The organism is Streptomyces himalayensis subsp. himalayensis, assembly GCF_013778455.1.
GTDB classification, from domain to species: Bacteria; Actinomycetota; Actinomycetes; order Streptomycetales; family Streptomycetaceae; genus Streptomyces; species Streptomyces himalayensis.
The window spans coordinates 340,441-453,930 of the sequence record NZ_JACEHE010000002.1; the positions used below are offsets into that span (position 1 = coordinate 340,441).

The 113,490-nt window shown below is 70.0% G+C and carries 101 protein-coding genes, 1 tRNA gene and 5 pseudogenes (1 of these 107 only partly in view); 50 read left to right on the forward strand and 57 right to left on the reverse strand.

The genetic code is table 11. The features are described from left to right. Positions 1-296: the 3' portion of a helix-turn-helix domain-containing protein gene (locus H1D24_RS05310; protein WP_181656184.1), read on the forward strand. It extends 52 nt beyond the left edge of the window; 296 of the gene's 348 nt are visible here — the last part of the coding sequence; its start codon lies off the left edge, out of view; the stop codon is at positions 294-296. A 120-nt stretch (positions 297-416) separates the two neighbouring features. On the opposite strand, the gene H1D24_RS05315 is transcribed toward H1D24_RS05310, so the two are convergent. Next, positions 417-899 carry a DUF5994 family protein gene (locus H1D24_RS05315; protein ID WP_181656185.1) on the reverse strand — a complete coding sequence of 161 codons (483 nt, stop codon included), beginning with the start codon at positions 897-899 and terminating at the stop codon, positions 417-419. A 267-nt stretch (positions 900-1,166) separates the two neighbouring features. Between H1D24_RS05315 and H1D24_RS05320 the strand changes: the two genes are divergently transcribed. Then, positions 1,167-1,427, forward strand: a complete 261-nt coding sequence (locus tag H1D24_RS05320; protein WP_181656186.1) for a hypothetical protein — start codon at positions 1,167-1,169, stop codon at positions 1,425-1,427. 74 nt (positions 1,428-1,501) lie between these two features. After that, positions 1,502-1,768, forward strand: coding sequence for a hypothetical protein (locus H1D24_RS05325; protein WP_181656187.1), 267 nt, complete (start codon positions 1,502-1,504; stop codon positions 1,766-1,768). A gap of 219 nt (positions 1,769-1,987) precedes the next feature. Here H1D24_RS05325 and H1D24_RS05330 read toward each other — a convergent pair whose 3' ends face one another. Both H1D24_RS05330 and H1D24_RS05335 read right to left on the reverse strand, forming a co-directional pair. After that, on the reverse strand, positions 1,988-3,670 hold the full coding sequence (locus H1D24_RS05330) for a glycoside hydrolase family 13 protein (protein ID WP_181656188.1): 1,683 nt from the start codon (positions 3,668-3,670) through the stop codon (positions 1,988-1,990). A gap of 90 nt (positions 3,671-3,760) precedes the next feature. Continuing rightward, positions 3,761-4,240, reverse strand: a complete 480-nt coding sequence (locus H1D24_RS05335) for a MarR family winged helix-turn-helix transcriptional regulator (protein WP_181656189.1) — start codon at positions 4,238-4,240, stop codon at positions 3,761-3,763. Positions 4,241-4,732: 492 nt separating this feature from the next. Between H1D24_RS05335 and urtA the strand changes: the two genes are divergently transcribed. The 10 genes and pseudogenes from urtA (at position 4,733) to H1D24_RS05385 (ending at position 12,696) form a co-directional block, all read left to right on the forward strand. Then, positions 4,733-5,989, forward strand: coding sequence for an urea ABC transporter substrate-binding protein (urtA, locus tag H1D24_RS05340; protein WP_181656190.1), 1,257 nt, complete (start codon positions 4,733-4,735; stop codon positions 5,987-5,989). A 96-nt stretch (positions 5,990-6,085) separates the two neighbouring features. Continuing rightward, positions 6,086-6,973: an urea ABC transporter permease subunit UrtB gene (gene urtB / locus H1D24_RS05345; protein ID WP_181656191.1), complete on the forward strand. Its 888-nt coding sequence runs from the start codon at positions 6,086-6,088 to the stop codon at positions 6,971-6,973. Next, positions 6,970-8,094, forward strand: coding sequence for an urea ABC transporter permease subunit UrtC (urtC, locus tag H1D24_RS05350; RefSeq protein ID WP_181656192.1), 1,125 nt, complete (start codon positions 6,970-6,972; stop codon positions 8,092-8,094). The genes urtB and urtC overlap by 4 nt, the downstream gene beginning before the upstream one ends. Beyond that, positions 8,091-8,933 (forward strand): urea ABC transporter ATP-binding protein UrtD, encoded by an 843-nt coding sequence (urtD, locus tag H1D24_RS05355; RefSeq protein WP_181656193.1) that lies wholly within the window; start codon positions 8,091-8,093, stop codon positions 8,931-8,933. The genes urtC and urtD overlap by 4 nt, the downstream gene beginning before the upstream one ends. Continuing rightward, positions 8,933-9,625 (forward strand): urea ABC transporter ATP-binding subunit UrtE, encoded by a 693-nt coding sequence (urtE, locus tag H1D24_RS05360; RefSeq protein WP_181656194.1) that lies wholly within the window; start codon positions 8,933-8,935, stop codon positions 9,623-9,625. The genes urtD and urtE overlap by 1 nt, the downstream gene beginning before the upstream one ends. A gap of 66 nt (positions 9,626-9,691) precedes the next feature. Beyond that, positions 9,692-9,835: a hypothetical protein gene (locus H1D24_RS05365; protein ID WP_181656195.1), complete on the forward strand. Its 144-nt coding sequence runs from the start codon at positions 9,692-9,694 to the stop codon at positions 9,833-9,835. Between the two features lie 310 nt (positions 9,836-10,145). Beyond that, positions 10,146-10,577 (forward strand): SRPBCC family protein, encoded by a 432-nt coding sequence (locus H1D24_RS05370; protein ID WP_181656196.1) that lies wholly within the window; start codon positions 10,146-10,148, stop codon positions 10,575-10,577. Positions 10,578-11,149: 572 nt separating this feature from the next. Then, positions 11,150-11,338 (forward strand): annotated as a pseudogene (locus tag H1D24_RS42115) (chaplin); the annotation flags it as partial. A 166-nt stretch (positions 11,339-11,504) separates the two neighbouring features. Further along, positions 11,505-12,113 carry a chaplin gene (locus H1D24_RS43490; protein WP_181656197.1) on the forward strand — a complete coding sequence of 203 codons (609 nt, stop codon included), beginning with the start codon at positions 11,505-11,507 and terminating at the stop codon, positions 12,111-12,113. A gap of 343 nt (positions 12,114-12,456) precedes the next feature. Beyond that, positions 12,457-12,696, forward strand: coding sequence for a chaplin (locus H1D24_RS05385; protein WP_181656198.1), 240 nt, complete (start codon positions 12,457-12,459; stop codon positions 12,694-12,696). Positions 12,697-12,898: 202 nt separating this feature from the next. Here H1D24_RS05385 and H1D24_RS05390 read toward each other — a convergent pair whose 3' ends face one another. The 5 genes from H1D24_RS05390 to crcB (H1D24_RS05410) all read right to left on the reverse strand — a co-directional run bounded on the left by H1D24_RS05390 (position 12,899) and on the right by crcB (H1D24_RS05410) (position 16,309). Then, positions 12,899-14,296: a PP2C family protein-serine/threonine phosphatase gene (locus H1D24_RS05390; RefSeq protein WP_181656406.1), complete on the reverse strand. Its 1,398-nt coding sequence runs from the start codon at positions 14,294-14,296 to the stop codon at positions 12,899-12,901. A gap of 16 nt (positions 14,297-14,312) precedes the next feature. Beyond that, a complete protein-coding gene (locus tag H1D24_RS05395; protein WP_181656199.1) occupies positions 14,313-14,948 on the reverse strand; it encodes an NAD(P)-dependent oxidoreductase in 636 nt (211 codons plus the stop codon). A 118-nt stretch (positions 14,949-15,066) separates the two neighbouring features. Continuing rightward, positions 15,067-15,441, reverse strand: a complete 375-nt coding sequence (gene crcB / locus H1D24_RS05400; protein ID WP_181656200.1) for a fluoride efflux transporter CrcB — start codon at positions 15,439-15,441, stop codon at positions 15,067-15,069. Continuing rightward, the gene (locus H1D24_RS05405; protein ID WP_181656201.1) at positions 15,438-15,797 is read right to left on the reverse strand and encodes a DUF190 domain-containing protein; all 360 of its coding nucleotides are present in this window, start codon (positions 15,795-15,797) and stop codon (positions 15,438-15,440) included. The genes crcB (H1D24_RS05400) and H1D24_RS05405 overlap by 4 nt, the downstream gene beginning before the upstream one ends. Beyond that, positions 15,794-16,309 carry a fluoride efflux transporter CrcB gene (gene crcB / locus H1D24_RS05410; protein ID WP_181656202.1) on the reverse strand — a complete coding sequence of 172 codons (516 nt, stop codon included), beginning with the start codon at positions 16,307-16,309 and terminating at the stop codon, positions 15,794-15,796. The genes H1D24_RS05405 and crcB (H1D24_RS05410) overlap by 4 nt, the downstream gene beginning before the upstream one ends. Positions 16,310-16,441: 132 nt before the next feature. Here crcB (H1D24_RS05410) and H1D24_RS05415 point away from each other — a divergent pair, with 132 nt between their 5' ends. Next, a complete protein-coding gene (locus H1D24_RS05415; RefSeq protein ID WP_181656203.1) occupies positions 16,442-16,912 on the forward strand; it encodes a hypothetical protein in 471 nt (156 codons plus the stop codon). A gap of 119 nt (positions 16,913-17,031) precedes the next feature. Here H1D24_RS05415 and H1D24_RS05420 read toward each other — a convergent pair whose 3' ends face one another. Next, complete coding sequence (locus tag H1D24_RS05420; RefSeq protein WP_181656204.1) at positions 17,032-17,499, reverse strand: SH3 domain-containing protein; 468 nt, start codon at positions 17,497-17,499, stop codon at positions 17,032-17,034. Positions 17,500-17,754: 255 nt separating this feature from the next. On the opposite strand from H1D24_RS05420, the gene H1D24_RS05425 reads away from it, so the two are divergent. Then, the gene (locus H1D24_RS05425; RefSeq protein ID WP_309484209.1) at positions 17,755-18,798 is read left to right on the forward strand and encodes a hypothetical protein; all 1,044 of its coding nucleotides are present in this window, start codon (positions 17,755-17,757) and stop codon (positions 18,796-18,798) included. Here the strand turns inward: H1D24_RS05425 and H1D24_RS05430 are convergent. After that, positions 18,716-20,167, reverse strand: a complete 1,452-nt coding sequence (locus H1D24_RS05430; RefSeq protein ID WP_181656407.1) for an aminotransferase-like domain-containing protein — start codon at positions 20,165-20,167, stop codon at positions 18,716-18,718. The genes H1D24_RS05425 and H1D24_RS05430 overlap by 83 nt on opposite strands. Positions 20,168-20,274: 107 nt before the next feature. Here H1D24_RS05430 and H1D24_RS05435 point away from each other — a divergent pair, with 107 nt between their 5' ends. Continuing rightward, complete coding sequence (locus tag H1D24_RS05435) at positions 20,275-21,045, forward strand: alpha/beta fold hydrolase (protein WP_181656206.1); 771 nt, start codon at positions 20,275-20,277, stop codon at positions 21,043-21,045. Between the two features lie 229 nt (positions 21,046-21,274). Then, positions 21,275-22,291 carry an endonuclease/exonuclease/phosphatase family protein gene (locus H1D24_RS05440; protein ID WP_309484219.1) on the forward strand — a complete coding sequence of 339 codons (1,017 nt, stop codon included), beginning with the start codon at positions 21,275-21,277 and terminating at the stop codon, positions 22,289-22,291. 86 nt (positions 22,292-22,377) lie between these two features. Here the strand turns inward: H1D24_RS05440 and H1D24_RS05445 are convergent, their stop codons facing one another. Continuing rightward, complete coding sequence (locus H1D24_RS05445; protein ID WP_181656208.1) at positions 22,378-24,459, reverse strand: PhoX family protein; 2,082 nt, start codon at positions 24,457-24,459, stop codon at positions 22,378-22,380. Positions 24,460-24,842: 383 nt separating this feature from the next. Between H1D24_RS05445 and H1D24_RS05450 the strand changes: the two genes are divergently transcribed. Further along, a complete protein-coding gene (locus tag H1D24_RS05450; RefSeq protein ID WP_181656209.1) occupies positions 24,843-26,708 on the forward strand; it encodes a VWA domain-containing protein in 1,866 nt (621 codons plus the stop codon). A gap of 139 nt (positions 26,709-26,847) precedes the next feature. Beyond that, positions 26,848-28,464: a methionine--tRNA ligase gene (gene metG / locus H1D24_RS05455; protein WP_181656210.1), complete on the forward strand. Its 1,617-nt coding sequence runs from the start codon at positions 26,848-26,850 to the stop codon at positions 28,462-28,464. A 129-nt stretch (positions 28,465-28,593) separates the two neighbouring features. Here metG and H1D24_RS05460 read toward each other — a convergent pair whose 3' ends face one another. The 4 genes from H1D24_RS05460 to H1D24_RS05475 all read right to left on the reverse strand — a co-directional run bounded on the left by H1D24_RS05460 (position 28,594) and on the right by H1D24_RS05475 (position 30,674). Continuing rightward, positions 28,594-29,103 (reverse strand): HAD domain-containing protein, encoded by a 510-nt coding sequence (locus H1D24_RS05460; protein WP_181656211.1) that lies wholly within the window; start codon positions 29,101-29,103, stop codon positions 28,594-28,596. A 38-nt stretch (positions 29,104-29,141) separates the two neighbouring features. Next, positions 29,142-29,537, reverse strand: coding sequence for a nitroreductase/quinone reductase family protein (locus H1D24_RS05465; RefSeq protein ID WP_181656212.1), 396 nt, complete (start codon positions 29,535-29,537; stop codon positions 29,142-29,144). Positions 29,538-29,633: 96 nt separating this feature from the next. Continuing rightward, complete coding sequence (locus tag H1D24_RS05470; protein WP_181656213.1) at positions 29,634-29,822, reverse strand: DUF397 domain-containing protein; 189 nt, start codon at positions 29,820-29,822, stop codon at positions 29,634-29,636. A gap of 3 nt (positions 29,823-29,825) precedes the next feature. Further along, positions 29,826-30,674, reverse strand: a complete 849-nt coding sequence (locus H1D24_RS05475; protein WP_181656214.1) for a helix-turn-helix domain-containing protein — start codon at positions 30,672-30,674, stop codon at positions 29,826-29,828. A gap of 250 nt (positions 30,675-30,924) precedes the next feature. Between H1D24_RS05475 and H1D24_RS05480 the strand changes: the two genes are divergently transcribed. The 4 genes from H1D24_RS05480 to H1D24_RS05495 all read left to right on the forward strand — a co-directional run bounded on the left by H1D24_RS05480 (position 30,925) and on the right by H1D24_RS05495 (position 34,444). After that, on the forward strand, positions 30,925-31,341 hold the full coding sequence (locus tag H1D24_RS05480; protein ID WP_181656215.1) for an ATP-binding protein: 417 nt from the start codon (positions 30,925-30,927) through the stop codon (positions 31,339-31,341). 114 nt (positions 31,342-31,455) lie between these two features. Further along, positions 31,456-31,695, forward strand: a complete 240-nt coding sequence (locus H1D24_RS05485; RefSeq protein WP_181656216.1) for a ferredoxin — start codon at positions 31,456-31,458, stop codon at positions 31,693-31,695. Next, the gene (locus tag H1D24_RS05490) at positions 31,685-33,079 is read left to right on the forward strand and encodes an NAD(P)/FAD-dependent oxidoreductase (RefSeq protein WP_181656217.1); all 1,395 of its coding nucleotides are present in this window, start codon (positions 31,685-31,687) and stop codon (positions 33,077-33,079) included. Before H1D24_RS05485 ends, H1D24_RS05490 begins: the two co-directional genes overlap by 11 nt. A 126-nt stretch (positions 33,080-33,205) precedes the next feature. Next, a complete protein-coding gene (locus H1D24_RS05495) occupies positions 33,206-34,444 on the forward strand; it encodes a cytochrome P450 (protein WP_181656218.1) in 1,239 nt (412 codons plus the stop codon). 35 nt (positions 34,445-34,479) lie between these two features. On the opposite strand, the gene H1D24_RS05500 is transcribed toward H1D24_RS05495, so the two are convergent. Beyond that, positions 34,480-35,160: a hypothetical protein gene (locus H1D24_RS05500; RefSeq protein WP_181656219.1), complete on the reverse strand. Its 681-nt coding sequence runs from the start codon at positions 35,158-35,160 to the stop codon at positions 34,480-34,482. 234 nt (positions 35,161-35,394) lie between these two features. Continuing rightward, positions 35,395-36,282, reverse strand: a complete 888-nt coding sequence (locus H1D24_RS05505) for a hypothetical protein (RefSeq protein WP_181656220.1) — start codon at positions 36,280-36,282, stop codon at positions 35,395-35,397. 759 nt (positions 36,283-37,041) lie between these two features. On the opposite strand from H1D24_RS05505, the gene H1D24_RS05510 reads away from it, so the two are divergent. Then, the gene (locus H1D24_RS05510) at positions 37,042-37,941 is read left to right on the forward strand and encodes an RpnC/YadD family protein (protein ID WP_181656221.1); all 900 of its coding nucleotides are present in this window, start codon (positions 37,042-37,044) and stop codon (positions 37,939-37,941) included. Positions 37,942-38,096: 155 nt separating this feature from the next. Here H1D24_RS05510 and H1D24_RS05515 read toward each other — a convergent pair whose 3' ends face one another. Together H1D24_RS05515 and aspS are read right to left on the reverse strand one after the other, a co-directional pair. After that, positions 38,097-39,074, reverse strand: a complete 978-nt coding sequence (locus H1D24_RS05515) for an intradiol ring-cleavage dioxygenase (protein ID WP_181656222.1) — start codon at positions 39,072-39,074, stop codon at positions 38,097-38,099. A 172-nt stretch (positions 39,075-39,246) separates the two neighbouring features. After that, complete coding sequence (gene aspS / locus H1D24_RS05520; protein ID WP_181656223.1) at positions 39,247-41,013, reverse strand: aspartate--tRNA ligase; 1,767 nt, start codon at positions 41,011-41,013, stop codon at positions 39,247-39,249. A gap of 284 nt (positions 41,014-41,297) precedes the next feature. Between aspS and H1D24_RS05525 the strand changes: the two genes are divergently transcribed. Next, positions 41,298-43,559, forward strand: coding sequence for a SpoIIE family protein phosphatase (locus tag H1D24_RS05525; protein ID WP_181656224.1), 2,262 nt, complete (start codon positions 41,298-41,300; stop codon positions 43,557-43,559). Here the strand turns inward: H1D24_RS05525 and H1D24_RS05530 are convergent. The 3 genes and pseudogenes from H1D24_RS05530 to H1D24_RS05540 form a co-directional block, all read right to left on the reverse strand. Then, positions 43,484-44,512, reverse strand: a pseudogene (locus tag H1D24_RS05530) (AI-2E family transporter); the annotation flags it as partial. The gene H1D24_RS05525 and the pseudogene H1D24_RS05530 overlap by 76 nt on opposite strands. A gap of 223 nt (positions 44,513-44,735) precedes the next feature. Further along, complete coding sequence (locus H1D24_RS05535; protein ID WP_181656225.1) at positions 44,736-45,692, reverse strand: pirin family protein; 957 nt, start codon at positions 45,690-45,692, stop codon at positions 44,736-44,738. Between the two features lie 142 nt (positions 45,693-45,834). After that, the gene (locus H1D24_RS05540; RefSeq protein ID WP_067274313.1) at positions 45,835-46,290 is read right to left on the reverse strand and encodes an SseB family protein; all 456 of its coding nucleotides are present in this window, start codon (positions 46,288-46,290) and stop codon (positions 45,835-45,837) included. A gap of 216 nt (positions 46,291-46,506) precedes the next feature. Between H1D24_RS05540 and H1D24_RS05545 the strand changes: the two genes are divergently transcribed. From H1D24_RS05545 to H1D24_RS05560, 4 genes are all read left to right on the forward strand, one after another. After that, positions 46,507-47,343, forward strand: a complete 837-nt coding sequence (locus tag H1D24_RS05545; protein WP_181656226.1) for an intradiol ring-cleavage dioxygenase — start codon at positions 46,507-46,509, stop codon at positions 47,341-47,343. A 198-nt stretch (positions 47,344-47,541) separates the two neighbouring features. Then, positions 47,542-49,368 carry an acyl-CoA dehydrogenase gene (locus H1D24_RS05550; protein ID WP_181656227.1) on the forward strand — a complete coding sequence of 609 codons (1,827 nt, stop codon included), beginning with the start codon at positions 47,542-47,544 and terminating at the stop codon, positions 49,366-49,368. An 85-nt stretch (positions 49,369-49,453) separates the two neighbouring features. Beyond that, positions 49,454-50,782, forward strand: a complete 1,329-nt coding sequence (locus H1D24_RS05555; RefSeq protein WP_181656228.1) for a M18 family aminopeptidase — start codon at positions 49,454-49,456, stop codon at positions 50,780-50,782. Positions 50,783-50,896: 114 nt separating this feature from the next. Further along, on the forward strand, positions 50,897-51,142 hold the full coding sequence (locus H1D24_RS05560) for a DUF6458 family protein (RefSeq protein WP_181656229.1): 246 nt from the start codon (positions 50,897-50,899) through the stop codon (positions 51,140-51,142). A 135-nt stretch (positions 51,143-51,277) separates the two neighbouring features. Here the strand turns inward: H1D24_RS05560 and H1D24_RS05565 are convergent, their stop codons facing one another. Together H1D24_RS05565 and H1D24_RS05570 are read right to left on the reverse strand one after the other, a co-directional pair. Next, entirely contained in the window at positions 51,278-53,122 is a 1,845-nt protein-coding gene (locus tag H1D24_RS05565; RefSeq protein ID WP_181656230.1) for a thioredoxin-like domain-containing protein, read from the reverse strand. A gap of 86 nt (positions 53,123-53,208) precedes the next feature. After that, positions 53,209-53,622, reverse strand: coding sequence for a cupin domain-containing protein (locus H1D24_RS05570; protein ID WP_181656231.1), 414 nt, complete (start codon positions 53,620-53,622; stop codon positions 53,209-53,211). 52 nt (positions 53,623-53,674) lie between these two features. Here H1D24_RS05570 and H1D24_RS05575 point away from each other — a divergent pair, with 52 nt between their 5' ends. Both H1D24_RS05575 and H1D24_RS05580 read left to right on the forward strand, forming a co-directional pair. Further along, entirely contained in the window at positions 53,675-54,679 is a 1,005-nt protein-coding gene (locus H1D24_RS05575; RefSeq protein WP_181656232.1) for a helix-turn-helix domain-containing protein, read from the forward strand. Further along, a complete protein-coding gene (locus H1D24_RS05580) occupies positions 54,676-55,164 on the forward strand; it encodes an LURP-one-related/scramblase family protein (RefSeq protein WP_181656233.1) in 489 nt (162 codons plus the stop codon). Before H1D24_RS05575 ends, H1D24_RS05580 begins: the two co-directional genes overlap by 4 nt. Positions 55,165-55,171: 7 nt before the next feature. Here the strand turns inward: H1D24_RS05580 and H1D24_RS05585 are convergent, their stop codons facing one another. Continuing rightward, positions 55,172-55,990 carry a carbon-nitrogen family hydrolase gene (locus H1D24_RS05585; protein WP_181656234.1) on the reverse strand — a complete coding sequence of 273 codons (819 nt, stop codon included), beginning with the start codon at positions 55,988-55,990 and terminating at the stop codon, positions 55,172-55,174. A 150-nt stretch (positions 55,991-56,140) separates the two neighbouring features. On the opposite strand from H1D24_RS05585, the gene H1D24_RS05590 reads away from it, so the two are divergent. Then, positions 56,141-56,965: a maleylpyruvate isomerase family mycothiol-dependent enzyme gene (locus tag H1D24_RS05590; RefSeq protein WP_181656235.1), complete on the forward strand. Its 825-nt coding sequence runs from the start codon at positions 56,141-56,143 to the stop codon at positions 56,963-56,965. A 117-nt stretch (positions 56,966-57,082) separates the two neighbouring features. On the opposite strand, the gene H1D24_RS05595 is transcribed toward H1D24_RS05590, so the two are convergent. Beyond that, the gene (locus tag H1D24_RS05595; RefSeq protein WP_181656236.1) at positions 57,083-58,402 is read right to left on the reverse strand and encodes an MFS transporter; all 1,320 of its coding nucleotides are present in this window, start codon (positions 58,400-58,402) and stop codon (positions 57,083-57,085) included. After that, entirely contained in the window at positions 58,399-59,082 is a 684-nt protein-coding gene (locus H1D24_RS05600) for a GntR family transcriptional regulator (RefSeq protein WP_181656237.1), read from the reverse strand. Before H1D24_RS05600 ends, H1D24_RS05595 begins: the two co-directional genes overlap by 4 nt. Positions 59,083-59,367: 285 nt before the next feature. Between H1D24_RS05600 and H1D24_RS05605 the strand changes: the two genes are divergently transcribed. Beyond that, a complete protein-coding gene (locus H1D24_RS05605) occupies positions 59,368-60,285 on the forward strand; it encodes a D-alanyl-D-alanine carboxypeptidase family protein (protein WP_181656238.1) in 918 nt (305 codons plus the stop codon). Positions 60,286-60,358: 73 nt separating this feature from the next. On the opposite strand, the pseudogene H1D24_RS05610 reads toward H1D24_RS05605, so the two are convergent. Then, positions 60,359-60,484, reverse strand: a pseudogene (locus tag H1D24_RS05610) (2-oxo acid dehydrogenase subunit E2); the annotation flags it as partial. A gap of 26 nt (positions 60,485-60,510) precedes the next feature. Between H1D24_RS05610 and H1D24_RS44370 the strand changes: the two are divergent. Beyond that, positions 60,511-60,674 (forward strand): annotated as a pseudogene (locus tag H1D24_RS44370) (D-alanyl-D-alanine carboxypeptidase); the annotation flags it as partial. Between the two features lie 428 nt (positions 60,675-61,102). After that, a complete protein-coding gene (locus H1D24_RS05615; protein WP_181656239.1) occupies positions 61,103-64,345 on the forward strand; it encodes a tetratricopeptide repeat protein in 3,243 nt (1,080 codons plus the stop codon). Here the strand turns inward: H1D24_RS05615 and H1D24_RS05620 are convergent. Both H1D24_RS05620 and H1D24_RS05625 read right to left on the reverse strand, forming a co-directional pair. Then, entirely contained in the window at positions 64,323-64,514 is a 192-nt protein-coding gene (locus H1D24_RS05620) for a DUF397 domain-containing protein (RefSeq protein WP_181656240.1), read from the reverse strand. The genes H1D24_RS05615 and H1D24_RS05620 overlap by 23 nt on opposite strands. Before the next feature lie 3 nt (positions 64,515-64,517). Beyond that, positions 64,518-65,399 carry a DUF5753 domain-containing protein gene (locus H1D24_RS05625; protein ID WP_181656241.1) on the reverse strand — a complete coding sequence of 294 codons (882 nt, stop codon included), beginning with the start codon at positions 65,397-65,399 and terminating at the stop codon, positions 64,518-64,520. Positions 65,400-65,640: 241 nt separating this feature from the next. Here H1D24_RS05625 and H1D24_RS05630 point away from each other — a divergent pair, with 241 nt between their 5' ends. From H1D24_RS05630 to H1D24_RS05640, 3 genes are all read left to right on the forward strand, one after another. Continuing rightward, positions 65,641-66,078, forward strand: coding sequence for an ATP-binding protein (locus H1D24_RS05630; RefSeq protein ID WP_181656242.1), 438 nt, complete (start codon positions 65,641-65,643; stop codon positions 66,076-66,078). Between the two features lie 64 nt (positions 66,079-66,142). Beyond that, a complete protein-coding gene (locus tag H1D24_RS05635; protein WP_181656243.1) occupies positions 66,143-66,490 on the forward strand; it encodes a hypothetical protein in 348 nt (115 codons plus the stop codon). Beyond that, positions 66,487-66,741 carry a type II toxin-antitoxin system RelE family toxin gene (locus tag H1D24_RS05640; RefSeq protein ID WP_181656244.1) on the forward strand — a complete coding sequence of 85 codons (255 nt, stop codon included), beginning with the start codon at positions 66,487-66,489 and terminating at the stop codon, positions 66,739-66,741. Before H1D24_RS05635 ends, H1D24_RS05640 begins: the two co-directional genes overlap by 4 nt. Before the next feature lie 48 nt (positions 66,742-66,789). Here H1D24_RS05640 and H1D24_RS05645 read toward each other — a convergent pair whose 3' ends face one another. Genes H1D24_RS05645 through pdhA (H1D24_RS05655) form a run of 3 tightly spaced genes read right to left on the reverse strand, consistent with a single transcriptional unit; the run spans position 66,790 to position 70,476 of the window. Further along, positions 66,790-68,295 carry a dihydrolipoamide acetyltransferase family protein gene (locus H1D24_RS05645; protein ID WP_181656245.1) on the reverse strand — a complete coding sequence of 502 codons (1,506 nt, stop codon included), beginning with the start codon at positions 68,293-68,295 and terminating at the stop codon, positions 66,790-66,792. Between the two features lie 10 nt (positions 68,296-68,305). After that, entirely contained in the window at positions 68,306-69,271 is a 966-nt protein-coding gene (locus H1D24_RS05650; RefSeq protein WP_220136441.1) for an alpha-ketoacid dehydrogenase subunit beta, read from the reverse strand. Between the two features lie 32 nt (positions 69,272-69,303). After that, on the reverse strand, positions 69,304-70,476 hold the full coding sequence (pdhA, locus tag H1D24_RS05655) for a pyruvate dehydrogenase (acetyl-transferring) E1 component subunit alpha (protein WP_181656246.1): 1,173 nt from the start codon (positions 70,474-70,476) through the stop codon (positions 69,304-69,306). A gap of 333 nt (positions 70,477-70,809) precedes the next feature. Here pdhA (H1D24_RS05655) and H1D24_RS05660 point away from each other — a divergent pair, with 333 nt between their 5' ends. Further along, on the forward strand, positions 70,810-71,496 hold the full coding sequence (locus H1D24_RS05660) for a response regulator (protein WP_181656247.1): 687 nt from the start codon (positions 70,810-70,812) through the stop codon (positions 71,494-71,496). 83 nt (positions 71,497-71,579) lie between these two features. Here the strand turns inward: H1D24_RS05660 and H1D24_RS05665 are convergent, their stop codons facing one another. From H1D24_RS05665 to pdhA (H1D24_RS05705), 9 genes and pseudogenes are all read right to left on the reverse strand, one after another. Beyond that, positions 71,580-73,136: a protein kinase domain-containing protein gene (locus H1D24_RS05665; RefSeq protein ID WP_181656248.1), complete on the reverse strand. Its 1,557-nt coding sequence runs from the start codon at positions 73,134-73,136 to the stop codon at positions 71,580-71,582. Between the two features lie 622 nt (positions 73,137-73,758). Further along, entirely contained in the window at positions 73,759-74,301 is a 543-nt protein-coding gene (locus H1D24_RS05670) for a bacterial proteasome activator family protein (protein WP_181656249.1), read from the reverse strand. A 1,151-nt stretch (positions 74,302-75,452) separates the two neighbouring features. Continuing rightward, on the reverse strand, positions 75,453-76,430 hold the full coding sequence (locus tag H1D24_RS05675) for an NAD(P)H-quinone oxidoreductase (RefSeq protein WP_181656250.1): 978 nt from the start codon (positions 76,428-76,430) through the stop codon (positions 75,453-75,455). Between the two features lie 44 nt (positions 76,431-76,474). After that, positions 76,475-77,572: a potassium channel family protein gene (locus H1D24_RS05680; RefSeq protein WP_181656251.1), complete on the reverse strand. Its 1,098-nt coding sequence runs from the start codon at positions 77,570-77,572 to the stop codon at positions 76,475-76,477. Beyond that, positions 77,569-78,774: pseudogene (locus H1D24_RS43495) on the reverse strand (molybdopterin molybdotransferase MoeA); the annotation flags it as partial. The pseudogene H1D24_RS43495 and the gene H1D24_RS05680, both read right to left, overlap by 4 nt. Positions 78,775-79,478: 704 nt before the next feature. Then, on the reverse strand, positions 79,479-80,381 hold the full coding sequence (locus H1D24_RS05690; protein WP_181656252.1) for an NTP transferase domain-containing protein: 903 nt from the start codon (positions 80,379-80,381) through the stop codon (positions 79,479-79,481). Positions 80,382-80,555: 174 nt separating this feature from the next. Further along, on the reverse strand, positions 80,556-82,283 hold the full coding sequence (locus tag H1D24_RS05695) for a dihydrolipoamide acetyltransferase family protein (protein WP_181656253.1): 1,728 nt from the start codon (positions 82,281-82,283) through the stop codon (positions 80,556-80,558). Beyond that, on the reverse strand, positions 82,283-83,308 hold the full coding sequence (locus tag H1D24_RS05700; protein ID WP_181656254.1) for an alpha-ketoacid dehydrogenase subunit beta: 1,026 nt from the start codon (positions 83,306-83,308) through the stop codon (positions 82,283-82,285). The genes H1D24_RS05695 and H1D24_RS05700 overlap by 1 nt, the downstream gene beginning before the upstream one ends. Then, positions 83,305-84,462, reverse strand: coding sequence for a pyruvate dehydrogenase (acetyl-transferring) E1 component subunit alpha (gene pdhA / locus H1D24_RS05705; RefSeq protein ID WP_181656410.1), 1,158 nt, complete (start codon positions 84,460-84,462; stop codon positions 83,305-83,307). Before pdhA (H1D24_RS05705) ends, H1D24_RS05700 begins: the two co-directional genes overlap by 4 nt. 228 nt (positions 84,463-84,690) lie before the next feature. Between pdhA (H1D24_RS05705) and H1D24_RS05710 the strand changes: the two genes are divergently transcribed. Next, positions 84,691-85,257 carry an Lrp/AsnC family transcriptional regulator gene (locus tag H1D24_RS05710; RefSeq protein ID WP_246458707.1) on the forward strand — a complete coding sequence of 189 codons (567 nt, stop codon included), beginning with the start codon at positions 84,691-84,693 and terminating at the stop codon, positions 85,255-85,257. Positions 85,258-85,287: 30 nt separating this feature from the next. Here the strand turns inward: H1D24_RS05710 and H1D24_RS05715 are convergent, their stop codons facing one another. Together H1D24_RS05715 and H1D24_RS42130 are read right to left on the reverse strand one after the other, a co-directional pair. Continuing rightward, positions 85,288-85,878 carry a TetR/AcrR family transcriptional regulator gene (locus H1D24_RS05715; protein ID WP_181656256.1) on the reverse strand — a complete coding sequence of 197 codons (591 nt, stop codon included), beginning with the start codon at positions 85,876-85,878 and terminating at the stop codon, positions 85,288-85,290. Beyond that, on the reverse strand, positions 85,875-86,006 hold the full coding sequence (locus H1D24_RS42130; protein WP_258563840.1) for a hypothetical protein: 132 nt from the start codon (positions 86,004-86,006) through the stop codon (positions 85,875-85,877). Before H1D24_RS42130 ends, H1D24_RS05715 begins: the two co-directional genes overlap by 4 nt. Positions 86,007-86,153: 147 nt before the next feature. Here H1D24_RS42130 and paaN point away from each other — a divergent pair, with 147 nt between their 5' ends. Then, positions 86,154-87,845: a phenylacetic acid degradation protein PaaN gene (paaN, locus tag H1D24_RS05720; RefSeq protein ID WP_181656257.1), complete on the forward strand. Its 1,692-nt coding sequence runs from the start codon at positions 86,154-86,156 to the stop codon at positions 87,843-87,845. 1 nt (position 87,846) lies between these two features. Here the strand turns inward: paaN and H1D24_RS05725 are convergent, their stop codons facing one another. Genes H1D24_RS05725 through H1D24_RS05740 form a run of 3 tightly spaced genes read right to left on the reverse strand, consistent with a single transcriptional unit; the run spans position 87,847 to position 90,844 of the window. After that, complete coding sequence (locus tag H1D24_RS05725; RefSeq protein ID WP_181656258.1) at positions 87,847-88,626, reverse strand: TrmH family RNA methyltransferase; 780 nt, start codon at positions 88,624-88,626, stop codon at positions 87,847-87,849. Beyond that, positions 88,623-90,116, reverse strand: a complete 1,494-nt coding sequence (locus H1D24_RS42135; RefSeq protein ID WP_309484210.1) for an HTTM domain-containing protein — start codon at positions 90,114-90,116, stop codon at positions 88,623-88,625. Before H1D24_RS42135 ends, H1D24_RS05725 begins: the two co-directional genes overlap by 4 nt. Beyond that, positions 90,113-90,844, reverse strand: coding sequence for a DUF5819 family protein (locus tag H1D24_RS05740; protein ID WP_181656259.1), 732 nt, complete (start codon positions 90,842-90,844; stop codon positions 90,113-90,115). The genes H1D24_RS42135 and H1D24_RS05740 overlap by 4 nt, the downstream gene beginning before the upstream one ends. A gap of 539 nt (positions 90,845-91,383) precedes the next feature. Here H1D24_RS05740 and H1D24_RS05745 point away from each other — a divergent pair. Beyond that, positions 91,384-92,517, forward strand: a complete 1,134-nt coding sequence (locus H1D24_RS05745) for an acyl-CoA dehydrogenase family protein (protein WP_181656260.1) — start codon at positions 91,384-91,386, stop codon at positions 92,515-92,517. A gap of 156 nt (positions 92,518-92,673) precedes the next feature. On the opposite strand, the gene H1D24_RS05750 is transcribed toward H1D24_RS05745, so the two are convergent. The 4 genes from H1D24_RS05750 to H1D24_RS05765 all read right to left on the reverse strand — a co-directional run bounded on the left by H1D24_RS05750 (position 92,674) and on the right by H1D24_RS05765 (position 96,727). Next, complete coding sequence (locus tag H1D24_RS05750; protein ID WP_181656261.1) at positions 92,674-93,021, reverse strand: rhodanese-like domain-containing protein; 348 nt, start codon at positions 93,019-93,021, stop codon at positions 92,674-92,676. Positions 93,022-93,269: 248 nt separating this feature from the next. Next, positions 93,270-94,277 (reverse strand): hypothetical protein, encoded by a 1,008-nt coding sequence (locus H1D24_RS05755; RefSeq protein ID WP_309484211.1) that lies wholly within the window; start codon positions 94,275-94,277, stop codon positions 93,270-93,272. A 157-nt stretch (positions 94,278-94,434) separates the two neighbouring features. Then, the gene (locus H1D24_RS05760; protein ID WP_374064167.1) at positions 94,435-95,850 is read right to left on the reverse strand and encodes a DUF2252 domain-containing protein; all 1,416 of its coding nucleotides are present in this window, start codon (positions 95,848-95,850) and stop codon (positions 94,435-94,437) included. A gap of 505 nt (positions 95,851-96,355) precedes the next feature. After that, a complete protein-coding gene (locus tag H1D24_RS05765; protein WP_181656263.1) occupies positions 96,356-96,727 on the reverse strand; it encodes a winged helix-turn-helix transcriptional regulator in 372 nt (123 codons plus the stop codon). Between the two features lie 206 nt (positions 96,728-96,933). Here H1D24_RS05765 and H1D24_RS05770 point away from each other — a divergent pair, with 206 nt between their 5' ends. Continuing rightward, positions 96,934-97,587, forward strand: coding sequence for an FMN-dependent NADH-azoreductase (locus H1D24_RS05770; protein ID WP_181656264.1), 654 nt, complete (start codon positions 96,934-96,936; stop codon positions 97,585-97,587). Between the two features lie 449 nt (positions 97,588-98,036). On the opposite strand, the gene H1D24_RS05775 is transcribed toward H1D24_RS05770, so the two are convergent. After that, positions 98,037-98,120 (reverse strand) — tRNA-Leu (locus H1D24_RS05775). A gap of 1,003 nt (positions 98,121-99,123) precedes the next feature. Between H1D24_RS05775 and H1D24_RS05780 the strand changes: the two genes are divergently transcribed. From H1D24_RS05780 to H1D24_RS05810, 7 genes are all read left to right on the forward strand, one after another. Beyond that, positions 99,124-100,026, forward strand: a complete 903-nt coding sequence (locus tag H1D24_RS05780; protein WP_181656265.1) for an FHA domain-containing protein — start codon at positions 99,124-99,126, stop codon at positions 100,024-100,026. Positions 100,027-100,036: 10 nt separating this feature from the next. Next, the gene (locus H1D24_RS05785; protein WP_181656266.1) at positions 100,037-100,549 is read left to right on the forward strand and encodes an FHA domain-containing protein FhaB/FipA; all 513 of its coding nucleotides are present in this window, start codon (positions 100,037-100,039) and stop codon (positions 100,547-100,549) included. A 120-nt stretch (positions 100,550-100,669) separates the two neighbouring features. Continuing rightward, complete coding sequence (locus H1D24_RS05790) at positions 100,670-102,205, forward strand: Stp1/IreP family PP2C-type Ser/Thr phosphatase (protein WP_258563841.1); 1,536 nt, start codon at positions 100,670-100,672, stop codon at positions 102,203-102,205. A gap of 26 nt (positions 102,206-102,231) precedes the next feature. Then, a complete protein-coding gene (locus H1D24_RS05795; RefSeq protein ID WP_181656267.1) occupies positions 102,232-103,662 on the forward strand; it encodes an FtsW/RodA/SpoVE family cell cycle protein in 1,431 nt (476 codons plus the stop codon). Next, positions 103,659-105,107 (forward strand): peptidoglycan D,D-transpeptidase FtsI family protein, encoded by a 1,449-nt coding sequence (locus tag H1D24_RS05800; protein ID WP_181656268.1) that lies wholly within the window; start codon positions 103,659-103,661, stop codon positions 105,105-105,107. The genes H1D24_RS05795 and H1D24_RS05800 overlap by 4 nt, the downstream gene beginning before the upstream one ends. 170 nt (positions 105,108-105,277) lie before the next feature. Continuing rightward, the gene (pknB, locus tag H1D24_RS05805; RefSeq protein ID WP_181656269.1) at positions 105,278-107,272 is read left to right on the forward strand and encodes a Stk1 family PASTA domain-containing Ser/Thr kinase; all 1,995 of its coding nucleotides are present in this window, start codon (positions 105,278-105,280) and stop codon (positions 107,270-107,272) included. 219 nt (positions 107,273-107,491) lie between these two features. After that, on the forward strand, positions 107,492-108,568 hold the full coding sequence (locus H1D24_RS05810) for a restriction endonuclease (RefSeq protein WP_309484212.1): 1,077 nt from the start codon (positions 107,492-107,494) through the stop codon (positions 108,566-108,568). 98 nt (positions 108,569-108,666) lie between these two features. On the opposite strand, the gene H1D24_RS05815 is transcribed toward H1D24_RS05810, so the two are convergent. The 5 genes from H1D24_RS05815 to H1D24_RS05835 form a co-directional block, all read right to left on the reverse strand. Then, positions 108,667-109,401, reverse strand: coding sequence for a class E sortase (locus H1D24_RS05815; protein ID WP_181656271.1), 735 nt, complete (start codon positions 109,399-109,401; stop codon positions 108,667-108,669). Positions 109,402-109,528: 127 nt separating this feature from the next. Further along, positions 109,529-111,028, reverse strand: coding sequence for a class E sortase (locus tag H1D24_RS05820; protein ID WP_181656272.1), 1,500 nt, complete (start codon positions 111,026-111,028; stop codon positions 109,529-109,531). Further along, positions 111,025-111,663: an aminodeoxychorismate/anthranilate synthase component II gene (locus tag H1D24_RS05825; protein WP_181656273.1), complete on the reverse strand. Its 639-nt coding sequence runs from the start codon at positions 111,661-111,663 to the stop codon at positions 111,025-111,027. The genes H1D24_RS05820 and H1D24_RS05825 overlap by 4 nt, the downstream gene beginning before the upstream one ends. Before the next feature lie 211 nt (positions 111,664-111,874). Beyond that, a complete protein-coding gene (locus tag H1D24_RS05830; protein WP_181656413.1) occupies positions 111,875-112,615 on the reverse strand; it encodes a class E sortase in 741 nt (246 codons plus the stop codon). A gap of 22 nt (positions 112,616-112,637) precedes the next feature. Further along, positions 112,638-113,417 carry a DUF881 domain-containing protein gene (locus H1D24_RS05835; protein WP_181656274.1) on the reverse strand — a complete coding sequence of 260 codons (780 nt, stop codon included), beginning with the start codon at positions 113,415-113,417 and terminating at the stop codon, positions 112,638-112,640. Positions 113,418-113,490: the final 73 nt, after the last annotated feature.

The window sequence follows — 113,490 nt, forward strand, 5'->3', positions numbered from 1 at the left end:
CGTACACGATGGGCCGAGCCGCGGAGATGCTCGGCACCACCCCGGGCTTCCTCCGAGCCATCGGTGAGGCCCGACTGATCACTCCCCTCCGCTCGGAGGGCGGGCACCGCCGGTACTCCCGCTACCAACTGCGGATCGCCGCTCGCGCCCGCGAGCTCGTCGACAAGGGCACTCCCATCGAGGCTGCTTGCCGCATCATCATCCTTGAGGACCAGCTCGAGGAAGCTCAGCGCATCAACGCCGAGTACCGCCGTGCCGCGAACGAAGCGGCCGACAGCGCGCCCGGTTCCAGCTGATCACGTGGGCGCCGGGCCGGTCGGCTCGAACAGCGTCCCGCGAGAGCCTGGCGGCACCTGTGCCGTCCACCCGAACACCGTGCGCCGCGCCCACACGGGGCGGTCGATGACACGGCCAGGTCAGGTCGAGGTTTCCAGCCCGGTTGCCGTGTCGATCAGGATCTGTTCCGCCTGGGTGACATTGTCGGCCCGGACAGCCTGGGCCATCGCGGCGTGCGCCGCATCCGGTGTCGCGTGCGGGGGGACCACCAGCAGCGAGAAGTGGTCCTGGTCGCCTCTGGTGATCAAAACGGTGTCGTCACCGATCGGGGAGGAGTCGATGTGCACCACGCGGTCATCGACGACCAGACGTGTCGGAAGCGCTTCCCAGGCCGCAGCGTCGAGGCCCACGCGGGTGACCGGGCCCAGGTGCTCGGTGAGGGCTCGCACCAGAGCGGGCAGCTCGCCCACGATGTCGCGTGACCGCGGCCACCACGCTCCGTCGAGGATGCCCTCGCGTGACGGCGTCGTCTCCAGGCGGAGGAGCGCGCTCCCCGGCTTCAGGGCCTCTCGGACGCTGCTCGGCAGATGCCCGAGGGCGGAGGGTGTGTCGGAGCCGGCCATGAGGAGGACCGCCCGTCTTCGAGATCGGTGCGTCTGCGAACAGGGATTCGCCGCTACCACGCTACTCCGCGTGCCGACGAGCGTCGGCCCTCCGGGAACCTCCGTGACCGTGACCGCCGGTGCCCGTTCGGCGGGCAGGCACCACGGGACCGGGCATACGCTGCAGAAGGGGCCTACGTGGGAGTGCGGCGCTTTGTGCCCCGACCCGGACATGTGCAGCGGCGACCTCATCCACCCTCAGCGCCGCCGCCCTGCAGGAGGTAGGCCATGGATCACGAACCACTGCCTTCCGCGGGCCACGCCGAGGTCCGTATCGTCGCGGCGACGCCCGAGGTCGCTCGTCGCGTCGCCGAAGTGCTCCGCCGCTGCTTCTCCTCGACCGAACAGCGCAGCTACCCCGCCGGCGACGAAGGGGCGACCCGCCTTCATCTCACCATCGACACCACGAACGCCGCGGAGCCCGCACGGACCTGGCTGGCCACGAGCCAGTCGTCCTTCGAGGATCACCAACAGGCGGACGAAGTGTGACCGGAGGGCCGCAAAAAGCCCGGCCTCACACCCGCGCGCCCGCACCGCCGGCCACGATCGGGAGAGCGACAGCCATGGCGACACTGCGTGAACGCAAGAACTACCGGCAGGCGGTCATGAATTCTCTGTACGCGGCCGTCGCAGCCAACCGTCCCGAGGTCAGCGGATCCGCACTCCGCGACGAGCTCGGTATGCCCGACGAGGACCTGTTCGCAGCCTGCGCCTACCTGGTCGGCGAAGGCCTGATCACCGTCGACTGGACATCGCACAAGACACCCGCAACCGTCTCGCTGACCCACGAGGGCATCCGGTTCATGGAGGCGGAGGAAGAACGCGGCTGAAGCACCGGGCAGCATCCCGCCGTCACGGCCGCCCGGCGCAATGCCGCGGCGGCTGGGCGGGCGTCGTGCGTCAGGGGCCGGGGCATCGATCCCCCGGCCCGTGACCGGCAGGGCCCTGGCCGGCGCGGGCCGACGCGGGCCGGCGCGCGAGAAGACGGGAACGGCAAGAAGGACGGGAAGGACGGGAACGGCGAGAAGGACGGGAAGGGCGCTGAACCGTCAGGTGCCGGGTCGCTGTGGCGTCGTGCCGAGCCAGGCCGTGGTGTCCGGGCCGAGGTGGCCGTTCTCGAGTGGTGTGCTGGTCAGGAGGAGTTCGCCCGGGGGCAGGGGGACCGGTTCGCGGGACAGGTTCGTGATGCAGCTCCAGCCGCCGGAGCGGACGAACTGCAGTACGCCCGGGGCGCTGTCCGCCCAGGTCAGCGACTCGTCGCCGAGCAGTTTGCGGCGTAGGCGCAGGGCCGTGCGGTAGAGCTCCAGTGTGGAGCCCTCGGCCTCTTCCTGGGCCTCGACGGAGTAGGAGGCGAAGCTCTCCGGCTGCGGCAGCCAGGCGGCGCCCGGGCCGAAGCCGTACGACGGGCCGGTGCGGGTCCACGGGAGCGGGACGCGGCAGCCGTCGCGGCCCTTGCGGACATGGCCGGTCTGCTCCCAGATGGGGTCCTGGAGGACCTCTGGGGGCAGGTCCGCGACCTCCGGCAGGCCCAGTTCCTCGCCCTGGTAGACGTACGAGGAACCTGGCAGCGCCAGCATGAGCAGGGTCGCCGCGCGGGCCCGGCGCAGTCCGCGTGCCGCGTCGATCGCGGGGGCACGGCCGCCGGACAGCAGCCATGCGTCCGGGTCGGTGCCCTCGGGGAGGACGAGCCGTGAGGCGTGCCGCACCACGTCGTGGTTGGACAGCACCCAGGTGGCGGAGGCACCGGCGGCGCGTGCCGTGTCCAGCGAGACGGTGATGACCTCGCGCAGTTCGCGGGCCGACCAACCGGTCTTCAGGTACTCGAAGTTGAACGCCTGCCCGAGCTCGTCCGCGCGGGCGTACAGCACGCGCCGGTGGTTGGGCACCCACGCCTCGGCCACCGCCATCCGCGGCGGCGTGTAGGCGTCCAGGACCTTGCGCCAGTCGCGGTAGATCTCGTGGACCTCGTCCCGGTCGTAGAACGGATGGCTGCCGTCCGCCATGGTGACCAGTGCTTCCTCGCCCTGCAGGTCGTCGCCGAGGTCCCGCAGCGGTTCCGTGAGGTCCTTGGCCAGACCGTGCGCGACATCGATACGGAAGCCGTCGACGCCGCGGTCGGACCAGAAGCGGAGTGTGGTGCGGAAGTCGGCGCGAACCTCCTCGTTGTCCCAGTCGAGGTCGGGCTGCTCGGGGGCGAACAGATGCAGGTACCACTGCCCGTCCGGCACCTGCCGCCACGCGCTGCCGCCGAAGACGGACTGCCAGTCGGAGGGCGGGAGTTCGCCGTGGGCGCCTCGGCCGTCCCGGAAGACGTACCGGTCGCGTGCGGCCGAACCCGGCCCGGAGCGCAGGGCCTCCTGGAACCAGACGTGCTGGTCGGAGGTGTGGTTCGGGACGATGTCGACCAGCACCTTCAGGCCCAGGCGGTGGGCCTCGGCGACCATCGCGTCGAAGTCGTCGAGCGTGCCGAGGCGCGGGTCGACGTCGCGGGGGTCGGCGACGTCGTAGCCGCCGTCGGCGAGTTCGGACGGGTAGAAAGGGCTGAGCCACAGGGCGTCGACGCCGAGGGTGCTCAGATGTGTCAGACGGTGGGTGATGCCCCGGATGTCACCGAGGCCGTCACCGTCGGCGTCGGCGAAGCTGCGCGGATAGATCTGGTAGATGACGGCCTGGCGCCACCAGTTGGGGTCCTTGGGTGAGATGTCGGGCGCGGACGCGGAGCGTTCGGTCACGCGGTCTCCCTTGCGAGTGCTTCGGTGCGGCGGGATCGGGTTCGTCGGCGGTTCAAGTGATCTACCTGGCGGAGGCGGACAGCCTCGACTTCAACGTTCTTGCCCAACTGTCAGCTCCGTACGACCTGTTGTGAGCGCGGCGTCCGGGTCGCCGAGTGCGTCGGCGAGCCGCGCCAGGAGGGTACGGAGCTGTTCCCCGCCGTCCTGCGTGAGCAGGTGGCCCAAGTCCACAAGGACCGCACATATCTGACGGTCCATCTGCTGTCGGCGCTGGAGTCCGCGCGGGGTGAGCTGGGCGAGTACGCGCCGCCGGTCGGCGGGGTCGATCCGCCGGTACACCAGGTTCTGGTCGACGAGTTGGTCGACGATCTTGGTGAGGCTGGACATGGGCAGGAAGACGCAGTCGGCGATGGCCGACATGTTGTGCCCCCGGCCGTCGGAGAGCAGGTCCAGCACCCGCCAGGCCTCGATGGAGCAGTCGAACTCGTCGAGTACGGACTGCACTCGGCGTACGGAGAGGCGTTCGGCCCGCGTCAGCAGCCGGAGCAGTTCGTGGGGCCGGGCGGCCATCGGCACTCCTCAACTCGGTTCCTTGGCCCGCCGGTCCGCGCGGGAACCCCCAGCAGCGTACCGCCGGGATCCGCACTCTTGACAGCCTTCAACGGAAAGCCAATACTTCCCGCAGGAAGCATTAATTATCCTTCCCCAATCCGTTATCGAAGCCGTTGCCGAGATGCCGAACGCACGCATCTCTGGTGGCGGCTTTTCTTTTTCACCGGCCAGTTCCGTGCGCCAGGCGAAACCGCTCTTTAAGTCCGCCGAAACGCCCTGGAAACGACATCCCCCCAGGCTGTGGACCGCACTTCAGCGGATCCGGCCCGGACACCACCACTGGACGGCAGGGAATTCGCGCGCCAACGCCGCCGCCTCTGAAGCGCCTTGTGTCTCTTTCCCCAACCCCCTCCGCTCCGCTCCTCCCCCATTTCCCTCTCATTCCCCCCACCCACCTCACCGATTCGTCCTCGATTTCCCCACCGCCCTTCTTGGGCAAGGAGGTATTCCATGTCCGGGCTCAGCATCACCAGACGCGGACTTCTGACGGCCGCGTCGGCCGTCGGCGCGTCCGCCGCCCTCAGCGCCTGCGGCGCGAAGACCGGCAGCGGCACGTCATCGGACGCGGCCGGGGCCACGGCGGACACCTCCGGCAGCACGGTGAAGATCGGCCTGCTGAACTCGCTGTCGGGCACCATGGCCATCAGCGAGGTCACGGTGCACAACGCGCTGCTGCTGGCCGTCAAGGAGATCAACGCCGCCGGCGGCGTGCTCGGCAAGAAGCTCAAGGCCGTCAGCCAGGACGGTGCGTCGGACTGGCCGACCTTCGCCGAGAAGGCGGAGAGCCTGATCAAGGAGGACAAGGTCGCGGCCACGTTCGGCTGCTGGACCTCCGCCAGCCGCAAGGCCGTCAAGCCGGTCTTCGAGAAGTACAAGTCGCCGCTCTTCTACCCCGTGCAGTACGAGGGCCTGGAACAGTCGCCGTACATCTTCTACATCGGCGCGACGACCAACCAGCAGATCGTCCCGGCCCTCGACTATCTCAAGAAGCAGGGCCTGACGCGGCTCTACCTGGTCGGCAGCGACTACGTCTTCCCGCGCACCGCCAACAAGATCATCAAGGCGTACGCGAAGGCCAACGGCATGACGGTGGTCGGCGAGGACTACGCGCCCCTGGGCTCCACGGAGTTCAGCACGATCGTCAACGAGGTCAAGGGCTCCGGCGCGGACGCCGTGTTCAACACCCTCAACGGCGACAGCAACGTGGCCTTCTTCAAGGAGTACAAGTCCGCGGGGCTCACCGCGAAGAGCATGCCGGTGCTGTCGGTCTCCATCGCCGAGGAGGAGGTCGCGTCCATCGGCACGCAGTACCTCGAGGACCAGCTCACGGCGTGGAACTACTACGAGACCACCCCGGGCGCGGCGAACGAGAAGTTCGTCAAGGCGTACCAGGCCGAGTACGGGGCCAAGAAGCCGACCAGCGACCCCATGGAGGCCGCGTACATCTCGGTCTATCTGTGGAAGGCGATGGTCGAGAAGGCGGGCTCGTTCGACGTCGCCAAGGTCAAGGCGGCGGCCGACGGCATCACCTTCGACGCCCCGGAGGGCAAGGTCACGGTCGACGGCGCCACGCAGCACGTCTACAAGACGGCCCGGATCGGCAAGATCGGCTCGGACGGGCTGATCACCGAGGTGTGGAACTCGGGCAAGCCGGTCAAGCCGGACCCGTATCTGAAGGGCTACGACTGGGCCTCCGGCCTCTCCTGAGTCCGACTCCAGTCCCTGTCATGGCGGACCCGGCCTCCAGCACTTGGGCCGGGTCCCGCCCCGCGCCCGCACCCCGTCCCGACCCGGAGCCGCTCCATGACGGTCATCCTCAACCAGTCCTTCACCGGCATCAGCATCGGTGCCGTCCTGCTGCTCATCGCGCTCGGTCTGACCCTCACCTTCGGGCAGATGGGCGTGATCAACATGGCGCACGGCGAGTTCATCATGGCCGGCGCCTACACCACGTACGTCCTGCAGAAAGCCATCAGCGGCGCCGGAGTCTCGCTGCTCGTCGCCCTGCCCGTGGCATTCCTGGTCGCCGGTGCCATGGGCGCGCTGCTCGAATGGCTGCTCATCCGGCGCCTCTACACCCGGCCGCTGGACACCCTGCTCGTCACCTGGGGCGTCTCGCTGATGCTGCAGCAGCTCGCCCGGGACATCTTCGGCGCGCCCAATGTGCAGACCCGCGCCCCGGACATCCTCACCGGCAACATCGCGGTGGCGGAGGGCATCTCGCTCGCCAACAGCCGCCTGTTCATCCTCGGGCTCGCCCTGCTGTCCGTGCTCGCGCTGACCCTCGTACTGCGGTTCACCCCGCTCGGGCGGCGCATCCGGGCCGTCGTGCAGAACCGGGACCTCGCCGAGGTGTCCGGCATCGCCACCGGCAGGGTCGACCGGATGACCTTCTTCATCGGCTCCGGTCTCGCGGGCGTGGCGGGCGTCGCGATCACCCTGGTCGGCCCGATCGGCCCGACGACCGGCACCAACTACATCGTCGACGCCTTCCTCGTGGTGGTTGTCGGCGGCATCGGGCAGCTGAAGGGCAGCGTGATCACGGCCTTCGTCCTCGGCGTCCTGCAGTCCGTACTGGAGTACTCGACGACGGTCAGCGTCGCCAAGGTGATCGTGCTGGTGGCGATCGTGGCCTTCCTCCAGTGGCGTCCGCAGGGCCTGTACACACTGCGCACCCGGAGCCTGGCATGACGACGACATCCGCACCCACGACACCGGCGCCCGAGGTCACGAAAGCGACCTCCCCGCTCACGCGGTTCCGTGTTCCCGGCGGCTTCGCGCTCGGCGCCGTCCTGCTCCTCGGCATCGCACCGCTCGCGCTCACCGACTTCCGGCTCGCGCTGCTCGCCAAGTACCTGTGCTGGGCGATGGTGGCCGTCGGCGTCAGTCTCGCCTGGGGGCGGGGCGGGCTGCTCGTACTCGGCCAGGGCGTCTTCTTCGGCCTCGGCGGCTACGCCATGGCCATGCACCTCAAGCTCGCCGACGCCGCCGACACGGGCATTCCGGGCGCGCTGCCGGACTTCATGCAGTTGTACGGCACCGGAGAGGCGCTTCCCTGGTGGTGGAAGCCCTTCGGCAACCCAGCCTTCGCGCTCGCCGCGACCGTGCTGCTACCCATGGCCGTCGCCGCGGTGCTCGGCTTCTTCGTCTTCCGCCGCCGGGTGCGTGGCGCGTACTTCGCGATCCTCAGCCAGGCGCTCGCCGCGGCCCTGGCGATCTGGCTGGTCGGCCAGCAGGCGACCACCGGCGGCACCAACGGGCTCACCGACTTCCAGGGCTTCTTCGGATACGACCTGGACGACCCCGCAAACCAGCGGACGGTCTACTTCGTCATCGCCGTCAGCCTGCTGCTGCTCATGGCCGCGGCCCGGCAGCTGTTCGTCAGCCGCTACGGCGAACTCCTCATCGCCGTAAGGGACTCCGAGGAGCGGGTCCGGTTTCTTGGCTACGACCCGGCCAACGTCAAGCTGGTCGCGTACGTCGTGGCAGCGGGCATGGCGGGCCTCGCCGGGGCCCTCTTCGTACCGGCCGTCGGGATCATCTCGCCCGCGCTGATCGGCGTCGTGCCGTCCATCGGCTTCGTCATCGGCGCTGCCGTCGGCGGACGGGCGTCCCTGGTGGGCGCAGTGCTCGGCGCGATCGCGGTGGCCTGGGCGCAGAGCACGCTCTCGGACGCCTTCCCCGGCGCATGGACGTATCTGCAGGGCCTGCTGTTCGTCGTGGCGGTCGGCTTCCTGCCCGGCGGACTCGCCTCGCTGGGGGCGGTCATCCGACGCAACCGCATTCGTACTCGTTCGGGAGAGGCAGCATGAGCGGCGAGGGGCTGACCATCCGCGGTCTGCGGGTGTCGTTCGACGGCTACACGGCGGTCGACGGCGTCGATCTCGACGTACGTCCTGGCGACCTGCGGTTCCTCATCGGCCCGAACGGGGCGGGGAAGACCACGCTGGTCGACGCGGTCACCGGCCTGGTGAAGGCCACCGGATCGGTGCGCTTCGGCACGAACGGCGACGGCACGGAACTCATCGGCAAGCCCGTACACAAGATCGCGCGGCTGGGCATCGGCCGTACGTTCCAGACGGCCACGGTGTTCGAGGAGCTGACCGTACTGCAGAACCTCGACATCGCTGCCGGGGCCGGGCGCGGGCCGCTGACGATGCTGCGGCGCCGCAAGGGCATACCGCAGCCGGTGGCGGAGGCGCTGGAGACCACCGGCCTGACCGCCCTGCGCGACCGGCCGGCGGGGGTGCTGGCGCACGGGCAGAAGCAGTGGCTGGAGATCGGGATGCTGCTGGTCCAGGACGTGCGGCTGCTGCTGCTCGACGAGCCGGTCGCAGGGATGAGCCACGAGGAGCGCGAGTCGACCGGGGAACTGCTGCGGCGGGTGAGCGAGGACAGCACGCGTACGGTCGTCGTCATCGAGCACGACATGGACTTCATGCGGTCCTTCGCCCGCAGCGTCACGGTGCTGCACGCGGGCAAGGTGCTCAGCGAGGGCACGGTGGCGCAGGTCCAGGCGGACCCGAAGGTGCAGGAGGTGTACCTGGGGCGCGCCCGTGCCGAGGAGTCCGCCGACGCGGCACCCGCTGTTCCGTCACCGGCCACCGGTGAAGCCACCCCCACCACGACGGCCTCGGCGCAGGAGGCGTGATGCTCGAGATCGACGACATCCGGGTCGGCTACGACCGCACCCCGGTCCTGCACGGCGTCACCGTCGCCGTCCCGAAGGACGGCGTGGCCGCCGTGCTCGGCCACAACGGAGCCGGGAAGAGCACCCTGCTACGCGCGGCCATGGGACTGCTCAAGCCCGGGAAGGGCACGGTGCGGCTGGACAGCGAGGACATCACCCGCCTCGCCCCGCACCAGCGGGTGACCCGCGGCATGGCGTACGTACCGCAGGGGCAGCAGGCCTTCCCGCACCTGACCACCGCCGAGAACCTCCAACTCGTCGCGGACGGAAGGCCGGACGGAAAAGAGGCGATCGCGGAGGCGCTCGACCTCTTCCCCGCCCTGCGCGAGCTGTCCGGCCGCCGCGCCGGGCTGCTCTCCGGCGGCCAGCGCCAGCAACTCGCCATCGCCCGCGCCCTGATCACCCGCCCCCGGCTGCTCCTGCTCGACGAGCCGACCGAGGGCATCCAGCCCTCCGTCGTCGCCGAGATCGAGGAGACGATCCTCGCCCTGACCCGGCGCGGCGGCCTGTCCGTACTCCTCGTCGAGCAGCACGTGGGCTTCGCCATGCGCGCGGCCCAGCGGTACTACGTACTGGAGGCGGGCCGGGTCACCTCCTCAGGTGAGGGCGGGGCGGAGGCCGAGCAGACCGTGCGGGCGGCGCTCAGCGTATGAAGCAGGGCCCCGGCGGCCGCTGGAACGGGCCACGTCCGGGGCCGGTCACCGGCATAGGATGCACGGATGAGCGACAAGGCCACGGGCGCGGCGGCCATCGCCCTGACCCGCGAGTCCCACCGCACCGATCTGAGCGACACCGCCGAGACCGGCACAGCGGACGGCACGAAGGACCAGACGCCGGCGGCGACCGCCGACGCCACTTCCTGACACCGGCACATCGCCGTCCTGCCGCCACGCGCGGCAGGCGGACCCCCAGCGGACGGCCGACTCTCAGCGGACGGCGGGCCCCCGGCGACGGAACCGGAGGCCCCGCCGTCCGCGGCGTCCGTCCCTGAGCGCATCCCTCGGGCCCCTCTGTCCCGGAGCGCACCCATCGGCCCTCTGCCCTGGAGCGCACGCGTCGGGCCCTCTGCCCTGGAGCCCTCTGCGGCACTCCCCTCGCACGGGCGCTCGATCCCTCGCAGGGCGACACTGGAGACATGACCCCGTAAACCGCGAGCCGACCTGGGGTGATCCGATGAGCACTCTCGAAGAACATGTCGACATCGATGTTCCGGTCGATGTGGCCTGGGACTCCCTCCACCGCGTGGAGAGCTACCCACGGTTCCTCGAAGGAGTACGCGAAGCGCGTACGGAGGGCGCGAACAGAGCGCACCTCGACGTGGAGGCGGGCGGCCGGGCTCAGGCGTTCGACACCCAGATCACCGACCGCGCCGACACACACACGATGGAGTGGAAGACCACCAGCGGCCCCGACCTGGCCGGATCCTTCTCCCTGCTGCCCATCGACCAGCAGCACACCCGGGTCCAGGCCCGGATCGAGTACGACCCGAGTGCCGTGAGGGAGGCGTTCGGCGGACCCAAGGGCTTCGCCCAGGCGACCGCGATCGAGCGGCTCGTACGGAACGACCTCGAGCAGTTCAAGGGCCTGGTCGAACAAGGACGCTGAGGCCGCGCGCGGCGACGACTCCCTGCGGGGCGGCCAGGCGGCCGCCCCGCGGCTTCTGCCCTGATGCGCAATCGGCGGGTAGGCCGGTTGCCGGGTTGCAGAGGCCCAGGATCCGATGTATGCCCCCCAAGGGGCCCGGACGACGCCGTAAGGCGCTGAGCTGCCACGACCCGCCACGAACGCCTGCCGTGAATTCCGGCTTCCCGGGCGAGGGAAAAGCCGACACGGCGGAGGCGGGACTTTCTCTTTTGTGTGAACCCCGGAGCGGACATCCGCGCGTCGGGTCGGTGCCATGCGGCGTCGTGCAAGCCTGACCTACGCAATTTCTGTTCGCAGGAATTCGCAGAAACGACCGTTCAGGCCAGTGCGGCAAACGGGTGAATCCGGCTTCGAATTGACTAGGCGAAACGTTTCCTCACCCCACATCGCATCGTTCATGGGTTGCAGGTCATGGTGCGAGTCGAGTCGTTCAAGGTCCGGCCCGCTCGGATGATCCGTCACATTGGCATGACCGCAGAAAGGGAAAATCCGTGCAGTTCAAGAAGACCGGGACACTGGTCGCGGGAGCGCTCATGGCCGTGGGCATGGCGTCGCCGGCACTCGCCGACGCCGATGCGAACGGCTACGCCTCCGACTCCCCGGGCATCCTCTCCGGCAACGTCATCCAGGCCCCCATCCACGTGCCCGTCAACGTGTGCGGCAACACCATCAACGTCATCGGCTTCCTGAACCCGGCGATCGGCAACGACTGCGTGAACAACGGGTCCGGGCCTGACGGCGGCCACGAGGGGCCGCCCTTCGGCCACAAGCCGCCCTACTACGACGGTGAGCACGACCACCGCCCCTGGGACAAGGACAAGTGCGAACCCTGCAAGCCCGACCACCCGGACCCCTGCGAGGAGGACGGCATCTGAGTCGCGTCGGATAGTGGGTAAGGGAATCCTCGCGGCCGCGGCCGCAACGGGCTTCCTCTCCCTGCCTGGCGCATACGCCCTTGCGGGCGCGGACGCGTCCGGATCGGCATCGGACTCGCCCGGCGTTCTGTCGGGCAACGACATCCAGGCACCGGTCGACGTACCGGTCGACGTCTGCGGCGACACCGTGGACGTGGTGGCCGCTGTCAACCCCGCCGTCGGCAACACCTGCGGAAGCGACGACGCTGACGCACCTCACTGCTGCAGTAACGATCCTGCCGGGAACGACCCCGCCAGATCGGGCCACTGTTGCGGCAGCGAACCGACCGGTTCGGGGCTCGGCAACGAGTCACCAACGGTTCCGCGCACCGCGGAGCCCGGCGCGGGTCAAGGTCCCCGCGCCAACCCGGCTGGACCCCTCGAAGGACAGGGACAAGAACGAGAGCTCGGCGCCTCCCCGCAGAGCGGCTCCTCGATCCCGGCCCAACGGGTGCACAGCTATGGCGAGCTGGCCGCGACGGGTGATCCCGGCAACGCGATCGGCATTGCCGCTGCCGGAGCGGGGCTGCTCACCGGCGGTGCGATGCTGTATCGACGCGTCGGGGCCACGGCTCGCCGTTGACGGTCGCTGCAGGCGGTCCGCTGGCGTTCCGCCGCCGGCAGCACCGATAGGCCGTTCCCGTTCCGGAGCCCAGATCCGGAACGGGAACGGCGCCTTTTTATGGGCGATCCATTCGCCCGAGCCACCATAACAGCGGATCATCCGGCACCGAATTCGGCGCAGAACCAGGCATCAGTGCGCGGCTCCGGATAGCACCGAGGGCCTTCGGAACCCGCCCCATTTGGGCTTGTACGTAAACGTGCATCACCCAATCGGCGGCACAACCCGGGTGAAAAAGAACCGTTGTGCATAGGGTCGGGCACCCGTTCCGGCCACGCAACCGAATACCAAGGAGCATTTCTCCATGTGGCGTACCGCGAAGGTTCTTGTTCTGTCCGGCGTTGCCGCCGCCACCGTGGCGGGCACCGCGGGCGTTGCCGCCGCCGACGCTGACGCGACGGGCAGCGCCGCCAACTCCCCGGGTGTGCTCTCGGGCAACGTCATCCAGGTCCCCGTACACGTCCCGGTGAACGTGTGCGGCAACACCGTCAGTGTCATCGGCCTGCTGAACCCCGCGGCCGGCAACTCCTGCGTCAACGACTGAACAACCGGGTCGGCTCCTCTTCACGGCCGGTCCCCTTCCGTGGCCGCTCTCCGCATTACAGGGGGGCGGCCACTCGGTCACTACGGAGCCTTTGACACCACGGTGTTCCTTCACACGGGGCGCAGCGTCTGGGGCGAAGCAGCCGCTGCGGCCTCTGCGTCGTGCCGGTCCTCCGGGGCCGGCACGACGTGTGTCCGGCGCGCTACGGGGTGGTGAGGCGGACCGCGAACACAGTGGTGTCGTCGGCGAGATGGCCGCCGGCGTGCCGCAGCGTCGCGTCCTGTACCAGCCGGACCAGTCGTGACGGCTCTGCCACGCGGGGGTCGTCGACGAGCGCCTCGGCGATCTGCTCGCGCAGCGGGAAGAACTCGCCGCTCGCGTCGCGTGCCTCCGTCACCCCGTCGGTGACCAGCAGCAGCGTCTCGCGGGGCGCGATGCGGACCCGCTGCAGCGGTGGCGGCCCACCTGCCAGATCGCCGAGTCCGATGGGCAGCCCGTCGCCGGCCGGCAGTTCGCGTACGCCGTCCGGGCCGACCGCCAGCGGCGGTTCGTGCCCGAAGTTGACGATGTCGATGTACACGCCGTGCCCGCCGTCCTCGCTGTCGTCCTGGTCATCGTCCGCGTCGTGGTCTGCGTCGTCGTCCGCGTCGTGGTCTGCGTCGTCGTCCGCCCGGTGGTCCGGTGGCGGGAAACCGATCAGGACCGCGGTGGCGAAGCGCTCGCTGTCGAGTGCGGCGTCGGCCTGGATGACGTCTCCGCTGGCCGTGACGGCGTCGCCTCGGGCGGTGTCCATCACGCCCGTCGTACCGTCTGTGTACGCGCTGTCGTATGCAGGGTCGTAGGTGCTGTCGTATGCGCTGTCGTATGCGCTGTCGTGCGCGCCGCCGTATGCGCCGACGCGGCCGCGAGCCGCCTCGATCAGCGCCATATGGGCACGGTGGCGACGCATGCGGACCTCCAGTCGCTCGGCGACGGTCGCGAGGTCCGGCTCGTGGTAGCCGGATTCGCGGAAGCTGCCGAGCAGCACCGATGCCACGGCCACCGCGCCCAGGCCCTTGCCCTGCACGTCGCCGACCAGGAGGCGGGGACCGTGCGGACTGGGCTGGATGTCGTAGAAGTCGCCGCCGACCAGTGCCTCGCTCTCCGCCGTGAGATAGACCGCGGCATGGTCGAGCCCGTACCAACGCGACGGCAACGGGCGCAGCACGGTGCGCCGGGTCGTCTCGATGATGTCCCGCATGTGCCGCATGCGCCGCTCCTCGCGGACCCTGATCCAGCACGCCGCCGTGGCCAGGACGCCGCCGAGCGCGACAAGGATGAAGTCGGGCAGACCCGCCTGGTACTGGCGCTCCCAGCCGACGTCGATCAGGAAGTACGTGACCATGGCGACGACGGCGTAGGCCACGGTGGTCCACACGCCGCACATCGCCGCGGCCGTGGCGGGGACGACGACGAGCCACGAGATGGTCCGGAACTCACCGGACGTCTTCACGTCGATGAAGACGACCACGAGGAGCACGACGAGCGGCAGGATCCAGGCGATGCTGTGGCCGCGCACGCGCAGGTACGACTGGGGTGGCCGGGCCTCCAACTTGTCCATCACCTGCGCCACCGGCTCAGTACGCGACCGAGATCCGGGTGCGCGGATGGGCGTTGCTCTCGAGTTCCTCGACGAAGGCGGCCGCGTAGTCCTCGACGCTGATGCGGCTGTGGCCGTCGGCGTCGCTGAGCAGCTGGTCGCCGCCGATGCGGAACGTGCCGGTGCGTTCTCCGGGGCCGATCTCCGCGGCCGGCGACACGTAGGTCCAGTCGAGGTCGCCGATGGTGCGGTAGAAGGCGAGGACGTCGCGGTGCGCGAGCGCCTCGCCGAGGTAGTCGGCGGGGAAGCCGGGCTGGTCGACCAGGGCCTCGCCGGGTGCCACCTCCAGGCTGCCCGCGCCGCCGACGACGACCAGCCGCGAGACGCCGGCGGCCCGTACCGCGTCGACCAGGGCCCGGTTCAGGGCGAGGAAGGGCTCCCTAGGGTCGCTGCCGTCGCGCGGCGGCACCAGTGCGGAGGCGACCGCGTCGTGCCCGGCGGCGAGGGCGGCGATGCGGGGCGTGTCCGCGGCGTCCGCGGAGGTCGAGGTCACGCCCGGTACGGGTGCCTTTCCGGAGCGGCTGACGCAGGTGACGTGGTGACCGCGGGCGGTGGCCTCGACGGCGATGCGGCTGCCGACCATGCCGGTGGCGCCCAGCAACACGATCTTCATGTACGGCTCCTGTTGTGCACCGCGCGGACTGCGTCCAGCCAAGCATGATGGGGTACGGGGCGCATCCGGACGGTTCGATGCGCCCGCCGTCGTGGGCACCACATGAGACCGGTCGGTCTTATGACCAGACAGCCCCTGCCAGGGCCGTGCCGACGAAAGCCGCGCCCAGGGCCGCCATGATGCTTGCGGCGATGTTGGCCGCTGCCAGAAGGCGGGCGCCGGTTTCGGCGAGGCGGAGTGTCTCGTACGAGAACGTCGAGTACGTCGTCAGGGCTCCGCACAGGCCCGTGCCGATCAGCAGTTGTATGGGGGACGAGGTCGCGCCGGCCATGACCGCGCCGGTCACCACGCCCAGGATCAGGGATCCGGCGATGTTGACCGCGAAGGTGCCCCAGGGGAAGACGGTGTCGTGGCGGGACTGGACCGCGCGGTCGGTGAGGTAGCGCAGGGGGGCGCCCACCGCGGCGCCGACGACGACGAGCAGCCAGTTCACGTCTCCCGCTCCCGTCCGGCGTATGTGACGACCTCGCAGTCGTCGAGCATGACCAGTCCTTTGGCGACGAGATCGTCGAGTTCGGGCAGGAACGCGCGTACCCGTTCCTTGGTGTCGACGATGACGACGGCGACCGGCAGGTCCTCGCTGAGCGACAGCAGCCGCTGGGTGTGGACGAGCGAGGACGCACCGAACCCCTCGATGCCCTTGAACACGCTCGCGCCCGCGAGGCCCGCCCGGTGCGCGCGGTGCACGATCTCCGTATAGACCGGGATGTGGTGGTACTGGTCGCTCTCGCCGACGAAGACGGTCAGGCGCACGGCGCGGCCGGTGAGGCGCGGGGTGGGATTCGTCATCGTCTCCTCCTGGAGGCTGCCACGGCCACTGCCGCGGCCGTCGCGCGGCGGGTGGCCGCGGATCCGGCCCAGACCGCGGCCAGCGCGGCCACCGGCGTCAGGGCGAGATACGCAAGGGCGGTGCGCACCTCTCCAGAAGCGGTCAGACGCTCGATGTCCACCGCGTACGTGGAGAAGGTGGTGAAGCCGCCCAGGACACCCGTGCCGAGGAAAGGCCGCACCAGCGGGTGCGCCTGCCGGCCCTCGGTGATCACCACCATGAGCACGCCCATGAGCGCGCAGCCCACGGCGTTCACACCGAAAGTCGTCCAGGGGAAGGTGCCGTGTGCGGTCGGCCAGAGCAGCGAGGCGCCGTAGCGGGCGGCGGCGCCCATCACGCCGCCCAGCGCGACGACGGCGAGCACTGGACCCTGCCCGCGCAGCAGCAACGGCACACGCGTGACCACCAGGCCACCGTCGGCACCGGCACCGCCCGCCACACCCTCGGCCGCCTCGGCTCGACGCGCTCCCATGGACCCCAGGCTACGGCGGGCGCGTTGTGCGGCTCCTCCAAGGGTCCGGCTCCTGACTTGCCACCGGTCGCTCCCAGGTGTGCCCTGGAAGTCGGGGCGAAGACGGGGGTCAGCAGAGAGAGGAGCCTCGTCATGGCTCACGTGGCACGCGCATCCGGAACCACCGGCATATCCCGCATATCCCGCATACGGCCGACCACCACCGCCGCATGGACGGTACCCGTCGTCCTCGGCCTCGTCTACGGCCTCTGGGCCTCCGGTATCCAGCGCGACGCCGGCCCGGTCACCGTGGGAAACGTCTTCTTCGGGATCCTGATGGGAGCCCTCGTCGCGGGGATCACGTATGCGCTGCACAGCGCCGGGCCCCGTATGCGGCGCGAGACGCGTGCGCTCGCCTGGACGGCTTTCGCGGGCATCGCGATCGGCTATGTCTTCAGCCTGACCGGAGCCAGCGTGCTGTGGTCCACGGTCCTCGCTCTGTGCGTGGCGGCCGGCGTCTTCGCGGCGGCCTTCTACCACTACTACTCGACCGAGGGCGAGACGGACATCGGCCGGATGAGGCGGACGACCGGACCCACACAGTCCGAATGGTCCGAGGAGTAGAAGCGAGCCGCACGGTCCGGCCGGATCAGATCCGGCCGGACCGCGGTGTTTCTTCCATTGCGCCTGTTGGGCTGTCCGGACTTCTGCATCCCCAGGCCTGTCCGGACTTCGGCGTCCAGCTAGGCCTGTCCGGACTTCGGCGTCGTGTCGGGCGTCAGCGCCGTCAGCCATGGCTGACGCAGCAGCGGCTGGTTCGTTCCGTCGTACGACAACGGGTCCGTGCACCTCTGGTACGGGCACGGGTCGGTGCAGTCGGGCACGGACCGGCCACGGGTGTCCACGTACTCGGCGTTGGCCCAGCCCTTGGCTCCCTCGAGCCAGTACCAGTACGGGTTGTCGGCGACGGTCGGGCCCGTCGTCCTGCACTCGACGCGGTCATGGGTGCCCCGCGCCAGTACCGCCACGACCGCGGAGGTGTTGTTCGGGTCCTCGCGGACCTGCAGATCGGAGGGAGACACCACCGTGCCCTGGATGTCCTCCTCGACTGCCGGGACGCCCGCGGACGCGGGAGCCGTGGCGGCAAGGGTCAGGGCGCCGCCCGCGAACAGGCCTGCGGCCACGGTTCGGAAAGCCGTAGTACTGCGCATGATCGCCTCCTTTGCCCCTCGTCCAGGAAACACCCGTTCAGGTGAACGCTCCACCGGAGCGACTACGCAGCGTGAGCGGATCCTTGATGAAGGGCCGCCGTACGGGACGAAACCGCCGTCGTGGATCGGGACCGTCCCGCACCGGCCGCCCGGATCCATCGGAAGGGCGTCTTCGCGCGGCCGGATGCAGTCGCCCCGATGGTGGCCGGGGCGATCGGGGTGGGTCATGGAGGGGTGCGGAGAGTCCTTTCAGCGGTGCTGATCACCGTCGCGTGCGCCCTTGCCGCGCCGGGCGCGCTGTCCGCGTGGGCGAGGTACGAGATCGGGGACACCGACGCGTATGTCGCCGCGATGGCGCCGCTCGCGTCCGACGCCGATGTGCACACCGCCGTCGCCGACGCGGTCGCCGACGCGGTGGTGAGGGAGATCGACACGAGCGAGCTCGGATCCGACGAGGCCGTCGAGAGCTTCGTGCACGAGGCGGTGCGGTCCTTCGCCGGTACCAGCGCCTTCAGGACCGCGTGGGACGCGGCGAACCGCGCGGCCCACGGCGCGGTGATGCAGGCCCTGTACGGCGGCGGCGGCCGGAGCACGGGCGACGACACCCTCGCGGCCGGCCGCACCGGCCACGATGCGGGTGACGGCGAGGGCGGTGACGGCGTTGGCGACGACGGTGACGGGGGCGGTGTCACCATCGACCTCGCGCCCATCACGGAGCAGGTCAAACGCCAGTTGGTCGCCGACGACGTGCCGTACGCCGACCGCATTCCGGTGCGGCACACCGAGGTCACCGTGATGGATTCGGCGTCATCGGGGGCCTTGCCGCAGCTGCGCAAGGGGTTCCGGATGCTTCAGATCACCGGCTTCTGGCTGCCCGTCGCGGTGTTGGTGCTCGCGGTGGCCGGGATCGCGCTGGCCGTCCGCAGGCGCCGCGCGGTCACGGCCGCGGCGTTCGGCATGGCGCTGGGCGCGGCGCTCCTGGAGGCCGCGATCGTAGTGGGCCGACGCCTCACGCTGGACGATCTGCCACCGGACGTGTCCCGCGCGGCCGCGGGAGCGGTGTACGACGCGCTGACCGAATCGCTGCGCACGGTGGCGTGGATCATCCTCGCGGTGGGCGTGGCGGTGATGCTCGTCGGATGGGTGCTCGGGCGGTTCGGGGGAGTCGGGCCGGTCCGGCGGCTCCGGGAGATCCGGACGCTTCGGTCACCTCTGATCAGCCGTGACGCGCGGCCTCGGCCAGGGTCCGAAGAGCCGCCGCAAGATCCGGCGGCGGAGCAGACGCAAGTCCGAGCCTGACGGCGTCCGGGGCGGCGCCGGGGCCGACCGCGAAGGCGGAGCCCGGCGTGACGGCGATGCCACGCTCGGCGGCGGCAGCCGTGAACGTATCGGCGCGCCAGGGCGGAGGCAACTCCCACCAGACGTAGTAGCCGTACGGGTCGGCACGCACGGCAAACCCGTCCAGATGCTCGGCGACGAGCCGCTGCCGCCGGGCGGCGTCCGCCCGTTTGGCGGCGACCAGCCGGTCGACGACGCCGTCCTCGATCCAGCGGACCGCGGCCTCCAACGCGAAGCGGGAGGCGGTCCAGCCTCCCGAACGGAGCGTTGCGGCGACATGGCCGCCGCCGCTCCCCGTCCCCGGCGCCCCCGCCGATGCCGGCACGGGCACCGGCACCGGCACCGGCGTCTGCACCGCCGTCGGCACCGGCATCGGCATCGGCATCGGCATCGGCATCGGCATCGGCAGGACGAGGAACCCGACCGTGAGCCCAGGGGCCACCCGCTTCGACAGTCCGTCGACGACGTACGTGCGCTCGGGGGCGTAGGCAGCCAGCGGCGGTGGGGCGTCCGTGTGGAGGAAGGACCAGATGCGGTCCTCGACGACCGGCAGCCCCAGGTGCCGTACGGCGTCGGCGAGTTCCTGCCGCCTCCGCCCGGTCGTCGTCAGCGAGGTCGGATTGTGCAGGGTCGGCTGCACGTACAGCGCGCTCAGCGGCGCCCTCCGATGGGCGGTCTCGAGCGCGGCCGGCAGGATCCCCTCCTCGTCGGAGGCGAGCGGCACCAGGGTGACGCTCAACCGCTCCGCTATCTCCTTGACCAGCGGATACGTCAGCGATTCGACGCCGACGCGGCCTCCCGGCCGGGACAGCGAGGCGAGCGCACCCGCGATGGCCTGGCGCGCGTTGCCCGTGAACAGGATCCGGTCGGGGGCGGGAGACCATGCCCCGCTCTGGCCCCCTCCGCACTCGCGGGCCAGCAGCGCGGCGACCGCCTCGCGCGCCCGTGGCGTACCCGCGGCGGGTGCGGTGCGGGTGGCGTCCGCGAGGACATCGGGGCGCAGCAGCGGCGTGAGCGCGTTGCCGAGCAGCTCCGACTGCCCGTCCATCACAGGGTAGTTGAGCTCCAGATTGACCGGTGCCGCCGTCGCGGGCTCGGCGAGCGCCCGTCCCGACGGCGGTGGTGCGGCCCGGACGAACGTGCCGCGCCCGACCTCGCCGACGACCAGCCCGCGGCGCACGAGCTCGGCGTAGACCCGCCCGGCGGTCGAGGGGGCGATGCGGCGCCGACGCGCGAAGGCGCGCTGCGGCGGCAGCCGGTCGCCGGGTCGGAGCCGCCCCGAGGCGATGTCCTCGGCGACCAGATCCGCGATGCGCCGGTAGTCGTTCACGGCCGTACCACCTCTCTTGCCTGCGTCCTTCTTTCCCACCCGCCCGATTGCACCGAGAGCAAAGAGCTTATTGCACCGAGGAGTTGAGGCGTTCTAGCCTCCTGCCCATGGCACCCTTCCTCGCATACGAGGACAAAGGCGCGGGAACCCCCCTTGTCCTGATCCACGGTCATCCCTTCGACCGGACGATGTGGTCACCACAGGTCGCCGCCTTCGCCGGCAGCCACCGGGTCATCGTCCCCGACCTGCGCGGCTACGGCGCCTCCCCGGTGACCCGGGGGATCGTCCCGCTCTCGACGTTCGCCGAGGACATCGCGCAGCTCCTCGACACCCTCGGCATCGACCGCTTCGTCCTCGGCGGGCTCTCCATGGGCGGCCAGATCGCGATGGAGTGCTACCGGCTCTTCGGCGAGCGCATCCGCGGCCTGGTCCTGGCGGACACGTTCCCGGCGGCCGAGACGCCCGACGGCAGGCAGTGGCGGCGCGACCTGGCCGACCGTCTGCTGCGCGAGGGAATGAAGGGGTACGCCGACGAGGTCCTGTACAAGATGGTGGCGCCGGACGCCCACCCGGACGTCGCCGCCCATGTGCACCGCATGATGACCGCCACCGACCCCGAGGGCGCGGCCGCGGCACTGCGCGGCCGCGCCGAACGCCCCGACTACCGCGACCTCCTCACCCGTGTGACGGTCCCCTCTCTGGTGGTGGTCGGGCGCGACGACGCGTACACCCCGGTCTCCGACGCCGAGGCCATGCACGCGGCCCTGCCCCAGTCGACGCTCGCGGTCGTCGAATCCGCGGCCCACATGCCCAACCTGGAACGCCCGGCGGAGTTCAACGCTGCCCTGGCCGAGTTCCTCGCGCGCATCGAGGACTGAGCGCGCCCCCATGCCCGGCGTGGCTGCCGTCGTGCGCCGCTGGGCGGCGGACGGCAACCGTCTGCCGCGCAGCCCCGTCTTTGAGGGAGGATTCGGGCATAGCGCGGAACCTCGGAAACCTCGACGGAAGGCGGGCCTTGGAGAGCACAACGGCCAGGGAGGTGCCCTCGTGCCCTTGACGGTGTGGGAGAGGGACGGGGACGAACCAGGGGCCAGGGAGGACGAGCCTGTGTCCTACCGGGGTGGCCGCCGGGGCGGGCGGCGGCTCGGTGCATGGCTGGCCGGGCTGCTGCTGCTCGGCGTGAGCGTGGTCGTCGGATGCCGGATCGCCGACACCGACGGCATCTCGCCCGTGCCGCAGCTGCTCGCCTTCCTGCCCTGGCTGCTCGCCCCCACCGGCGCCGCCCTGCTGTTCGCGGCACTCGCACGATGGCGTACGGGACTGGTGTGGGGCGTCGTCGCCCTCGGCGCACTCGCCTGGTTCATCGAGCCGTACGGCCAGGCCACGCAGGCGCGCGGCACACCCGTCGCCGAACTGCGCGTCATGACGTCCAATGTCGAGTTCGGCCAGGCGACCCCGTCACTGATCGCTGCCGTGAAGCGCGAGCGCCCGGATGTCGTGTTCGTCGAGGAGTGCGATCACGGCTGCTCGTCGGCCCTCACCGAGGAGTTCGGCGACGATGGGGCTCCTTCCGATGCCCTTGAGGCAACGGGGGACTACCCGTACCGCCGGGCCGTCGAGGGATACGGCTCCGAGGGATCGGTCATCCTCAGCCGGTACCCCCTCGCGTCCGCCGGGGGCGTCCCCGGCACCATGGGCATGCCCGGCGCGGTCGCCGATGTGAAGGGCCACCCGGTGCGGCTCCAGCTCGCGCACCCGATGCCGCCCCTGCCCCGCCAGGTCGGCACCTGGCGTCGCGAGCTCGGTGCCCTGCGCGACTTCGCGGCCGAGAGCAGAGGCGGGGCGACCATCCTGGCCGGAGACTTCAACGCCTCCCAGGACCACGCCGCCTTCCGCCGCATCCTCGACACCGGACTCCGCGACAGCGCCCGCCTCGCCGGCGCCTCCCGCACCCCCACCTGGCCGGCCCGGACCTCACCCCGGTTCGGTGTCCAGATCGACCACGTGCTGGTGTCGGAGGAGTTCTCCGTGCGCTCCGTACGGTTCCTGGACCTCGCCGCCACCGATCACCGGGCCGTGCTGGCGGATCTGACGCTGCACCGGCGGGGCGGTACGGGGAGCTGACGGCGCCGGCACGTCGGTACGCGGGAGGGGGCGCCCCGGTCCGGGGCGCCCCCTCTTGCTTCTCAGACGAGCAGTCGTACCGCCGGTCAGATACCGATGTTGCAGCCGTCCTCGCGCCAGACCGCCACCACGGACGGGCGGACGTGCTTGCCGGGTCCGTCGGGCCAGGCGCTCGCGGGGTTCTCGACGGAGGCGCCGTCGACCTCGCCCGGGTGCTGGACCGCGACGAGGACCCGGCGGTCCTGGATGATCGGGCCGCAGGTCTCGGCGCCGGTGGGCATCGTCAGGAACTGCTTGAGCTCACCGCGCCGCTCGCCGCGCGTCGCGACGCCGAACAGGCCGTCGTGCGTGCCGAGCGCGTTGCCGTCGGTGGAGATCCACAGGTTGCCGTACGGGTCGAAGGCGACGTTGTCCGGGCAGGAGATCGGGGACACCTGGTCCTTGGGGAAGCCCGCGAAGTAGGTGGCCGGGTCGTTCGGGTCGCCCGCGACGAGGAACAGCGACCAGGCGAAGGTCGTCGACTCGGCGCGGTTGCGGGACTCGGTGAGCTCCAGGACCTGCCCGTGCTTGTTGAGGTTGCGCGGGTTGGCCTCGTCGGCCGGGGCGAAGCCGGTCTTGCCGCGGTTGGTGTTGTTCGTGAGCGCGACGTACACCTTGCCGCTGTACGGGGACGGCTCGATGTCCTCGGGGCGGTCCATCTTGGTGGCGCCCACCTTGTCGCCGGCGAGACGCGTGAAGACGTACACCTCCTCGGCGGTCATGCCGTCGACGTGCGAGACGGCGCCGTCGGGACCGGCCGTGGCCAGCGGGATCCACACACCGCTGCCGTCGAACTCGCCGTCGGACGGCAGCTTGCCCGTGCCGTCGATCTCGGCCGCCGGGGAGTCGCCGGTGAGCTTGGCGACGTACAGCGTGCCCTCGTCGAGAAGGGTCAGGTTGTGCTCGTGCGCGGCGCGCGAGCCGCCCTTCGCCACCCGCTTGCTGGAGACGAACTTGTAGAAGTAGTCGAACCGCTCGTCGTCGCCCATGTAGACGACGGGGCGGCCGTCCTCGGTCAGGCGCGGCTGCGCGGCCTCGTGCTTGAAGCGGCCGAGCGCGGTGCGCTTGCGCGGGGTGGACTCCGGGTCGTACGGGTCGAGTTCGACGACCCAGCCGAAGCGGTTGGCCTCGTTCGGCTCCTTGGAGAGGTCGAAGCGGTCGTCGAACCGCTCCCACTTGCGCTCGGAGACGGCGGTCGTGACGCCGTACCGCTTGAGGCGGGCGACGGTGGTCGCGTCCGTCACCTTGTCGAAGCCGCCGAAGTACTGGTTGAAGTTCTCCTCGCCGTGCAGCGTGGTGCCCCACGGGGTCTCGCCGCCCGCGCAGTTGTTGAGCGTGCCGAGGACCTTGGTGCCGGTCGGGTCGGCGGTCGTACGGACGAGGGCGCTGCCCGCGGCCGGGCCGGTGAGGCGGAACTCGCTGGTGGCGGTGAGGCGGCGGTTGAGGCGGTGGCGGGAGACGGCGGTCAGCTTCCCGCTGCCCCGCTCCTCCTGCACGACCACGACGGACAGGCCGTGCGCGGCCCAGGCGACCTCGACCTGCTCACGGGTCGGGTTCGCGGCGTCGTAGCCCTCGAACATCAGGATCTCGTCCGTGTACTCGTGGTTGGCCACGAGTACCTGGCGGCCGTACTCGCCCCGCAGGGGCAGCAGGCTGAGGAAGTCGCAGTTGTAGCCGAACTGGCCCGCCTGGGCCGCGGCGGACTGCTTGTCCGGGTCGAAGGCGGGGGCGCCGCGCAGGATGGGCTCGCCCCAGCGGATCACGACGTTCTGCGCGTAGCCGTCCGGGACGGTGACGGCGTCGTTCTTGTTGGGCGCGACCGGCGTGAAGCGCAGGCCACGCGCGCCCTTCGCGCTCGTACCGTTCCAGCCTTCGGTGGTCGTCGCGGCCGCAGCCCCCGGGGCACCCGCCCCCACGACCGCTCCCCCGGCGGCCGTGGCGACGGTCACGACGGCGGCGGCCCGCATCATGGACCGCCGGCTGAGCGCACCGGCTATGACATCGCCGACGTACTCGTTCTCGCTTGTGTTCGGCACCTCGTGAAAGCAGGCGTCACCACAGCGGAACCGGCAGGTCATCGCGGACCGGCCGCCCGCGTGCGAGGTGATGATCGGCAGCAGTTTGCGCACTGTCCCCTCCGTATGTGCACATGAACCGGCGCTCCCTGCGCCGACACGGACCGGAGTCCCCCGGGCCCGCGTCGCTGCGTGCGGCGGTCGTCCGCCCTGCGCTGCCCGCGCCCATCTGGCTGATTCCGGTTGTTTCCGGCGTGACGTTAGGGGCGGAGGCCAGCAGAGTGACGGACTTCGGATGAACGCCGGGTGAACCCCAGGCACACTCACGGGAGTTGGCGGCCCGGACGCCGTCGGCCATCCGCCCCTGGGAAGCCGCTGGAACGCTGGGCAGTACGCGGAAGCAGCCCCTCCCCAAGATCGTCGAATACGGCGGCTACCCTTACGTGTCCTTCCTGGCCAGGAATTACGGGTACCAACTCATGCGAAGGGTTGCGCACATGGGCATTCTGAATCTCCTGCGGAACGCGTTCGGACGGTCGCGCAAGGGGCGTGACGGGGACGCCGTCGGGGAGCAGGGGCCCTCGTCGGCTGCCTCGGCCTCTTCGTCGGCCTCCTCGTCGGCCGTCGCGTCGTCTACGGCGACCAAGACCTCGACGGCGACGGAGGTGAAGGTTCCCGCGCCCGCGAGCGAGCCGGAGCCGTCCGTGGTGGACGAGCTGGTGTCGCAGGCGTTCGACAATGTGACGGTGCCGGGGGCGCGGGCCGCCTCGGCGACGCGGGAGCCTGCGGCTCCCGAGCCGGAGCCCGAGGCCGAGGCTACGGCGCCTTCGTCAGAGCCGGAGCCTGAGGCCGAGGCTGCGGCCGTGGCGCCCGCCCCCGAGCCCGAGGCCGAGCCCGTTGTCGTGGCGCCCGCCCCGGAGCCCGAGGGCGAGCCCGTTGCCGTGGCGCCAGCCCCGGAGCCCGAGGGCGAGCCCGTTGCCGTCGCGTCTGAGCCGGTGGTTGCTGTTGAGGCTCCCGAGCCGGCGCCTGAGGCCGAGGCTGCGGCGCCCTCGGGAGAGGCTGAGGTCGAGGTTGCGGCTGCCGCGCCGGAGGCTGAGGCCATGGCGCCCTCGCCGGAGCCTGAGGCCGAGGTCACGGCTTCCGCGCCGGAGCCTGAGGGCGAGGTCACGGCTCCCGACGTTGTCGCCTCTGAGAAGGAGCCGGGGGTCGAGCCGGTGGCTGTGGCTTCCGAGCCTGAGGTGGAGGCCGAACCGCCGGTTGTGGCTCCTGAGACGGAGCCGGAGGCCGAGGTCGTGGCCGAGGCACCCGCCCCGGAGCCCGAGCCCAAGCCCGTGGCTGCAGAACCGGACGCCGTGACCGCGGCTCCCGAGCCGGCGCCCGTGGTCGAGGCCCCGGCCGTGGTGGAGGCCGTGGCCGCAGAGCCCGAGCCTGAGATTGTGACCGCCGAGCCCGTGACCGCGGCGCCAGCGTCCGAGGCCGAGTCCGAGTCCGAGTCCGAGTCCGAGTCCGAGTCCGAGTCCGAGTCCGAGTCCGAGGCCGTGGCCGAGGCGCCCGCCCCGGAGCCCGAGGCGCCCACGCCGGCGGCCGAGCCCGAGCCCGAGGCCGCGAGCCCAGCCTCTGCCGAGGAAAGCCCGGCCCCGGCCGAGGTAACCGCCACCCTGGCCGAAGGCGAAGCGGAGGGCCCCGCCCCCGCAACCCCCACCGCCAAGCCCGCCCTCTCCCTCGCCCGCGTCAAGGCGGCGGCGCCCGGGCTCGTGCCCGCGTACAAGGCCGCCGGCGCCGTGCTCAAGGAGCAGGACCTGGTCGGCAGCCGGGCCCGTGTGTACCTCGTGCTGGACCGCTCCGGGTCCATGCGCGGGTACTACAAGGACGGCTCGGCGCAGAGCCTCGGCGAGCAGGTGCTGGCGCTGGCCGCGCACCTGGACGCGGAGGCCACCGTGCACGTCGTCTTCTTCTCGACGGAGATCGACGGAACGGGCGAGCTCACGCCGGCCGAGTACGAGGGCCGCGTGGACGAGCTGCACGAATCGTTCGGGCGGATGGGCCGCACGAGCTACCACCGCGCTGTGGAGGAGGTCGTCGCGGACTACGAGAAGTCGGGCTCCGAGGGACCCGCCCTGGTGATCTTCCAGACGGACGGCCCGCCGGACGCCAAGGGCGTGGCGACGCAGGCCCTGGCCGACGCGACCAAGCACCCGCTGTTCTTCCAGTTCGTCGCGTTCGGCGAGCACGACGCCAAGGGCTTCGACTACCTGCGCAAGCTCAAGGCCGACAACGCCGCGTTCTTCCACGCGGGCCCGACGCCCCGCGAGCTCACGGACGAGGAGCTGTACGAGGGTCTGCTGGCGGTCTGGCGTCCGTAGGGCACCAGAGGCTCGCCCCAACAGAGCGAGCCGTACGGCCCCGACGGGGCCCGGGCTTTACCCCGGGCCCCGTCACGGTAATCCTCACCGCCCGTAATCGGTGTGAGTCGATCTTCACGGGACCAGTAGGATTTCGACCATGGCGGCCACTGGATCAGAGAAGCAGGGTGAGAAGGCGTTCTACGTCTCTACCCCCATTTATTACGTCAACGACGCTCCTCACCTGGGCCACGCCTACACGACCGTCGCAGGCGACGTGCTCTCGCGCTGGCACCGTCAGCGCGGCGAGAAGGTGTGGTTCCTCACCGGCACGGACGAGCACGGTCAGAAGATCATGCGCACCGCGGACGCGAACGGCGTAAGCCCGCAGGAGTGGTGCGACAAGCTCGTCGAGGAGGCCTGGAAGCCCCTCTGGGAGCACCTGGAGATCGCGAACGACGACTTCATCCGGACCACGGAGAAGCGGCACACGGACCGTGTGCAGGAGTTCGTCCAGGACCTGTACGACAAGGGCGAGATCTACAAGGGCGGGTACGAAGGCCCGTACTGCGTGGGCTGCGAGGAGTACAAGCTCCCGGGCGAGCTGCTGGACGGCGAGGGTGAATTCGCCGGGCAGAAGCTGTGCCCCGTCCACAAGAAGCCGGTGGAGATCCTCAAGGAGGAGAACTACTTCTTCAAGCTGAGCGAGTACGGCGACAAGCTGCTCGCGCACTACGAGGCCAACCCGGACTTCATCCAGCCCGAGTCCGCGCGCAACGAGGTCCTGAACTTCGTGCGCCAGGGCCTGCAGGACCTCTCCATCTCCCGCTCCACCTTCGACTGGGGCATCCCGATCCCCTGGGACGAGAAGCACGTCATCTACGTGTGGATCGACGCGCTGCTGAACTACGCCACGGCGGTCGGCTACAACGAGAACCAGACCAAGTTCGACGAGACCTTCCCGGCGAACGTCCACCTCGTCGGCAAGGACATCCTCCGCTTCCACGCGGTCATCTGGCCCGCGATGCTGATGGCGCAGGGACTGCCGCTGCCCGGCAAGGTCGCTGCCAACGGCTGGCTGATGGTCGGCGGCGAGAAGATGTCGAAGTCGAACCTGACCGGCATCAAGCCGCAGGACCTGACCTCGCACTTCGGCGTGGACGCGTACCGCTGGTACTTCCTGCGTGCGATCGCCTTCGGCCAGGACGGCTCGTTCTCCTGGGAGGACTTCTCCGCCCGCTACACGAGCGAGCTCGCCAACGACTACGGCAACCTGGCGTCGCGCGTGGCCGCGATGGTCGGCAAGTACTTCGGCGGTGAGCTGCCGGCCTCGGCGGCCGACGGCGAGGCGGAGACGGCGGTCCATGAGGGCCTGGCCAAGGCCGTCGCGGAGGCCGATCGGAAGATCGGCGAGGAGCTGGACTTCCAGGGCGGCATCCTGGCGATCTTCGACTTCGTCAAGCAGGTCAACGGCTACATCACGGAGCAGGAGCCGTGGAAGGTCGCCAAGGACCAGTCCGAGGAGGGCCAGGCGCGCCTGGCGACGATCCTCTACACGGCAGCGGAGTCCCTCCGCGCGGTGGCGGTCCTCCTCAACCCGGTCATGCCGGACACCTCCCAGAAGCTCTGGGACTCCCTCGGTGCGGAGGCCTCCCTCGGCGCGCTCGCGGACCAGCGAATCGGCGACGCGGGCACGTGGGGCGGCCTCCCGGCAGGCACGACGGTGACGAAGGGCGCGGTACTGTTCCCGCGCCTGGAGGAGAAGCCGACGGCGTAGCCACACGTAGCAGTCCGTACGCGCATGGGCCCCGGAACCGTTTCGGTCCGGGGCCCATGGTTGGCGCGAACCATGGCGGCATCCTGTCCCAGGGCACACGTCTTCACCAGTGGTTTGTACAGGGATGAATCACTGCCTACGAAGCCAGCCGGCAAGTGCGGAGAAATCGACGTCGGTGAGACCCTCGCTCGCATCGACGCGGTGAAGCAGCGATGGCCCCTGGTGTTGTGCAGCGATCCATTGGCGGTCCATATCGCTGATCTCGTCGTCGACCCAGATGAACGGGCGGTGACCGGCCCACTCGACGAGGTGGCGGGTCTTCCAGTGCAGGCCATGTGGGCCGTCGTCGGTTGGCCCTTCAGGCCACTCCACGACAGGCAGCCTCGGCAGGCCGAGCAGCGGGGCGACGAATTCGTTCGCGTCGTCCATCCATGTAGTGGCCCATACGAGGTCACAGTCCAGTGCCATCAGACGCGGCCCCAGGGTGGGATCGAGCCGCCAAAGCAATGGGTTTCCTTGGTCAGAGAACGCCTCGGAGCCGGAAGTCGGAGGCCGGAGCCGGCTGGCCGACGGCCCGAACGGGATGAGTGGTCCGTCGACGTCGAGGAAGAGAATGGGGCGCTCCACTGAGCCGGTCACAGTCGCACGATAGCCGTACACGACCACGGTCAGGCGACTCAGTCGATCAGGTCGACCCGTACCGTCAGCAGGTTCGTGCCGACCGCCCGGACCGCTGCGCTGTTCAGTCGCGGCAAGCTCTTGAGCCGCGCCCTGGCATCGTCCTCGGGGACGAGGTGCGCAGTGCCCGTGTGCCACTTGCCCATGATCCGGACCCGGACCCTCGGGTCAGCCTGGATGTTCCGTACGTACTGCGACTTCTCGCCGTACTCCGAGACGAGCCAGAACTCACGCCCGACGCGGCGGCCGCCGACCGGTGTCCGCCGGGGCAGACCGGACTTGCGCCCCGTCGTTTCCAGGACCGTCTGGAGCGGCAGCCGCCTGGTGAGCGGGTTGGCGATGTGCCTCTGTACCCATGTGACGGCACGGAACTTGTTCTCGTCGAAGCGCGACACTGGTGGCTCTCCCGTTCGTCCGAAGCCCTGCGGTTCGGTCTTCCCCGCCAGTGTGCGGGATACCGTAGCCCGCCCGCCGACCGGGCCAGTCGTCCGTCATCGGCACATGCCGGTACGCCCGCGGATCTGGAGCAACAGGGCCGCCAGTCCGTCACGGCTGACGGTGAGTATTCGGGCGGGGTCGTCGCTCTCGCGGAGGAGCAGCGAGTCGTCGTCTCGGGCCAGTTCCACGCATTCGTTGCCTTCCCCGCCACCGGAGAACGAAGACTTCTGCCACTGGATCACGTCTTAGAGTTCCTTCGTCAATCGGCGGATAAAGTCCCGCGACTTGGCTGGCGTCACTGCTGCCTTCTCCACCCTACGGAAGAGTGTGCGCATACCCATCAGTTTGGCGGAGGCATCCACGAACACCGAGCCGTACGGCGCGTCCCGCTGCACGGTGTCCAACGCGGGCACTCGCCCACCCGCGTACAGCATCGTCGCCCCCGCCCCCGCGAAGCCGTCGACGTCGAACGGGATCACCCGCACGCTGACATTCGGCCGCTCCGACTGGCTCAGCAATTCGTCGAGTTGCGCGCGGGCCACCCGGCGGTCGGCCACACGCGTGCGTAGTACGGACTCGTGCACCAGCGCCTCGTAGGGAGCGGCCTCCTCCCTGGCGAGGACCTGCCTGCGGCGCATGCGGTGCTCCACCCGCAATTCCAGCTCGCTCTCTGGGAGTTCAGGGCCCACGTAGGCGAAAACCGCCCGTGCGTACTCCTCGGTCTGGAGCAGGCCTGGCACATGTGCCGTACCGACCACCTGCATGAAGCGTGCGTGATGCTCCAACTCCGCCAGGTCCTGAAAGACGGGCGGCAGTACGTCCCGGTACTCCTCCCACCACCCACGCGTGCGGTCCGTCGCCATCTCCACCAGCGCGTCGATCAACTCCGCGTCCGTACAGGCGTAGTGTGCGGCCAGCCGCCGAACGCGCGCCTCGCTGACGCCGGCGACTCCGGATTCGATCTGGCTCATCGTCACCGAGACCGCGCCCAGCATCCCAGCCGCCTCACGGGCAGTCAGTCCGGCCGCCTCCCGCAGTTTGCGCAGCTCACGGCCCAGTCGCTCCTGCCGAGCCGTCGGCTGTTTCCGCGGCACCCGTGCCTCCCCACACCCACAACAGCAGTCGTGCCTCTGCCAGTTCACCACCACTTCGGGTGACCAGACTACGACAATGGGTTGCGTCGGACTAACTTTAGTCTCTACCGTCAGTGACGCGACGCACACAGTGCGGCACAACCGGGACCCCGGAAGCGCACCGCCCCGTCATGCCGTGACGGCCGCGGCATTGCCACCGCCCGTCGACCGCCTCCCAGCCCACTCCCCCTCCTCCACCTGGAGATCCCGTATGCCTGAAAGCGACGACGAACACGAACCGTGGGAGTACACGCTCTACGTCCCCCACGACCCCCGCGCCGTCACCATCTGCCGCCGTACCCTCCGCCTCGTCCTCGCCCTCCACCAGCTCCCCCAGCTCGCCGAGGCCGCCGAGTTGGTGGCCAGTGAGCTGGTCAGTAACGCCGTGCGGCACACCAAGGGGCCCGCCGCCATACGGCTCCGGTGGGCGCGGGGCGTGCTGCGGGTCGGGGTCTGGGACGCGGACCCGCGGCCACCGGAGCCCGCGCCCACACCACCCGCGGTCACGGACGCGGACGCCGAGGGAGGCCGCGGCCTCAGCCTCGTCCGGGCCCGGTCCGCCGACTGGGGCTGGTACCCGCTCACCGGCACCGGCAAGTACGTCTGGTGCGAGCTCGTCGGCGCATAGATCGCGCCTCACCCCGTCGGCCCGGCGGACGTGCGTGCCCTCGACGGTCCTTCCATGCTGGAGCGGGGGCAGAGGCACGAAGAAGCCGTAGGAAACCGAAGAAGCGGAGACCTCATGAGGCTTGTCGTCGATCTCAACCGGTGCCAGGGGTACGCGCAGTGCGCCTTTCTGGCCCCCGATGTCTTCACGATGCACGGTGACGAGGCGCTGATGTACGACCCTCAGCCCGACGACGTGCAGCGCGAGCACGTGCTGCGGGCGGCGGAGGCGTGTCCGGTGAAGGCCATCACCGTGGAGGGCGGGGACGTCACCGCCTCGGTTCCGGCACGAGCGGGTGCCACCTATGCCGCTTGACGGGTACCTTCAGAGGCTGAGGCGCGAGGGCCACATCGTCGTCGTCGGTGCCTCGTTGGCGGGGCTGCGGGCCGCCGAGACGCTCCGCGAGGAGGGCTTCAGCGGGACGCTGACCATGATCGGTGACGAGCCCCACGAGCCGTACGACCGGCCGCCGCTGTCCAAGCAGGTGCTGCTCGGCAAGGTGCCGCCCGACCACACCACGCTGCCCCGCCGCCGCGCGATCGACGCGGACTGGCGGCTCGGCACCGCGGCCACCGGTCTCGACATGGGGGCCAAGCGGGTGCACCTCGCCGACGGCACCTCGGTCGAGTACGACCGGCTGCTGATCACCACCGGCGTACGGGCCCGTCCGTGGCCGAACGAGCTGGAGGCCGACCTCGACGGGGTCTTCGTCCTGCGCACCGTGGACGACGCCGCCCGCCTGCACCACCGGCTGAAGGCCGGGCCCCGCCGGGTGCTCGTCATCGGAGCCGGATTCACCGGCTCCGAGATCGCCTCCGCCTGCCGCGAGCAACAGCTGCCCGTCACGGTCGCCGAGCGCGGCCCGGCACCGCTGGTGGGTGCGCTGGGCGCCGTGATCGGGGAGGTGGCCGCGGAACTGCAGCGCGAGCACGGCGTCGACCTGCGGTGCGGTGTGCAGGTCACCGGGCTGGAGGGGGACCCGGCAGGACGTCTGCGGTGCGCCCATCTCTCGGACGGGTCCACGGTCGAGGCGGACATCGCCGTCGTGTCGCTGGGGGCCACTCGTAACACCGAGTGGCTCGCCGGATCCGGGCTGGGTGCGGGCCCGCGCGGGATCGCCTGCGACGCCGGCTGCCGCGCCTTCGACGTCCGGGGCATCGTGACCGACGACGTCTTCGTCGCCGGGGACGTCGCCCGCTCCCCGCACCCGCTGTTCGGCTACCAGTTCCTCTCCCTCGAGCACTGGGGCAACGCGGTCGCGCAGGCCGAGATCGCGGCCCACAACATGATCAACGCCAGTTCGGACCGACGCCCCCACGTGTGGACGCCGTCCTTCTGGTCCGCCCAGTTCGGCGTGAACATCAAGTCGGTCGGCGTCCCGCCCATGGGCCAGGAGATCACCGTCACCCAGGGGTCACTCGCCGACCGCTGCTTCACCGCGGTCTACGGCTTCCAGGGCCGCATGATCGCCGCCGTCACGTTCGACCAGGCGAAATGGCTGGAGTTCTACCAGCGGCAGATCGAGCAGGCCGCGCCGTTCCCGCCCCCGTACCCCAGCGTCGACCGGCGGCCGGACGGGATGCGGCCGGTATCGGCCGGCTTCCCGGACCCCTCGCTGCCCACCCACGGCCCGACCGTCACCCTCAGCGGCCACTCACCGACCGACCGGCGCGTCTCGTTCACGCCGATGCGCGCGTGACCCGCCCAGGATGCCCGCACGGACGTACGGAGGACCTCGACGCACGGAGGGACCTCGACGTACGGACGGCCTCGACGTACGGACGGCCACCGGCCGAAGCACCCGCGACTTGAGAAGGGACCCGCCATGACGTCGGTCGCACTCCTGCGCCAGATCACCGACTACGCCAACCGGGCCGACCCGTACCCCCTGTACGCCGAGCTCCGCAAAACCCCGGTGGTGCAGGACGAGGAGGGCCCCTATCTCGTCAGCACGTACTGGGAGATCAAGGAGCTGCTCCATGATCCGCGGATCAGCTCGGACGCCCGTAACCTGAGCCCGGACGCGCCCATGGGCCCGGCCCAGGACGAGGACCCGAACCTGCCGCCGACCTTCCTCAGGCTCGACCCTCCCGAGCACGACCGGCTGCGTGGACTGGCGAACCGGCCGTTCGGGCCTCCGCACAGCCCTCGGCGCGTGCACGACATGCGCAGCGAGCTCGGCGAGATCGTCTCCGGGCTCATCGACGGGCTCGGGGACCGGCAGGGAGGGGACGGGATCGACCTCGTGGACACCTTCGCGTACCCGTTCCCCGTCACGGTGATCTGCAGGCTGCTCGGTGTGCCCCGCGAGGACGAGGCACATTTCCACGAATGGGCCGACACGATCGCCGCCAGCCTCGACCCGGTCTCGGGAGAGGACCGCGAGGCGCGAATGGAGACCACCCGGAAGGCACGGGCCGACCTCGCCGTCTACCTCGCCGGCCTCATCGAGGAGCGCCGCAAGGCTCCCCGCGACGACATGCTCTCCGCCATGGCGGCGGGTCACGGTCCGGACGGTCAGCTGTCGCCCGTGGAGATGATCAGCACCGCGGCGCTGCTGCTGATCGCCGGGCACGAGACCACCGTCAACCTCATCACCAACGGGATGCTCACGCTGCTGCGCAACCCGGACGTCCTGCAGCGGCTGCGCGACGACCCCGGCCTCGCCGTGCCGCTCGTGGAGGAGCTGCTGCGGTACGAGCCGCCCGTTCAACTCCTTCCGCAGCGCACCACGCTGACCGATGTCGAGGTCGGCGGGACGATCATCCCCAAGGGCGCCTCACTGTGGCTGCTGCTCGCGTCCGGCAACCGGGACCCTCAGCGCTTCCCGGACCCCGACCGGTTCATCCCCAACCGGACCGACAACCAGCACCTGGGCCTCGGCAGCGGCATCCACAGCTGTTTCGGCGCGCCTCTCGCCCGGCTCGAGGCACAACTCGCCCTGACGGAGCTCGTCCGCCGGCTCGACAACCCCCGTCTGCTCGAGGATCCGCCCGAGTACCGCCAGAACGCGGTCCTCAGGGGCCCCCGGCATCTGAACATCGCCTTCGACGGCATCAAGTAGCACCCAGACGGCATCAAATAGCACCCAAGTAGCACTCAAGTAGCAGCTGTCGTGCGGTCGGGTCGGCGGAAGGAGGCCCAGAGCACGTAACCGCTCAGGGCCAGCACCCAGACGGGGAAGACGAGTTCGGACCAGGGGACGCTGCTGATGACGAACATCAGCACCAGTGCGGCGACGGCCCCCAGCCACTTCAGCCAGCGCGGGAACAGGCCGAGATGGTGCCCGATCACCGTGGTGGACACGGTGAACACCGCTGCCATACGCATCGCGTAGTCCCCCAGCAGTGAGACGCTGAGGTGACGCCCGAGCTCCCACGACTGCTGCTCGCCCGTCGGAGGGGAGGCACCGCCCCCTCCTGTGAGGCCGTCGACGCCGACGGCGAGTCCGAAGAGCATGGCGGCGAACAGCAGCCCGCTGCCCATAAGAAGCGTGTCGAAGAACCTGTCCTCCCCACCGTGCCCGACGTAGTCCCGTACCGCGCCCATGAACCAGAGAAAGAAGACCCCGGCGAAGGGAACGAGGCCGAGTGCGGTTTTCAGCGCGTTGCGGTGGTCCTCGTCGGCGAGCCAGTGGGCTGCGCTGTCCGCATCGACGGGGATCGCGATACGGACCAGCACCAGGGCGGTACCCAGCAGCAGCGCGAACAGGATGCCCGCGACGCCCGCTGCGCGCGGCGTTCGCAGCACCCTCGCCGGCTCCGCTTTCGCGCTCTGCATGAGCCCTCCTCCCGGCGGCCACCGCGGCACGACCACCGCTGGTGCGCCGCCGGGTCCCATCGTGCCGACCGGCGGCGTGATCGGCGGCCGGGCCGCACTCGCCGCTGAGACGATCACTCCCATGGCCCCCAGGCGGGACCCCGCCGCGGGGCGGCGGCCACATGCCGAGCGCGACGGCGATGGCCGCCGCACCGCTGATGTGGCCGCCGCCCCCCTGATGTGGCCGCCACCCCCTCACCGCATGAAGTCCCGCACAGCTGCCGCGATGCTCTCCTCGTCCAGGCCGTCGTCGGCGAGGCCGTCGTCGTTCAGCCCGCCATCGTCGGCGAGGCCGTCGTCGTTCAGCCCGCCATCGTCGGCGAGGCCGTCGTCAGGGCCGCGGTCTTCCGTACCGCGGCCTTCCGTACCGCGGCCTTCCGTACCGCGGTCTTCCGTACCGGTCTCCGAGCCGCCGGCCAGGGCGGCGCCCAAACCGTCGTCCTCGTCCTCACGGTCAACCGACCCACCGTCGTCGCGTCCGGGGCGGACCGGCTTGTCGTCGCGGTCGGTCCCCAGCGCCAGCAGGCGGTGCGGTACGTGGAGCAGGGCTTCGGCGACGTAGTGAGAGGAAGTGCCGCGGGCGCAGGGCTCGACCAGGACCACGTTCGGCTGGTCGGCGGCAAGGACCTCCGTACGGAGGCCGGCCGAGTCGAAGGGGCGGATGGTGGCCGTGTAGAGCACGGCGAGATCGAGCCCGGCCGTGGCGCGCAGCACCGGGTCGAGCAGAGGGCCGACCGCGACCACCACGCCGGAGCGGCCCTCGCGGACCGTCTCGAAGCCGCGGCCGTCGCCGAGGCCGCGCGGCTCGGAGTTGGACCGCGGTGACACATGGATGTAGGCGCGTTCGCCTCGGTCGACGGAGTCCAGGACCACACGGCGCACCTCGTCGGGGTGGCCGGGGACATGAACGGTCCAGCCGGGCCGGGAGCAGAACATCGTCAGTACGTCCGAGGCTCCATAGCCGAAAAGAAGGTTGCCGCCCGTGTCCCCGGCCGTCGGGTTGATGGCTCCGTCCGGCCCGGGGCCGGCGTCCATCAGCTCCCGGACCGTTCCGGTTAAAGCGCGCAGCATGTCGGAGTGCACGAGGGCGTCCTCCTTGCAAGTGGGGGGTTGCGGGGTGCGGCGGGGTCGATTCGACGCGTTAAGAAAGCGTCAATAAATAGGCATGGACGAATGCAGTTTTCGATTACGGCTCGGCACCGGCAGGTACCCGCTCACAAATCTCTCCCCGCCCCCCAATGCCTCGGCCCAGAGCTCACCCCGCACCAAGTGTTGAAAGTTTTACAACGTAAAAGAATGGTTGACGGTTCTTTAGTATGTCAAGGCATACCGGACGTGTCTCCGGCGCGGCCGGACGCGAGTCGCTCTGACTGCTTCACCAGCCGGGTGCCTGGCGGCGGAGCTCGCGGCAGCGACTATTCGAAGCCTCTGTCAACAGTTTCGAAGGCCTCTCGAATTCTGAGCCAAGCATTCACTCCACGTGAAGGCCGTCTGGCCGACATCCATAGGCGGGAAACTCGCCGACTCTCACATCAGGCTTTCACCGACACTTTCGAATGGCATATTCCGTGCCACGGATTCGGCCGACTCCGGGCAAGTCTGAACACTGACAGCGAAGGAATTGACACGCAGCGCGAATGATTTCGGCCATATCGTCGTGCCCGCCGGTCGGGAGTCCGCACCCCGCGTTCCGCGGTCGACATCGGGACGCCGCCGCTGCATCCGCCCACGCGGGGCAGCCGGTGTCCGCCCGCGGCAACCTGAACCTTTCCTCCCTCCCCGAAAGAGTGATCGCATTACGTCGGCGGGATAACAGACCCTTGATCCCCCTAGCTTGCGCACATGGTCACATCGGCTCACGAGGGCTCCCACCGGATCTTCCAGGAGCGTCCTGAAATCCTCGCTCCTGTCTTCGGGGTGTTGGGCATCGCATTACCCGAGAAGGCAACCGTGGACGCGATCGCCACCGACGTGACAGAGAGCAGGCCGCTGGAGCGCCGCGTGGACACCGTGCTGCGCATCGGCCCGTCCGACGGCGACGACTTCCTGCTCGCGGTCGAGGCACAGGGGCGGCGAGACGCGAAGAAGGCCTCGAGCTGGGCGTACTACGTGTCATACCTCCAAGCCAAATACGACCTGCCGGTTCTGCTGCTCGTGGTCTGCCAGGACAGGGCCACGGCCAAGTGGGCGACCGGCCCCTTCGACTGCGGCGCCCGCGGCTGGACAGCCCAGCGGACGTACCCCATGGTCATCGGGCCGGACAACCTGCCGGTGATCACCGACCAGAGGACGGCGGCGGGGAACCTCGCGATGGCGTCCTTCTCCGCACTGGTGCATGCCCGCAGCCCCCACATCGACGCCATACTGGAAGCGCTCGGCCGAGCCCTTCAGGCGACCGACGGGAAGTACACCGACTACTTCTACGAGTTCCTGGAACTGAACCTGAGGGCTACCCCTGCCGGAGACAGATGGAAGGAAATCATGTCTTTCGTCACCTACTTCCCCGGTCGGGGCACCGTCCGTGAGACCGCCTACCTCGAAGGCAAGGCCGAGGGCAAGGCCGAAGACCGTGCCTCGCTGATCCTGCGCCTCCTTGAGAAGCGCGGCATCCCCGTCACTGAGGACACCCGGGAGCGCGTCACCTCCTGCACCGACCTCGACACCCTCATCCTCTGGTTCGACCGCGCCCTCACCGCCACCACGGCCGACGAACTCTTCACCGAGGACCCAGAAGAGGCCTGAAGCCCTCCGACCGGTCCACTCCCTGAGGGGGACAGTGCGGTTCCCGCGGCCGACCCCTGCGTGTGGCCTGCGTGGATGGCGCCCGGACAACAGAAAGGGGGCGCCCGGGACCTGATCGTCCCGGGCGCCCCCGCGCGTGCAGCGGAGATGCGGTTTTACGAGGCTGAAGCCGAAGCGGGAGCCGATGCCCCCGGCTGGACGGCGTCGTCCGTGCCGTCGTGTGTGGCGTCCGGGTCGACGCCCACCGTGATGGTGGCGATGACGCCCTTCGCGATGTCGTTCTTCCTGTACTTCAGCTTGAGCAGACCACCTGCGGTGCCGCTCTGGTCGTAGATGGTGTCCTCGGTGAGTGTGGTGCGCTCGGTCGTGCTCGTGGAGTACGGCTCGACCTCGGCGGAGGCGAGGACGGCCTCCTCCTCGAAGTAGAACTGGCCCGTGTGGCAGGTGTGGCCACCCTCGTAGCCGGCGTCGGTCCACTCGCCGTCCACATGCACCTTGGTGTGGATGTGGACGCAGCGGCCCCGGTACCAGCCCGGGAAGATCGTCTTGAACTCGACACGGCCGGCGTTGTCCGTCTTCCATGTGCCGCGCAGGTAGCGCTCGTCGTCGGTGGGCTCCTCGTGGATGCCGCCCGTGCCGCCGCCGGGGGCGCCGGACGGCGGCTCACCCGTGGGCATGCCGGAGGGGTCACCCGAGGGGGCGTCGGTCGGGGCGCCGCTCGGCGGCGTGCCCGCGCCACCGCCCGTGGAGAGGCTCTCGTAACCGGAGTAGATGCCCAGCGCGTCGCAGTGCCAGATATCGACGGCCGCGTTCTTCAGCGGCTTGCACGTCTCGGAGTCGATCACCTTGAGGCGGAGGGTCAGCGGGATGCCGTCCTTGTCCTCGGTGATGTCCTGCCGGATCTTGTCGGCGTCGATGTAGTACGGGCCCTCGGTGGTCTCCGAGGTCAGCTTGTAGCAGCTCTCCGCGCTCTCCGTGCTGCCCGTGGCGTTCGCGCCGGTCGTCTCGTCCGCGAAGGCGTTGACGGCGATCCCGCCGCCGACAGCGACGGCGGCCACAGCCGCTCCGCCTGCGATGACGACCCTACGGCGCGTCATGTTCCTCTTGTGGGCCGGTCCCTGGTGCTCTGTCATGGCGGTGACGCTAGGGCTCGCGCCTGTCAGGGACATGGGAAGGCCCTGTGGGCGCGCACAGGAAACGTAGGCGCCCACAGGAAACACAGAAAACGCACGGGACGCAGAAAAGCAGCAGGGCGCCGCGCAGCCTCAGCCGCGCGGCGCCCCGGCGTCTACCGCCGCATACCGCCTACTTCTCGCCCACCGGCTTGCGCACCTGGATGTGCAGCTCCCGCAGACGGGACTCCTCCAGCTCCGTCGGCGCGCCCATCATCAGGTCCTGCGCGTTGCCGTTCAGCGGGAACGCGATCGTCTCGCGGATGTTCGGCTCGTCCGCGAGGAGCATGACGATGCGGTCGATGCCCGGGGCGATGCCGCCGTGCGGCGGGGCGCCGAAGCGGAACGCGCGCAGCATGCCGGCGAACTCGCGCTCGACCGTCTCCTCGTCGTAGCCCGCGATGCCGAAGGCCTTGAGCATGATGTCCGGCTCGTGGTTACGGATGGCGCCCGAGGACAGCTCGACGCCGTTGCAGACGATGTCGTACTGCCAGGCGAGGATGTCCAGCGGGTCCTGGGTCTCCAGGGCCTCCATGCCGCCCTGCGGCATCGAGAACGGGTTGTGCGAGAAGTCGATCTTGCCGGTGTCCTCGTCCTTCTCGAACATCGGGAAGTCGACGATCCAGCAGAAACGGAAGACGCCCTCCTCGAAGTGGCCCGCCCTACGAGCGGCTTCCACCCGCACCGCGCCCATGATCTTCGAGACCTCGTCGAACTCGCCCGCGCCGAAGAACACGGCGTGGCCGGGCTCCAGGCCGAGGCGCTCGGTGAGGACCTTGACGTTCTCCTCGGTGAGGAACTTCGCGATCGGGCCGGTCAGCGAGCCGTCCTCGGCGACGCGGACCCAGGCCAGGCCCTTGGCGCCCTGCTCGACCGCGTACTCACCGAGCTGGTCGAAGAACTTGCGGGGCTGCGACGACACGTCCGGCACGGGCAGGGCACGTACGTGCTTGCCCGCGAACGCCTTGAACTCCGAGCCCTCGAAGACGTCGGTGATGTCGACGAGCTCCAGCTGCGCGCGCAGGTCCGGCTTGTCCGAGCCGTACTTGAGCATTGCCTCGCGGAACGGGATCCGCGGGAACGGCGACGTCACATGACGGCCGCCGCCGAACTCCTCGAAGATCTCCGTCATCAGCTGCTCGATCGGCCGGAAGATGTCCTCCTGCTCGACGAAGGACATCTCCACGTCGAGCTGGTAGAACTCGCCGGGCGAGCGGTCGGCGCGGGCGTCCTCGTCGCGGAAGCAGGGCGCGATCTGGAAGTAGCGGTCGAAGCCGGAGATCATCAGCAGCTGCTTGAACTGCTGCGGCGCCTGCGGCAGGGCGTAGAACTTGCCCGGGTTCAGGCGGGAGGGGACGACGAAGTCGCGGGCGCCCTCGGGGGACGTCGCCGTGAGGATCGGCGTCGCCATCTCGTTGAAGCCCATCGCGGCCATCTTGTGACGGATCGCGGAGATGACGGCGGTGCGCAGCATGATGTTGCGGTGCATGCGCTCGCGGCGGAGGTCCAGGAAGCGGTACTCCAGGCGCCGCTCCTCGTTCACCCCGTCCTCGGTGTTGATCGTGAACGGCAGCGGGGCGGCCTCGCCGAGCACCTCGACCTCGGCGGCCTCGATCTCGATCTCGCCGGTCGGCAGGTCCGGGTTCACGTTCTCGGCGCCGCGCGAGACGACCTTGCCGTCGACGCGGACCACCGTCTCCTTGTGCAGCTTGTCCAGGGCCTCGGCGGCCGCGGTGCCGGGGCGGGCGACGAGCTGCGTGATGCCGTAGTGGTCGCGCAGATCGATGAAGAGGATGCCGCCCAGGTCTCGGCGATTGTGCAGCCAGCCGCTCAGCCGGACGTCGGTGCCGACGTCAGAGGCGCGGAGCTCGCCGCAGGTGTGGGACCTGTACCGATGCATCGTCGTTCATCCAGTCTTCGCGTCAGTGATCTGTACGATCCGTGCGATGGTCTTTGCGATTCGTGTGGACCGGCCCATCTGGATGGACCAGCCTTCCCAGGGTACCGGCCATGCCACGATCGCTTTCCGATGATTACGGGCCGGCGGCTGCTTTCCATGAATACGGGCGTGGCCGCTTCGGCGATACGGGCGTGGCGTCCTCCGCGGTGCGGGCGTGGCGGCTTCCGCCGAATGCCGAACACGGTCGGTGGCGACGCGCTGCCCGTCCTTCTTACAGTGGGGCAATGCGTACCGAAGATCCCCTGCCCCGGGTGGGGGACGTCCTGGCCGCCCTGGCGACCGGCCTGTGGCGCTGGGACAACGCGGCCGGAAAGGTCACCCTCGACGCCGAGGCCGCCCGGCTCCTCGGGCTGCCCGCGGAGCAGGTCACGCTGACCGAGGCGGCCGTGCGGTCCCGCTTCCACCCCGTCGACTGGAACGAGATCCACGGCGTCGTCCAGCTCGCCGTCGCCGAGGGGACCCTCGCCGAAGCCCGGCTACGGATCATGGACGACCAGGGCCGGGTGATCCGTACGGTACGCAGCCGCTCCAAGCCCGTCGTGCACGGCGCCCCGGGCGCGTACGAACTGATCGGCAGCATCCAGGAGGTCAGCGAGCCGCCGCCGGGTGCCGCCGCGCGCACGCCCGTGACGGGTGACTGGCGGCGCTCGCGCGAGGCGTTCCTGCTGGACGCGGGCCGGGCGCTGGCCGAGGCGCGGTCGACGGAGGAGGTGCTGCGGGTCGCCGCGGGCCTGTCGATGCCGGGATTCTCACCGGACGGGCTCGCCGTCTTCGGCGCGGAGGGCGACCGGCTGACGGTCATCGGGCACCACGGGCAGCAGCCCGGTGACGAGGGCCCCTTCGCCGCGATGTCGCTGGACACGGACTATCCGGCCGCCGAGGTGGTGCGCACCGGCCGGGCCGTCTATCTCTCGTCGCCGGAGGAGTACCGGCGCCGCTATCCGGTCTCCTGGCCGCTCGCCGAGCGCTTCGACCGCCGGTCCTGGGCCTTCCTCCCGTTGATCGTGGCGGGCCGCACGATGGGCGCCTGGATGGCGGCCTTCACGTATCCCGTGTCGTTCACGCCGGACGAGCGTTCGGTGCTGACGACCGTGGCGCGGATGCTGGCGCAGGCCCTGTCGCGGGCCGGGACCGCCGAGTCGGAGCGCCAGCTGACGGACGGCCTGCAGCGCTCGATGCTGCCCACGCTGGGGCCCGAGATCCCGGGGATGAACGTGGCGGCGCGGTACGTCCCGACGGGCGGCGGCCTGCAGGTCGGCGGCGACTGGTACGACATGATCCCGCTGCCGTCCGGCCGGATCGCGCTGGTCATCGGCGATGTGCAGGGGCATGACGTACGGGCCGCCGGGCTGATGGGGCAGCTGCGCATCGCGTTGCGCGCCTATGCCTCCGAGGGACACCGCCCGGACGCGGTGCTCTCCCGCGCCAGCCGCTTCCTGTACGGCATCACGGACACCTTCACCTACGGCTCCACCGGTGGTTCCGACAGGGCCGAGGAGCACGAACCGCGCTTCGCGACCTGCCTCTACGTGGAGGCGGACCCCAAGACCGGCGTCCTGGAGATCGCCCGAGCCGGCCATCCCGACCCCGCGATACGCATGGCCGACGGCACCGTGCTGAAACGGCCCACCGTCGGTGGTCTGCCGCTGGGCGTCGACCCGGACGTGGACTACCCGATGACCCAGTTCGCCCTCGAACCGGGCGAGACCATGCTGATCTGCACGGACGGACTGATCGAGACCGGCGGCCACGACCTGGAGACCGGCTGGTCCCGGATCCGCTCCATCCTGGAGGAGCACCGGCCCGAGACCCCCGAGGGCCTCGAGAGCACCAAGGGCCTCGAGGAACTCGCCGACGTACTGGTGCAGGCCGTGCACGGCCCCTCGTCCCACCACACGACCGGCCCGCTGGCGGACCGCCGCGAGGACGACATCGCGGTCCTGCTGCTGCACAGGAGCAGCGAGCCGGGACGGGTCACGGCCGGGCGGCGCACCGTGCTGACGATCGCGCAGGCGGAGCCGGAGCGGGTCGCGGGAGCCCGCCAGCAGATGCGCGAGATGCTGCACGACTGGGCGGACGGCGACCAGGTCGACTCGGCGGTCCTGCTGGTCTCCGAGCTGCTGACGAACGTCCTCGTCCACACGGACAGCCACGCGCTGATGGTCGCCGAGGTCATCGGTGAGGAGGGCGCCCGCCGTATGCGGATCGAGGTGACGGACGCCAGCGACGACCTCCCGCACAAACGCCGGCCCGGCGAGCTGGCCTCGTCCGGCCGCGGTCTGCTGCTGATGGAGCTCCTCGCGGGCAGCTGGGGCGTCGATCCGCGGGGCGAGGGCAAGAGCATCTGGTTCGAGTTCTACGAGTCGGCCGGGCCGGACGGAGGTCCGGTGGTCGGCCCCGGTCCGGTGGTCGGCCCCGGTCCGGTGGACGGCGAAGGCCCGGTGGACGGCGGGGATGCGGTGGACGGCGACGGCCCCTTGGCGTAACGGGCGCGCAGCGCGCCGATCACGCCGAACACGGCGGCGATCAGCGGGACGGCCAACAGGATGCCGAGGATGCCCGCGACGGAAGCGCCCGCGGTGATCGCCAGCAGCACGGCCGCCGGGTGCATCTGCACCGTCCGGCTCTGGACGATCGGCTGCAGCACATGCCCTTCGAGCACCTGCACGGCGAGAACGACGCCGAGCGCCCACAGCGCGATCACGAAGCCGCGGTCGGCGAGAGCCACGAGGATGGCGACCGCCCCGGAGAGGAACGCCCCGAGATACGGGATGTAGGCGCCGACGAAGACGAGCGCACCGAGCCCGACGGCCCCCGGCACGCGCAGGACCAGCAGCCCGATCGTGATGAGGACGGCGTCGATGAGCGCAATGAACGTGGTCCCGCGCATGAATCCCTCGACGGCCCGGAAGCCGAGACGCGCCATCGACTCGACGGTTTCGCCCGTACCGCCCGGCGACAGCGACCGCAATGCCGCCGACACCCGGTTCGAGTCGCGCAGGAAGAAGAAGACGAGCAGCAGCGCGAGCACGGCCATGGCCATGGTCTCGGCCACCACGCTGATTCCGCTGACCACGCCGGAGGCGGCGGTTCCGCCGAACCTGCCAAGCAGTTCCCTGGCGTTGGCCGCGACGTCCTCGAGCGACGTCCCGGCCGCACCGAAGTACCGCGACAGATCGGCGGCGGCCTTCCGTACGGACGCGAGGATCTGGTCGCCCGTCTCGATCAGCGACCGGACGACGAGGTAGATCGCGCCGCCGACCACGGCGAGGACCGCGGCACAGGTGATCGCGGCCGCGAGCGAACGGTTCACCTTCACCCGCACCAGACGCCGGTACAGCGGCCGCAGCAGCGCGGTCCCGAGCAGCGCCAGCAGCACCGGGACGACGGCTGTCCGGAACACCATGCACAGCCAGATCCCGACGGCGGCCACGGCCATGACGAGCAGGATGACGACGCACCACGCGGCTGTGCGGCGCGCGGGTTCGGGCAGGAGGGCGGGCGGCGTTACGGGGGTCTGCACACCGTCCACCCGACCACGGGCCGGACCGGGCGGCGCGGCAGCGGCCTCCGGCCGGGTGACGGACAGTCAGCACCCCGGCCGGAGGCCGCACCGTAAAACCCGGGCACCCCTGGGGGCTTCGCCCCCAGACCCCCGATCGCTACATCCCGTGCACCGCCGGGATCGTGCCCAGCCGGCCCTTCTGGAAGTCCTCGAAGGCCTGCTGGAGCTCCTCGCGGGTGTTCATCACGAACGGCCCGTAGTGCGCCATCGGCTCACGGATCGGCTGCCCGCCGAGCAGCACGACCTCGAGGTCGGGGGTGTGCGAGTCCTGCTTCTCATCCGCACGGATGGTCAGCGAGGAGCCCGCGCCGAAGACCGCGGTCTGCCCGGTGTGCACGGGACGCCGGTCCGTACCGACCGTGCCGCGCCCGGCCAGGACGTACGCCAGGCCGTTGTAGTCCTCGCGCCACGGCAGGGTCGCCTCGGCGCCCGGCCGGATGGTCGCGTGGACCATCGTGATCGGGGTGTGCGTGATGCCGGGACCCTCGTGCCCGTCGAGCCCACCCGCGATGATGCGCAGCAGCCCGCCGCCGTCCTCTGTGGTGAGCAGCTTGACCTGGCCACCGCGGATGTCCTGGTAGCGCGGGTCCTTCATCTTGTCCTTGGCGGGCAGGTTCACCCACAGCTGGAGGCCATGGAAGAGGCCGCCGGACATGACCAGGGACTCCGGCGGGGACTCGATGTGCAGCAGCCCTGAGCCCGCGGTCATCCACTGGGTGTCCCCGTTGGTGATGGTGCCGCCACCGCCGTTGGAGTCCTGGTGGACGAAGGTGCCGTCGATGATGTACGTGACGGTCTCGAAGCCCCGGTGCGGGTGCCACGGCGTGCCCTTGGGCTCGCCCGGCGCGTACTCCACCTCGCCCATCTGGTCCATCATGATGAACGGGTCCAGGTACTTGTAGTTGATCCCGGCGAACGCACGGCGCACCGGGAAGCCCTCGCCCTCGAATCCGCTCGGTGCCGTCGTCACCGTGAGCACGGGACGGGCCACGGCGTCAGCCGACGCCACCACACGGGGCAGGGTCAGCGGGTTCTCGATCGTCACTGCAGGCATGTCGGGACCTCCTTTACCTCTACATTAGTTGAATGTAGAACTTTCTGCCACCCAGAACGACGGACGCCCGGAGGGAATTCCCTCCGGGCATCGGGTGCGACAGGGGCGCGGGCCTACAGGGGCCCCGCAGGGGCGACGGCGTCTAGCCGTACATACGGCGCATCGCGAAGTCGACCATCTGCTCGACCGCCTTGGCGTCGAAGACCATCCGGTGCTCGCCCTCCATGTCGAGGACGAAGCCGTACCCGGTGGGCAGGAGATCGATCACCTCGGCGCCGGTGATCACGAAGTACTTGGACTCCTTGCCGGCGTACCTGCGCAGTTGCTTGAGGGAGGTGAACATCGGGATCACGGGCTGCTGGGTGTTGTGCAGCGCGAGGAAGCCCGGGTTGTCACCGCGCGGGCAGTAGACCTTCGAGGTCGCGAAGATCTGCTGGAAGTCCTCGGCGGACATCGACCCCGTGGTGAAGGCCCGCACGGCGTCCGCGAGGGAGGGCGGCGAGGGCTCCGGGTAGAGCGGCGGCTGCTGGCCGTAACCCTGCTGGGGCGGCGGGGCGTACTGCTGCTGGGCGCCCTGGTTCTGCTCGTACCCGTACATGGCGCACAGCGTACCGAGAGCGGCGGGTCGGGTGGGGCGGTACGGCCCCGCACCAGGAGCCCGAAGCGAGCGGACTCGCTGAGGGAGTTCACAGAAACGGCTGTGGCTGCTCACAGGGGGCACTCATAGCATCCGTCGCATCAGCGGGCAATCAGCACGCATAGCGAACGATCAGGCGCACAGAACAATCAGGCACAGAAAGCAGGGGGCACAGCCATGCACGAAGAAATCCACGACCACGACAGAGGTCTCTCCTTCGACCTCCCGGTCCTCGCCCGCCGCCGGATGATCCGGCTGATGGCCGGTGCGAGCCTGATCCCGCTGGTGGGCTGCGCCGCCGAGGACGAGGCCTCCTCTTCGTCCTCGTCCTCCACCTCGGCCGCCTCCACCTCGTCCGGCGGCTCGTCCTCCTCGTCCGCGAGCTGCGAGACCATCCCGAACGAGACGGCCGGCCCGTACCCCGGCGACGGCTCGAACGGCGTGAACGTCCTGAAGGAGAGCGGTGTCGTCCGCAGCGACATCACGTCCAGCTTCGGCGACTCGGCGGGCGGCACCGCCGAGGGCGTGCCCCTGACCATCACGCTCACGGTCGTCGACGCCGCCTCCGGCTGCGGCACGCCCAAGAAGGGCGCCGCCGTCTACCTCTGGCACTGCGACCGGGAGGGCAACTACTCCCTGTACTCCGAGGGCGTCACGGACGAGAACTACCTGCGGGGCGTCCAGGAGACCGACGACAAGGGCCAGGTCACCTTCAAGAGCATCTTCCCGGCCTGCTACTCGGGCCGCTGGCCGCACATCCACTTCGAGGTCTACGGAAGCCTGGAGGACGCCACGGCGGCCACGTCGATCACGAACACCTCGCAGCTCGCGCTGCCGAAGGACGTCTGCGACACGGTGTACGCGACCGACGGCTACAGCCAGAGCGTGGAGAACCTCAGCCGGCTCTCGCTGGAGTCGGACAACATCTTCAGCGACGGCTACGACCAGCAGATGGCGACGGTGAAGGGCAGCGTCGAGAAGGGCTACACGGCGACGCTCACGGTTCCGGTCTGAGCAGGCCAGTGCCGGTCTGAGCAGACCGGTGGCGGTCCGAGCAGCGGTTCGGGAGGGTCCGGCGCGAGCCGGCGGACGCGTAACGCGTCACAGATGCCCGATAGGGGTTGCTTTTTATTACCGACGGGTAGCATCATCCTAGCTACTTGCTGGTACGTGTATGAGGAACCCTCCCGAACTGCTAACGGAGCCGTCGCCATGGGGCACTACAAGTCGAATCTCCGCGACATCGAGTTCAACCTCTTCGAGGTGCTCGGGCGCGACAAGCTGTACGGCACCGGCCCGTTCGCGGAGATGGACACCGACACCGCCAAGAGCATCCTCGACGAGCTGACCCGGCTCGCGGAGAACGAGCTGGCCGAGTCCTTCGCGGACGCCGACCGCAACCCGCCGGTGTTCGACCCCGAGACCAACACCGCCCCCGTCCCGGCGTCCTTCAAGAAGTCCTACAAGGCCTTCATGGACTCCGAGTACTGGCGCCTGGGCCTGCCCGAGGAGATCGGCGGCACCACCGCCCCGCCGTCGCTGATCTGGTCGTACGCGGAGCTGATCCTCGGCGCGAACCCGGCGGTCTGGATGTACTCGTCCGGCCCCGCGTTCGCCGGGATCCTCTTCGACGAGGGCAACGAGGTCCAGAAGAAGATCGCGCAGATAGCGGTGGAGCGGACCTGGGGCTCCACGATGGTGCTCACCGAGCCGGACGCCGGTTCGGACGTCGGCGCGGGCCGCACCAAGGCGATCCAGCAGGAGGACGGCTCCTGGCACATCGAGGGCGTGAAGCGCTTCATCACGTCCGGTGAGCACGACATGGAGGAGAACATCCTCCACTACGTCCTCGCCCGTCCCGAGGGCGCGGGCCCGGGCACCAAGGGCCTGTCCCTCTTCCTCGTCCCGAAGTACCTCTTCGACTTCGAGACCGGCGAGCTGGGCGAGCGCAACGGCGTCTACGCCACGAACGTCGAGCACAAGATGGGCCTCAAGGCCTCCAACACCTGCGAGATGACGTTCGGCGACCGCCACCCCGCCAAGGGCTGGCTGATCGGCGACAAGCACGACGGCATCCGCCAGATGTTCCGCATCATCGAGTTCGCCCGCATGATGGTCGGCACGAAGGCGATCTCCACGCTCTCGACGGGCTACCTCAACGCCCTCGAGTACGCCAAGGAGCGCGTCCAGGGCCCCGACCTGGCGAACTTCATGGACAAGACCGCGCCCAAGGTCACCATCACGCACCACCCGGACGTGCGCCGCTCGCTGATGACGCAGAAGGCGTACGCGGAGGGCATGCGCGCCCTGGTCCTGCACACCGCGGCTGTCCAGGACGAGATCGCGGTCAAGGGGGCGGCGGGCGAGGACACCTCTCAGCTGCACGCGCTCAACGACCTGCTCCTGCCGATCGTGAAGGGCTACGGCTCCGAGAAGGGTTACGAGCAGCTCGCGCAGTCCCTGCAGACCTTCGGCGGCTCCGGCTTCCTGCAGGAGTACCCGATCGAGCAGTACATCCGCGACGCCAAGATCGACACCCTCTACGAGGGCACCACCGCGATCCAGGGCCAGGACTACTTCTTCCGGAAGATCGTCCGCAACCAGGGCGCCGCGCTGAACTCGCTCGCCGAGGAGATCAAGAAGTTCCTCGCGGTCGGCACCGGCGGCGAGGAGCTGGCCGCGGCCCGCGACTCGCTCGCCAAGGCGGCCGTCGAGCTCGAGGCGATCGTCGGCGTCATGCTGACCGACCTCGCGGCCACCGAGCAGGACGTCAAGAACATCTACAAGGTGGGCCTCAACACCACCCGCCTGCTGCTGGCCTCGGGTGACGTGGTCGTCGGCTACCTGCTGCTGCGGGGCGCCGCCGTGGCCGCCGAGAAGCTCCCGACCGCCTCCGCCAAGGACAAGGCGTTCTACACGGGCAAGATCGCGGCCGCGAAGTTCTTCGCCGCCAACATCCTGCCGGGCGTCGCCGTCCAGCGTCAGCTGGCCGAGGCCGTCGAGCTGGACCTGATGGACATCGACGAGGCAGCCTTCTAGTCAACCCGGCTACAGACGCCCCCCTTTACGAGGGCCCGCTTCCCACCCCCGGGAGCGGGCCCTCGTACGTCGTTAAGGTGATCCCATGACCTCTCCTGTCCGCTTCGACCGCGGCCACACCGACGACCTCATGTCCTTCCTGACGGCAAGCCCGTCGCCGTACCACGCTGTGGCCAGCGCCGCCGAGCGGCTGGAGAAGGCGGGCTTCCGGCAGGTCTCGGAGACCGACGCCTGGGAGGGGTCGACCGGCGGGAAGTACGTGCTGCGCGGCGGCGCGATCGTCGCGTGGTACGTGCCGGAGGGCGCCGCACCGCATACACCGTTCCGGATCGTCGGCGCGCACACCGACTCGCCGAACCTGCGGGTCAAGCCGCTGCCCGACACCGGAGCCCACGGCTGGCGGCAGATCGCTGTCGAGATCTACGGCGGGCCGTTGCTCAACTCCTGGCTGGACCGTGACCTCGGCATCGCGGGACGGCTCTCGCTGCGGGACGGCTCGAATGTGCTGGTCAACGTCGACCGGGCGCTGCTGCGCGTACCGCAGCTGGCCATCCATCTCGACCGGTCGGTGCACACCGAGGGCCTCAAGCTCGACAAGCAGAAGCATCTGCAGCCGATCTGGGGTCTGGGCGAGCCCGGCGAGGGCGGCCTGATCCGCTTCCTGGAGGACGAGAACGGGATCGAGCCGGGCGAGGTCACCGGCTGGGACCTGATGGTCCACTCGATCGAGCGGCCTTCCTATCTCGGCCGCGACCGGGAGCTGATGGCCGGGCCGCGCCTGGACAACCTGCTGTCCGTGCACGCGGGCACGGCGGCGCTCGCGGCGGTGGCGGGCTCCGCGACGTCGGGCGCCGACCTCCGTTCTGCGAAGCAGACAGACAAACTCAGCATCCCGGTGCTGGCCGCCTTCGACCACGAGGAGAACGGGTCCCAGTCCGACACCGGCGCGGACGGCCCGCTGCTGGGCTCGGTCCTCGAGCGGTCGGTGTTCGCGCGCGGCGGTTCGCTCGAGGACCGGGCGCGCGCCTTCGCGGGGACGGTGTGCCTGTCCTCCGACACAGGCCACGCCGTCCACCCCAACTACGCGGAGCGGCACGACCCGACGCACCACCCGCGCGCGAACGGCGGACCGATCCTCAAGGTCAACGTCAACAACCGCTACGCGACGGACGGTTCGGGCCGTGCCGTGTTCGCGGCGGCGTGTGAGAAGGCCGGCGTCCCCTTGCAGTCCTTCGTCTCGAACAACTCGATGCCGTGCGGCACGACGATCGGCCCGATCACCGCCGCCCGGCACGGCATCAAGACCGTCGACATCGGCGTCGCGATCCTGTCGATGCACAGCGCCCGCGAATTGTGCGGCGCGGACGACCCGTTCCTGCTGGCGAACGCGCTGGTGGCGTTCCTGGAGGGCTGAGGGCCCACGTCAGCGACTTTCAAGTCGCCGCCTCCGCATGGCCGTTCGGGCTCGGGGTACTCGACCTCGGCCTTGAACAGACATACGGGACCTCAGAGCAGGGAGGCGAGACCTATGGGCCTGGGCGGATGCATCATCCTGATCGCCGCGGGGGCCATCCTCACGTTCGCGACCGACTGGGACATGCAGGGCGTGAACCTCGACGTGGTCGGGATCATCCTCATGGCCGTCGGCCTCATCGGCGTGGCCACGTTCAGCAGCATCGCAAGGCGCCGCCGCGTACTGATGCCACCGGGTTCCCCGGTGGTGGAGGAAGAGCGGCACCATCACCATGGGCGCGGGTACGGCGGGTACGAGTGACGTACACACCGCTGCGGGCGGTGGGCCCGCCGGTACCGCTGTGGGCAATCGTTCCGCTGGGGCAATGGGGGAGGGTGGGCACAGCACCACGACGGCGGGTAACCCGACGTCGTACGGTGCCCACCCGGGCGCACGTCAGCCCGCGTCCATGCCGGCCAGAACGAGCGGCAACCGCCCGACCCCGCCCGCCGCAAGCCGAACCGGCACCCCCCAGTCCTGCTGGTGCACATGGCACGCGGGGTACTCATTGGCGGGATCGTCATCGCACGACGCCGCCATGGCGGACACATGCAACACCCCCTCCGCCACAGAGGGATTGAGCTCGAGCACCCGCTCGAGATCGGTCCCCGCCCCGTCCCCCGCAAGCAGCAACTCCGGCGGCGTGGAAGACACAAGCAGCCTCGTCGACGGCCCGTACCGCGTATCCAGCTTCTGCCCGGCCGGCGCCTGGAAGATCACGTCCAGCTGAAGCTTGCCGGGGGCGACCTCGGTCGCGGCCCGCTGCGTACGGTGGGCGACCGACTCGACCCGTACGGCCTCCTCCGGCAGCCGCAGCCGCGTCAGCCGGTGGCGGGCCGACTCGACGACCACGATGTCGCCGGACTCGGCAAGCAGCACGGCATCGCTCGGCTCCCGCAGATCAGTGGCGAGCGTGGTCACCTCGCCCGTCGCCGGGTCGTACCGGCGCAGGGCGTGGTTGTACGTGTCGCTGACGGCGACGGAGCCGTCGGGGAGGGCGGTGACGCCGAGCGGGTGCTGGAACAGGGCCTGCTCGGCGGCCCCGTCGCGGTGCCCGAAGTCGAACAGGCCGGTACCGACGGCGGTGTGCACAGAATCGTCCCGGTCCACCCAGCGCAGCGCCGATGTCTCGGAGTCGGCCAGCCACAGCCGCTCCCCGTCCACCGACACGGCAAGACCGGACGGCTGCGCGAACCATGCCTCGGCGCCGGGACCATCGACCAGACCCTCGTTGGTCGTACCGGCCGCGACGGCCACGGCCTCGTCCGCCGGGTCGTACGTCCACAGCTGGTGGACGCCGGCCATCGCGATCCACACCTTGCCGCCGAAGACGGCCACGTCCCAGGGCGATGAGAGGTCGACCTCGCGGGCGGGGCCGCTCGTCGGGGAGCCCTGCCACCACTGGCGGCCGGTCCCGGCGAGCGTCGTGACCGCGCCCGTGGCGAGGTCGAGGCGGCGCAGCGCGTGGTTCACGGTGTCCGCGACCACGACCGCCGCGCCGTCGTCGATCAGCGCCAGACCCTGCGGCTCGCTGAAGGCCGCCGCCTCCGCCGGTCCGTCGGCGAAACCGCGCTCGCCCGAGCCGATACGGCGCCCGACGCTCTCGCCGTCGGCGGCCAGCTCCACCAGCTGGTGCCGGGTCGTGTCGCTGACCAGGAAGTTCCCGGACGGCAGGAGCAGCGCCTTGCCGGGAAAGCGCAGGTCGGTCGCGACGGGCTCCGGCGGTACGTACGGCCCGTCGCCGCGCCGCAGCGTGCCCTTCGCCTCGTGCTCGGCCTCCAGCTCCTCGACCAGCTTCGCGATCGCGTGCGCATGGCCCTCGCCGGCGTGCTGCGCGACGACGTACCCCTCGGGGTCGATGACGACGAGGGTGGGCCAGGCACGGACCGCGTACTGCTTCCAGGTGGCGAGCTCGGGGTCGTCGAGCACCGGGTGCTCCACGCCGTACCGCTCGACGGCGTCCACGACGGCCTGGTGCTCGGCCTCGTGCACGAACTTCGGCGAGTGCACGCCGATGATCACGACGGTGTCGCGGTGCTTCTCCTCAAGCTCGCGCAGCTCGTCGAGGACGTGCAGGCAGTTGATGCAACAAAAGGTCCAGAAATCCAAAACGACGATGCGTCCCCGCAGGTCAGCGAGGGTGTACTGCTGGTCGCCGGTGTTGAGCCAGCCGCCCTTGCCGATCAGCTCGGGGGCACGGACACGGGCGCGGCGCGGCTGCGCGGAGGAGACGTCGTTCATCCCTCAAGGGTGCCATCCCTTTCAGGCGCGCCCTGCGCGAAGCCCGCAGGCGCACCTCTGCAGGCCCGCCGCACGGCCTGACTCCTTCAGGCTTCGGGGTCCTCCACCGCAAGGTCATGCCCCGTCGTGGCGTCCACGTGGTCCGGGACCTCCTCGTGGCGGTCGCCGACCGTCAGGGTCCCCGTGGGTTCGAAGAGCAGGATCGACGCGCCGGACGGTGCGGTCGGCTTGTGCTCCACGCCGCGCGGGACGGTGAAGACCGAGCCCTTGGGGAGGGTGACCATGCGCTCGCCGGCTTCGGGCTCGCGCAGCGCGATGGTCAGCTCGCCGTCGATGACCAGGAAGAACTCGTCCGTGTGCTCGTGGGCGTGCCAGAGGTGCTCGCCTTCGACCTTGGCGATGCGTACGTCGTAGTCGTTGACGCGGGTGACGATGCGGGGGCTCCACTGCTCGGTGAAGGAGGCGAGGGCCTTGTCGAGAGAGATGGGTTCCTGTGTCATGCCGTCATCGTCGGGGATGCCGTACCCGTCGTACGAGTGCTAGAAATCGCACATGCCGCAAGGATCCTCTCAGCCGGTGCGGACCCATCGGGTCGCCGTGATCGTCGACGAGGGCACGAACCCGTTCGAGGTCGGTGTGGCCACCGAGCTGTTCGGGCTGCCGCGGCCCGAGCTGGGGCTGCCGTGGCCGCCTTACGAGGTGACGCTGTGCACTCCGACGCCCGAGGTGCGGATGAACCACGGCTTCTTCACGCTGACCGGGGTGCCCGGGCTGGACGCCGTGGACGACGCCGACATCCTCGTCGTGCCCGGCCGGCCGGACAACGTCGTCCCGCGCGGTGTCGCCGTGCTCGACGCCATTCGGCGCACGCACGCGCGTGGCGCCCGCGTCATGAGTTTCTGCACCGGCAGTTTCGCGCTTGCCGAGGCCGGGCTGCTCGACGGGCGGCGGGCCACGACACACTGGCGCTGGGCGGACTCCTTCCGGGAACTGCATCCGAAGGTGCTGCTGGAGCCGGACGTGCTCTTCGTGGACGAGGGCGACCTCCTCACCGCCGCGGGCAGCGCGGCCGCGCTGGACCTCGGACTGCACATCTGGCGCCGGGACCACGGCGCCGAGATCGCCAACGCCGTGTCCCGGCGACTGGTGTTCGCCGCCCACCGAGACGGCGGGCAACGGCAGTTCGTGGAGCGGCCCGTCCCCGACGTACCGGACGAGTCCCTCGCGCCGCTGCTGGCCTGGGCCCAGGAGCGGCTCGGCGAACCGCTGACTGTCGCGGACCTCGCCGCGCGGGCTGCGGTGAGCCCGGCCACTCTGCACCGGAGGTTCCGGGCCCAGCTGGGCACCACGCCACTCGCCTGGCTGACGGGTGAGAGGGTGGCGCTGGCGTGCCGCCTCATCGAGCGCGGCGAGGTGCGCCTGGACGTGGTCGCCCAGCGAAGCGGCCTCGGCACCACAGCGAACCTGCGCGCCCGGCTGCGCCGCGAGACGGGACTCAGCCCGTCGGCCTACCGGCGGCGTTTCGGCCCGGTCCTCGGGGAATCCCTGACCGCATGAGATACCTCGTACGGGACCGGATCCTCGGCATCGGTGACGACTACTGGATCGAGGACGAGCAGGGCGGCAAGGCGTTTCTCGTCGACGGCAAGGCGTTGCGTCTGCGGGACACCTTCGAGCTGAAGGACCCGCTGGGGCGGGTGCTGATCGTCGCCCGGCGCAAGATGCTGGCGTTGCGCGGGGAGATGGTGATCGAGCGGGACGGCGAGCCCCTGGCCACCGTGAAGCGCAAGCGCCTGTCGCTCCTGCGCAACCAGTACCGCGTGGCCCTGGCTCACGGCACCGAGATGGACGTCCGCGGCAAGATCCTGGACCGCGAGTTCACCGTCGAACGCGACGGCTTGCCCCTGGCCCGTATCTCGCGCCGCTGGCTGCACGTGCGCGAGACGTACGGCGTCGAAATCCTGGACGACCAGGCAGACCCGTCCCTGCTGCTCGCGATCACGGTGTGCGTGATCCAGCTGGCGGACAGGGAACAGGGATAGGGCTCCGTCAGCGGCGCGGCGCGTCCAGCCCCAGCACCCGGTCCTTCAGCGCAGGGAACTGCTCCCGGGTCGTGGCCACCCGGCCCGGATCGAACTCCACGGTGAGGACCTCCTCACTGGTCCCGGCCTCGCCGAGTACCTCGCCCCAGGGATCGACCACGATGCTGTGCCCCGCCTGGGGCACCCCCGCATGCGTACCGGCCGTCCCGCACGCCAGCACATACGCCTGGTTCTCCACGGCGCGCGCCTGCGCGAGCAGCGTCCAGTGGGAACGCCGCCGCTCCGGCCAGCCCGCCGGGATGACGAGGAGCTCGGCGCCCGCGTCGACCAGCCCCCGGAACAGCTCGGGGAAGCGCAGGTCGTAGCAGGTGGCGAGACCGGCCGTCGTGCCCGGCATCCGTACCGTGACCAGGTTGCTGCCCGCGCCCATCAGCACGGCCTCGCCCTTGTCGAAGCCGAAGCGGTGGATCTTGCGGTAGGCGGCGGCGAGCTGCCCGTCGGGGGAGAAGACGAGCGAGGTGTTGTAGAGCGGGCCGTCGCCCGCGGCGGAGCCGCTGTCAGATGCAGTGCGCTCGGGGATCGAGCCGGCGTGCAGCCAGACACCCGCGTCGCTCGCTGCCTTGGCCATCGCCTCGTACGTCGGACCCTCCAGGGGCTCGGCCTCGGCGGCGAACGACTCGTAGGCGAAGGCGCCCGTGGTCCACAGCTCGGGCAGGACGACGAGATCGGCGCCCGCCTGTTCGCTCACCAGAGAGGCCGCGCGCTTCCGTCGAGAATCGACCGATTCGTCGTCATCTACACCGATCTGGATGAGCGAAGCGCGCACACTACCACCGTCCTGGCATTCGACCCGTCCACACGGGCCTACGATCGTCACACGAAAGCACTGCCGGGGTGCCTTCTGGCAGCGTAACTTAAGCGCAGAGCCTCCCACCCAGTTCCGTTCCGCCCGCGCACAAACCGCCCGAGGGGTCCCGTGAGTCTCCATCCCAGCCTTCAGACCTATGCCGACGCCTGGACCCACTCCGTGGAAGCCATAACCGAGCTGGTGCAGCCGCTCGTGGAGGGGGAGTGGAACAGGGCGACGCCATGCCCGGGCTGGTCCGTGCGCGACATCGTCTCCCACGTCATCGGCCTGGACTGCGAGATGCTGGGCGACCCGCGGCCGATCCATACGCTGCCTCGCGATCTGTACCACGTGAAGACCGAGCACCAGCGCTATATGGAGATGCAGGTCGATGTGCGGCGCCACCACACCGCGCCCGAGATGACCTCCGAACTGGAGTACACGGTCATCCGCCGCATGCGGCAGCTGCGCAACGAGGGGCGGCACCCGGAGGCCACGGTCCGCGGGCCGCTGGGTACCGAGCGGACCCTGGAACACGCCATGCGGATGCGGGCGTTCGACATCTGGGTGCACGAGCAGGACCTGCGCGCGGCTCTCGGCCAGCCGGGCAACCAGGACTCCCCCGGCGCCTACGTCACCCGGGACTTCCTCCTGGCGGCGCTGCCCAAGGTGGTCGCCAAGGACGCGGGGGCGCCGGCGAATTCGGCCGTCGTCCTCGATGTGAACGGGCCGGTGGACTTCCTGCGCACCGTCCGCGTGGACGCGGAGGGCCGCGGCACGGTCGACGGCGCCCCGTCCCTCGGCCCCGCCGTGACGCTCAGCATGGACTGGGAGACGTACGTCCGCCTGGCCTGCGGCCGCGTACAGCCGCTGGATGTCGCGGACCGGGTGAAGTCGGAGGGCGACCAGGACCTGGCGGCGGCGATCCTGCGGCATTTCGCGGTGACGCCGTAAGGGAGTGTGATCAGCCCGTCCGGCGTTTGAGGACGAGCCCGTCAGGGCGATGGGGGTCTGGGGGCGGAGCCCCCAGTACCGGAAGCGGGGCGGGCCCAGCCGGAACAGTGCGGCGTACTACGCCGGAACGTGGACCGCCTCCACCCGGGAGGCGACCAACCGCTCCCGCTCCCGCCGAACCGCCCGCTTCCTCAACCGCAGAACCTGGCTCAGCCCCAGCGCCTGCAGCACGAACACCACCGAGAACGCCACGCGATAGTTGTCACCGGTCGCGTCCAGCAGCACGCCCACCGCGAACAACGTCGTCATGGAGGCGGTGAAGCCTCCCATGTTGACGATGCCGGACGCCGTGCCCTGACGCTCCGGCAGGTTCGCGGGCCGCGCGAAATCGAAGCCGATCATCGAGGCCGGTCCGCAGGCGCCGAGCACGGTGCACAGCACGACGAGCAGCCACATGGGCGCGTGGTCGCCGGGGTACGCGAGCGTGGCCGCCCACGCCGTCGCCGTTGCCGTGACCGTGCCGAGCGCCAGCGGTGTCCGCGCCGCATGGTGCCGCGCGACGACCTGCCCGTAGACGAGGCCGATGACCAGGTTGGACACGACGACCAGGGTGAGCAGCCGGCCCGCCGACGCCCGGGACAGGCCCTGTGCCTCGACGAGGAACGGCAGGCCCCACAGCAGCAGGAACACCATGGCCGGGAACTGCGTCGTGAAGTGCACCCACATGCCGAGCCGGGTGCCGGGCTCCCGCCAGGCCGCCGCGATCTGGCGGCGTACGTACGCGGCGCCCTGGTGCGGCAGCGGCTCCGGCTCGTGTCCCTCCGGGTGGTCCTTGAGGAAGAGCGTCACCAGCACGAGGACGACGACACCGGCCAGCGCGCTGCCCGCGAACGCCGCGGTCCAGCCGACGCCCTGCAGCAGCTGGGCCAGCACCAACGTCGAGACGAGGTTGCCCGCCACGCCCGCGAGGCCCGCGAGCTGGGCGACCAGCGGCCCGCGGCGGGCCGGGAACCAGCGGCTGCCAAGACGCAGCACGCTGATGAACGTCATCGCGTCACCGCAGCCCAGCAGCGCCCGTGCGGCGAGCGCCGTCCCGTACGACGGGGAGAGCGCGAAGCCGAGCTGGCCTGCCGTGAACAGTACGGCGCCCATGGTCAGCACCTTCTTGGTGCCGAGCCGGTCGACCATCAGGCCCACGGGTATCTGCATGCCCGCGTAGACGAGCAGTTGGAGTATCGAGAAGGTCGACAGCGCGGAGGCGTTGATGTCGAAGCGGTCGGCGGCGTCGAGGCCCGCGACTCCGAGGGAGGTGCGGAAGATGACGGCGACGAAGTAGACGGAGACACCGATCGACCAGATGGCGACAGCACGCCGGCCGCCGGGGGGATCGCCGGGCAGGGAGCCCGCGGAGGAGACAGAGGACGCCGAGGAGCTCATCGGACCTCGCCCCGCGCCAGGTGGGAGAACCAGTCGATGTGCCGGTGGACTGCGGCGACGGCGGCTGTGCCGTCGCCCGAGCGCAGGGCGTCGAGGATCTCCTGGTGCTCGACGAGGGTCTTGGCGATCCGGTCGGGGTGCGAGTGCAGCACGGCGACTCCCATCCTGAGCTGACGGTCACGCAGTTGGTCGTAGAGGCGCGAGAGGATCTCGTTGCCGCCGCTGCGCACGATCTCCGCGTGGAAGCAGCGGTCGGTGATCGCCGCCTCGGCCAGGTCGCCGGCCGCGGCCTGAGCCTTCTGCTTCTCGAGCAACTCCTCGAGGCGGGTGATCAGTTGAGGGGTCGCGGGCACCGCTTTGCGCGCGGCGTGCTCCTCGACGAGCAGCCGGGTCTCGACGACGTCCGCGATCTCCTGGGCGGAGACGGGCAGGACCAGCGCGCCCTTCTTCGGATAGAGCTTGATGAGCCCTTCGACCTCCAGCCTGAGCAGCGCCTCCCGTACGGGGGTGCGGGAGACGCCGACGGCCTCCGCGAGCTCCCCCTCGGTGAGCAGCGTCCCACCCTGGTAACGCCGGTCGAGAACTCCCTGCTTGACGTGGTGGTAGACGCGGTCGGCGGCAGGAGGCTGCTTTGCGGCGGAGGTCTTCGCTGTGTCGGAGGGGGACGGCGCTGAGGGCATGCGCACATCATAGATACAACACGTACGCATGGTCGGCCTCGTCCAGGATGCGGACGACCGAGGCGGCTGCGCGCTTCCCTCTGTGTCGAGGGTCACCCGCATGGGACCCCTCCGGTTATCCCGATTTACCCCACGAGCCCCACAGTTCTCGTATATTTCTTCAGCTTTCGTACATCCCTTCGCTGCCTGTCGCGAGTCTTCTCTACGGAAGCACCTTCATGTGCCGTTCTTTCAGGGGCATTTCGCGCATTCGGAGCGTTCATTTTGATATCGAGCATCAAGGGCATGCGCATCCGCAGAGCCGCCGCCGTCGTCGTCACCGTCGGCGCCGTGCTGGCGGGCGGAGCTCTGGCGTCGCCCGCGCAGGCCGCGACCGCGCCCACCAACAGCGCCAAGGGCGCCTATCTGCTGGACAACGCGTCCGGCACCCAGATCTACAGCAAGTACGGGAACACCCGGCGGCCGATGGCCAGCACGACGAAGATCATGACGGCCCGTGTCGTCCTCAGCCAGACGAATCTCGACCTGGACCGCAAGGTCACCATCCGGCAGGCCTACCGCGACTACGTCACCCAGAAGGGCGCCAGTACGGCGGATCTGAAGACCGGCGACAAGGTGACGGTCCGCCAGCTGCTCTACGCGCTGATGCTGCCGTCCGGCTGCGACGCCGCGTACGCCCTCGCCGACACCTTCGGCAGTGGCGACACCCGCACCGCGCGCGTGAAGTCGTTCATCGGCAAGATGAACAAGAAGGCCGCCGACCTGGGCCTGACCAACACCAAATTCGACTCCTTCGACGGCATCTCCACGACCGGGAACAACTACACGACGCCGAAGGACCTCGCGAAGCTGGCCCGCAGCGCGATGAAGTACTCGACGTTCCGCGCCGTCGTGAAGACCCAGAAGACCGTCCGGTACGCGACGACCAGCACCGGCGGCACCCGTACCTACACCTGGTACAACACGAACAAGCTGCTCGGCTCCTACAGCGGCGCGGTCGGAGTGAAGACCGGCACCGGCACGGCGGCCGGCCCGTGCCTCGTCTTCGCGGCCACGCGCGGCGACAAGACCCTCATCGGCGTCGTCCTCAACGACACCAACCGCTTCACGGACGCGGCGAAGCTGCTGGACTACGGCTTCGGTACGAACACCGCGTCGACGATGCAGCTGCGGACGCTGCCCAGCGGCGCACAGCAGGACTGACGTGTACGGCTCGAGGGGTGCCCAGCACCGCCGGACACCCCTCGAGCCGTTCGACCGTCCCTGATCCGGTCGCCTACGCCCAGGTGATCAGCCGCTTCGGCTGCTCCAGGATCGCCGCGACATCGGCCAGCACCTTGGAGCCGAGCTCGCCGTCCACCAGACGATGGTCGAAGGACAGCGCGAGCGTGGTGACGGCACGCCGGCCGCTGGGCGGATCACCGGGCAGGAGCCCGCACCGGCTCCGGCCCATCCGCCAAGTACTGCCTCGTATCCGCCGCCACCCGGAACGGCAAGACGGTCATCGGCACGGTCCTCGCCTCTTCCTCCGTGGCCAACCGAACCCCGGCGCGAAGAAGCTGATCGACTACAGCTTCAAGAAGCTCGGCTGACGCCGGCCTTCAGAGTCGTACGAGAAGGGGCCGACCGCTCCTCCGCGTTCAGCCCCCTTCAGGGTGTGGCAACGCATCGACACCGCCCAGTCGCTCCTCAGGAACGCGCATGCTCCAGCAGCCAGGCGACGACGGCCCGGGCAGTACCGGAAGCGAGTCCGGCCAGCGAGGCACGGGACAGGGCCAAGCGCTCACGACGTGTGAGGCGCTTGCAGGAAACGCGACGTACGCGGGACGTGCGAGACGTATGCAGGGTGCGAGACATCTGTCCTCCGTGGATCGTCATCGGCGGTCGCTGAGTCACCCGACCGCTGACCACTGTCACCCCGCCGGCCAGGCCGATTCCCAGTTGCGACGAGAGCGCGGGCACGGGGCGTATTTGCCCTGTTCAGCCGACGCGGTCCGGCACGGTGCGCGACGATGGTGCGATGAGTCGCGACGAGGGGACCAACCCCACGCGGCGGGGACGGCATGTGGCACGGGCCCACGTGCCACCGGGGCCGCTGCGCGAGTTGAAGGACCTGCTGTACGAGGCGTACGTGGAGGCAGGAGAGCCGACGCTGGACGAGATCGTCAAGGGGATTCGCCTCGACTTCGGCCTCAGCCGCAAGGCGGCGCGTGACACGGTACGCCGCTGCATCAGTTCACCGGACCTGCCTGCGCAGCAGCTGGTCGCGGTCTCCGTGATCACCGTGCTGGCCCGTCTCGCCGCCTGGGACGTACAGGACATGAAGCGCCGGGTGCTGGATCTGTGGGTCCGTGCCCGGATGCTCCGCCCGCCGGGCCGGCCGATCGCGGAGTTCAGCGATCCGTTCCTGCTGGAGGTTCACCGGCCCATCGAAGTCGGTGAGGAGGAGGGCGGCGCCGGCCTTCCCGTACTGCCGCCGTACGTCGAGCGGCCCCACGACGCAAGGTTGCGCGCCATCGTCGGGGAAGCCGCGGCGGGGCAGAGCCGCACCGCGGTGCTGGTGGGCGGCTCCTCCACGGGCAAGACCCGCGCCTGCTGGGAAGCACTGCACCTCCTGCCAGAAGAATGGCGGTTGTGGACGGCAGAGAACCCCTCCCGTGCCCTGGAGGAACTGGATTCGGTCGTGCCACGCACGGTGATCTGGTGGGATGAGACCCAGAAGCCCTGTCTGTCCACGGCCGCAGACCCCGCGGCGGAAGAATTCGCCGACCGTCTGCGCCAACTGCTGCACGATCCCGTACGCGCCCCCGTCCTCGTCCTGGGAACGATGTGGGAGGCGACCTGGAGCGCCCTCACCACCGAGCCCGCGGAATGGAACCAGGACCGGCACAAACGCGCCCGTGCGCTGCTCACCAGCTGCGTCGCCATCCACGTCCCGCCCGCCTTCACCAGCGAGCAGGACCTGGCCGTCCTACGGGAGCGGGCCTCGGAGGACCCCCGCCTGGCCAGGGCGCTGGCCGACGCCCAGGACGGCGAGGTGACCCAGTACCTCGCGGGCACCCCCGTACTGGTCGCCCGCTACCGCGGTGCACCACCCGAGGCGAAGGCTCTGATCGACGCCGCCATGGACATCCGCCGACTCGGGCACGGACTCGCCCTGCCCCTGCCGTTGCTGGAGGCCGCCGCGGCCACGTATCTCTCACCGAGGCAGTGGCAGCGACTCGCCAGATGCCCGGACTGGTTACAGCGGGCACTGGAGCACGCAGAGGCCGACTGCTGTGGCGTGCCCGGCCCGCTCACCCCTGTCCCTCCCCTGCCCGGCGAACCCCGGCCCGCCGTGCCCTCGTACCGGCTGGCCGACTTCCTCGAGCAGCTGGGGCGCCGCGAGCGAGACACCAAGCCGACCCCTGCCCGCCTGTGGGATGTCCTCGTCGGTTTCGCCGCCCGCGAGGAACTGCCGGCGCTGGCTCGGTCCGCCGAGGACAGGGGCCTGCTGCGCACCGCGATGCGTCTGTACTCCGCCGCGGCCTTGGCGGGTGATTCTCGCGCGTACTGCGCGGCGGGGCGGCTTCTGAAACGTGCGGACCGCGTCGACGAGGCGTTCGCCTGGTTCAAGCGAGCCGTGGCGGCCGGAGACGCCCTGGCCCTGCTCCCGGTCGGCGAGATGCTGATCGAGGCAGGCCGCGACGATGAGTTACGTGAGCTGTTGATCAGTGCCTTGCGATCCGACGACGAACTCGTCCGGGAATTCGCGGCCAGGGATCTGACTGATGTGGGCGAGTCTCATTACTGGAACAACCGTCACGAGACGGCAGTCGAATGGCTGAGGCCTGCCGCCGATGCCGATCATGCCGCGGCCCGTTGGCACCTCGCCCACGTAGCCCGGGAGTCGGGGGCTGTGGAGCAAGCGATCGAGGGCTACCAGGGCATCGCAGAAAGAGGCTCCGCATTCGCGTCCGACGCAACGAGCCGGGCGATTGCCCTGTTGAAGGAGAAGGGTCGGACGCAGGAGGCACTGGCGTGGGTGTGCAGGCTCGCCGAGTCCGGGGACCACGCCGCCATGAGCCTGGCAGCAGGCACCCTGGAAGCAGAGGGCCAGGTCGAGGAGTCATTGCGCTGGTATGCAGCGGCGGCCCGCGCGGAGACGCATTTTTCCTTGAAGCAGGCAGTCTGGGCGTTCCTCCGGGCGGACCGAGCTGAAGAGGCCCTCGCCTTAATGGAGGACTGCGCTTCGGCAGGCGCGACGCATGTTCTGCCGTTCGCGGCGGGAGTGCTGTGGCACGAGTTGAGCCGCGCTGAAGAGGCCCTCGCCCTCTACGAGCGTTCGGCCCGGCTCGGCAACACGTACGCCATGGGATGTGCCGCCGCGAATCTTCTGAAGGCGGGCCGCATTGAAGAGGCGCTGACGTGGTATGAGCGCGCGGCCAAGGCACGCGACTGGAAGGTCATGAGCGACGCGGGCGCCCGGCTATGGGAAGCGGGACGGCGAGAGGCGGCACTCTCCTGGTTCCGGCGGGCGGCTCTGGCCGGTCATGAGGATGCCCTCACGGAAGGGGCCAGCCGACTGTGGGCGACGGGCGACGCCGAGGCCGCCCGGGCCTGGTGGCTCAGTCATGCGGAGTCCGGCAACCCCCGGGCCATGAAGATCACGGCTGACGTTCTGCGCGACGCAGGCCGGATCGAAGAAGCCCTGGCCTGGTACGAGCGAGCAGTCGAAGCCGGCAACACGCACGCGCTCCGGTCAGCCGGAGGCATGTTGCGGCAGGCCGGACGTGTTGAAGAGGCGCTCGCCTGGTATCAGCGGGCCGCCGCGGCGGGCGATGAAGTCTCTCTCCAGCGCGTGGTGCGGCTACTGCGCAGGACGGGCCGCGCCCAGGCGGCGATCGACTGGCTCCGGCAGCTCGAACAAGAAGGTCACGACTCGGCCAGGTTCCATCTTTGGAACGTCTTAGAGGCGACCTCGTCCCAGGAGGGCTTGCCTGCCCTGCAGAAGAGAGCCAAAGAGGGTGACACCCGTGCAGCCCGGGCCGCCGTTCGGCTGCTGGAGGCGGCCAGCCGATACGAAGAGGCGCTCGCCCTGTGCCAAGGAGGTCAGCTGACGGCCAGCCTCGAGGAGTGGCAGCGCGCGCTGCGACTGCTGGAGCGGACCGGGCGGAAGGGGGAGGCACTGCGCCTTCGCCGCTACGGCTGGGAGCCCGACGGAACGGTGGCACGCCCCTGGGATGCACCGTCCCCGCAGGTCACATCCGAGAGCCGCAGCTGACGACGTACGCCGAGAACGACGCCCATGCATCCGGCGTGAGCCGGAGTATCGGCCCGTCCGGGTCCTTGGAATCGCGGACAGCGACGGTGCCGGGGATGTTGCGGGCGACTTCGACACACTCGCCGTTGCCGCTGCTATGGCTGGACTTGACGAACTCGAAATGCGGCACGGCTCACAGCTCCTTGCGGATGCGTTCGATCAGGGCGACAGAATCGCGAAGAGCGAGCCCGTTCCTGGCGATCCGCTCGAACGTGGCGTTGTGACGTGCAGCGTCCGCCTCGCTCTCCAGCCACAGGGTAGACGAGGTCGTGTCCATGTAGACCACGTCCATCGCGCCGGGTTCAGCGAATGAGACGACGCTGAAGGCGCTGGTCATCCCGGGGTGGGAACCGGAGAGGAAGGGAACCACCTGAAGCTTGACGTTGGGAAGGCGGGATGCCTCGACCAGGCGCGCCAGCTGTACGCGCATGACCTCGCGTCCGCCCACGAGCTGGCGCAGCGCCCCTTCGCCGACAACCGCCCACAGGCTGATCGGCTTGTCGTCCGTGAGCCGCGCCTGCCGGGCGACCTTAGCCTCGACGAAGCGCTCGATCTCATCCGGATCGTCCCAGTCGGCGTTGCCGACAGCCAGGGCCCTGGCGTAGTCGGGCGTCTGCAAGAGTCCTGGGATGAAGGCCCCTTGCCAGGTACGTACACCTGTCGCAATCTCCTCCAGGGCCACGTACTCCACCAGGGAGCGCAGCTCGGGGTACTGATTCCACCAGCCCTTGGCCTTGCGCCGCTCGCGGTCCGTCTTGGCGAGGCTCAGCAGACGTTCTACGACCTTCGGGTCGGTCACACCGTACAGCTCGCACAAGATCCGGATGTCCGGGTCGCGGAACGGCACCCACCCCCGCTCCATCTTGGCGACCTTGGCCGCGGTCGCCGACAGCGCTGCCGCGGCCTGCGGCTGCGTGAGGCTGGCCTCGTCACGCAGCCGCAACAGCTCGCCGCCCAACTTGCGGGCAAGGACGGTGGATACGCGGTTTCCGCGCGTGAACTTGGCTGTGGTCACGTCGGATTACCTCCAGAGTCCGGGCCAGTGTGCAGTTCGCTGGCGCGGCACCGCAAGCAATTTTGGGGACATATTTCTCCGAGACTACTTGCATGCGCTGCATGACCACCGCTACTTTCAGCACTCAATCACCCACTCAGCGACACCAGTTGGCGGAAGTGCACCGTGCTGCCCACACCAGCGCCGTACGGCAGAGCCACCCCATCTGGGCTCCGTGCATCGCTCAAGGAGGTGCGCTCCCGTGACCGACTTCTGCCCTCCCGGCCTTCCCGACGACTACGACCGCTACGACGCCGTCAGCTACACCCCATATCCGCAGAACATCCCCCGAGCTCGCAGACACGTCGCCCAACTCGCCGTCGACTGGGGACACGCGACCCAAGCCGAACACGCTGCGCTGCTGGCAAGCGAGTTATGCACCAACGCCCTGCTGCACGGGTGCCTGCGAGACCGGCTGTTCCGTGTCGAGACGTCGCTGTCCGGCAAGACGCTACGCGTCGCCGTCACCGACCCGAGGGGAGAGCGGCTCCCGAACCCCCGCGTATCCAGCGCCGACGACCAGTTCGGCCGTGGCCTGCTCATCGTCTGCGCGCTCGCCGACCGGTGGGCCGTGGAGAAGCTCACCGTCGGCAAGACGGTCTGGACAGAACTGGATATTCCCGGAGGGACTGATGCGTAGCCTGCTCGGCCGTCTGCGAGGGTGCCGTGGCGGTACCGTGGCGGCACGGCGAAAGGAGGCGCAAATGGCAGCCGAGTGGCAGACCGCGGTGGCCGAGGCTCGGGGAGCCATTGGATTCACGGGTGAGGTCGTCCCGCGCACGGTCGACGGCATCGGGGCAGCCCTGCGACTCGACCACCGTGCTGATTTCTACACCGAGTTGGGCGCCCTGGCCGACTCCGGCGCTTTCGAGGCGTTCCTCAACCACTGGTGGACCCAGGCCCTCGCCGACTCGGCTCCGGAGGGGGACGCACGCGAGCAAGCGATCAACTTCGCCGACGTGGCCGTGTCTTTGTACGCCCGGGCCGCGGGCGGTCCTACGTCCACCCAGGCCGAGATCAACGCCCTCGTCACCGGAGCGGAAGCCTCTTGAGCTACACGATCATCTGGGAAAGGGCAGCTTCCGAAGGCCTCAAACGACTCCGGGCCCGCGACGGCGACGCGGTGAAACCCCTCGTCAAGGCGATCAACGCGCTCGCCCAGAACCCCGAGCCTGCGACGAGCAGCAAGCTCGGCACCACCAATCTGCGACGACTGCGTGTCGGCGGGTACAGAGCCACATACGAGATCGACGGCAGCACTGTCGCGATCAAGATCCTCATGGTCGGCAGTACGGCAGCCTGACCGGGCGCCGGGGCCATCCCCGCGTAAGACGGCCCCGGCATCCTCACCTCACGCCCAGGTGATCAGCCGCTTCGGCTGCTCCAGGATCGCCGCGACATCGGCCAGCACCTTGGAGCCGAGCTCGCCGTCCACCAGACGATGGTCGAAGGACAGCGCGAGCGTGGTGACCTGCCGGGGCTTGACCTTGCCCTTGTGGACCCACGGCTGAAGCTTGATCGCACCGACCGCGAGGATCGCGGACTCGCCGGGGTTGAGGATGGGCGTACCGGTGTCGACGCCGAACACGCCGACGTTGGTGATGGTGACCGTGCCGCCCTGCATCGCGGCCGGGGAGGTCTTCCCCTCACGAGCCGTGGACACCAGCTCGCCGAGCTCCCTGGCCAGTTCCGGCAGGGTCTTGGCGTGTGCGTCCTTGATGTTCGGCACGATCAGACCGCGGGGCGTGGCGGCGGCGATGCCCAGGTTGACGTAGTGCTTGAGCACGATCTCCTGGTTGGCCTCGTCCCAGGAGGCGTTGATCTCCGGGTTGCGGCGGATCGCGACCAGGAGCGCCTTGGCGATGAGCAGCAGCGGGTTGACCCGCAGACCGTCCATCTCCTTGTCCTGCTTCAGCTCGTCGACGAGCTTCATCGTGCGCGTCACGTCGACCGTCACGAACTCCGTGACATGCGGCGCGGTGAAGGCCGAGCCGACCATCGCCTGGGCGGTGGCCTTGCGGACGCCCTTGACGGGGATACGGGTCTCTCGAACGCCCTCGAACGTGACCGCGGGTGCGGGCACGGCGGCCGGCACGGGGGCGGCAGGCGCGGCCGGGGCCTCGGTCACCGCAGGCTGTGGAGCCGGGGCGGCCGCGGCGTGCACGTCCTCGCGCGTGATGATCCCGCCGGGCCCGGTGGGCGTCACGGTCGCCAGGTCGACACCGAGGTCCTTGGCGAGCTTACGGACCGGGGGCTTGGCGAGCGGTCGGGCCTCGGTGGTCGCGCCGCCGTGACCGTTCAGCTCGGTCTGGAGCGCGGCGGTGGCCTCGGCGGGCGCCGGCGGGAAGTACGGCTCCGCCGGTGCCTGCTTCTCCGGCCCGGGCTGCCGCGGCTCCGGCTGCTGCGCCGGAACACCCGGGGCCGGGACGCTCCCGCCCGGGACACCCGTGCCCTTGCGGGGCCGCCGCTTCGTGGAGGACTGCGATACCCCGTACCCGACGAGGACCGGCTGCCGTCCTTCCGGCTGAGCCTCCTCGGCGGATTCGGAAGCCTCGGGAGCGGGCGAACCGGCGTCGGGCGCTCCCCCGCCCGCCACGTCCACGGAGATGATCACCTCTCCGACGTCCACCGTCGCGCCCTCCGGGAACCGCAGCTCCCGCACCACCCCGTCGTAGGGGATGGGCAGTTCGACGGCCGCCTTGGCGGTCTCGACCTCGCAGACGACCTGCCCGTCGGTGACCGTGTCACCCGGCTGGACGTACCACTTGAGGATCTCCGCCTCCGTGAGCCCCTCGCCCACGTCTGGCATCTTGAACTCGCGGACCGCGGTCGGCGAAGCGTCTGTCATCGTCGTCACGACCCTCTCCTCAGTACGCCAGCGAGCGGTCGACGGCGTCGAGCACCCGGTCCAGGCCCGGCAGGTACTCCTCCTCCAGGCGCGCCGGCGGATACGGGGCGTGGTAGCCGCCGACCCGCAGCACGGGGGCCTCGAGGTGGTAGAAGCACCGCTCGGTGATGCGCGCGGCGATCTCCGCACCCGTCCCCAGGAACACCGGGGCCTCGTGGACCACGACCAGGCGTCCGGTCTTCTCCACCGACGTCTGCACGCTGTCGAAGTCGATCGGCGACATGGAGCGCAGGTCGAGGACCTCGAGGGACTTGCCCTCCTCCTCCGCTGCGGCCGCGGCCTCCACGCAGACCTTCACCATCGGGCCGTACGCGACGAGCGTCAGATCCGACCCCGGGCGCACGACACGGGCCTTGTGCAGCTGTCCGGGGATCGCCTCGGTGTCGACCTCGCCCTTGTCCCAGTAGCGCCGCTTCGGCTCGAAGAAGATCACCGGGTCGTCGCTCTGGATGGCCTGCTGCATCATCCAGTAGGCGTCGGACGAGTTCGAAGGCGAGACCACCTTCAGGCCCGCCACGTGCGCGAACAGTGCCTCGGGCGACTCGGAGTGGTGCTCGACCGCGCCGATGCCGCCGCCGTAGGGGATCCGGATGACGACCGGCAGCTTGACCTTGCCGAGCGAACGCGCGTGCATCTTCGCGAGCTGGGTGACGATCTGGTCGTACGCCGGGAAGACGAAGCCGTCGAACTGGATCTCCACGACCGGGCGGTAACCGCGCAGCGCGAGGCCGATCGCCGTGCCGACGATGCCCGACTCGGCGAGCGGGGTGTCGATGACCCGCTCCTCGCCGAAGTCCTTCTGCAGCCCGTCCGTGACCCGGAAGACGCCGCCGAGCTTGCCGACGTCCTCACCCATGATCAGGACCTTGGGGTCGGTCTCGAGCGCCGTGCGCAGCGATTCGTTGATCGCCTTCGCCAGGGCCATGCTTTTGGATGTCACAGTCTCTGCAGCCACGATCAGGCCCCTTCCCCGTCTGCGAACGACGCCTGGTAGGCGGCGAACTGGGCGCGCTCCTCGTCGACGAGCGCGTGCCCGTCCGCGTACGCGTTCTCGAAGATGGCGAAGTGGTCCGGATCCGGCATGGCCCGCACCTTCTCCCGCACGTGCCTGCCCAAGGCCTCGCTCTCCGCTTCGAGTTCCGCGAAGAATCCCTCGTCCGCGTGGCCTTCGGCCTCCAGATAGGTGCGCAGCCGAAGGATCGGGTCCTTGGCCTCCCATGCGAGGCGCTCGTCGTCGAGGCGGTAGCGGGTCGGGTCGTCGGAAGTCGTGTGGGCGCCCATGCGGTAGGTGAAGGCCTCGACGAGCGTGGGCCCCTCGCCGCGCCGGGCGCGGTCCAGGGCCCACTTGGTCACGGCCAGGCAGGCGAGTACGTCGTTGCCGTCGACGCGGACGCCCGGGAAGCCGTAGCCCTGGGCGCGCTGGTAGAGCGGCACGCGGGTCTGCTTCTCGGTCGGCTCGGAAATGGCCCACTGGTTGTTCTGGCAGAAGAACACGACGGGAGCGTTGTAGACCGCGGAGAAGGTGAACGACTCCGCGACGTCGCCCTGGCTGGAGGCGCCGTCACCGAAGTACGCGATCACGGCGGAGTCCGCGCCGTCCTTGGCCAGGCCCATCGCGTAGCCGGTGGCGTGGAGCGTCTGCGAGCCGATGACGATCGTGTACAGGTGGAAGTTGTTGCGGTTCGGGTCCCAGCCACCGTGGTTGACGCCCCGGAACATGCCGAGCAGATTCGTCGGGTCGACGCCGCGGCACCAGGCGACGCCGTGCTCGCGGTAGGTCGGGAAGACGTAGTCGTCCTGGCGGGTCGCGCGGCCGGAGCCGATCTGGGCGGCCTCCTGGCCGAGGAGCGAGGCCCACAGGCCCAGCTCGCCCTGGCGCTGCAGGGAGGTCGCCTCCGCGTCGAAGCGGCGGGTCAGCACCATGTCCCGGTACAGCCCGCGCAGTTCCTCGGGGGTGATGTCGGCGACGTACTCCTCGTACTCCGCATGCGGGACCCGCTTGCCCTCGGGGGTCAGCAGCTGTACGAGTTCAGGCTCCGATCGCGCGCCCGGCGATGCCTTCGGCGACGCCTTCCGGGCGCCGGTGCTGCGCTTGCGCGGTTTACGCGCGGCAGTGCTCTCCACGGTCACGTGTGCTCCTCCGTCGGTCCGGCCCCCCGGGTTTGCCGGGTGGCAGGTGCGGCTCGCCTGATCCGTACGCTGCACGGGGTGGGTGCGACTCGGCCGGGAACAGGCGTGGAATGTGCCCCGGCGAGCGCCCTGCAGTAGGCACGTTACCCAGTGCCCCGCGCATCTGCGAAACCCCTCTGACCTGCGATTTTGCTTGGATTTCCAAGTAAATCGAGGATCAGGGGAACAGTCGCTGGTCACAGCACTGGTCAGCGCCCTGCAGAGGGCCGGAACACCGGCACGTTATCCCGGCGACACCGGGCGCGGGAAGAGTACGTGTGTGAGACTTATCGGGTGCAGGAAAGCGGACATATCAGGGTATTTCTTCTCGATGACCATGAGGTGGTACGCCGCGGCGTCCATGATCTCCTCTCCGGAGAGGACGACATCGAGGTCGTCGGCGAGGCGGGCACGGCCGAGGAGGCGCTGGTGCGCATTCCGGCCACCCGCCCCGACGTGGCGGTGCTCGACGTACGCTTGCCGGACGGCAGTGGCGTCGAGGTCTGCCGCGAGATCCGCTCCAGGGACGAGCAGATCAAGTGCCTGATGCTCACCTCGTACGCCGATGACGAGGCCCTCTTCGACGCGATCATGGCCGGCGCCTCCGGCTACGTCCTGAAGGCGATCCGCGGCAACGAACTGCTCTCCGCGGTACGCGACGTGGCCGCCGGAAAGTCCCTGCTCGACCCGGTCGCGACGGCCCGCGTCCTGGAGCGCCTGCGCACCGGCCAGGCCGAGAAGGGCGACGACCGGCTGTCGAACCTGACCGAGCAGGAGCGGAAGATCCTCGACCTGATCGGCGAGGGCCTGACCAACCGCGCCATCGGCGAACGGCTGCACCTCGCCGAGAAGACGATCAAGAACTATGTCTCCGGGCTGCTCTCGAAGCTGGGGATGGAACGGCGTTCGCAGGCGGCGGCGTTCGTGGCGCGGATGCAGGCGGAGAAGCCGGGGTCGGGGTCTGGGTCGTCGGGGGGTTGAGCTCTTCATTTCAGCCCGTCCGGCGTTTGAGGACGAGCCCGAAGGGCGATTCCGGGGGTCTGGGGGCAGAGCCCCCAGACAGGTCACCCCCCGGTGCTGCCGCCGAAGTCCGTCGGCGGGACCGTCACGTCGTCCGAAGGCGTCTGCCCCGTCTCCGACGGAGTCGGATCGTCGGACGTCGCCTCCGTCTCCGACGGAGTCGTCTGCGTCGGCTCGTCCGTCGGCTCCGTCTCGCTCGGCGACGGGCTCACGTCGCCGGTGGACTGCGACGGCGACGGCGTGTAGTCCGTCTGACCGCCCGTGTCGTCGTCCGGGACGGAGGTGTCCTCGGTCTCCTCGTCGGACGCGGTCTCGCTCGGCGTCTTCTCCTCGTCGGACTGGGTAACCGTCGGCGACTGCGTGGTGTCCGTGCCGCCGCCCTCCCCGCCACCGTCGTTGAGTGCCAGCGCGACGCCCGCCGCGATGGCGATCACCGCGAGCACGGCGAGGAGCCACAGCTTGCCGCGGCCGCTGCCGCCCCCCTCGCGGTAGCCGCCGTCGAAACCGCCGTCGTCGCCGCCCGGCGGCCGCAGCATCGGCTGCGGGATCTGCGCGGTGCCCGGCTCCCCGGGGTGCGGCAGGGCGGTCGTACCCGCCACGCCCATCGCCGGCGTGGAGCCGCCCTCGTGCATGTCGACGGGACCGGTGTTCCACGTACCGGTGTGGCTGCCCTTCTCGTAGAGCATCTGCAACGCGTACTGGACGAGCCCGCGCATCTCCTCGGCCGTCTGGAACCGGTCGTCCGGCTCCTTCGCGAGCGAGCGCATGACGAGGCCGTCGAGCTCGGGCGGCGCCGCGTCCGAGGCCTCGGACGGCGGCACGGGGATGTCCTGGACGTGCTGGTAGACGACGGACAGCGGGGTCTCGCCGGTGAACGGCGGGCGCAGCGCGAGGAGTTCGTAGAGCAGGCAGCCGGTCGCATACAGGTCGCTGCGGTGGTCGACGGCCTTGCCCAGGGCCTGCTCGGGCGAGAGGTACTGCGGGGTGCCCATGACCATGCCGGTCTGCGTCATCGTGGACTGCGCGCCGTGGAGGGCGCGCGCGATGCCGAAGTCCATCACCTTCACCGCACCGGTGTTGGTGATGATCACGTTCGCCGGCTTGATGTCGCGGTGCACGATGCCGTGCTGGTGCGAGTAGGCGAGCGCCTCGAGGACTCCGGAGACGATGATCAGCGCCTGCTCGGGGCCCGGGGCCTCCGCGTTGATCAGCAGATCGCGGATCGTGCGGCCCTCGACGATCTCCATGACGATGTACGGCACGGTGCTGCCGCCGACCTGGTCCTCGCCGGAGTCGTAGACGGCCACCACGGCGTGGTGGTTGAGGCCCGCGACCGACTGCGCCTCGCGCGTGAAGCGGGCCTTGGAGACGGGGTCCTCGGCGAGGTCGGAGCGGAGAAGCTTGACGGCGACCGTGCGGCCGAGCCGTACGTCCTCGGCCGCGAACACCTCGGCCATGCCGCCCCGGCCGAGTCTGCGGGTCAACCGATACCGGCCGCCCCCAACAAGTCCGCCTTTACCCCACATTTCCGGCGCATCTGACATACCGCCGCCAGTCGCCTCGGGGTCGGACGGGCCCTGAGCGCGCTGCGTCTGTGCCATCAGTCCTCGCCGTCGTTTCTGCCCCGCGTCCGCGCGGTGGTTCTTACGGTCTTCCGTCGGCCCACGCTACAGCCTCACGCAACGCGCCGGTCCGAGATGGACCGGCCATCAAACCTCCGGCGACCGTCACCATGCAAATCCGGGGCCCCGGCCATGCACACCCTGTGTACCGCCTGTACAGGCCCTGTAACGCTCCCGCGAACGCATCCTGCCCGTACGGTCACGGAACGAGCACCGAGTTTGACCGCGTGAACACGCCTTCCCCGAGGGGTTCCAGCGCAGAGTCCAGGCCGTGGCCAAACTCACGCACAGAAACCTCGTCTCGGGGTGCCGGACTTCGCCTTCAAGAACGACAGGCGACCCGGCGTAGGCACAGCTCTGGCTCCACGGAACGCTGACGAGGCCCGGCACGCGCGCGATGCGCCTGCCGGGCCTCTTCGTCTGTGTGATGCGGCTCGGAGCCGCGAGGCCGGTCTCGTGGTCCGGCTGGGCGGCGCGAGGCCGGTCTCGTGATGCGGTTCGGCGGCGCGGAGCCGGTCTCGTGGTCCGGCTCGGCGCCGCGAAGCCGGTCTCCGGCGCCGCGAGGCCGGTCTCGTGATGTGGCTCAGCGGCGCAGGCCGCTCTACAGGTACGGGCCTCCGGAGCGGCCGCCCGCGCGCGGGTCCTGGCCGTCGTCCATGCCGCCGACTCCCGGGGGCAACGCGCGGCGCATCTGCTCCAGTTGGGCCCGCGCCGCCATCTGCTGGGCGAACAGGGTCGTCTGGATCCCGTGGAAGAGGCCTTCCAGCCAGCCCACCAACTGGGCCTGCGCGATGCGCAGTTCGGCGTCCGAGGGGATCGCTTCGTCCGTGAAGGGGAGGGAGAGCCGCTCCAACTCCTCGACGAGTTCGGGCGCGAGTCCGTCCTCGAGCTCCTTCACGGAACTCGAGTGGATCTCCTTGAGACGCTGCCTGCTCGCCTCGTCCAGAGGCGCCGCCCGCACTTCTTCCAGCAGCTGCTTGATCATGCTGCCGATCCGCATGACCTTGGCGGGCTGCTCCACCATCTCCGTCACCGGGACCTCGCGGGAGTCGTCGTCTCCTACGCCGCCGAGCGCCATTCCGTCCTGGCCCACGACCAGGACCTGGGGGCTCTCCGGCGACCTTTCGTTCCTCGGCATCTCCATGCCGCCCATTCTCTCGCACGCGTACGTCTCTTCTCGGTGGTGCCCCCGTGTGCCCGTGATCCACCGTGTACGCGCGCGTGCGTTCTGTCGAATACGGGCCGGTCAGCGGCGGGGTTCGGGGTGAGCGCGTCCGTCGTGAGAAATGTCGCGGGGGATGCGGCGGGCGGCGCGGCGCGTGCGCTTCACGGGAGCCCACGCCGCAACGAATCAGCCGGTCCGGCAACGAGTCAGCCCGCCCGGCAACGAATCAGCCCGTCCGGCAACGAATCAGCCCGTCCGGCGCTTGAGGACGAGCCCGAAGGGCGATGGGGGTCTGGGGGCGAAGCCCCCAGCAGGGTCCAGGGGCTGGCCCCTGGTTACGGGAAGGGGCGGGGTGGGGGACATAAATGCCGTCAGCCGCGACGCAGCCGCAGGGCCAGAAAGCCAAGACCGAACCCTACGAGGACCAGCCCGGTGCCCAACGGCAGAACCCCGAGAACGGGCCCGGTGGCACCGCCAGCCTGCCCGGCCCCCGATGCAGCGCCGGCGTCGGCCGTCGCGGTGGGCCCCACGGCCTCGTCCCGGTGCACGGGGGGATCCGACGCCGAGGCGCTGGATGACGGGAAGGCGGGGGACGGGGAGGCAGAGGACGGGAAGGCGGGGGGCAGAGAGCCAGAGGACGGGGCGCCGGTACCGCTCGACGTCGGACCGGAGGCCGTGCCCGTCGGCACGGCACTCTCCTCCGGCGGCGGCGAATCCGCACGTCCCGGCCTGCGCCGCCCTTCTCCGGGCCGGCTCCCGGCCCGCGACTCCTCGGCGGCGGGAGCCGTACGGCCAGGGCTCGGCGAGGTGGCCCGTGCGTACACATGCGCGGGACCAGCCATGGGGGATCCGGGAGCCGGCGGCTGAGGCGAACCGGAGGTGAGCAGCCCCCACCCAGGGAAAAGCAGCAGCCCGGCGAGCAGCAGGAGCCCGGCAGGGCAACGCGTACGGAGCCGTGGAGTCACATCGGTGACCCCCTCCCGGTGCCAAGTCGCCAAGATCGGTGGTGCCAGTAAGGCACGTCTGCCATGAGCCACGATGCGGAGCACTCGTTACATTGCATGACAATTCAGGCATCGCGCCTGATCTCTTGGCTACCCGGACCGCCCGGAGGGATGCAACCGCTACTGCTAACGGGTGAGCAGCACCTTCCCGGTGTGCGTGCTCTCCTCCAGTACGCGATGGGCTGCGGCGGCCTCGCTCAACGGGACCGTACGGTCCACGACCGGACGCACATGACCGCCGCTGATCAGCGGCCACACATGCTCACGCACCGCCGCCACGATCGCGGCCTTCTCGTGCACCGGCCGCCCGCGCAACGACGTCGCGGTGACGGCGCCGCGCTTGTTCAGCAGGGTCGCGATGTTCAGCTCGGCCTTGATGCCGCCCTGCATCCCGATGATCGCCAGTCGGCCGTTGACCGCGAGAGCCTTCACGTTCCGGTCGAGGTACTTGGCCCCGATGATGTCGAGGATGACGTCCGCTCCCGCACCGTCCGTGGCGGCCCGCAGCTCCTCGACGAAGTCCTGCTCGCGGTAGTCGATGAGGATGTCCGCACCCAGCTCCGCACAGCGCTGCAGCTTCTCCTTGCCGCCCGCCGTGACCGCGACCTTGGCGCCGACCGCCTTCGCGAGCTGGATCGCCATGGTGCCGATACCGCTCGACCCGCCGTGCACGAGCAGCGTCTCGCCGGGGCGCAGGTGGGCGATCATGAAGACGTTCGACCAGACGGTGCACGTCACCTCGGGCAGCGCGGCCGCCGTGACGAGGTCGACGCCTTCCGGTACGGGCAGCAGCTGCCCCACCGGGACGGCGACCTTCTCCGCGTAACCGCCGCCCGCGAGCAGCGCGCACACCTCGTCGCCGACCGCCCAGCCCGAGACTCCGGGGCCCAGCGCGGCGATGCGGCCGGAACACTCGAGCCCGGGATAGGGGGACGCTCCGGGCGGCGGGTCGTAGAAGCCCTGCCGCTGCAGCAGGTCCGCGCGGTTGACCGCGCTGGCCGCCACCTCGACCAGAACCTCGCCCTCGCCGGGCACGGGATCGGGGACCTCGGCCCACACGAGTGCGTCGGGACCACCGGGTTCAGGGATCGTGATCGCATGCATGGCGGCGAGGCTACTCCTGCCGACTGCCCGAACCTCCGGCGCGCTCAGTCCTGTGGCAGCGGGCGTGTGTCGGGGGTGACCCGGGTGCCCGGGGTGGCACGGACGATGGTGATCACGCGGTCCGTAGGCTTCAGCGTCCCGACGGACGGATCGTCGAAGCCGAGCACGCGATGGCCTCGTACCACGCTGACCACCAGGTCCTCGATCTCCCGCGGCCCGCGTCCCACCTCGTCCTTTATGACCGGCCGCTCGACGATGTCGAGACCGCTGCCCTGCTGGATGAGATCCTCCAGCACCATGCCCGCGCTGGGGCTCAGGACGGACAGTCCGAGCAGCCGCCCGGCGGCACTGGCGCTGGTGATCACGACGTCGGCCCCCGACTGGCGCAGCAGCGGGGCGTTCTCCTCCTCACGGACGGCGGCCACGATCTTCGCTGCACGGTTGAGCTGCCGCGCGGTGAGGGTGACCAGGACCGCCGTGTCGTCGCGCTGGGTGGCGATGATGATCTGGCGGGCCTTCTGCGTCTCGGCGCGCAGCAGCACTTCACTGCGGGTCGCATCGCCGACGATGCCCGTGTATCCGCTGGCCGTCGCGGACTCGATGGCCCTTTCACTGGGGTCGACGACCACGACCTGTTCCTTTTTCAGCCCCGTCGCACACACGGTGTGGATCGCCGACCGGCCTTTCGTCCCGAAGCCGATGACGACGGTGTGCTCGCGCAAGTTGGACCTCCAGCGGTTCAGCCGCCACTCCTCCCGGGTCCGCTCGGTGAGGACCTCGAGAGTCGTGCCGACCAGGATGATCAGAAACAGCACGCGCAGGGGCGTGATGACAAAGATGTTGGTGAACCGGGCGGCGTCACTTACCGGTGTGATGTCGCCGTATCCGGTGGTGGAGAGGGTGACGGTCGCGTAGTAGAAGGCGTCGAGCAGATCGACTCGGCCGTCGGAGTCGTCGTGGTAACCGCCGCTGTCCGCGTACACGATGAAAGCGGTCCCGACCAGCACCGCCAAGGCCATGGCGAGCCGCTTGGCGACCTGGCGCAGCGGTCGTTCGACGACCCGGCGGGGGAGCTTCACCCTGTGGGTGACGAGATGTTCGTCGGCCTGGCGGGCGATCGCGTCCTGGCCCGGAAGTTTCACGTGAAACACACCCCGATTCCGGACAGCGCCCACGGCAGATCGAGGATTTCGAGGTGCTGCCCCGGCTGCGCGCCGCCCGGAGGAACGACGGCAAGACCATCGGCCCCGGCGATACCGCGCAGCATCGCCGGGCCGTAGTAGTGCAGCGGCACCGCCCGGTCGTCCCGGATCACGACGGGCACCAGCCGTGTGTCGCTCGGGTGCCCGTGCACGGCGTCACGCACCGGCACTGTGTACGGCTCCGGGGGCCCCTGGCCGGCGAGCAGCCGTAGCAGCGGCTCGGCGAGCGTCAGCAGTCCGGAGACGGCGGCGAGGGGATTGCCGGGCAGGCCGACGAGATGCTGGTTCTCCCTGATGCGGGCAAGCAGCATCGGGTGGCCGGGGCGCACTTGGACACCGTTCACGAGGAGCTCGGCGCCGAGGCGGCTCAGGGTGGGGTGGACATGGTCGACGGGTCCCGCGGCCGTTCCACCGGTTGTGAGGATCAGGTCGGCGTCGGACGTCGTGATCGCCGTGTACAGCGCCTCGGCGTCGTCGCCCAGCCGGCGGGCGGCAACGACCTCCGCGCCGAGCGCGCGCAGCCAGGGCGGGAGCATCGGGCCGAGCGCATCCCGGATCAGACCGTCGCGCGGTCTGCCCTCGGTCAGCAACTCATCACCCAGGACGAGGACTTCGACGCGGGGCCTCGGCACGGTGGACAGCTCGTCGTATCCGGCGGCTGCGGCGAGCCCCAGTACCGCCGGGGTCACCAGCGTGCCGGGCGGCAGAAGCTGGTCGCCTGTGCGGCATTCCTGCCCTCGGGGGCGGATGTCCTGGCCCGGGACGACTTCGCGTTGGGCGTGCAGACGGCCCTTGTCGTCGAGGCGCCCATGCTCACTGCGGACGACGGCGGTCGCGTCCCCCGGCACCCGGGCGCCGGTGGCGATGCGGATCGCTTCTCCGTCGGCGAGCTGCTCCGGAACCTCGTGGCCCGCCAGAATGCCGTCCGCGCATACGTCCCAGGGCCCGGGCCCCGCGACTGCCCAGCCGTCCATAGCCGAGGAGTCGAAGGACGGCAGGTCGGTGAGCGCCGTGAGGGGCGCGGCGAGAACAAGACCGAGCGCGGCATCGAGCGGTACCGGGACCGGGACGGGGGGCGGCACCGCACGGGCCGCCCGAGCGGCCATGGCGCGCGCCTCGGGCCAGGGCGTGGCGGCGTGCCGGTGGTGCTGCCGGTTCTTGTGGCCGGGGGGCGGATCGGAGAGGGACTGACCGGCCTGGCGGGCGGACTGGCCTGGTCGGCCGGTGTGCGGGGGCTGACCGGCTTGGCCGTTGTGCTGGGGCTGACCGGCTTGGCCGGTGTGCGGGGCGTGCTCGGCTTGGTGGGAGTGGTCGCCTTGGTGGGCGTGCTCGGCTTGGTGGGCGCGGTCGCCTTGGTGGGCGTGCTCGGCTTGGTGGGCACGGTCGCCTTGGTGCGCCGGGTCGGCTTGGTTGGCCTGTTCGGCTTCGCGGGCGGCCTGGTCGGCCTGGGCTGTGGCGCGAGGGGAGCGGGGCGCGCTGTCGCCTCCTGCGGCGACCGGTGCGTGATCGCCTGTGTCCGGCGCGGCGGCGGGGCGTGGGGCATGGTGCCCGGGCCTCGCTGCAGTACCGGACGTGCCGTGCCACGTGCCGTGGCGGCGGGCGGGATCCTGACCGCCCCCCTCTCTGGCCAGGGCGATGGCCTCGTCCATGTCGAGATCGTCGGCGTCGACGTCTGGGACACCGGCACCGGCAGCCCAGGTGCCGCGGTCACCCTGCGCGCCCGGCGCATCCTGGCCGTTGTACGCGCCCGGGGAGCCTGGGGCGATCCGGCCGTTCTGGGCGGCACGAGCGCCCTGGGCAACCTGGTCCTCCCCGGCTACCCGGGTCGGCTCGGCCTTCTGCCCGGTCATCCGGCGTCCGGCCGTGCGTCGGGCCGGTCCTCGTTCGCCCAACGCTCCGCGAGAGCCGCGGCCTTGCGGGCCGCCTCCGCCACGGCCTCCGGGCCGCCCTTGCCCTGGGCGGCCGCGTAGCCGACGAGGAACGTGGTCAGCGGCGCCGCGGGCCGGTCGACGCCGTGCGCCGCGTCCCGGGCCAGGTCCAGCAGCAGGCGGATGTCGACGTCCAGGTCGATGCCCAGCTCGTCCTTGACTGCGGTAATCCATTCATCCAACACGTGTCCATGCTCCCTGATACGTGCCCGGGCGGCAGCGACGTCCTCCCAGGTGTCGCAGTCGAACGACGCGACGGGGTCGGAAATACGCGTGAGTTCGAGCTCCGTGGTGAGCAGCCGCAGCGGCAGACCGCTCAGACTGCCGTGTTCGGCGGCGAGCAGCGCCAGTTCACGGCGCAGGGGTTCGCTGCGGTAGGCCGCGACGAGTGGTTGGTCCCGGCCGTCGCGGTCGGTCAGCACCGCACCTTCGGCGTCTCGTTCGCGCAGGGTGGTCAGGAGGCGGCGCACCGTTTCCCGGCCCAGGAACGGCAGGTCCCCGGACAGGACGACCACGTTCTCCGCGGTCGTGCGGCGCAATCCCGCGTCGAGTGCGGCAAGGGGGCCGGCTCCCGGCGGATCCTCGCGCGCCCACACCACGGGCCGGACGGTAGGCCTGCGCCCGGCCACGACCACGGTGGTGGCGGCACCGGTGCAGGCAGCCAGCACCCGGTCGAGCAGGGCCCGGCCGCCCACGCTCAGCGCTGGTTTGTCCGCACCGCCGAGCCGCCGCGCGGCTCCCCCAGCGAGGACCACGGCGTCGAAGGCGGCCACCGGGACGGCCTCGGGCTCGGGGACGTCCTCTGCCTCGTACGCGCTCATGCACCGAGTATGGGCGTCCGAAGGATCATTGCCATCCCCGAGAACGCAACCTCACAGATTCCGTCGCAGGTCACATGCCCCGACGTCCAAACCTGGGCCGGCGTGCAGGCAACGGCCGCCCTCCCTGCGGTGCCGCCGGGCCGTCGAGCGGCCCGACGTCGCAGGGGCTGGGACTCACAATGTGCGCAGAAGCACCGCCGGCTGCTCCACACAGTCCGCCACGTAGCGCAGGAAGCCTCCCGCCGTGCCGCCGTCGCAGACCCGGTGGTCGAAGGTCAGCGAGAGCTGGACGACCTGCCGCACCGCCAACTCTCCTTGGTGCACCCAGGGCTTGGGGGCGATCCGGCCCACGCCCAGCATGGCCGCCTCGGGGTGGTTGACGATCGGCGTGGAGCCGTCGACCCCGAACACCCCGTAGTTGTTCAACGTGAAGGTGCCGCCGGTGAGCTCCCCCGGTGTCAGCGTGCCGGTCCGGGCCGACTCGGTCAGCCGGGCGATCTCGGCGCTGAGCGACTCCACATTCCGCGTGTGCGCATCACGCACGACGGGCACGACGAGCCCACGCTCGGTCTGCGCGGCGAAGCCCAGGTGCACATGGCCGAACTGGACGATCTCGCGGGCCTCCATGTCCACCGTGGAGTTGAGCTCCGGATAGCGGGCGAGAGCGGCGGTGCAGATGCGGGCGAGCAGGGCGAGGAGCGAGATCTTCGGACCACCCGCCCCCTCGGCTGCCCGGACGTCTCCCCCGGGGTAACGCTGCATCGCCGCGAGCGCCTGCATCAGTTCCGTGGCGTCCGCGTCCACCCAGCAGGTCGCGTCGGGTATCTCTCGGCGGCTGCGCGCCAGCTTGTCGGCGACCACGCCACGAACGCCGCGCAGCGGCACGCGGACACCAGGGGCACCGGGGGCACCGGAGACGGGTGCGCCGTGCCGCGCTGCCGCGGGCTCCGCAGCGGGGGCATGTCCGGTCCGCAGGACTGCGGGCTCCGGCGCGAGGCCGTACCCCGCCCGCGCTGCCGCGGTCTCGGACGGTGACGGGACGCCGGGCCCTGTCCGCGCTCCGGCCCGCCCTGCTGCCCGTACGGCATCCTCGACGTCGGCCCGCATGATCAGCCCTTCGGGTCCGGAGCCGGCCACCTCATGCAGGTCCAGGCCGTGTTCACGGGCCAGCTTCCGTACGAGGGGCGAGATGACCGGCACCGGGCCCTCGTCGCGCACGGGCCCCCCAGGGGGCGCCTGAACCTCGGCCGCCGATGGGGGTACCCCCTGGAGCTCGGGGGAGGGAGCCGATGGCCGAACTCTCCTGCGCCGCGCCGGCGCCGCCCCTGTGCCATAGCCGACGAGGACATTGCCGGACGACTGGCCCGACGAGTCGCCGGACGAGGCGGAGGGCCGCCCTCGAGACGTCCCAGCTCGTGGCCGCCCCTGGGCCGGCGCCGTTCCTTCAGAGCCTGCTCCCCCAGAGCCTGATTCCCCGGGAATGACGGCCCCCGGCTCACCCCCGGTCGGCCCGGACCCAGCACCCTTGCGCCCTGACGCGCCATTCCCGTCCGCCACGATCCCGGGCTCATGCCCGCGCTCTCCAGCCTGGTCGAGCGACTCAGCAGCCCCGTTGGCCTCTGGATGCGCACCTCCGGCAGGCGCGCCCACCGCGACCGTCAACAGCGGGGCGCCCACGGGCAGTTCCGTGCCCTCCTCGCCGAAGCGCGCGGTCACCACGCCACCGTACGGGCAGGGGACCTCGATCATCGCCTTGGCCGTCTCCACCTCGACGACCGGCTGGTCGACGGCGACGAGATCGCCGACCTCCACCAGCCAGCGGACGATCTCCGCCTCCGTGAGGCCTTCCCCCAGGTCGGGCAGCCTGAATTCGAGGCTGTGCATCTCAGAAGCCTGCGCCATCAGCTCTCCGCCTCCCACTGCAGCCGTGCCACGGCGTCCAGTATCCGGTCGACGCCCGGCAGGTGGTGCCGCTCGAGCATCGGCGGCGGATACGGGATGTCGAACCCGGCCACGCGCAGCACCGGCGCCTCGAGGTGGTGGAAGCAGCGCTCGGTGACCCGCGCCGCGATCTCCCCTCCCGGACCGCCGAACCCACCCGACTCGTGCACGACGACCGCGCGCCCGGTCCGCCGCACCGAGGCACACACCGTCTCGTCGTCGAACGGCACCAGGGAGCGCAGATCGACGACCTCGAGATCCCAGCCCTCGGCCCGCGCCGCCTCGGCCGCCTCCAGGCAGACGGGCACCGACGGGCCGTACGTGATGAGTGTGGCGCTCCGGCCCGAGCGCCGCACCACCGCGCGGCCTATCGGTTCAACGGCCAGCGGATGCTCGGGGTTCCAGTCCGCCTTGGACCAGTACAGGCGCTTCGGCTCCAGGAAGACCACCGGGTCGTCGGAGGCGATGGCGGCCCGCAGCAGCCCGTAGGCGTCGGCGACCGTGGAGGGCGTGACGACATGGAGCCCGGGTGTCGCCATGTAGTACGCCTCCGAGGAGTCGCTGTGGTGCTCGACGCCGCCGATGCCGCCGCCGTAGGGGACGCGCACCGTGAGCGGCAGCGGCATCCTGCCCTTGGTGCGGTTCCGCATCCTGGCCACATGGGAGACGAGCTGCTCGAAGGCGGGGTAGGCGAAGGCGTCGAACTGCATCTCCACCACGGGCCGCAGCCCGTACATCGCCATGCCGACGGCCGTCCCGAGGATTCCCGCCTCCGCGAGGGGGGTGTCCGTGCAGCGGTCGTCGCCGAACTCGCCGGCGAGCCCGTCGGTGATCCGGAAGACACCGCCGAGCGTCCCGACGTCCTCGCCCATCACATGGACGGCCGGGTCCTCGGCCATGGCGTCGCGCAGCGCACGCCCGAGTGCCTGCGCCATGGTGGCCGGCTTGGCGGCGACGGCGGCCGGCTTGGCTGCGACGGTGGTCATCGTCCGGTCCCTTCCGGTGTGGTGGCGGTGCCCTCGGCCTCGGCATCCAGCTCGGCCCGCAACTGTGCGGCCTGCTCGCGCAGTTGCGGAGTCGGCTCGGCGTACACGTGGGCGAAGAGGTCCATGGGGTCGAGCCCCGGGTCCTGGTTCATGCGGGCGCGCAGGTCCGCGGCCACCGCCTCGGCGTCATCGCGCGCCTTACGTACGGCTTCCTCGTCGAGCAGCCCGCGCTCGGTGAGCTCGCGCGCCAGTAGTGCGATCGGGTCGTGATCGCGCCAGGCCTGGACCTCTGCGTCGCCCCGGTAGCGGGTGGCGTCGTCGGCGTTCGTATGGGCGTCGATGCGGTAGGTCACCGCCTCGACGAGTGTCGGGCCGCCGCCCGCGCGCGCGTGCCGCACGGCTTCGGTGAGCACCTCGTGCAGCGCGGCCGCGTCGTTGCCGTCCACGAGCCGGCCCGGCATGCCGTAGCCGACGGCCTTGTGGGCGAGCGACGGGGCCGCGGTCTGCTTGGCGAGCGGCACCGAGATGGCGAAGCCGTTGTTCTGGACGAGGAAGACGACCGGCGCCTGCCACACCGCCGCGAAGTTCAGCGCCTCGTGGAAGTCGCCCTCGCTGGTGCCGCCGTCGCCGACCATGGCCAGCGCGACGACGCCGTCGCCCTTGAGGCGGGCCGCGTGGGCGAGGCCCACGGCGTGCGGCAGCTGCGTCGCCAGGGGCGTGCAGAGGGGGGCGATGCGGTGTTCGCGCGGGTCGTAGCCGGTGTGCCAGTCGCCGCGCAGCAGGGACAGTGCCTGGACGGGGTCGAGGCCGCGGGCTATGGCGGCGAGCGTGTCGCGGTAGCTGGGGAAGAGCCAGTCCCGGTCCTCCAGGGCGAGCGCGGCGGCGACCTGGCAGGCCTCCTGCCCGGTGCTCGACGGATAGACCGCGAGCCTGCCCTGCTTGGTGAGGGCCGTCGCCTGCGCGTTGTACCTGCGGCCGCGCACCAGTTCCGCGTACAGGCGGCGCAGCAGCCCCGGGTCGGCCTGGCGGGCGGCCTCCGTGCCCAGCACGCGGTACGGCTCCGCGTCGGGCAGCAGCGGCGCTGCGTCCGTACGGGGCTGCCAGGCCGGGGGCGGAGCGGGCCGGTAAGTGCCCCTCTGGTCCATGACCGTCAGGCTGCGACTCTTCACCGCGTGCACCTCCTCGTGCTGTGCCCCCGGCTCCACCGGCCAGGGGAGGGCTCCTCGTGGGAGCGGCCGAGAGGCGCGGCGTGTGATGCGCCTCACCTACCGATTGTTCGGTCGTCGGCACATTTTGGCTACAGGCGGCTTCAGGCTGTGGACAATCGGTTCTCCACAACCTGGGATAGAGGCAGTACGTCCATGGTAGAGAGGCGGGGGGACATGGCATCTGAACGAATGGCTGAAGGGATGGAGTCCGGCCGTCCGGAGAGCCCGTCCCGCACGCCGGCCGGTCGTGCGGAAAGCCAGTCCCGTCCACCGGCCGACCGCCCGGAGAACCGGCCCCGCCCCCTGGACGCCATAGACCGCGACATCCTGCAGATGCTGCAGGCCGACGGGCGCGCGTCTATACGTTCGGTGGCCGAACACGTCCATGTGTCCCGTGCGAATGCCTACGCCCGCATCAACCGGCTCATCGAGGACGGCGTGATCCGCGGGTTCAGCGCGCGCATCGACCACGAGCGGGCCGGGCAGGGGGCCTCCGCCTACATCACCCTCAAGATCGTGCAGAACTCCTGGCGCACGGTGCGCGAACAGCTGCGGGCTCTGCCCGAGGCGGCCCATATCGCCCTGGTGAGCGGTGACTTCGACGTTCTGCTGCTGGTGCACACCACGGACACCCGGGCGCTGCGCGATGTCGTACTCACCAAGCTCCAGGCCATCCCCGAAGTGCTCAGCACGCGCACGTTGCTGGTCTTCGAGGAGGACGACCTGGACGCGGAGGCCTGACGTCGCTGATCACGGCCGCGGGACGGCGCATCAGTCCTCCTTGCGGAGCCCCGAGAAGACCAACTGCACGACAGCGTCGGCGATTTCCTGCACTCCCGCCCCACCGCCGTCGGGCCGGTACCACTCCACGATCGAGTTGATCATGCCGAAGACCAGGCGAGTCGCCAGCCGGACCTCGACGTCACCCCGTACGTCGCCGTCGGCGGCCGCGGCCTTCAGCAGGTCCGCCACCTGGTGGTCGAATTCACGGCGCCGCTCCAGGGCCCATCGCTCGGTGCCGGTGTTGCCGCGCACGCGCAGCAGCAACGTGACGTACGGCAGTTCGGCTATGAGGACCTCCACCATGCGGCGCGTGACGTACTCGAGACGCTCCACGGCGCGCCCCACGCGCGCGTGCTCCTCGTCGAGGATCCCGAACAGCCCGTCGAGCGCCCGGCTGACGGCCCGCCGCAGCAGCTCCTCCTTGCCCGCGACATGGTGGTAGATCGACGACTTCGAGATGCCCGCCGCCTTGGCGAGGTGCTCCATGGAGGTGCCGTCGTAGCCGCGCTCGTTGAAGACCTCGACGGAGACGGAGAGCAGCGTCTCGGGGGTGTAGGTGTCGCGCTTGGCGGCGGTCATGAGGCGGACTCCCGCTTCTCGGAGGCGTACGCGCGGCCGAGACCAGGACCGCCAGGGCCGGCGCTCGGGCCGCCGCAGCCGGGCCCGGTGCGGCTGGGGGCGGAGCGCCCGGGGACGAGTGCTGTCATGCTCGCGATCCTCCCGCACCGGGTTTTCCACAGGTTCGGGGGTCCCCCTTGTCCCGACCGATCGTTCGGTTACTCTAACTCTGTCCGCCTGTTCTGCACAGCTCGCCGGCTCGACGAGGAGCCGGTCCGAGGAGGAGTTGGTCCCCGATGGCCGCCGCACTCACCGCGCACCAGCTGATCGACAAGCACCGGCCCACCCTCGACCAGGCGCTGGAAACGATCCGCACGCGCGCGTACTGGTCCCCGCACCCCGAGCACCCCAAGGCCTACGGCGAGAACGGCAGCCTGAGCGCGGCCGAAGGCAAGGCCGCCTTCGACGCTCTCCTGGGCAGCCGCATGGATCTCGGCCAGCCGGGCACGGACGACTGGGCCGACGGCGAGGTCTCGCCGTACGGACCGGCACTCGGCATCACCTATCCGCATGCGGACATCGAGGTCCTGTTGCCCGCCATGCGTGCGGGCATGCGCGCGTGGCGGGACGCGGGCGCGGAGATGCGTGCGGTGACCTGTCTGGAGATCCTGGCCCGGATCAGCGCCCGCACGCACGAGTTCGCGCACGCGGTCATGCACACAAGCGGCCAGGCGTTCATGATGGCGTTCCAGGCGGGCGGCCCGCACGCCCAGGACCGCGGCCTCGAGGCGGTGGCGTATGCGTACGTGGAGCAGGCCAGGACCCCGGACACCGCGGAGTGGACCAAGCCGCAGGGCAAGCGGGACCCGCTCGCGCTGAACAAGCAGTTCACGGCCGTGCCGCGCGGTGTCGCCCTGGTGATCGGCTGCAACACCTTCCCGACGTGGAACGGCTACCCGGGCCTCTTCGCATCCCTGGCCACCGGAAACGCCGTGCTGGTCAAGCCCCACCCTCGCGCGGTGCTGCCGCTCGCACTCACCGTCCAGGTGGCCCGCGAGGTGCTCGCCGAGGCGGGCTTCGACCCGAACCTGGTGGCCCTTGCCGCCGAGCGGCCCGGCGAAGGCATCGCCAAGACCCTTGCCGTACGCCCCGAGATCAAGATCATCGACTACACGGGCTCGACGGCGTTCGGCGAATGGCTGGAGGCCAACGCCCGCCAGGCGCAGGTGTACACCGAGAAGGCCGGCGTCAACACGATCGTCGTCGAGTCGACCGGCAACTACCAGGGCATGCTGGCCAACCTCGCGTTCTCCCTGTCCCTCTACAGCGGCCAGATGTGCACCACCCCACAGAACCTGCTGATCCCGCGCGACGGCATCACCACGGACGCGGGCCACAAGACCTTCGACGAGGTCGTGGCCGATCTGGCAGCCGCGGTGAGCGGCCTGCTGGGCGACGACGCGCGGGCCAACGCGCTCCTGGGCGCCCTGGTCAACCCGGATGTGAAGGCCCGCCTGGACGCCGCGTCCGGCCTGGGCGAGGTCGCCCTGCCCTCACGGGAGATCAGCAACCCGGAGTTCCCCGACGCCGTGGTCCGTACGCCGGTGATCGTGAAGCTCGACGGCGCCAAGCCGGACGCAGAGGCGGCCTATCTGAGTGAGTGCTTCGGCCCGGTCTCCTTCGCTGTGGCGGTCGACTCGGCGGCGGACGCCGTGGAGCTGCTGCGGCGCACGGTGCGCGACAAGGGGGCGATGACCGTCGGCGCCTACACCACGTCGGACGAGGTCGCCGAGGCGATCGAGGAAACGTGCCTGGAGGAGTGCGCGCAGCTGTCGCTGAACCTGACGGGCGGCGTGTACGTCAACCAGACCGCGGCGTTCTCGGATTTCCACGGATCGGGCGGCAACCCGGCGGCCAACTCAGCTTTGTGCGACGGCGCGTTCGTGGCGAACCGGTTCCGAGTGGTGGAGGTGCGGCGGGAGGCGTGAGTTACTCCGCGCCGCTCGCGGACCAGTGGAAGAGCGTCATGGCCACGCTTGTCGCCAGGTTGTAGCTGGAGACCTGGGGGCGCATCGGCAGGGACACCAAGTGGTCGGCCCGCGCGCGGACTTCGCCTGACAGGCCGCTCCGTTCGGACCCGAAGGCGAGGACCGCGTCGTCCGGGATCTTCAGGCCGCGGATGTCCTCGCCCTCCGCGTCGAGCGCGAACAGCGGCCCCCGCGGCAGATCGGCGACGTCCAGGCGCTCCACCGCTGTCGCGAAGTGCAGGCCTGCGCCTCCGCGTACGACCGTCGGATGCCAGGGGTCGAGAGTGCCTGTGGTCACGACGCCCGTCGCCCCGAAACCGGCCGCGAGGCGGATCACCGCTCCGGCGTTGCCCAGGTTGCGCGGGTTGTCGAGCACCACGACCGGCGCTGACCGCGGCATACGTGCCAGCGCCTCCAGATTGGCCGTACGCGAGGGACGTACCGCCAGAGCGGCAACGCCGGTGGGGTGGATGCGCGGGACGAGGGCCCGCAGCGCCTCGTCCGTGACCTCGACCAGCAGCGCACCGAGTGGTTCCCGCAGGTCGGGGGCAAGGTCCTCGGCGAGGTGGAGCACGGCCGCCCGGTCGCTCGTCAGGGCGACGGGGATCTGCGCGCCGAAGCGGAGGGCGTGCTTGAGGGCGTGAAAACCGTCGAGCAGTACGGCCGTGTCGGCGAGCCCGCGCCAGATACGTACCGCGGCGGTGGCCGAGGCAGCGGTGGCCGGTGCAGAGGGCTCGTTCATGCCGTGAAGCCTACGCGCGCCTGCTCGGCGGATTCCGGGTCCGGCTCCTCGCCCCGGCGCTGTCCAGGCACCCGGGGTTCTCCACGGGAACCGCGCCGGCGCCCCGGAAGCAGCACTCCACGCGCGCGTGCCGCCCATCCGCCCACGCGCCGGAGGAACGACGTCGGCAGGAAGACCGCATCAGCGGTGATCATCGCGAGCGAGAAGAACGGAAGGCCGAGCACGACGGCGATGACGGCGTGCTCGAACACCATGGCGGCCAGCAGGACGTTCTTGATGCGACGGTTGAAGAGCGTGAACGGGAAGGCGACCTGGACCGCGACGGTTCCGTACGTCACCAGCATCACGAGGGTGCCGTGGGCGGCGAGCGCGTCGGAGAGGGCCGGCCAGGGCGAGAAGGAGTCGAGCTGGAGCGGGTAGTAGACCGCGGTGCCGTCCTGCCAGCGGCTGCCCTGGATCTTGTACCAGCCCGCGGTGGCGTAGATCAGACAGGCCTCGGCCATGATCACGAAGAGTGCGGCGTTATGGACGAGATTGGCGACGACATCGAGGAGAAGACGCAGCTCCCCGCCGGGCGCGCGCCGCTCGACGGCCCACCACAGGCCGTGGGCGCCCCACAGTCCCCAGAAGATCAACAGCCAGCCCCAGCCGAGCTCGCCCATGAACGTCACGACGGAGAGCGCGAGCCCGAGGATCCACCACAGGACCGGCCCGACCCTGTCCCTCGTCTCGTCCTCCCTCGTGTCCGTCTCGTCCCGGGAGTGCCCGCTGTCGTCGAATCCGTCCCGGGAATGCCCGCTGTCGAAACCGTCCCGGGTCTCAGCCTCGTCGACCACGTCCCAAGGTTGCGCAGTGTCGTCGACCCCGTCCCGGGGTTGCGCAGTGTCGTCGACCCCGCCCCCGGGTCGCCCGGCCTCGTCGGCCCCGCCCCCGGGTCGCCCGGCCTCGTCGGCCCCGGAACGCTCGCCACGCGCGCGTGCCTCCTGCGCGCGCCGCAGCCTCCGCGCGTCCAGCGACCAGACCTGCCCACAGCGCGTGAGCACCAGATAGACCGACATCAGGTGAATGACGTTGTCACCGCCGTCACCCATGAAGATGCTGCGGTTCTGCAGCGAGAGCACCCCGACCATGAAGAGCACCGACATGGTGCGGGTGCGCCAGCCGAGCATCAGCAGCACGCTGGAGAGCAGCGCCAGCACGTAGACCGTCTCGAACCAGAACGTGCTGTCGGACCACATCAGCACCGTGAAAGCGTGGTTGTTCGCGATGAGCTGCTGGGCCATGTCCCAGTTCCAGGGGCCGTCGGGCCCGTACATCTCATGGCGGTTCGGCAGCTCGCGCAGCAGGAACAGCAGCCAGGTGGCGGCGAAGCCGATACGGATCACGGCAGTCTGGTACGGGCCCAGCGCGGTTGCCGTGACGCGCGCGATGCCGCGCGCGAGCGATGCGATCGGGCGCTCGAGACGGTGGAGACGGTCGAGACGGCTCACCGGGCGGTCACCTCCACCTTCGTCGCCCGAGCCAGAGGCACGTCGTCCGGCGTCACCGACCACCAGGGGAGCTCACGGAACACAGGCCGGGTGTCGATCTTCTCGTCGCTCCACTCGGGCGGCGGCACATTGGCGGTCCTGGAACGGACCTGCACGCGCCCGATGACGGCGCCCCGTCCGCCCGGGTTCTCACCGTCGAGACGCAGGACGACTATGCGGCGTATGTAGCGCTCCGAGAGGTCGCCGCGCAGACCGGCCGGGCGGTTCTCGGTGTCGTGCGAGGAGACGTAGAAGTCCCAGGCCCGGCGCAGTTCGTTCTGCTGAGTGTGGCTCGGGAGCAGATTGCCGTCGATGGCGGCTCCGTCGTGCGCGGAGAGGTCGTACCAGCCGGTCGTCCGGGTCGTTCCGTCCGCGGTACGGACCTCGGCCCGCGCCTGCACCGAGATGTTCTGCTGCAGGGGATTGGGGGCGAAGAGCTTCCAGTTCTGCTCGAACTCGGGATATATCCACTGGTCGATCGCCTGCCCGTGCTGCTTTGTCACGGTGTTCGACGGGGCGACGTGCAGAAACACCATCGCCAGGTGCGCACACGCGGCAAGCGCGACTGTCCCGAGCGCGAGCGCGGCGACGAGCTGGTAGCGGAACGAGAGCGCGGCTATGCCGACCCGGGAAGCGTGGGGAGGTGCGGGCTGGGGGCGGGCGCTCACGCCCTTGTCGTATGCGTCCATTCCGCCCCGATCCATCCACGCTTTCCGATGCGATTCCTGATTGCTGATCCGGATTCGGATTCGGATTCCTCGGATTCCTCGGATTCCTCGGATTCCGGATTCCGGTTGCCGCCCGTTTCCGTTTCCCGCGGCTCGCCCGCTACGGCTCCCCGGCCCCCGACCTTCGGACCCTCGGACCTCGGGCCCTCGAACCCTGGCCCTCGTCGCGACGTTCGCACCGGACGGTACCCAGGTCTGCCCGCCCGGCACAGCGATCCGTGACGTTGTCCACAGGGTTGACACCTTACGGCGCCGGTTCACATCCCTCGTCCCGTCCGGCACGCGGCCTTCAGTGCCGGCCGATGGCCAGGGGTTGCAGGTGGCGCCGGCCGGAGGTGGCAGGTGGCGCCGGCCGGAGGGTGCAGGTGGGGGACGGGCGCGGATCCGGAATCTGCTCGCGCCGTTCCCTTCTCGTAGAACCTGTTCTATCTTGACGCCCCGTCAGATCGATTGTCAGTGCCCGCGCTCACAATGGTCGCCGTATCGCGGAAGGACAGGCCGTGGACTTCACCTTCACCGAGGAACAGCAGGCGGCCGCAGAGGCGGCGAAAGCAGTGTTCGCCGGGGTCACGCCGGACGGCGTACCCAGCCCGGCCCTCACACCGGGCCCCGTCGCACAGGACTTCGACCGTGCACTGTGGACCAGGCTCGCCGACAGCGATCTGCTGAGTCTGCTGGTCGGACCCGAGTACGGCGGGGCCGGCCTGGACGCCATCGCCCTCTGCCTCGTACTGCGGGAATCCGCGAAGGTGCTCGCCCGCGTCCCGCTGCTGGAGAGCAGCGCCGCGGCATACGCCGTACACACCTACGGCGGTGAGGAACTGAAGCGCGACATACTCCCGCCCGCCGCACGCGGCGATCTCGTCCTGACCGTGGCCGCCAACGGCCGTACCGGCCACGACCCGGCGGAACTCGCCGTCGCCGCACGTCGGGACGGCGACGCCTGGGTCCTGGACGGCGTCCAGACGGCCGTGCCCTGGGCACATGGGGCCGACCTGATCATGGTCCCCGCGCACACCGGCGATGGTCGCACCATGCTGGCGCTCGTCCCGCGCGCCCACGAAGGCATCAGCCTCTACGAGCAGATCTCCACGAGCGGCGAACGCCTCGGCGAAGTCCGTCTGGACTCCGTACGCATCAACGCCCACGACGTCATCGAGGCCGAGGGCGCCTGGGAGTGGCTGCGGAACCTTCTGGCCACCGGCACCTGCGCGCTGGCGCTGGGCCTCGGCGAGGGCGTGCTGGCCATGACGAGTACGTACACCGGCAAACGCGAGCAGTTCGGGTTCCCGATAGCCACCTTCCAGGCCGTCGCCGTGCAGGCCGCCGACCGCTACATCGACCTGCGCGCGATGGAGGCCACCCTCTGGCAGGCCGCCTGGCGCATCAGCACGGCCGCGGGCGGCGCGCTGCCGGCGTCGGGCGATGTGGCGGTCGCCAAGATCTGGGCGTCCGACGGCGTACGACGCGTCGTACAGACCGCGCAGCATCTGCACGGCGGCTTCGGCGCCGACACCGACTACCCGCTGCACCGCTACCACGCGTGGGCCAAACACCTCGAGCTGTCACTCGGCCCGGCCGCGGCGCACGAGGAAGCGCTGGGTGATCTGCTCGCCGCCCATGCACTGAGCTGATCGGCGGGCGGCCGCGGGCCCGCCAGGCAGCCTCGGCTCGCGGCAGGACAGTCTCGACTCAGCAAGCCGTCTCGGCTCGCGGCAGGACAGTCCCGACTCAGCAAGCCGTCTCAGCTCGCGGCGGGCGATCTTTGTGCAGCCGGCCGACGCGGCCCGCTACAGCACGAAGCCCGGCTGCCCCTTGGCGTCCACGACCGGGCGGCCGGCGGCAGCCCACACCTGCATACCGCCGTCGACGTTCACGGCGTCGATGCCCTGCTGCACGAGGTACATCGCGACCTGCGCCGAGCGCCCGCCGGACCGGCAGATGACATGGATCCTGCCGTCCTGCGGCGCCGCCTCGGTCAGCTCGCCGTACCGGGCCACGAACTCACTGATGGGGATGTGCAGCGCCCCCTCGACGTGACCCGCCTCCCATTCATCGTCCTCGCGGACGTCCAGCAGGAAGTCCTCGGCCGAAAGCTGGCCGACCTCGACCGTGGGAACACCAGATCCGAAATGCATAACCCCGACGCTACCTGACCACGCCCCACCGCTTCACGGCTGCGCCGCCCACTGTTCCGGGAGCCGTATCGGGGCACCGGCTCAGCCCCGCAAGACGATCCGCTAGATCCGCTGGTCCCCTGGATCCGCTGGATCCGCTGGATCCGCTGGTCCGCCGGATCCGCTGGTCCGCCGGATCCGCTGGTCCGCCGGATCCGCTGGTCCGCCGGATCCGCTGGTCCGCCGGATCCGCTGGTCCGCCGGATCCGCTAAGCGGCCAGCAGCCGCGCCAGCTCCGCCTCACGCTCCGCGACCTCGGCCAGCAGCTGCTCGGCGATCTCGTCCAGCAGCCGGTCCGGATCGTCGGGCGCCAGCCGCAGCATCGAGCCGATCGCGCCCTCCTCCAGCTCACGCGCGACCAGGGTGAGCAGCTCCTTGCGCTGCGCCAGCCACTCGAGCCGGGCGTACAGCTCTTCGCTGGGGCTGGGCCGCCGTTCCGCGGGCACCGGCCCTGCGGCCCACTCCTCGGCCAGTTCCCTCAGCAACGCCTCGTCACCACGGGCGTACGCGGCGTTGACCCGCGAGATGAACTCGTCACGCCGGTCCCGCTCCCGCTCGTCGTCCGCCAGATCCGGATGCGCCTTACGCGCCAGCTCGCGGTACAGCTTGCGGGCCTCGTCGCTGGGGCGCACCCGCTGCGGCGGCCTGACCGACTGATCGGTGAGCATGGCGGCGGCCTCAGGCCGCAGCCCGTCCGAGTCCATCCAGTCGTGGAACAGCTCCTCGACCGCCGGCATCGGCATGACCCGCGCCCGCGCCTCCTGCGCCCGGCGCAGATCCTCGGGATCACCGGTACGGGCTGCTCTGGCCTCGGCGATCTGCGCGTCGAGCTCGTCCAGCCGTGCGTACATCGGGCCGAGCTTCTGATGGTGCAGCCGGGAGAAGTTCTCCACCTCGACCCGGAACGTCTCGACGGCGATCTCGTACTCGATCAACGCCTGCTCAGCGTTGCGCACGGCCTGCTCGAGCCGCTCCTCGGGCCGCCGCCCATCGGAACCGGCCCGCTGCCCGCTCCCAGCCTGCTTCGCCTGCTCGCCAGCATCTGGGTGCTGATCGCCGCTGGGCTGCTGGTCGCCACCGGGCTGCTCGCCGGCACCCGACTGGCCACCGACACCGGCGGGCTCTCCCGTGCCGGACCGCTCACCTGCGCCAGCCCGCTCCCGCGGCTCCTGGGCAGGCGGCTCGGGCGGGGTCATCTCGGCTTCCGGGGTCGTCACCGGTCCAGCCTAGGCCACGGCCGCGAGACGGAGGCCAGCGCTCCGAAGGGAAGCGGCGGGGAGCGCCGAATCTGGTTTGTCGCCCCCGGCTGGGAGGGGGCCCGCCCCCTCCCCCGCCCCGCCCCGCCCCGTCCCGCCCCCAGACCCCCCTATTCCCTCAAACCCCAATCTCCGCCGCCACCCTCCCCTCCCTCACCGCAGCAACCAGCCCCGCATGGTCCGCTTCCGTGCGGTCTGCGTAGGCCATCGCGAAATGTGCGATCGCCTCGTCCAGTTCCTCGGTCTTGCCGCAGTATCCGGCTATCAGTCGTGGCTCGGCGCTGTGTGCGTGGGCGCGGGCCAGTAGGGCGCCGGTCATGCGGCCGTAGTCGTCCAGCTGGTCGGCGGCCAGCGCCGCGGGGTCCACGCTGCCCTTTCGGTTGCGGAACTGCCTTACCTGGAAAGGCCGTCCGTCGACCGACGTCCATCCCAGGAGGATGTCGCTGACCACCTGCATACGCTTCTGGCCGAGCACCACTCGGCGGCCCTCGTGGTTCTCCTCCGGCACCTTGAAGCCAGCGGCCGGCAGGTGCGGCAGGAGGGCGGACGGGCGCGCTTCCTTCACCTGCAGCACCAGGGGCTCGCCCCGGTGGTCGAGGAGCAGCGCCACGTACGAGCGGGTTCCGACGCTGCCGGTGCCGACCACCCGGAACGCGACGTCCTGGATCGCGTACCGCGCCAGCAGCGGCAGACGGTCGACGGACAGGGTGCTCAGATACTCGCCGAGGGAGGCCGCCACCGCGGCCGCTTCGGCGTCGGGTATGCGGCGCAGCACAGGCGGGGCGTCGACGAACCGCCGTCCTCCGTCGGCTGTCGGTTCGGTGGATTTGGCGGCGAACCGCCCGCTTGTGTTGTTCCGTGCCTTCTGCGAGACCCGCTCCAGCGTCCCGAGCAGGTCGTGTGCGTCCGTGTGGGAGACCAGTTCCTCGTCGGCGATGGCGTTCCACGCGTCGAGGACGGGCAGCTTCGCGAGGAGCCGCATCGTGCGCCGGTAGGCGCCCGCGGCGTCGAAGGCCGCCTTGCGGCAGGTGTCTTCATCCGCTCCCGCCTCACGGCCGGCGAGAACGAGCGATGCGGCGAGCCGCTTGACGTCCCACTCCCACGGTCCGTGCACGGTTTCGTCGAAGTCGTTCAGGTCGATGACGAGGCCGCCGCGCGCGTCCGCGTAAAGCCCGAAGTTGGCCGCGTGTGCGTCGCCGCATATCTGTGCGCCGACGCCCGTGAGGGGCGTGCGCGCCAGGTCGTACGCCATGAGTCCGGCCGAACCGCGCAGGAAGGCGAAGGGACTTGCGGCCATCCGCCCGACACGTATGGGTGTGAGGTCCGCCAGCCTGCCGCGGTTGGACTCCTCGACGGCGGTGACGGCGTCCGGGCGACCGCTGTCGGCCGAGAACTCCGCGTGTGAGGACCGGGGCACACGCGCACGCAGTGCCTTGCCCTCCTGCTTGGGCGAATGCCCGGGCGAATCCTCCGCGGACCATTCCGCGAATCCCCGCACCCGCGGCAGCCGGGCCGCCCGAGGCCCACCCCCCAGCTGCGGCGCTTCCGCTGCATCGCGCGCCGCCGTCTCGTCGCGGGACGTCTCGTCGCGCGACGTCTCGTCGTGTTCCGACTCGACGCGCCGTCCGCGAACGCCCGTGGCTTCCAGCCCGGCTTCGGTACTGATCTCGGTCAAGGCGACCGCCTCCCCCGTGTCTCACCGCCTTCTGCGGCGGTTGCAGCAGTGGCGGTACGCAGCGTCCGGAAAGCCGTACACCCCCCGCGAAGCGCGAACATACGGGCGTTACGGACTGCGGACGCACCGCGTACCGACGTGCAGATGAACATCAACCGGCAATGACCGTACCGCCGGTGGCGAGAGTGCGTCAGAGCCTGTGGACAACTCCGCACCTGTGGACAACTCCACGTCAGCACCCAGGGCATGCTGTGGACAACTCGGGTGCGATGAACTCACTGAGGGCCTACGCGGGTTGTAGAGCGCACCATTTCAGCCGCCCTGTGCAGCCGCCCGTTCAGTCGCCCTCTGCAGTCTCCCCGCCCTACTGCTGGGACTCCCCCGGACACCCGGAGCCGTCCGGCAGGTGCTTCTCAGCCCACTGCTCGAGTTCCTTGAGCGAGGGCTCCAGCGCAGCACCCGCCTCTGTCAGCCGGTACGAGACGCGCAGCGGGGGTCCCTCGGACACCTCCCGTACGACGAGCCCCGCGGTGGCGAGTTCCGTCAGCCGGTCCGAGAGCATGCGTTCGCTGATGCCGGGGATGGCCCTCCGCAGATCGGCGAAGTGGACGGGCTGCTGGATCAGCACGGACACGATGAGCCCGGTCCAGCGCTTTCCGAGCAGTTCGAATACGCGCGTGATGCCTTCGTCTACGCGCTTGCACGCCGTCTCGCTGTGGACCCCGTTGACCGCCATGAGTCCAGAGTACTGCTTTACCTTCCGGAGGTGAAAAAAAGTAAGGACCTGTGTTATCCATAGTTACGCACGGAGTGGCAGTGCGTCGGTAGCGGCGACGCGGCAGGCCCATGCCGCCTCACGCTCGCGATCCCTCCCACTCCGCTCACAACTCATCGCCACATCCGCCCGGCCCGCCGGGCGGGGCATTACCCACGGAGATCCCCATGGCCACCCTGTTGCATCTGGACTCGTCTGTTTTCCCCGGTTCCGCCTCCGCTTCCCGGACCGTCACGGACACGTTCCGCAAGGCGTGGGAGGAGCAGCACCCCGAAGGCACGGTGATCTACCGGGATCTGGCCGCGAACCCGGTACCCCATCTCGACGGCGCCGGCGCCTCCGCTGCCTTCGCCGACCCGGCGACGCACACCCCCGAGCAGGCGGCGGCCTACGCCGAGCGCATCAAGCTGGTGGAGGAGTTGGAGCAGGCCGACGCCGTGCTGATCGGCGCCCCGATGTACAACTTCACGATTCCGTCGACCCTGAAGGCCTGGCTGGACCAGGTGATCATCATGGGCCGCACTGCGCGTGAGACGTCCTCGGTCAAGGGCACCCCGGTCACCGTCGTCGCCAGCCGGGGCGGCTCGTACGCCCCTGGCACGCCGCGTGAGGGCTTCGAGTACGTGCAGAACCTGATCGGCGCTCTGCTGTCGGACATGCTCGGCATGGACGTCGACTTCATCGTCCCCGAGCTGACGCTTGCGCACTCCAACCCCGCCATGGCGGAGCTGATCCCGCTCGCCGAGGCGTCCCGCGAGAAGGCCCTGAACGACGCGGCCTCGAAGGCGAAGACGCTCGTCCAGCGCGTCGCCGCCGCCTGATCCACCAGGCTGCCTGATACACCAGACGGCCTGATGCACCAGACCGTCTGATCCAGCGGCCGCCTGATCCACAGCGCCGTCGACCTGCGGCCGGCCGCAGCCGGCCGCACGCCCGCAGTCGCTCAAACCGGGGCCCTCCCGAACCGGCGGGCCCCGGCAGGCATACACATCGACGACGCTCCCAGCGGTGAGATACGTCACCGCGGAGCCCTGCCGCGCACCAGGCGGGGCACCCGCGCCGCGGCGCCGTACGACACAGCAGCACAGCAGCACAGCAGTACAGACACAGCCGTACGACACAGCCACGCAAGACGGCCACAGCGGGCATATCACCAAGCGACTGCCACCAAGCAACTGCCTGCCAAGCGACATGCACCACAGTGAGATACAACACAAAAAGCGGGTCCCCGCCAGGACTTTCGTCTCTGGCGGGGACCCGCTTCATGTTGTGCGCGAGGGGGGAGTTGAACCCCCACGCCCTTGCGGGCACTGGAACCTGAATCCAGCGCGTCTGCCTATTCCGCCACCCGCGCATTGGGTGTTGTCGTGCGGTCCCGCGCTTTCGGTGCGAGCGCCTGCCGACATCCAGAAGATTAGCACGCTGCCGAGGGTGGATTCACATCCGTATCCGCGAGCAGCCGTGAGACCGGATCCCGGCGCATCGCGAGGTCGCGTACGCCGCGCACGGCACCGGACCAGGGGTATTCGGACCAGAGGTATCGGACCAGGGGTACCTCCAGCACACACCGCACTCTCAAGCCCACACCGCACCCGGCCCGGCTGCACGTCCCGACGGAGGCCGGCCCGGACCCCGCCCTCCCCGGCGCCCGTCAACCACCGGCCGCCCAGCACCCCCGGACACCTCTACTCGTCCACGCGGCGACCTGCCCGCTCCCCCCGACGACCGCCCCGCCCCCAGGACGACCGCCGTCGTCGTGCCGACACCCGCCCCGGCACCGGATCAGCACTGGCGCGGCACCGGATCTGCACCGCCTCGGCACTGCCACTGCACGGCCAGGCACTCCCGCGGTGCCGGACAGGTGCCTGATCGGTGCCGGATCGGCAGCGGATCCGCATCGGCCGCGTACCAACCTCGTACCGGTCCCGGCCCGGACCCCCGGCAGTGACCGAGGTCCACAGCCGGGTGCGGGACACTGTTCTCAGGCCCCCTCTACGATCCCTTGTCGGGAAGGTTCAACGGAGAACTTCACCGAGCCTCACCGGAGCGGTTCGGCAAGGAGTGCGGAGAGGTTCGCCGAGGAGTTCAGAGCGGAGTTCAAGGGGGAGCCCCGAGGTGGAGAGGGAGCCCCGGCACGAGTCTCAGGAGGAGGCCGCACAGGTGCCCCGACGAGGTCCGGCCGGTGTCCGGAATCGGCCTTCGAGGAGGCCCGGAAGGATCCCGGCTCCTCCGCCAGGGCATGTCTTGTGAGGGTCGACACTCATGGTCCGGGCAGACAAGGGGAACCAGCCGATTTACCGGCGCGTGGATACGATCAGTAAGCAGTACCAGGGCGACATCGAAGGAGGAGGTGCCCCATGGGAGTCCTGAAGAAGTTCGAGCAGCGTCTCGAGGGTCTGGTCAACGGCACCTTCGCCAAGGTGTTCAAGTCCGAGGTCCAGCCCGTCGAGATCGCCGGCGCTCTGCAGCGCGAGTGCGACAACAACGCGACGATCTGGAACCGCGAGCGGACCGTCGTCCCCAACGACTTCATCGTGGAGCTGAGCGCGCCGGACTACGAGCGCCTGAGCCCCTACTCGGGACAGCTCGGCGACGAGCTGTCCGGCATGGTCCGCGACTACGCGAAGCAGCAGCGCTACACCTTCATGGGACCGATCAAGGTCCACCTGGAGAAGGCCGACGACCTCGACACGGGTCTGTACCGGGTGCGCAGCCGCACGCTCGCCTCCAGCACCTCCCAGGCTCCCGGCCGCGCCCCTGCGGGCCCGGCAGCCGGTGGCCGGGGTGCAGCCTCGGGCGGTGGCTACGGCTACCCAGGGCCGGCAAGCGGGTACCCGCAGCAGCCGGCCGGTGCTCCTCCCATGCCGTCCACACCACCGCCCGGCCGCCCCGGACCCGCGTCCGGACCCGCGTCCGGCCCCGCGTCCGGACCCGCGTCCGCGGGGCAGCGGCCGACCGCCGGCCCGCTGCCGGGCGCCCAGGTGCGGCGCTGGATCGAGATCAACGGCACCCGCCACCAGATCTCCCGCCCGACGATGGTGCTGGGCCGCAGCACCGACGCCGACGTGCGGATCGACGACCCCGGCGTCTCGCGCCGGCACTGTGAGATCCGGACCGGAACGCCCTCGACGATCCAGGATCTCGGGTCCACCAACGGAATCGTGGTGGACGGGCAGCACACCACCCGCGCTACGCTCCGCGACGGCTCGCGGATCGTCGTGGGCAGCACCACCATCATTTACCGGCAAGCCGAAGGGTGAAGCGGGGGCAATGTCAGAGCTGACCCTCACGGTCATGCGGCTGGGTTTCCTGGCCGTACTGTGGCTGTTCGTGATCGTGGCCGTGCAGGTCATCCGCAGCGACCTGTTCGGTACGCGCGTCACCCAGCGCGGGTCGCGCCGTGACGCCGGGCGGCCGCAGCAGGCCGCCCGCCAGGCCGCGCCGCCGCAGCAGCGCCAGCAGAGCGCCGGCGGCCGCCAGCGCCGCGGCGCCCCCACCAAGCTGGTCGTCTCCGAGGGCACCCTGACCGGTACCACGGTGGCGCTGCAGGGACAGACCATCACGCTGGGCCGGGCACACGACTCCACGATCGTGCTGGACGACGACTATGCGTCCAGCAGGCATGCCAGGATCTACCCCGACCGTGACGGCCAGTGGATCGTCGAGGATCTCGGGTCGACCAACGGCACGTATCTCGACCGGACGCGGCTGACCACGCCGACGCCGATTCCGCTGGGCGCGCCGATCCGCATCGGCAAGACCGTCATCGAGCTGCGGAAGTAGTACGACAATGAGCGAGCGGAGCGAGCGAGCAGCGGCGGTCCACACCCAGGGCCCCGGCGCGCTCCCGACCGGAGGGTGGGCACCGTGCGGATGTACCCGGAGCCGACGGGCGAGGTGCGCATGAGTCTGTCACTGCGCTTCGCCGCCGGATCGCACAAAGGCATGATCCGCGAGGGCAACGAGGACTCCGGTTACGCCGGTCCCCGTCTGCTCGCGATCGCCGACGGCATGGGGGGCCAGGCCGCCGGCGAGGTCGCCAGCTCCGAGGTGATCTCCACACTCGTCACGCTCGACGACGACGTCCCGGGCTCGGACATCCTCACGTCGCTGGGCACCGCCGTGCAGCGGGCCAACGACCAGCTGCGGATGATGGTCGAGGAGGACCCCCAGCTCGAGGGCATGGGGACCACCCTGACCGCACTGCTGTGGACCGGGCAGCGGCTCGGGCTCGTACACGTCGGCGACTCGCGCGCGTACCTGTTGCGTGACGGCGTGCTGACGCAGATCACACAGGACCACACCTGGGTGCAGCGGCTCGTCGACGAGGGCCGCATCACCGAGGAGGAGGCCACCACCCACCCGCAGCGCTCCCTGCTGATGCGCGCGCTGGGCAGTGGCGACCACGTCGAGCCGGACCTGTCGATCCGTGAAGTCCGCGCCGGAGACCGGTACTTGATCTGCTCCGACGGCCTGTCCGGGGTGGTCAGCCATCAGACGATGGAGGACACCCTCGCCAGCTACCAGGGCCCGCAGGAGACCGTGCAGGAGCTCATCCAGCTCGCGCTGCGCGGCGGCGGCCCGGACAACATCACGGTGATCGTCGCCGACGTCCTCGACATCGACAGCGGCGACACCCTGGCCGCGCAGCTCTCCGACACCCCCGTCGTGGTCGGCGCGGTCGCCGAGAACCAGCACAACCAGCACCATCTGCACGACAACAGCGCGATGCAGACCCCCGCGGGCCGCGCATCGGGACTCGGCCGTCCGGCGCCCGGACAGGGCGGAGCCGGCGGCGAGTTCGGCCCGCCCGGCAGCGGCGACATCACCGGATACGTTCCCCAGCCCGACTTCGGCGCCTACACGGACGACGACTTCGTCAAGCCGCGCAGGGGCCGCAAGTGGCTCAAGAGATCCTTCTACACCGCGCTGGCTCTCGCGGTCATCGGCGGCGGCCTGTACGGCGGCCACCGCTGGACGCAGACCCAGTACTACGTCGGGGCCAACGGCGAGCATGTCGCGCTGTACCGCGGCATCAGCCAGGATCTGGCCTGGGTCTCGCTGTCGAAGGTGGAGAAGGACCACCCCGACATCGAACTCAAGTACCTGCCGCCCTACCAGCGCAAGCTGGTCGAGGCGACCATCGCGGAGGGCAGCCTCAGCGACGCCCGCGACAAGATCGACGAGCTGGCCCTTCAGGCGTCCGCGTGCAAGAAGAACGACGAGCGCCGCAAGGCCGAGAGCGACAACGCCAAGACCGGCGAGGGCGAGGCGGGTGGCACCACGGGAACCACCACCCAGACCTCGGTGGTGACCAAGGCCACCCCCAGCCCGTCGGCGTCCGCATCCGACAAGTCCACGACCGCACCCACTCCGACACCCGGCCCCAGCCTCTCCGACGAAGAGCAGAAGCTGGTCTCGCTGTGCGGTAAGCAGTAAGCAGCCGTGAGGGGCCCTGTCACACCATGAGCACGAACACGTCGACGCACCACACGTCAACGATCGGCGCCATCGGCGCGCCCAGCCGGCGCAACACCGAACTCGCACTGCTGGTGTTCGCCGTCGTCATCCCGGTGTTCGCCTACGCCAACGTCGGCCTGGCCATCAATGACGAGGTACCGACCGGGCTGATGGGCTACGGCCTGGGCCTCGGCCTCCTGGCCGGCGTCGGCCATCTCGTCGTACGGAAGTTCGCGCCGTACGCGGACCCGCTGATGCTGCCACTGGCGACGCTGCTGAACGGACTCGGGCTCGTCGCCATCTGGCGCCTCGACCAGTCCGAGCTGCTGCAGTCGATCAAGCAGGCCGGCACGGCCGCGCCCCGGCAGCTGATGTACACGGCGATGGGCATCGCGCTGTTCATCGTGGTGCTGATCTTCCTCAAGGACCACCGCGTCCTGCAGCGCTACACCTACATCTCCATGGTCGGCGCGCTCTTCCTGCTGCTACTGCCGCTGGTGCCGGGACTCGGCCAGAACATCTACGGCGCGAGGATCTGGATCTCGGTCGCCGGATTCTCCATCCAACCCGGTGAGTTCGCGAAGATCGTGCTCGCGATCTTCTTCGCCGGCTATCTGATGGTGAAGCGCGACGCCCTCGCCCTCGCCAGCCGCCGCTTCATAGGTCTGTACCTGCCGCGCGGCCGCGACCTCGGACCGATCCTCGTCGTCTGGGCGATGTCGATCCTCATCCTGGTCTTCGAGACCGACCTCGGTACGTCGCTGCTGTTCTTCGGAATGTTCGTCATCATGCTGTACGTCGCCACCGAGCGGACCAGCTGGATCGTCTTCGGTCTGCTGATGTCCGTGGTCGGCGCCGTCGGCGTGGCGTCCTTCGAACCGCACATCCAGCAGCGCGTCGACGCCTGGCTCGACCCGATGCGCGAGTACACGCTCAGCCGGCAGGGGGTCGCCGGTCACTCCGAGCAGGCGATGCAGGCGCTGTGGGCGTTCGGCTCCGGCGGCACGCTGGGCACCGGATGGGGCCAGGGGCACTCCGAGCTCATCCGGTTCGCCGCCAACTCCGACTTCATCCTCGCCACCTTCGGCGAGGAGCTGGGCCTGGCCGGCGTCATGGCGCTCCTGCTGCTGTACGCCCTGATCGTGGAGCGCGGCGTGCGCACCGCCCTCGCCGCCCGCGACCCGTTCGGCAAGCTGCTCGCCATCGGGCTGTCCGGCGCCTTCGCCCTCCAGGTCTTCGTGGTCGCCGGCGGCGTCATGGGCCTGATCCCGCTGACCGGTATGACGATGCCGTTCCTGGCGTACGGCGGTTCCTCCGTCATCGCCAACTGGGCCCTCATCGGCATCCTGTTGCGCATCAGCGACACCGCCCGGCGACCGGCGCCCGCCCCCGCTCCGAACCCCGACGCCGAGATGACCCAGGTGGTCCGCCCGTGAACAAGCCCCTGCGCCGGATCGCGATCTTCTGCGGACTCCTCGTCCTCGCCCTGCTCATCCGCGACAACTGGCTGCAGTACGTCCAGGCGGACGCACTGCAGTCCGACAAGAACAACCGCCGCGTCACCATCGAGCGCTATGCCTCTCCGCGCGGCGACATCATCGTCGACGGCAAGTCCATCACCGACTCCGTCGAGACGACCGGGACTGACCTCAACTACAAGCGGACGTACAAGAACGGGGAGATGTGGGCCCCCGTCACCGGGTTCGCCTCCCAGATCGTCGGCACCAGCCAGCTCGAGGGCGTCGAGGACGGCATCCTCACCGGCAACGACGACAGGCTGTTCTTCCGCAACACCCTCGACATGATCACGGGTAAGAAGAAGGAGGGCGGCAACGTCGTCACCACCCTCAGCGCCGCCGCCCAGAAGGCGGCCTTCGAGGGCCTGGGCAGCAAGAAGGGTGCCGTCGCCGCCATCGACCCGTCCACCGGCGCGATCCTGGCGCTCGCCTCCACGCCCTCCTACGACCCGTCGGTCTTCGCGGGCCTCAACGACGGCGACAAGTTCGACAAGCTCGACAAGGACGCGGACAAGCCGATGCTCAACCGCGCCCTCCGCGAGACCTACCCGCCCGGCTCCACCTTCAAGGTGGTCACGGCCGCCGCGGCGCTGGAGAACGGCGAGGTCACGGACATCGACGCCAAGACCGACTCCCCGGACCCCTGGCCGCTGCCGCTGTCCACCGACAAGCTCACCAACGAGCACGGCGAATGCCTGAACGCGACGCTGCGCGTGGCCCTGCGGGACTCCTGCAACACGGTCTTCGGCAAGCTCAGCGACGACGTCGGCAACAAGAAGATGATCGAGCAGGCCGAGAAGTTCGGCTTCAACGAGGAGCAGTTCGTCCCGGTCCGCGCCGTCGAGAGCGTCTACCCCGAGGACAACCGGCCGCAGAACGCCATGGGCGGCATCGGCCAGGCCTCCAACCGCGCCACGCCGCTCCAGATGGCCATGGTCGCCGCGGCCGTCGCCAACGACGGCACGCTCATGGAGCCGTACATGGTCGACAAGCTCCAGGCGCCGAGCCTCGACACCATCGAGCAGCACACGCCGAAGAAGCTGAGCGAGCCGATCTCGAAGGAGAACGCGCAGAAGCTGCAGTCGATGATGGAGACCGTCGTCAGCGAGGGCACGGGAACCAACGCCCAGATCCCCGGCGTCACCGTCGGCGGCAAGACCGGTACCGCGCAGCACGGCCTCAACAACAGCGAGAAGCCCTACGCCTGGTTCATCTCGTACGCGAAGACCAGCGAGGGCTCCCCGGTGGCCGTGGCCGTCGTCGTCGAGGACGGCAGCGCCAACCGTGACGACATCTCTGGTGGCGGTCTGGCCGCCCCCATCGCCAAGGCCGTGATGCAGGCAGTGATCGACAGAAAGAAGTGAACCCGGTCACGTCGCCTTCACAACGGTGCACGTTGCGATACCGGTCCTGTATCGGGTGACGTTCTCGGCCAGGTCAAGCACGGCGAGCCAGGTACGGTATGCCCGGACAGCACACCGCCGGACCACACGTGGGTGCGGTCGGGACCGACGGAGAGGGCTGGTAGGTAGCTATGGAAGAGCCGCGTCGCCTCGGCGGCCGGTACGAGCTGGGCCAGGTGCTCGGCCGTGGTGGCATGGCCGAGGTGTACCTCGCGCATGACACCCGGCTCGGCCGCACCGTGGCGGTGAAGACGCTGCGGGTCGACCTCGCGCGCGATCCGTCCTTCCAGGCCCGCTTCCGCCGGGAGGCCCAGTCGGCCGCCTCGCTCAACCACCCGGCGATCGTCGCGGTGTACGACACGGGCGAGGACTACGTCGACGGGGTCTCGATCCCGTACATCGTGATGGAGTACGTCGACGGGTCGACGCTGAGGGAGCTCCTGCACTCCGGGCGCAAGCTGCTGCCCGAGCGCGCCATGGAGATGACCATCGGCATCCTCCAGGCCCTCGAGTACTCGCACCGCAACGGCATCGTCCACCGCGACATCAAACCGGCCAACGTCATGCTGACGCGCAACGGCCAGGTCAAGGTGATGGACTTCGGCATCGCCCGTGCGATGGGTGATTCCGGAATGACGATGACGCAGACCGCCGCCGTCATCGGCACCGCCCAGTACCTCTCCCCGGAGCAGGCCAAGGGCGAGCAGGTCGACGCCCGCTCCGACCTGTACTCGACGGGCTGCCTGCTGTACGAGCTGCTGACCGTCCGGCCCCCGTTCGTGGGCGACTCGCCGGTCGCGGTCGCGTACCAGCACGTACGGGAGGAGGCGCAGCCGCCGAGCGTCTTCGACCCCGAGATCACGCCCGAGATGGACGCCATCGTCCTGCGGGCACTGGTCAAGGACCCCGACTACCGCTACCAGTCCGCCGACGAGATGCGCGCCGACATCGAGGCCTGCCTCGACGGCCAGCCCGTCGCGGCCACGGCGGCCCTCGGCGCGGTCGGCTACGGCGGCCACCCGGACGACCAGCAGACCGCGATGCTGCGCCCGCAGCACGGCGCCGGCCAGACGTCGATGATGCCGCCCGTGAACCCCGACGACGGCTACGGCTACGACGAGCGCCCGGACCGCCGCCGCCAGAAGAAGAGCAACACCTCCACAATTCTGCTGGTGGTGGCCGGCCTGCTGGTGCTGGTCGGGGCGATCCTGATCGGGAAGTGGGCGTTCAGCAGCACCGACGCCGGCAACGAACCGTTCAAGGCCCCGAACTTCGTCGGTGAGACGAAGAGCGACGCCGAGAAGATGGCGACGAACGTCGATCTGAAGCTGGACATCACGCAGGAGGAGTGCGAGAACCAGCCGAAGGGCAACGTCTGCAGCCAGGACCCGAAGGCCGGCACCCAGGTCAACAAGGGCGACACCGTCTCGCTGGTCGTGTCCAAGGGTGCGCCGAAGGTCGCCGTGCCCGACGTGCAGGGCCTGACGTTCGTCAAGGCCGAGGCCCAGCTCGAGAAGAAGGGCTTCGAGGTCGAGAAGAAGACCGAGGAGTCCGACCGAGAGCCGGGCATCGTCATCGACCAGAACCCCGCAGGCGACACCGAGGTGGAGCAGGGCAGCACCATCACCCTCACCGTCGCCGAGGAGAAGGAGCAGGTCACGGTCCCCGACGTGACCGGCAAGACCTGCGACGAGGCCAAGCAGCAGATGGAGGCCAGCGACCTCACGGGCAACTGCACCGATGTCGACAGCACCACCGTCGAGGTGGGCAAGGTCATCCAGACGATCCCGGCGAAGGGCAGCTCGGTCGACCCCGGCTCGGCGGTGACCATCCAGATCGCCAAGGCCCCCGCGCAGGAGGTGGTCGCGGTCCCGACCGTGACCCAGATGTCGCTCAAGGACGCCAAGAAGGCCCTCGCAGACGTGGGCCTGCAGCCCGGCTCGATCAGCGGCTCCCAGGACGACAACGCCATCGTTCTCGCCCAGGACCCGCAGCCTGGCAGCCAGGTCGCCAAGGGCACCCCGGTCAACCTGGTCGCCGCGGACCAGGGCGGCAACGGCGAAAACGGCAACGGAGGCTTCTTCGGAGGCCCGACGGGCACGGCCACCCGCGACGAGGAGTACTGACCCTCCTCAGCACCGCCTGAACGCCCGCACAGGGCGCCTACGGACGCCGCCGGCTAGCGCAGCTCAGCCGGCGGCGTCCGCTTGTTGTCGACGTCCTCTGCACGCACCAGTCGACCGGACTCACGGACTCCCTCCCGCCGACGCTGGACACCCACCCGCATCCCAGTCGTGTCTTCATATTTCACGACTCGTTGAGCGGATGGCTGGGTTATGAGCGCTGTGCCGCTCGGGCCGCGCCAGCGACCCCACGCGAGTAGAAGAAGGAGACCGAGCGTGATCAACGAAACAGCTCTGCTGGAGTCGAAATCCCTGCGCGACAGCGTGCTGGACCGCACGGAAGTGCTCGACAGGGTAAAAGCACTGTCACTGCTGCCAGACGGCATGCATGTGACGACGGCGATGGTTGCCGCGTACTTCCAGGTCGGCATCAAGGCAATCGAATCTCTGGTGGTCGACCACCGGGAGGAGATGACTGCCAACGGGTACCGCGTTTTGACAGGTCCAGAACTGACCTCCTTCAAGGAGGTCTGTCAGATCCAGTCCCGTACACGAGCCATCGCGGTTTACTCCCGCCGCGCCGTCCTCAACATCGCCATGTTGCTCCGTGACAGGGAAGTCGCACGTCAGGTGCGTACCTACCTGCTCGACATGGAGTACCTGGTCCGCACGCAGCCTGTGGACAACTCCGTCGACAGCCACTCCAGTGCCCTCGACACCCGCATCGACCAGCGCATCACACACATCCTCGGCAAGACCATCGTCCCGATGTTCAACGCCCTGATCGAGAGCTCCGGCGAGCACCGCCGCGAGCTCATCGCACTCCGCGAGGACATCGAAGCCGTAGAGCGCAAGCTGTGCTGGCACCACCGGCGCATCAGCGCCTTGGAAGGAGAAACGCCAGCGGACGACGTCAGGGCGTCCATCCAGTCCATGACGTGGCAGGCCTTCGAGCACCACGTCGCCGACCTGCTGCGTCGTGACGGCTGCACAGACGTCGTCGTACGGAAGGCCCGCAATGACCGCGGCATCGACATCAGCGCACGCACAGCTGACGGGCGTACGGTGGCCGTCCAGTGCAAGAACCGCACCGGCCGCTGGTCCGTTCCAAGTGCCGACATGCAGAAGTTCGCGGGCGCCGCACGCGCCATCGACCGCGTCGATATTGCCCTGTTCGTCGCCACCTGCAACTTCAGCCCGGAGGCTCGAGCAATCGCCGATCTGAGCGGGGTCATCACCGTGGCCCGCGACGAGTTGGAGGCATGGAGCGCCGGCGTGCGACTCAAGGCACTGCGGTAGGCACCACATAAGGAGAGGCCCGAAGCCGCAAGTCGTAGTTGCGGCTTCGGGCCTCCGTCATCCTAGGTGACTGGGGTCCTACCAGGACCCCAGTCACCTCAGCGCAACTCAGCCGGCGGCGTCCTCTCGCTGTCGACCTTCTCGACGCGCTCCAGCTCGCCCCACACGATGTAGCGGTACGTGGACGTGTACACGGGCGTGCAGGTCGTCAGCGTGATGTAGCGGCCCGCCTTCTTCACGCCCGACTCCTTGGGGACCTGGCTCAGGACCTTCACGTTGTACTTCGAGGTCTCGGGCAGGACCGCGTACGCCTTGTACACGTACCACTTGTCCTTGGTCTCGAAGACGATCGCGTCGCCCTTTTTGATCTTGTCGATGTTGTGGAACTTCGCGCCGTGCCCGTCGCGGTGCGCGGCCAGCGAGAAGTTGCCCTTGGCGTCCTGAGGCAGGGCGGACTTCACCGGGTCCGTGTAATAGCCGGCGACGCCGTCGTTCAGGACCTTCGGGGAGGTGCCCTTCTTGACGAGCACCTCGCCGTTCTTCATCGCCGGTACGTGCAGGAAGCCGATGCCGTCCTTGGTGTCCAGGGCGCCCGGGCCGGTGTCCTTCGACCAGGTGTCCCGCACCTTGTTGCCCTCTTTGTCCGCGGCACGGTCCGCGACGACGTTGGTCCACCACAGCGAGTAGACGACGAAGAGGCCGAGGACGAGGCCCGCGGTGATGAGGAGCTCACCGAAGACGCTGACCGCTGTGGCGATGCGGCCCGAGGCCCGGCGTCGTCGTGCGGGCGCGGGCGCCCCGGTGCGCTCGTCGCGGTCGGTCGTGGCTACCACTGATCTGCCCCGTCTGTATCAGGTGCTGGTGAAGGCAACTCGTGTGTCTGCTGCGGCGCATGCATCATCGCCTACGCATCGGTCGGCTGCGCATGCGGTGCTGGTACGTCGGCCACGGCCCCCTCGGCTACTCGACGAGCGCATCGGGCTTCCCCTTGCTGCGCGGCCGTTCCTCGACCATCTTGCCCCAGACGATCATCCGGTAGGTACTGGTGAATTCTGGGGTGCACGTGGTGAGGGTGATGTAGCGGCCCGGCTTGGTGAAGCCGGACCCCGGGGGGATCGGGTCGAGGACGCTCGTGTTCTTCGGAGAGGTCACCGGGAGGATGCTCGCCATCTTGTAGACGTAGTACGCGTCCTGGGTCTCCACCACGATCGGGTCGCCGGGCTGGAGGCGGTTGATGTACCGGAACGGCTCGCCGTGTGTGTTGCGGTGCCCGGCCACTCCGAAGTTGCCCGTCTTGGCGCTCGGCATCGCCGTCGGGATGCTGTCCTTGCCGTAGTGGCCGGCCATGCCGCGGTCGAGGACCGTCTGCTTGTCGATGCCCTCGGCGATCGGCACGACGACGTCCAGCTTGGGGATGTGCATGATCGCGAAGCCCTGGCCCGGCTCGAACACCCCCGGGTTCCGCTTTCCGTTCGCCCAGTCGTCCTTCAGGGTGTGGGCCGCGTCATCGGTCTGCTGATGGGCGCGGATGTTCGTCCACCACAGCTGGTACGTGACGAAGAGCAGCATCAGTACGCCGGTGGTGATGAACACCTCTCCAAGGGCACGGCTGGCCAGCACCGCCGGGCTCGGCTTCCGGGCCCGCTCCGCCCGGCGCGCCTCGAGCCGGGTGAGGGGCTTGGACGCGGCCTCGGCTGCGTCGCCCGATGCCCCCTGGGAGGCTGCTTCCTGGGAGGTGGTCCGGGAGGCCGCCGAATGCCGGCCGCCTCCGCGTTTGGCGGCGCGGCGGCGGGCCGCCCGGCCCTCTGCGGGAGGCGGGGCGGCAGTGGCTCCGGCCGTTGCCCCCTGTGCGCTCCCCGCCGAGAGCGCGCCGTCGGCCCCACCGGTCGCAGCTAGGCGCGTGTCCTCCGTGCGCAGTCCCACCGTCTCGTCGTCGAGGACCGGACGCGGGTGCGGGATGCGCAGGCCCACGGTCTCGCCATCGGCGCCCACAGACGCGCCGTCGTTCAGCGGTAAAACCGGTCCGGCGGCAGCAGCGGGAGTGGCGCGCGGAGACGGGGCCGGAGCCGCGGCCGAGGGGTCCTGCGGCCCCGTATAGGGCCGGGCGTACCCCTCCTGCCCGTACGAGGCCGCCTGCTCCTCGTACGAGGGCTGAGAGGGCACCTCCTGCGACCCGTGCCAGTCGCTCGCGTACCCCAGTGGGTCGTCTCCCGAGGCATGCCGCTCCTGCCGGCCCGCGGACGGCGGTTCCGGGCTCTGCGCTACGCGGAACCACGGGGACGAATGGGATTCACCACGAAGCGCCTGCTGCCCCGGCAACGGATCGCTCAGCGGGTCGGCCAGCTGATCCACGGCCGCCTCGAACGCGTCGGCGCCGTCGTACGCCTGGGCGCCCCCGTACGCGTACTCGTCGTACTCGTCGTACGGGGCACCGTCGCGCTCGGGGCGCAGCGCCGTCACGCCCTGGCCCTGCCCACCACCGGGGCGAGCCCGGCCGATCGCTCGATCGCACCCGGGTCGCCGCACTCGACCAGCCAGTTGGCGAGCATGCGGTGGCCATGCTCCGTCAGCACGGACTCGGGATGGAACTGCACGCCCTCCACCCGGTGTTCACGGTGGCGCAGGCCCATGATGATCCCGTCCTGCGTACGGGCCGTGACCTCCAGCTCGTCCGGAATCGTGGCCGGCTCGGCGGCCAGCGAGTGGTAGCGGGTCGCGGTGAACGGCGAGGGAAGTCCGGCGAACACGCCCTTGCCCTCGTGCTCGACGAGCGACGTCTTGCCGTGCAGCAGCTCGGGCGCGCGGTCCACCACACCGCCGTACGCCACGGCCATCGACTGCAGACCGAGGCAGACGCCGAAGACCGGCACGCCGGTCGCGGCGCAGTGGCGCACCATGTCGATGCACACACCCGCCTGCTCGGGCGCCCCAGGGCCGGGCGAGAGCAGCACGCCGTCGAAGCCGTCCTGCGCATGGGACGTGGAGACCTCGTCGTTGCGGCGGACCTCGCACTCGGCGCCCAACTGGTACAGGTACTGGACCAGGTTGAAGACGAAGCTGTCGTAGTTGTCGACGACGAGGATGCGTGCGCTCACTGGCCGTTCACCGTCACATCGTTGAAGGGGAGCAGAGGCTCGGCCCAGGGGAAGACGTACTGGAAGAGGACGTAGACCACAGCGAGGATCAGCACCAGCGAAATCAGTGCCCTCACCCATGCGTTTCCTGGCAGATGCCGCCAGATCCAGCCGTACATGCCGTCCCTTCCGTCGCACCACGGCACCAGACTCACGCCGTACGGGCACCAGCCTAACGGCGCAACGCCTTCGGTTTCCCGGCCTCCACAGGCTGCGTGGCATCGAGATGGGCCCAGATGATCAACCGGTGGCTGTGGCCCCACTCCGGCTCGCAGGTCGTCAACGTGAGGTAGCGCCCCGGCCCGTCGTATCCCGACTTACGCGGCACGGGATCGATCACGGCGATGTCGCTGGGCAGTGTCTTGTACGGCTTGGTGTCGATGCGGTACGTGAACCATGTCGTGCCGTCGGTCAGGACCACCGCATCGCCGGGGCGCAGCTTGGGGAAGTCCTTGAAGGGATCGCCGTAGGTGCGGCGGTGGCCGGCGACGGCGAAGTTGCCCTTCTGGCCGAGCTGGGCGGTGCCGGCGTAGTGGCCGAGGCCCCTTTTCAGCGTCTCGGTCTTGGTGCCTTCGAGCACGGGCTTGTTCCACGTGAAACCAAGACGCGGGATGTACATGACGGCGAAGGGCTTACCGTCCTTGTAGGGCTTCGGCTTGGCGGCCGCGGACTCTTGGTCCCGGCCACCGTTCCTGTCCGGGGCGGCGCCAGTGCCCTTGGCCTCAGCGGTCCCGCTCTCTGTCGGGGCTGAGAGGGAGCCCTGGGCCCACCGGTCCTGCAACTGGCCGATCTCGTCGTCCATGGCACCGTCGGCCTGCACACCGGTCCATAACAGCGTGTAACAGACAAAGAGCACGATCAGGGCGCCGACGGTGATACACAGTTCGCTGAACGTCCTGACGATCACTCGCACCGACACCGTCGACCTCCGGGCGCTACTCCACAGGCTTCGCGTAATGGAGATCCACTGTGCCCGAATAGCCGGGAAGAGTCACTGACCCTTCCTCCTCGACTTTCCACCCGAGACCGTACGCATTGACGTACAGCATGTAGTTCTGGATCTCGGGAGACGCCGTGAGAGCGTTCTGCAGCTTCTCCGGGTCGCCGACCGCGGTCACCTTGTAGGGCGGGGAGTAGACGCGGCCCTGGAGGATCAGGGTGTTGCCGACACAGCGCACAGCGCTGGTGGAGATCAGCCGCTGGTCCATGACCTTGATCCCCTTGGCTCCGCCCTGCCAGAGGGCGTTGACGACGGCCTGCAGGTCCTGCTGGTGGATGACCAGGTCGTTCGGCTGGGGCTCCGGGTAGCCGGGGAGCTTCGCGGTGGCGTCCGGCGGGGCATCGTTGAGGGTGACGGAGAGGGCCTGGCCGCGGAGCTTGTTGGTGCCGGCGTTCTCCTCCAGCGCCGCCAGCTTGGCATCCTCGGCCTTCGTGCTGCCGTCGTCCCGTTCCGCCAGCGACTCGACATCCTCACGCAGCGAGCTGTTCGACTCGTCGAGCTCACCGTTCCTGTGGCTGCGCTCCTGAATGAGGTCGGAGAGCCTCAGCAAGGACGCGTCGGTGCGGATGTTCGTGCCCTTGGCGGTGTTGAAGCTGGTGAAGAAGATCAGTCCGGCCAGAGCAAAGACGGCAATCGTGAGCAACCGCACAGGTCGCCACCGTGATGTACGACCGGGACTGGATTGAGTCCCCGGGGAGTCGGCAGAATTGCTCAACGTACCCTTACTCCTTACGGCGCCGCGGAAGGACTACGCTAACGGACGCCCGGGGGAGCGCTCAGTTTCCCCT

Excerpts from the sequence above, each read along its gene's own strand:
- H1D24_RS05315 (WP_181656185.1), bottom strand. The coding sequence starts at position 899 with ATGGCCGGCTCCGACACACCCTCCGCCCTCGGGCATCTGCCGAGCAGC.
- H1D24_RS05320 (WP_181656186.1), top strand. The coding sequence starts at position 1,167 with ATGGATCACGAACCACTGCCTTCCGCGGGCCACGCCGAGGTCCGTATC.
- H1D24_RS05325 (WP_181656187.1), top strand. The coding sequence starts at position 1,502 with ATGGCGACACTGCGTGAACGCAAGAACTACCGGCAGGCGGTCATGAAT.
- H1D24_RS05335 (WP_181656189.1), bottom strand. The coding sequence starts at position 4,240 with ATGGCCGCCCGGCCCCACGAACTGCTCCGGCTGCTGACGCGGGCCGAA.
- urtA (WP_181656190.1), top strand. The coding sequence starts at position 4,733 with ATGTCCGGGCTCAGCATCACCAGACGCGGACTTCTGACGGCCGCGTCG.
- urtB (WP_181656191.1), top strand. The coding sequence starts at position 6,086 with ATGACGGTCATCCTCAACCAGTCCTTCACCGGCATCAGCATCGGTGCC.
- urtC (WP_181656192.1), top strand. The coding sequence starts at position 6,970 with ATGACGACGACATCCGCACCCACGACACCGGCGCCCGAGGTCACGAAA.
- urtD (WP_181656193.1), top strand. The coding sequence starts at position 8,091 with ATGAGCGGCGAGGGGCTGACCATCCGCGGTCTGCGGGTGTCGTTCGAC.
- urtE (WP_181656194.1), top strand. The coding sequence starts at position 8,933 with ATGCTCGAGATCGACGACATCCGGGTCGGCTACGACCGCACCCCGGTC.
- H1D24_RS05365 (WP_181656195.1), top strand. The coding sequence starts at position 9,692 with ATGAGCGACAAGGCCACGGGCGCGGCGGCCATCGCCCTGACCCGCGAG.
- H1D24_RS05370 (WP_181656196.1), top strand. The coding sequence starts at position 10,146 with ATGAGCACTCTCGAAGAACATGTCGACATCGATGTTCCGGTCGATGTG.
- H1D24_RS05385 (WP_181656198.1), top strand. The coding sequence starts at position 12,457 with ATGTGGCGTACCGCGAAGGTTCTTGTTCTGTCCGGCGTTGCCGCCGCC.
- H1D24_RS05390 (WP_181656406.1), bottom strand. The coding sequence starts at position 14,296 with ATGGACAAGTTGGAGGCCCGGCCACCCCAGTCGTACCTGCGCGTGCGC.
- H1D24_RS05395 (WP_181656199.1), bottom strand. The coding sequence starts at position 14,948 with ATGAAGATCGTGTTGCTGGGCGCCACCGGCATGGTCGGCAGCCGCATC.
- H1D24_RS05405 (WP_181656201.1), bottom strand. The coding sequence starts at position 15,797 with ATGACGAATCCCACCCCGCGCCTCACCGGCCGCGCCGTGCGCCTGACC.
- crcB (WP_181656202.1), bottom strand. The coding sequence starts at position 16,309 with ATGGGAGCGCGTCGAGCCGAGGCGGCCGAGGGTGTGGCGGGCGGTGCC.
- H1D24_RS05415 (WP_181656203.1), top strand. The coding sequence starts at position 16,442 with ATGGCTCACGTGGCACGCGCATCCGGAACCACCGGCATATCCCGCATA.
- H1D24_RS05420 (WP_181656204.1), bottom strand. The coding sequence starts at position 17,499 with ATGCGCAGTACTACGGCTTTCCGAACCGTGGCCGCAGGCCTGTTCGCG.
- H1D24_RS05435 (WP_181656206.1), top strand. The coding sequence starts at position 20,275 with ATGGCACCCTTCCTCGCATACGAGGACAAAGGCGCGGGAACCCCCCTT.
- H1D24_RS05450 (WP_181656209.1), top strand. The coding sequence starts at position 24,843 with ATGGGCATTCTGAATCTCCTGCGGAACGCGTTCGGACGGTCGCGCAAG.
- metG (WP_181656210.1), top strand. The coding sequence starts at position 26,848 with ATGGCGGCCACTGGATCAGAGAAGCAGGGTGAGAAGGCGTTCTACGTC.
- H1D24_RS05480 (WP_181656215.1), top strand. The coding sequence starts at position 30,925 with ATGCCTGAAAGCGACGACGAACACGAACCGTGGGAGTACACGCTCTAC.
- H1D24_RS05485 (WP_181656216.1), top strand. The coding sequence starts at position 31,456 with ATGAGGCTTGTCGTCGATCTCAACCGGTGCCAGGGGTACGCGCAGTGC.
- H1D24_RS05490 (WP_181656217.1), top strand. The coding sequence starts at position 31,685 with ATGCCGCTTGACGGGTACCTTCAGAGGCTGAGGCGCGAGGGCCACATC.
- H1D24_RS05495 (WP_181656218.1), top strand. The coding sequence starts at position 33,206 with ATGACGTCGGTCGCACTCCTGCGCCAGATCACCGACTACGCCAACCGG.
- H1D24_RS05500 (WP_181656219.1), bottom strand. The coding sequence starts at position 35,160 with ATGCAGAGCGCGAAAGCGGAGCCGGCGAGGGTGCTGCGAACGCCGCGC.
- H1D24_RS05510 (WP_181656221.1), top strand. The coding sequence starts at position 37,042 with ATGGTCACATCGGCTCACGAGGGCTCCCACCGGATCTTCCAGGAGCGT.
- H1D24_RS05515 (WP_181656222.1), bottom strand. The coding sequence starts at position 39,074 with ATGACAGAGCACCAGGGACCGGCCCACAAGAGGAACATGACGCGCCGT.
- aspS (WP_181656223.1), bottom strand. The coding sequence starts at position 41,013 with ATGCATCGGTACAGGTCCCACACCTGCGGCGAGCTCCGCGCCTCTGAC.
- H1D24_RS05525 (WP_181656224.1), top strand. The coding sequence starts at position 41,298 with ATGCGTACCGAAGATCCCCTGCCCCGGGTGGGGGACGTCCTGGCCGCC.
- H1D24_RS05535 (WP_181656225.1), bottom strand. The coding sequence starts at position 45,692 with ATGCCTGCAGTGACGATCGAGAACCCGCTGACCCTGCCCCGTGTGGTG.
- H1D24_RS05540 (WP_067274313.1), bottom strand. The coding sequence starts at position 46,290 with ATGTACGGGTACGAGCAGAACCAGGGCGCCCAGCAGCAGTACGCCCCG.
- H1D24_RS05545 (WP_181656226.1), top strand. The coding sequence starts at position 46,507 with ATGCACGAAGAAATCCACGACCACGACAGAGGTCTCTCCTTCGACCTC.
- H1D24_RS05550 (WP_181656227.1), top strand. The coding sequence starts at position 47,542 with ATGGGGCACTACAAGTCGAATCTCCGCGACATCGAGTTCAACCTCTTC.
- H1D24_RS05555 (WP_181656228.1), top strand. The coding sequence starts at position 49,454 with ATGACCTCTCCTGTCCGCTTCGACCGCGGCCACACCGACGACCTCATG.
- H1D24_RS05560 (WP_181656229.1), top strand. The coding sequence starts at position 50,897 with ATGGGCCTGGGCGGATGCATCATCCTGATCGCCGCGGGGGCCATCCTC.
- H1D24_RS05565 (WP_181656230.1), bottom strand. The coding sequence starts at position 53,122 with ATGAACGACGTCTCCTCCGCGCAGCCGCGCCGCGCCCGTGTCCGTGCC.
- H1D24_RS05570 (WP_181656231.1), bottom strand. The coding sequence starts at position 53,622 with ATGACACAGGAACCCATCTCTCTCGACAAGGCCCTCGCCTCCTTCACC.
- H1D24_RS05575 (WP_181656232.1), top strand. The coding sequence starts at position 53,675 with ATGCCGCAAGGATCCTCTCAGCCGGTGCGGACCCATCGGGTCGCCGTG.
- H1D24_RS05580 (WP_181656233.1), top strand. The coding sequence starts at position 54,676 with ATGAGATACCTCGTACGGGACCGGATCCTCGGCATCGGTGACGACTAC.
- H1D24_RS05595 (WP_181656236.1), bottom strand. The coding sequence starts at position 58,402 with ATGAGCTCCTCGGCGTCCTCTGTCTCCTCCGCGGGCTCCCTGCCCGGC.
- H1D24_RS05600 (WP_181656237.1), bottom strand. The coding sequence starts at position 59,082 with ATGCCCTCAGCGCCGTCCCCCTCCGACACAGCGAAGACCTCCGCCGCA.
- H1D24_RS05605 (WP_181656238.1), top strand. The coding sequence starts at position 59,368 with ATGCGCATCCGCAGAGCCGCCGCCGTCGTCGTCACCGTCGGCGCCGTG.
- H1D24_RS05615 (WP_181656239.1), top strand. The coding sequence starts at position 61,103 with ATGAGTCGCGACGAGGGGACCAACCCCACGCGGCGGGGACGGCATGTG.
- H1D24_RS05635 (WP_181656243.1), top strand. The coding sequence starts at position 66,143 with ATGGCAGCCGAGTGGCAGACCGCGGTGGCCGAGGCTCGGGGAGCCATT.
- H1D24_RS05650 (WP_220136441.1), bottom strand. The coding sequence starts at position 69,271 with ATGGCCCTGGCGAAGGCGATCAACGAATCGCTGCGCACGGCGCTCGAG.
- H1D24_RS05665 (WP_181656248.1), bottom strand. The coding sequence starts at position 73,136 with ATGGCACAGACGCAGCGCGCTCAGGGCCCGTCCGACCCCGAGGCGACT.
- H1D24_RS05670 (WP_181656249.1), bottom strand. The coding sequence starts at position 74,301 with ATGGAGATGCCGAGGAACGAAAGGTCGCCGGAGAGCCCCCAGGTCCTG.
- H1D24_RS05675 (WP_181656250.1), bottom strand. The coding sequence starts at position 76,430 with ATGCATGCGATCACGATCCCTGAACCCGGTGGTCCCGACGCACTCGTG.
- H1D24_RS05690 (WP_181656252.1), bottom strand. The coding sequence starts at position 80,381 with ATGAGCGCGTACGAGGCAGAGGACGTCCCCGAGCCCGAGGCCGTCCCG.
- H1D24_RS05695 (WP_181656253.1), bottom strand. The coding sequence starts at position 82,283 with ATGGCGCAGGCTTCTGAGATGCACAGCCTCGAATTCAGGCTGCCCGAC.
- H1D24_RS05700 (WP_181656254.1), bottom strand. The coding sequence starts at position 83,308 with ATGACCACCGTCGCAGCCAAGCCGGCCGCCGTCGCCGCCAAGCCGGCC.
- H1D24_RS05710 (WP_246458707.1), top strand. The coding sequence starts at position 84,691 with ATGGCATCTGAACGAATGGCTGAAGGGATGGAGTCCGGCCGTCCGGAG.
- H1D24_RS05715 (WP_181656256.1), bottom strand. The coding sequence starts at position 85,878 with ATGACCGCCGCCAAGCGCGACACCTACACCCCCGAGACGCTGCTCTCC.
- H1D24_RS42130 (WP_258563840.1), bottom strand. The coding sequence starts at position 86,006 with ATGACAGCACTCGTCCCCGGGCGCTCCGCCCCCAGCCGCACCGGGCCC.
- paaN (WP_181656257.1), top strand. The coding sequence starts at position 86,154 with ATGGCCGCCGCACTCACCGCGCACCAGCTGATCGACAAGCACCGGCCC.
- H1D24_RS05725 (WP_181656258.1), bottom strand. The coding sequence starts at position 88,626 with ATGAACGAGCCCTCTGCACCGGCCACCGCTGCCTCGGCCACCGCCGCG.
- H1D24_RS05740 (WP_181656259.1), bottom strand. The coding sequence starts at position 90,844 with ATGGACGCATACGACAAGGGCGTGAGCGCCCGCCCCCAGCCCGCACCT.
- H1D24_RS05750 (WP_181656261.1), bottom strand. The coding sequence starts at position 93,021 with ATGCATTTCGGATCTGGTGTTCCCACGGTCGAGGTCGGCCAGCTTTCG.
- H1D24_RS05765 (WP_181656263.1), bottom strand. The coding sequence starts at position 96,727 with ATGGCGGTCAACGGGGTCCACAGCGAGACGGCGTGCAAGCGCGTAGAC.
- H1D24_RS05770 (WP_181656264.1), top strand. The coding sequence starts at position 96,934 with ATGGCCACCCTGTTGCATCTGGACTCGTCTGTTTTCCCCGGTTCCGCC.
- H1D24_RS05780 (WP_181656265.1), top strand. The coding sequence starts at position 99,124 with ATGGGAGTCCTGAAGAAGTTCGAGCAGCGTCTCGAGGGTCTGGTCAAC.
- H1D24_RS05785 (WP_181656266.1), top strand. The coding sequence starts at position 100,037 with ATGTCAGAGCTGACCCTCACGGTCATGCGGCTGGGTTTCCTGGCCGTA.
- H1D24_RS05790 (WP_258563841.1), top strand. The coding sequence starts at position 100,670 with ATGAGTCTGTCACTGCGCTTCGCCGCCGGATCGCACAAAGGCATGATC.
- H1D24_RS05795 (WP_181656267.1), top strand. The coding sequence starts at position 102,232 with ATGAGCACGAACACGTCGACGCACCACACGTCAACGATCGGCGCCATC.
- pknB (WP_181656269.1), top strand. The coding sequence starts at position 105,278 with ATGGAAGAGCCGCGTCGCCTCGGCGGCCGGTACGAGCTGGGCCAGGTG.